Origin of the sequence: Chryseobacterium pennipullorum (assembly GCF_003384725.1) — a bacterium.
Classification (GTDB): domain Bacteria; phylum Bacteroidota; class Bacteroidia; order Flavobacteriales; family Weeksellaceae; genus Chryseobacterium; species Chryseobacterium pennipullorum.
In genome coordinates this window covers 57,672-173,014 of record NZ_QNVV01000004.1, presented here as the reverse complement: position 1 = coordinate 173,014, position 115,343 = coordinate 57,672, and the positions used below count along the sequence as shown (strand labels likewise).

General features: G+C 37.3%; 102 protein-coding genes and 9 tRNA genes (1 of these 111 only partly in view). 63 read left to right on the top strand and 48 right to left on the bottom strand.

Features of this window, described 5'->3' with window-relative positions; translation table 11 throughout:
* Positions 1-235: 235 nt before the first annotated feature.
* A complete protein-coding gene (locus DRF67_RS07145) occupies positions 236-3,952 on the bottom strand; it encodes a metallophosphoesterase (protein WP_115927610.1) in 3,717 nt (1,238 codons plus the stop codon).
* A 26-nt stretch (positions 3,953-3,978) separates the two neighbouring features.
* Here DRF67_RS07145 and DRF67_RS07140 point away from each other — a divergent pair, with 26 nt between their 5' ends.
* Positions 3,979-5,142 carry a Pycsar system effector family protein gene (locus tag DRF67_RS07140; RefSeq protein ID WP_115927609.1) on the top strand — a complete coding sequence of 388 codons (1,164 nt, stop codon included), beginning with the start codon at positions 3,979-3,981 and terminating at the stop codon, positions 5,140-5,142.
* Between the two features lie 53 nt (positions 5,143-5,195).
* On the opposite strand, the gene DRF67_RS07135 is transcribed toward DRF67_RS07140, so the two are convergent.
* The 22 genes from DRF67_RS07135 to DRF67_RS07030 all read right to left on the bottom strand — a co-directional run bounded on the left by DRF67_RS07135 (position 5,196) and on the right by DRF67_RS07030 (position 30,795).
* The gene (locus DRF67_RS07135) at positions 5,196-7,451 is read right to left on the bottom strand and encodes a GAF domain-containing protein (protein ID WP_228435755.1); all 2,256 of its coding nucleotides are present in this window, start codon (positions 7,449-7,451) and stop codon (positions 5,196-5,198) included.
* Positions 7,452-7,742: 291 nt separating this feature from the next.
* Positions 7,743-8,258, bottom strand: coding sequence for a hypothetical protein (locus DRF67_RS07130; protein WP_115927607.1), 516 nt, complete (start codon positions 8,256-8,258; stop codon positions 7,743-7,745).
* Positions 8,259-8,508: 250 nt separating this feature from the next.
* Entirely contained in the window at positions 8,509-9,645 is a 1,137-nt protein-coding gene (locus DRF67_RS07125) for a hypothetical protein (protein WP_123912714.1), read from the bottom strand.
* Positions 9,593-12,958, bottom strand: coding sequence for a M23 family metallopeptidase (locus tag DRF67_RS07120; protein ID WP_115927605.1), 3,366 nt, complete (start codon positions 12,956-12,958; stop codon positions 9,593-9,595). The genes DRF67_RS07125 and DRF67_RS07120 overlap by 53 nt, the downstream gene beginning before the upstream one ends.
* 17 nt (positions 12,959-12,975) lie before the next feature.
* Positions 12,976-13,479: a DUF4280 domain-containing protein gene (locus tag DRF67_RS07115; RefSeq protein WP_115927604.1), complete on the bottom strand. Its 504-nt coding sequence runs from the start codon at positions 13,477-13,479 to the stop codon at positions 12,976-12,978.
* A gap of 44 nt (positions 13,480-13,523) precedes the next feature.
* Entirely contained in the window at positions 13,524-14,594 is a 1,071-nt protein-coding gene (locus tag DRF67_RS07110) for a hypothetical protein (RefSeq protein WP_115927603.1), read from the bottom strand.
* Between the two features lie 152 nt (positions 14,595-14,746).
* Positions 14,747-16,126, bottom strand: a complete 1,380-nt coding sequence (locus DRF67_RS07105) for an NADH-quinone oxidoreductase subunit N (protein WP_115927602.1) — start codon at positions 16,124-16,126, stop codon at positions 14,747-14,749.
* A gap of 160 nt (positions 16,127-16,286) precedes the next feature.
* Entirely contained in the window at positions 16,287-17,780 is a 1,494-nt protein-coding gene (locus tag DRF67_RS07100; protein ID WP_115927601.1) for a complex I subunit 4 family protein, read from the bottom strand.
* Positions 17,781-17,782: 2 nt separating this feature from the next.
* Positions 17,783-19,696, bottom strand: coding sequence for an NADH-quinone oxidoreductase subunit L (gene nuoL / locus DRF67_RS07095; protein WP_115927600.1), 1,914 nt, complete (start codon positions 19,694-19,696; stop codon positions 17,783-17,785).
* Between the two features lie 2 nt (positions 19,697-19,698).
* Entirely contained in the window at positions 19,699-20,028 is a 330-nt protein-coding gene (gene nuoK / locus DRF67_RS07090) for an NADH-quinone oxidoreductase subunit NuoK (protein WP_065396642.1), read from the bottom strand.
* Between the two features lie 4 nt (positions 20,029-20,032).
* A complete protein-coding gene (locus DRF67_RS07085) occupies positions 20,033-20,530 on the bottom strand; it encodes an NADH-quinone oxidoreductase subunit J family protein (RefSeq protein ID WP_115927599.1) in 498 nt (165 codons plus the stop codon).
* Complete coding sequence (locus tag DRF67_RS07080; protein WP_034693420.1) at positions 20,530-21,087, bottom strand: NuoI/complex I 23 kDa subunit family protein; 558 nt, start codon at positions 21,085-21,087, stop codon at positions 20,530-20,532. The genes DRF67_RS07085 and DRF67_RS07080 overlap by 1 nt, the downstream gene beginning before the upstream one ends.
* Positions 21,088-21,238: 151 nt before the next feature.
* Entirely contained in the window at positions 21,239-22,303 is a 1,065-nt protein-coding gene (nuoH, locus tag DRF67_RS07075) for an NADH-quinone oxidoreductase subunit NuoH (RefSeq protein ID WP_115927667.1), read from the bottom strand.
* Positions 22,304-22,426: 123 nt separating this feature from the next.
* The gene (locus DRF67_RS07070) at positions 22,427-23,425 is read right to left on the bottom strand and encodes a 2Fe-2S iron-sulfur cluster-binding protein (RefSeq protein WP_115927598.1); all 999 of its coding nucleotides are present in this window, start codon (positions 23,423-23,425) and stop codon (positions 22,427-22,429) included.
* Positions 23,426-23,461: 36 nt separating this feature from the next.
* Positions 23,462-24,337, bottom strand: coding sequence for a hypothetical protein (locus tag DRF67_RS07065; RefSeq protein ID WP_115927597.1), 876 nt, complete (start codon positions 24,335-24,337; stop codon positions 23,462-23,464).
* Between the two features lie 5 nt (positions 24,338-24,342).
* Complete coding sequence (gene nuoF, locus DRF67_RS07060; protein WP_115927596.1) at positions 24,343-25,701, bottom strand: NADH-quinone oxidoreductase subunit NuoF; 1,359 nt, start codon at positions 25,699-25,701, stop codon at positions 24,343-24,345.
* Between the two features lie 102 nt (positions 25,702-25,803).
* Entirely contained in the window at positions 25,804-26,313 is a 510-nt protein-coding gene (locus tag DRF67_RS07055) for an NADH-quinone oxidoreductase subunit NuoE family protein (protein ID WP_076597192.1), read from the bottom strand.
* Between the two features lie 126 nt (positions 26,314-26,439).
* Positions 26,440-27,663, bottom strand: coding sequence for an NADH dehydrogenase (quinone) subunit D (gene nuoD / locus DRF67_RS07050; protein ID WP_047423999.1), 1,224 nt, complete (start codon positions 27,661-27,663; stop codon positions 26,440-26,442).
* Between the two features lie 74 nt (positions 27,664-27,737).
* A complete protein-coding gene (locus DRF67_RS07045) occupies positions 27,738-28,232 on the bottom strand; it encodes an NADH-quinone oxidoreductase subunit C (protein ID WP_115927595.1) in 495 nt (164 codons plus the stop codon).
* A gap of 8 nt (positions 28,233-28,240) precedes the next feature.
* Positions 28,241-28,801 carry an NADH-quinone oxidoreductase subunit B gene (locus DRF67_RS07040; protein ID WP_002983540.1) on the bottom strand — a complete coding sequence of 187 codons (561 nt, stop codon included), beginning with the start codon at positions 28,799-28,801 and terminating at the stop codon, positions 28,241-28,243.
* Positions 28,802-28,906: 105 nt separating this feature from the next.
* Entirely contained in the window at positions 28,907-29,278 is a 372-nt protein-coding gene (locus DRF67_RS07035) for an NADH-quinone oxidoreductase subunit A (RefSeq protein WP_115927594.1), read from the bottom strand.
* A 380-nt stretch (positions 29,279-29,658) separates the two neighbouring features.
* Positions 29,659-30,795 carry a GNAT family protein gene (locus tag DRF67_RS07030; protein WP_115927593.1) on the bottom strand — a complete coding sequence of 379 codons (1,137 nt, stop codon included), beginning with the start codon at positions 30,793-30,795 and terminating at the stop codon, positions 29,659-29,661.
* A 105-nt stretch (positions 30,796-30,900) separates the two neighbouring features.
* Here DRF67_RS07030 and DRF67_RS07025 point away from each other — a divergent pair, with 105 nt between their 5' ends.
* On the top strand, positions 30,901-31,611 hold the full coding sequence (locus DRF67_RS07025) for a zinc metallopeptidase (protein ID WP_115927592.1): 711 nt from the start codon (positions 30,901-30,903) through the stop codon (positions 31,609-31,611).
* Here the strand turns inward: DRF67_RS07025 and DRF67_RS07020 are convergent.
* The 8 genes from DRF67_RS07020 to rbfA all read right to left on the bottom strand — a co-directional run bounded on the left by DRF67_RS07020 (position 31,608) and on the right by rbfA (position 39,800).
* A complete protein-coding gene (locus DRF67_RS07020; RefSeq protein WP_115927591.1) occupies positions 31,608-32,213 on the bottom strand; it encodes an IMPACT family protein in 606 nt (201 codons plus the stop codon). The two genes, DRF67_RS07025 and DRF67_RS07020, sit on opposite strands and share 4 nt — an antisense overlap.
* Before the next feature lie 141 nt (positions 32,214-32,354).
* Positions 32,355-32,528, bottom strand: coding sequence for a bacteriocin-like protein (locus DRF67_RS21480; protein ID WP_165851753.1), 174 nt, complete (start codon positions 32,526-32,528; stop codon positions 32,355-32,357).
* 66 nt (positions 32,529-32,594) lie between these two features.
* Positions 32,595-33,620 carry a bifunctional diaminohydroxyphosphoribosylaminopyrimidine deaminase/5-amino-6-(5-phosphoribosylamino)uracil reductase RibD gene (gene ribD, locus DRF67_RS07015; RefSeq protein ID WP_115927590.1) on the bottom strand — a complete coding sequence of 342 codons (1,026 nt, stop codon included), beginning with the start codon at positions 33,618-33,620 and terminating at the stop codon, positions 32,595-32,597.
* Positions 33,621-33,684: 64 nt separating this feature from the next.
* Positions 33,685-35,484 carry a DUF349 domain-containing protein gene (locus tag DRF67_RS07010; protein WP_115927589.1) on the bottom strand — a complete coding sequence of 600 codons (1,800 nt, stop codon included), beginning with the start codon at positions 35,482-35,484 and terminating at the stop codon, positions 33,685-33,687.
* 75 nt (positions 35,485-35,559) lie between these two features.
* The gene (locus tag DRF67_RS07005; protein ID WP_115927588.1) at positions 35,560-36,297 is read right to left on the bottom strand and encodes a shikimate dehydrogenase family protein; all 738 of its coding nucleotides are present in this window, start codon (positions 36,295-36,297) and stop codon (positions 35,560-35,562) included.
* A 63-nt stretch (positions 36,298-36,360) separates the two neighbouring features.
* Entirely contained in the window at positions 36,361-38,151 is a 1,791-nt protein-coding gene (locus tag DRF67_RS07000) for an endonuclease (RefSeq protein WP_115927587.1), read from the bottom strand.
* An 80-nt stretch (positions 38,152-38,231) separates the two neighbouring features.
* A complete protein-coding gene (locus tag DRF67_RS06995) occupies positions 38,232-39,437 on the bottom strand; it encodes an ABC transporter permease (protein WP_115927586.1) in 1,206 nt (401 codons plus the stop codon).
* Between the two features lie 3 nt (positions 39,438-39,440).
* Positions 39,441-39,800: a 30S ribosome-binding factor RbfA gene (gene rbfA / locus DRF67_RS06990; protein ID WP_115927585.1), complete on the bottom strand. Its 360-nt coding sequence runs from the start codon at positions 39,798-39,800 to the stop codon at positions 39,441-39,443.
* 92 nt (positions 39,801-39,892) lie between these two features.
* Here rbfA and mce point away from each other — a divergent pair, with 92 nt between their 5' ends.
* From mce to DRF67_RS06955, 7 genes are all read left to right on the top strand, one after another.
* Positions 39,893-40,291, top strand: a complete 399-nt coding sequence (mce, locus tag DRF67_RS06985) for a methylmalonyl-CoA epimerase (protein ID WP_115927584.1) — start codon at positions 39,893-39,895, stop codon at positions 40,289-40,291.
* 62 nt (positions 40,292-40,353) lie between these two features.
* Positions 40,354-40,427: transfer RNA gene (locus DRF67_RS06980), tRNA-Ile, on the top strand.
* A gap of 188 nt (positions 40,428-40,615) precedes the next feature.
* Entirely contained in the window at positions 40,616-41,815 is a 1,200-nt protein-coding gene (locus DRF67_RS06975) for a site-specific integrase (RefSeq protein WP_115927583.1), read from the top strand.
* Positions 41,816-41,870: 55 nt separating this feature from the next.
* Positions 41,871-42,830: a DEAD/DEAH box helicase family protein gene (locus DRF67_RS06970; RefSeq protein WP_115927582.1), complete on the top strand. Its 960-nt coding sequence runs from the start codon at positions 41,871-41,873 to the stop codon at positions 42,828-42,830.
* A gap of 155 nt (positions 42,831-42,985) precedes the next feature.
* Entirely contained in the window at positions 42,986-44,452 is a 1,467-nt protein-coding gene (locus tag DRF67_RS06965; protein WP_115927581.1) for a hypothetical protein, read from the top strand.
* A 402-nt stretch (positions 44,453-44,854) separates the two neighbouring features.
* The gene (locus tag DRF67_RS06960; protein ID WP_115927580.1) at positions 44,855-45,826 is read left to right on the top strand and encodes an AAA family ATPase; all 972 of its coding nucleotides are present in this window, start codon (positions 44,855-44,857) and stop codon (positions 45,824-45,826) included.
* Positions 45,804-47,042 (top strand): DUF3871 family protein, encoded by a 1,239-nt coding sequence (locus tag DRF67_RS06955; protein ID WP_115927579.1) that lies wholly within the window; start codon positions 45,804-45,806, stop codon positions 47,040-47,042. Before DRF67_RS06960 ends, DRF67_RS06955 begins: the two co-directional genes overlap by 23 nt.
* Before the next feature lie 13 nt (positions 47,043-47,055).
* On the opposite strand, the gene DRF67_RS06950 is transcribed toward DRF67_RS06955, so the two are convergent.
* Genes DRF67_RS06950 through DRF67_RS06935 form a run of 4 tightly spaced genes read right to left on the bottom strand, consistent with a single transcriptional unit; the run spans position 47,056 to position 55,311 of the window.
* Positions 47,056-47,658: a M48 family metalloprotease gene (locus DRF67_RS06950; protein ID WP_115927578.1), complete on the bottom strand. Its 603-nt coding sequence runs from the start codon at positions 47,656-47,658 to the stop codon at positions 47,056-47,058.
* A 6-nt stretch (positions 47,659-47,664) separates the two neighbouring features.
* Positions 47,665-52,038: an ATP-binding protein gene (locus DRF67_RS06945; protein WP_115927577.1), complete on the bottom strand. Its 4,374-nt coding sequence runs from the start codon at positions 52,036-52,038 to the stop codon at positions 47,665-47,667.
* 19 nt (positions 52,039-52,057) lie between these two features.
* Entirely contained in the window at positions 52,058-54,526 is a 2,469-nt protein-coding gene (locus DRF67_RS06940) for a DEAD/DEAH box helicase (RefSeq protein ID WP_115927576.1), read from the bottom strand.
* Positions 54,523-55,311 (bottom strand): Hachiman antiphage defense system protein HamA, encoded by a 789-nt coding sequence (locus DRF67_RS06935; protein ID WP_115927575.1) that lies wholly within the window; start codon positions 55,309-55,311, stop codon positions 54,523-54,525. Before DRF67_RS06935 ends, DRF67_RS06940 begins: the two co-directional genes overlap by 4 nt.
* 343 nt (positions 55,312-55,654) lie before the next feature.
* Here DRF67_RS06935 and DRF67_RS06930 point away from each other — a divergent pair, with 343 nt between their 5' ends.
* The gene (locus DRF67_RS06930; RefSeq protein ID WP_115927574.1) at positions 55,655-56,005 is read left to right on the top strand and encodes a hypothetical protein; all 351 of its coding nucleotides are present in this window, start codon (positions 55,655-55,657) and stop codon (positions 56,003-56,005) included.
* Between the two features lie 190 nt (positions 56,006-56,195).
* Positions 56,196-56,642 carry a JAB domain-containing protein gene (locus DRF67_RS06925; protein ID WP_115927573.1) on the top strand — a complete coding sequence of 149 codons (447 nt, stop codon included), beginning with the start codon at positions 56,196-56,198 and terminating at the stop codon, positions 56,640-56,642.
* Positions 56,643-56,927: 285 nt separating this feature from the next.
* Here DRF67_RS06925 and DRF67_RS06920 read toward each other — a convergent pair whose 3' ends face one another.
* The gene (locus DRF67_RS06920; protein WP_115927572.1) at positions 56,928-57,164 is read right to left on the bottom strand and encodes a helix-turn-helix domain-containing protein; all 237 of its coding nucleotides are present in this window, start codon (positions 57,162-57,164) and stop codon (positions 56,928-56,930) included.
* Between the two features lie 148 nt (positions 57,165-57,312).
* Here DRF67_RS06920 and DRF67_RS06915 point away from each other — a divergent pair, with 148 nt between their 5' ends.
* The 3 genes from DRF67_RS06915 (at position 57,313) to DRF67_RS06900 (ending at position 59,661) form a co-directional block, all read left to right on the top strand.
* Positions 57,313-57,777 (top strand): hypothetical protein, encoded by a 465-nt coding sequence (locus tag DRF67_RS06915; RefSeq protein ID WP_115927571.1) that lies wholly within the window; start codon positions 57,313-57,315, stop codon positions 57,775-57,777.
* 17 nt (positions 57,778-57,794) lie between these two features.
* The gene (locus DRF67_RS06910; RefSeq protein ID WP_115927570.1) at positions 57,795-58,199 is read left to right on the top strand and encodes a surface-adhesin E family protein; all 405 of its coding nucleotides are present in this window, start codon (positions 57,795-57,797) and stop codon (positions 58,197-58,199) included.
* Positions 58,200-58,938: 739 nt separating this feature from the next.
* The gene (locus DRF67_RS06900) at positions 58,939-59,661 is read left to right on the top strand and encodes a metallophosphoesterase (RefSeq protein ID WP_115927568.1); all 723 of its coding nucleotides are present in this window, start codon (positions 58,939-58,941) and stop codon (positions 59,659-59,661) included.
* Between the two features lie 168 nt (positions 59,662-59,829).
* Here DRF67_RS06900 and DRF67_RS06895 read toward each other — a convergent pair whose 3' ends face one another.
* Positions 59,830-60,312 carry a hypothetical protein gene (locus DRF67_RS06895; RefSeq protein WP_123912713.1) on the bottom strand — a complete coding sequence of 161 codons (483 nt, stop codon included), beginning with the start codon at positions 60,310-60,312 and terminating at the stop codon, positions 59,830-59,832.
* Positions 60,313-60,585: 273 nt separating this feature from the next.
* On the opposite strand from DRF67_RS06895, the gene DRF67_RS21915 reads away from it, so the two are divergent.
* The 4 genes from DRF67_RS21915 (at position 60,586) to DRF67_RS06880 (ending at position 65,543) form a co-directional block, all read left to right on the top strand.
* A complete protein-coding gene (locus DRF67_RS21915; RefSeq protein ID WP_262511399.1) occupies positions 60,586-60,720 on the top strand; it encodes a bacteriocin-like protein in 135 nt (44 codons plus the stop codon).
* 177 nt (positions 60,721-60,897) lie between these two features.
* Positions 60,898-62,649, top strand: coding sequence for an alkaline phosphatase D family protein (locus DRF67_RS06890; RefSeq protein WP_115927566.1), 1,752 nt, complete (start codon positions 60,898-60,900; stop codon positions 62,647-62,649).
* 250 nt (positions 62,650-62,899) lie between these two features.
* Positions 62,900-64,483, top strand: a complete 1,584-nt coding sequence (locus DRF67_RS06885) for a Na+/H+ antiporter (RefSeq protein WP_115927565.1) — start codon at positions 62,900-62,902, stop codon at positions 64,481-64,483.
* A gap of 13 nt (positions 64,484-64,496) precedes the next feature.
* A complete protein-coding gene (locus tag DRF67_RS06880; RefSeq protein ID WP_115927564.1) occupies positions 64,497-65,543 on the top strand; it encodes an MBL fold metallo-hydrolase in 1,047 nt (348 codons plus the stop codon).
* A gap of 92 nt (positions 65,544-65,635) precedes the next feature.
* Here DRF67_RS06880 and DRF67_RS21770 read toward each other — a convergent pair whose 3' ends face one another.
* A complete protein-coding gene (locus tag DRF67_RS21770; protein WP_228435754.1) occupies positions 65,636-66,475 on the bottom strand; it encodes a DUF4822 domain-containing protein in 840 nt (279 codons plus the stop codon).
* Positions 66,476-66,735: 260 nt separating this feature from the next.
* Here DRF67_RS21770 and DRF67_RS06870 point away from each other — a divergent pair, with 260 nt between their 5' ends.
* From DRF67_RS06870 to DRF67_RS06860, 3 genes are all read left to right on the top strand, one after another.
* Positions 66,736-67,455 carry a DUF434 domain-containing protein gene (locus tag DRF67_RS06870; protein ID WP_115927563.1) on the top strand — a complete coding sequence of 240 codons (720 nt, stop codon included), beginning with the start codon at positions 66,736-66,738 and terminating at the stop codon, positions 67,453-67,455.
* Positions 67,452-68,102 (top strand): hypothetical protein, encoded by a 651-nt coding sequence (locus tag DRF67_RS06865; protein WP_115927562.1) that lies wholly within the window; start codon positions 67,452-67,454, stop codon positions 68,100-68,102. Before DRF67_RS06870 ends, DRF67_RS06865 begins: the two co-directional genes overlap by 4 nt.
* 88 nt (positions 68,103-68,190) lie before the next feature.
* Complete coding sequence (locus tag DRF67_RS06860; RefSeq protein WP_115927561.1) at positions 68,191-68,976, top strand: TatD family hydrolase; 786 nt, start codon at positions 68,191-68,193, stop codon at positions 68,974-68,976.
* A gap of 79 nt (positions 68,977-69,055) precedes the next feature.
* On the opposite strand, the gene deoD is transcribed toward DRF67_RS06860, so the two are convergent.
* Positions 69,056-69,766: a purine-nucleoside phosphorylase gene (gene deoD, locus DRF67_RS06855; RefSeq protein ID WP_115927560.1), complete on the bottom strand. Its 711-nt coding sequence runs from the start codon at positions 69,764-69,766 to the stop codon at positions 69,056-69,058.
* Positions 69,767-70,043: 277 nt separating this feature from the next.
* Here deoD and DRF67_RS06850 point away from each other — a divergent pair, with 277 nt between their 5' ends.
* The 23 genes from DRF67_RS06850 (at position 70,044) to DRF67_RS06735 (ending at position 88,951) form a co-directional block, all read left to right on the top strand.
* On the top strand, positions 70,044-70,433 hold the full coding sequence (locus tag DRF67_RS06850) for a VOC family protein (RefSeq protein WP_115927559.1): 390 nt from the start codon (positions 70,044-70,046) through the stop codon (positions 70,431-70,433).
* Between the two features lie 170 nt (positions 70,434-70,603).
* Positions 70,604-71,233, top strand: a complete 630-nt coding sequence (locus tag DRF67_RS06845; RefSeq protein ID WP_228435753.1) for a hypothetical protein — start codon at positions 70,604-70,606, stop codon at positions 71,231-71,233.
* A 14-nt stretch (positions 71,234-71,247) separates the two neighbouring features.
* Complete coding sequence (locus tag DRF67_RS06840) at positions 71,248-72,381, top strand: AAA family ATPase (RefSeq protein WP_115927558.1); 1,134 nt, start codon at positions 71,248-71,250, stop codon at positions 72,379-72,381.
* Positions 72,354-73,097: a hypothetical protein gene (locus DRF67_RS06835; protein ID WP_115927557.1), complete on the top strand. Its 744-nt coding sequence runs from the start codon at positions 72,354-72,356 to the stop codon at positions 73,095-73,097. The genes DRF67_RS06840 and DRF67_RS06835 overlap by 28 nt, the downstream gene beginning before the upstream one ends.
* Positions 73,088-75,463 carry a hypothetical protein gene (locus tag DRF67_RS06830; protein ID WP_115927556.1) on the top strand — a complete coding sequence of 792 codons (2,376 nt, stop codon included), beginning with the start codon at positions 73,088-73,090 and terminating at the stop codon, positions 75,461-75,463. Before DRF67_RS06835 ends, DRF67_RS06830 begins: the two co-directional genes overlap by 10 nt.
* Positions 75,453-77,150, top strand: a complete 1,698-nt coding sequence (locus DRF67_RS06825) for an APC family permease (protein ID WP_115927555.1) — start codon at positions 75,453-75,455, stop codon at positions 77,148-77,150. Before DRF67_RS06830 ends, DRF67_RS06825 begins: the two co-directional genes overlap by 11 nt.
* A complete protein-coding gene (locus DRF67_RS06820) occupies positions 77,143-78,162 on the top strand; it encodes a tetratricopeptide repeat protein (protein WP_115927554.1) in 1,020 nt (339 codons plus the stop codon). The genes DRF67_RS06825 and DRF67_RS06820 overlap by 8 nt, the downstream gene beginning before the upstream one ends.
* A 237-nt stretch (positions 78,163-78,399) precedes the next feature.
* Entirely contained in the window at positions 78,400-78,528 is a 129-nt protein-coding gene (locus DRF67_RS06815) for a penicillin-binding protein (protein ID WP_115927553.1), read from the top strand.
* Between the two features lie 696 nt (positions 78,529-79,224).
* Positions 79,225-79,301 (top strand) — tRNA-Lys (locus tag DRF67_RS06805).
* 84 nt (positions 79,302-79,385) lie between these two features.
* Positions 79,386-79,457 (top strand) — tRNA-Asp (locus DRF67_RS21475).
* Positions 79,458-79,656: 199 nt separating this feature from the next.
* Positions 79,657-79,730 (top strand) — tRNA-Met (locus DRF67_RS06795).
* A 5-nt stretch (positions 79,731-79,735) separates the two neighbouring features.
* Positions 79,736-79,807 (top strand) — tRNA-Asn (locus DRF67_RS06790).
* Between the two features lie 680 nt (positions 79,808-80,487).
* Positions 80,488-80,559 (top strand) — tRNA-Glu (locus tag DRF67_RS06785).
* Between the two features lie 332 nt (positions 80,560-80,891).
* Positions 80,892-80,967, top strand: a tRNA-Leu gene (locus DRF67_RS06780).
* A gap of 93 nt (positions 80,968-81,060) precedes the next feature.
* Positions 81,061-81,133 (top strand) — tRNA-Phe (locus tag DRF67_RS06775).
* Between the two features lie 53 nt (positions 81,134-81,186).
* Positions 81,187-81,259, top strand: a tRNA-Gln gene (locus DRF67_RS06770).
* 93 nt (positions 81,260-81,352) lie between these two features.
* Complete coding sequence (locus tag DRF67_RS06765) at positions 81,353-81,838, top strand: ribonuclease H-like YkuK family protein (RefSeq protein ID WP_115927551.1); 486 nt, start codon at positions 81,353-81,355, stop codon at positions 81,836-81,838.
* Between the two features lie 57 nt (positions 81,839-81,895).
* A complete protein-coding gene (locus DRF67_RS06760; RefSeq protein ID WP_115927550.1) occupies positions 81,896-82,273 on the top strand; it encodes a cyclic-phosphate processing receiver domain-containing protein in 378 nt (125 codons plus the stop codon).
* 4 nt (positions 82,274-82,277) lie between these two features.
* The gene (locus DRF67_RS06755; RefSeq protein WP_115927549.1) at positions 82,278-83,291 is read left to right on the top strand and encodes an RNA ligase, Rnl2 family; all 1,014 of its coding nucleotides are present in this window, start codon (positions 82,278-82,280) and stop codon (positions 83,289-83,291) included.
* Between the two features lie 177 nt (positions 83,292-83,468).
* Entirely contained in the window at positions 83,469-84,020 is a 552-nt protein-coding gene (locus DRF67_RS06750; RefSeq protein WP_115927548.1) for a 3'-5' exonuclease, read from the top strand.
* A 276-nt stretch (positions 84,021-84,296) separates the two neighbouring features.
* Positions 84,297-84,845: a DUF6493 family protein gene (locus DRF67_RS06745; protein WP_115927547.1), complete on the top strand. Its 549-nt coding sequence runs from the start codon at positions 84,297-84,299 to the stop codon at positions 84,843-84,845.
* 62 nt (positions 84,846-84,907) lie between these two features.
* Positions 84,908-87,604 (top strand): DUF6493 family protein, encoded by a 2,697-nt coding sequence (locus tag DRF67_RS06740; RefSeq protein ID WP_115927546.1) that lies wholly within the window; start codon positions 84,908-84,910, stop codon positions 87,602-87,604.
* Between the two features lie 3 nt (positions 87,605-87,607).
* A complete protein-coding gene (locus DRF67_RS06735) occupies positions 87,608-88,951 on the top strand; it encodes an SWIM zinc finger family protein (protein ID WP_115927545.1) in 1,344 nt (447 codons plus the stop codon).
* Positions 88,952-88,998: 47 nt separating this feature from the next.
* On the opposite strand, the gene DRF67_RS06730 is transcribed toward DRF67_RS06735, so the two are convergent.
* Complete coding sequence (locus DRF67_RS06730) at positions 88,999-89,445, bottom strand: VOC family protein (RefSeq protein ID WP_115927544.1); 447 nt, start codon at positions 89,443-89,445, stop codon at positions 88,999-89,001.
* 293 nt (positions 89,446-89,738) lie between these two features.
* Here DRF67_RS06730 and DRF67_RS06725 point away from each other — a divergent pair, with 293 nt between their 5' ends.
* Entirely contained in the window at positions 89,739-90,266 is a 528-nt protein-coding gene (locus DRF67_RS06725) for a DUF6584 family protein (protein ID WP_115927543.1), read from the top strand.
* 32 nt (positions 90,267-90,298) lie between these two features.
* Here DRF67_RS06725 and DRF67_RS06720 read toward each other — a convergent pair whose 3' ends face one another.
* Both DRF67_RS06720 and DRF67_RS06715 read right to left on the bottom strand, forming a co-directional pair.
* Positions 90,299-90,637, bottom strand: coding sequence for a helix-turn-helix domain-containing protein (locus tag DRF67_RS06720; protein WP_115927542.1), 339 nt, complete (start codon positions 90,635-90,637; stop codon positions 90,299-90,301).
* A gap of 12 nt (positions 90,638-90,649) precedes the next feature.
* Positions 90,650-91,078, bottom strand: coding sequence for a transposase (locus DRF67_RS06715; protein ID WP_115927541.1), 429 nt, complete (start codon positions 91,076-91,078; stop codon positions 90,650-90,652).
* Between the two features lie 627 nt (positions 91,079-91,705).
* Between DRF67_RS06715 and DRF67_RS06710 the strand changes: the two genes are divergently transcribed.
* The 8 genes from DRF67_RS06710 to DRF67_RS06675 all read left to right on the top strand — a co-directional run bounded on the left by DRF67_RS06710 (position 91,706) and on the right by DRF67_RS06675 (position 99,520).
* Positions 91,706-93,244, top strand: a complete 1,539-nt coding sequence (locus DRF67_RS06710; RefSeq protein ID WP_115927540.1) for a SulP family inorganic anion transporter — start codon at positions 91,706-91,708, stop codon at positions 93,242-93,244.
* Positions 93,245-93,480: 236 nt separating this feature from the next.
* The gene (locus DRF67_RS06705; RefSeq protein WP_115927539.1) at positions 93,481-94,149 is read left to right on the top strand and encodes an HAD family hydrolase; all 669 of its coding nucleotides are present in this window, start codon (positions 93,481-93,483) and stop codon (positions 94,147-94,149) included.
* A 6-nt stretch (positions 94,150-94,155) separates the two neighbouring features.
* The gene (locus tag DRF67_RS06700; protein ID WP_115927538.1) at positions 94,156-94,980 is read left to right on the top strand and encodes a phosphoribosyltransferase family protein; all 825 of its coding nucleotides are present in this window, start codon (positions 94,156-94,158) and stop codon (positions 94,978-94,980) included.
* Positions 94,970-95,527: a TerD family protein gene (locus tag DRF67_RS06695; protein WP_115927537.1), complete on the top strand. Its 558-nt coding sequence runs from the start codon at positions 94,970-94,972 to the stop codon at positions 95,525-95,527. The genes DRF67_RS06700 and DRF67_RS06695 overlap by 11 nt, the downstream gene beginning before the upstream one ends.
* Before the next feature lie 2 nt (positions 95,528-95,529).
* On the top strand, positions 95,530-96,699 hold the full coding sequence (locus DRF67_RS06690) for a toxic anion resistance protein (RefSeq protein WP_185142071.1): 1,170 nt from the start codon (positions 95,530-95,532) through the stop codon (positions 96,697-96,699).
* 16 nt (positions 96,700-96,715) lie between these two features.
* Positions 96,716-97,663 (top strand): hypothetical protein, encoded by a 948-nt coding sequence (locus tag DRF67_RS06685; protein ID WP_115927536.1) that lies wholly within the window; start codon positions 96,716-96,718, stop codon positions 97,661-97,663.
* Positions 97,664-97,786: 123 nt separating this feature from the next.
* A complete protein-coding gene (locus DRF67_RS06680; RefSeq protein ID WP_115927535.1) occupies positions 97,787-98,395 on the top strand; it encodes a TerD family protein in 609 nt (202 codons plus the stop codon).
* Between the two features lie 84 nt (positions 98,396-98,479).
* Positions 98,480-99,520: a TerC/Alx family metal homeostasis membrane protein gene (locus DRF67_RS06675; RefSeq protein ID WP_115927534.1), complete on the top strand. Its 1,041-nt coding sequence runs from the start codon at positions 98,480-98,482 to the stop codon at positions 99,518-99,520.
* A gap of 105 nt (positions 99,521-99,625) precedes the next feature.
* On the opposite strand, the gene DRF67_RS06670 is transcribed toward DRF67_RS06675, so the two are convergent.
* Positions 99,626-100,639 carry a catalase family protein gene (locus DRF67_RS06670; protein WP_115927533.1) on the bottom strand — a complete coding sequence of 338 codons (1,014 nt, stop codon included), beginning with the start codon at positions 100,637-100,639 and terminating at the stop codon, positions 99,626-99,628.
* Between the two features lie 309 nt (positions 100,640-100,948).
* Here DRF67_RS06670 and DRF67_RS06665 point away from each other — a divergent pair, with 309 nt between their 5' ends.
* The 5 genes from DRF67_RS06665 to DRF67_RS06645 all read left to right on the top strand — a co-directional run bounded on the left by DRF67_RS06665 (position 100,949) and on the right by DRF67_RS06645 (position 104,865).
* Positions 100,949-101,383, top strand: a complete 435-nt coding sequence (locus tag DRF67_RS06665) for an FKBP-type peptidyl-prolyl cis-trans isomerase (RefSeq protein WP_115927532.1) — start codon at positions 100,949-100,951, stop codon at positions 101,381-101,383.
* A 150-nt stretch (positions 101,384-101,533) separates the two neighbouring features.
* Positions 101,534-102,484, top strand: a complete 951-nt coding sequence (locus DRF67_RS06660) for a hypothetical protein (RefSeq protein ID WP_115927531.1) — start codon at positions 101,534-101,536, stop codon at positions 102,482-102,484.
* Positions 102,485-102,550: 66 nt separating this feature from the next.
* Positions 102,551-102,961, top strand: a complete 411-nt coding sequence (locus DRF67_RS06655) for an Rrf2 family transcriptional regulator (protein WP_115927530.1) — start codon at positions 102,551-102,553, stop codon at positions 102,959-102,961.
* Positions 102,962-103,019: 58 nt separating this feature from the next.
* On the top strand, positions 103,020-103,673 hold the full coding sequence (locus tag DRF67_RS06650; RefSeq protein ID WP_115927529.1) for an NAD(P)-dependent oxidoreductase: 654 nt from the start codon (positions 103,020-103,022) through the stop codon (positions 103,671-103,673).
* Positions 103,674-103,689: 16 nt separating this feature from the next.
* The gene (locus tag DRF67_RS06645) at positions 103,690-104,865 is read left to right on the top strand and encodes an MBL fold metallo-hydrolase (RefSeq protein ID WP_115927528.1); all 1,176 of its coding nucleotides are present in this window, start codon (positions 103,690-103,692) and stop codon (positions 104,863-104,865) included.
* 300 nt (positions 104,866-105,165) lie between these two features.
* Here the strand turns inward: DRF67_RS06645 and DRF67_RS06640 are convergent, their stop codons facing one another.
* Entirely contained in the window at positions 105,166-106,194 is a 1,029-nt protein-coding gene (locus tag DRF67_RS06640; protein WP_115927527.1) for a M23 family metallopeptidase, read from the bottom strand.
* A 222-nt stretch (positions 106,195-106,416) separates the two neighbouring features.
* Here DRF67_RS06640 and DRF67_RS06635 point away from each other — a divergent pair, with 222 nt between their 5' ends.
* Positions 106,417-107,457, top strand: a complete 1,041-nt coding sequence (locus DRF67_RS06635; RefSeq protein ID WP_115927526.1) for an NAD(P)H-dependent glycerol-3-phosphate dehydrogenase — start codon at positions 106,417-106,419, stop codon at positions 107,455-107,457.
* A gap of 68 nt (positions 107,458-107,525) precedes the next feature.
* On the opposite strand, the gene DRF67_RS06630 is transcribed toward DRF67_RS06635, so the two are convergent.
* The 3 genes from DRF67_RS06630 to DRF67_RS06620 are packed head-to-tail and all read right to left on the bottom strand — an operon-like array spanning position 107,526 to position 110,244.
* A complete protein-coding gene (locus tag DRF67_RS06630) occupies positions 107,526-108,302 on the bottom strand; it encodes a hypothetical protein (RefSeq protein ID WP_123912712.1) in 777 nt (258 codons plus the stop codon).
* A gap of 10 nt (positions 108,303-108,312) precedes the next feature.
* On the bottom strand, positions 108,313-109,134 hold the full coding sequence (locus DRF67_RS06625) for a hypothetical protein (RefSeq protein WP_115927524.1): 822 nt from the start codon (positions 109,132-109,134) through the stop codon (positions 108,313-108,315).
* A 9-nt stretch (positions 109,135-109,143) separates the two neighbouring features.
* Positions 109,144-110,244, bottom strand: a complete 1,101-nt coding sequence (locus DRF67_RS06620; protein WP_115927523.1) for a hypothetical protein — start codon at positions 110,242-110,244, stop codon at positions 109,144-109,146.
* A 501-nt stretch (positions 110,245-110,745) separates the two neighbouring features.
* Between DRF67_RS06620 and mqo the strand changes: the two genes are divergently transcribed.
* The 3 genes from mqo to DRF67_RS06600 all read left to right on the top strand — a co-directional run bounded on the left by mqo (position 110,746) and on the right by DRF67_RS06600 (position 113,591).
* Positions 110,746-112,251, top strand: coding sequence for a malate dehydrogenase (quinone) (mqo, locus tag DRF67_RS06610; protein ID WP_115927521.1), 1,506 nt, complete (start codon positions 110,746-110,748; stop codon positions 112,249-112,251).
* Between the two features lie 71 nt (positions 112,252-112,322).
* Complete coding sequence (locus tag DRF67_RS06605; protein WP_115927520.1) at positions 112,323-112,721, top strand: hypothetical protein; 399 nt, start codon at positions 112,323-112,325, stop codon at positions 112,719-112,721.
* Between the two features lie 3 nt (positions 112,722-112,724).
* Positions 112,725-113,591, top strand: a complete 867-nt coding sequence (locus DRF67_RS06600) for an AadS family aminoglycoside 6-adenylyltransferase (protein ID WP_115927519.1) — start codon at positions 112,725-112,727, stop codon at positions 113,589-113,591.
* A gap of 1 nt (position 113,592) precedes the next feature.
* On the opposite strand, the gene DRF67_RS06595 is transcribed toward DRF67_RS06600, so the two are convergent.
* Entirely contained in the window at positions 113,593-115,176 is a 1,584-nt protein-coding gene (locus DRF67_RS06595) for a GMC family oxidoreductase N-terminal domain-containing protein (protein WP_115927518.1), read from the bottom strand.
* Between the two features lie 131 nt (positions 115,177-115,307).
* Here DRF67_RS06595 and DRF67_RS06590 point away from each other — a divergent pair, with 131 nt between their 5' ends.
* Positions 115,308-115,343: the 5' portion of a DUF1684 domain-containing protein gene (locus DRF67_RS06590; protein WP_115927517.1), read on the top strand. 582 nt of this gene lie beyond the right edge of the window; only the first 36 of its 618 coding nucleotides appear in the window; it begins with the start codon at positions 115,308-115,310; its stop codon lies beyond the right edge, outside the window.

Below are 115,343 nucleotides of genomic sequence, written 5' to 3'. Positions count from 1 at the left end.
GCTTAACTTATGTAGCTGAAAATATGGCCGTTATATGAAAGCCATATTTATTTTATTGATGAAAAATACGTGCTGAAAATTAGAATTATTAAAATTAATTTAATTTATATTTTTTTAATAAATTCGTTTTTTAATCAATTTAATTTCTTTATAATCAGTTATTTACATGTGTATTTGGGTTGCAAAATACTTTGTTGAAATAGTAGAGTTATTTTGTATTTAAAAGAAATGGTTTTTAAAATTTCATTCCGATACCGGCAGAGATTCTTCCACCGTCTGAACCATAGAAATAGTTAAGCCTTGCAGACATCATCTCTACGATGCTCAACCAAACTCCTGCGCCCACTGATTGGTGCCATTTTCTGGAATTTTCATTATCATTCCATACCCGTCCGATATCATATCCAACCAGAATTCCCAAATTGGCAGGAACAATATTGTTTCTTAATCTTCCAAAATCCCATCGCACCTCAGAATTGTTGGTGAAGTAGGATCTTCCTGAGAAACGTTCATTTCTGAAGGCTCTCATTCCGTTGTTGCCACCGATAGCTGCTGCCTGGAAGAATTCAAAATGGTTGTTGTTGATCCACATTACATTGCTGGAGTTGGCAAATACAAAAATCCCTTTTTTATCGATTCTGTGATCAATTGCCAGCCTTCCCCTAAGAGTCAGGAAATTGTTGTTAACATCCGAAAGTGTTGCCTTCCAGTCTGCATTCAGCATCAGTTCCATCCCAAGGGTTGGAAAAGCTGTATTATCGGCATTTTTATAACCAAATGTATAATTGGCTCCAACATACTGCTTGCTGTCAAATACCTCTGGTCTAACGTCCGGAGACTGATTGATGAAACGTCCTTCTTTCCGTTGCACTTTGTTATCTTCAAAAGTAAGCTGCATCTGATGGCTGAAATTCATCCAGCTTTTCGTGGAAAGGGAAGGAGCAAAATTGAATTTGGAAATTCTTGCCCTGTTATATTCCCGTTCCGTATTTTTTTTATCATACTCGCTTTCGTTTGATAGTCCGAAGAAGTTTTGGGAAAACCGGGGTGTTGTATACGAGGCATCCAAATTAAAATCCCAACCGTAAATTGCCTTTTTGAAAATCCCTTTATAGGTAAGGCTGAAGCCACCTGTGGCGGTATAAAAATTGGCTTTCAAACTGTGTTTTTGAGTGAAAGGATCACGAATAAAATTATTCACGGTATAATTTGCAAGAACTCCTAAGATCACACCGTCATCCGGGTTATAATCCAGATTAGGATACCCTGCGAAAAAGTTGTATTTCGGATGCTTATAATTATAGCTGTTAATATCATAATCATTGGTAATATTCCGGGTGGTATTTCGGGTGTTATAAGTGTTTTTTTGTGATTTAAAATCGTAAATTTTTACTTTTCTTCCATCTGCAATATTGTAGACATCATGGTTATATCCACCAATCAACCTGATATTCATTTTCGGTCTTCCACTTCCGGTCACTTCATAAATGTCATCATCTTCCAGCCCATAGATCCAGAGCTCCTTTGTTTTGGAGTCATGGTAGGTTTTATCAAACACCAGTTCGTTCTGGTCTTTATTTTTGCCTAGCTTATATTGCTGTACCTGTACAGAATGTCCGTTTTTTGTAATGATAAATTTATCAGGATGTACCGTTCCGGCCAGGGGAACTTTTTTCTGTAACACATCATAGTATTGGGAAGCATAATCCTGAAGTCTGGTCTTTCTCAATTTGAGATTTCTCTGGATCTCAGTTATCGTTTCGTCCTTTACTTCTTTCGGAAGATTATAGAATGCATTATCAATATCTGCATCTGTCAGATGCTCCTGGATGTACTGTGCCTGTGTTATCCATTCTTCCTGAGTGGCTCCTTTTAAAAAGACCAGGTCCATCGGATAAGGTTCCATATTTACCCATTTTACACTGCTTATTTCTTCTTTAAAGGTTTTCATATGGCGGATTGCCGGAACATTCATAATGAGCCTGAATGCAGCCCCATCATATTTGCTGAATGCCTGATCTCGGTCTTTTGGGATCGGTTTATAGATCACATGGTCTCCTTCTGCATATACAGCCCATTTCCATTGGTCAGAATGTCTGTCCCAGTCACCAATCAGCATGTCAAAAATTCTTGCCCTGATGTATGATTCTCTATCTACAGAATAGGTGTTGCTTTTGGAAAGATTTTTCAAAACATCATCCGTAGATACAATATCTTTGGCATTATTGAGGCTGGCAAGCGTTTTCGGGTCAGACGAAAAACGTTCTTCTATCATGTACATTTCATCCCCATACTCTTCATTATACCTTCCCAGAGCATACTGCTTAGGAATAAAGTAGAGTTTCGGATTACTGTGAAAAATATTCAGCTTATCCGCCATATTTCCAATGGTGAAGGGAGTGAAAGGGTGGTTGGTAGTATAGAAGTCTAATAAAAATTTTTCCGGAAAGGTATCCGTAAGCTCTTCTCCCAGTGTACTTTTTGTAAAAGCCATATTGTTAAGGAACCGTACAGCGCTTTTTTTCACGCCACGCATTACAAATTCCTGGCCATCTGTAGCCTTGAGTCGTAAGCTGTTGGATTGATTTCCTCCACCTTCCCTGAAAGGGATATAACCGCCGTTCAGTTCGGAAAGATTGGCTGTAGGAGCCTCAATGGAGATTCCGTAATATTTTCTGTAATGGTCGCCCCAGAGCCAGCGGTAAAACTTCCTTTTTTGGGTAAGAGCTACCGGATAGATGGTAGAGGAGAAGGTTTGGGGAAAACTATTGGGAAAGTTATTCACAAATACGTCAGGTTTAGATATCACAGAGATTTGAGTCAGTTTTTGGAGTGCCCCATTTTTTGTTGAAAAATACTCTACATCTGTACTCTGGTCTTTTCGGATATTCAAAATGGCAAACCCGCTGCTCCCGTAGGAAAAGTCTGTTTTCTCTATAATGGTCGAAGGATCTGCCTTGGAACCAGCTCCACTGATGATCTGTCTCAGATTTCCGTCTTCATGATATTGCAGATTATGATCATGCCCGGAAACAAAAATAATATTTTCCTTATCCTGAACGATACTTTTCAGCCTGTTAGCCAGATCTGCATAATGCTGATTGTTGAGATCTGCAGGGCTTATCCCTGAAGAGCTTCTTAAGATATTGGCAATACTTGCAATAACCGGGACAGGAACTTTGCTGTTGAAAGGGAAAAGATGAGATTTTGCCGAGTTGAAGCCTGCATGGGTTCCGCTGCTGATAACAGGATGGTGCAAAGCCACAATAATTCTTTTGTCCTGGTTTTTAATAATAAGGTCTTTAAATTCTGTGAAGAAGTCTTCGCGGGTTTTGATGTTGCAGTTTTTATTAATTCCCGGATGGTTGTCCCAGTTTGTGATCACCCATTCCGAATCAATAGCAATGAGTTTAATGTCTTTGGATATATTGATGTCATCAATAGGGCATCCGTTTTTGGGAAGAAAAGCTTTTTTATCATTAAAATATTGCTTTACCAGCCCTTCCTGTGTATTTAATCCTTCCAGTCCGCTATACCAATCATGATTTCCCGGGATCACTACTGTTTTTCCCTTAAAGTTTTTGGTAATGGCAAGCTGGTTTTCCAGTTTCTGCTTTGCGGAAGCGTAGTCTTTATCCGTTTCTTCAGGTATTCCTTTCGGATAGATGTTATCGCCCAAAAAAATCAGCATCGCATTGCTGTCTGCAGAATCCAGTTTGTTTTTAAGTAAATGTAGTGTCTTTTGCGCCTGAGGTTCATCTGCATTTCCCGCATCTCCAATCAGAAAGAGTTTAAAATCATTTTCAGATTTTATCTCGGAATCTTTTACTTCAAATAAGTTTTTGCCCTTTTGTACGTTATATGTTGCACAGGAATAAAGCACTCCCGCCGACATTACGGTTCGAAGAACAATAGAAGTATTTTTTAGATGAGTTTTAAAGGATAAATTCATAAATTTACAATAACAAAAATTCAGGAATGAGCATTCTAGACAAAGCTAAAAATTATGTTGAAATCTTATTCAAAGATAAGTTATCTTCGGTATATTTTTACCATAATTTTATCCATACTGCCTATACCGTGAATAAGGCGGAGGAAATCATGAGCAATACCCCTGTTTCTGAAGAAGACCAGGAAAAAGTGCTGATGGCGTTATGGTTTCATGATACAGGATATATAGAATGTGCCAAGACTCATGAGGAAAGCAGTGTGGAAATCATGAAAGGCTTTTTGCATCAGGAAAACTATCCTGAAAGCTATATTGCAGATATTGCTCAACTTATTCTGGCAACAAAAATTAACCATGAGCCACAGAATATGCTGGAGAAAATTGTGAAAGATGCAGATTTCAGTCATTTTGCCGGACATGATTATAATGATATTTCAGAGGCTCTTCGAAAAGAATGGGAACTGACGAATGTAAGATGTTTTTCCAATGACGAATGGAACACGGTAAACCTGGACATGCTAAAAAATAAGCATTCCTATTATACGGAGTATGCAAGGGAGAACTGGGAGCCTTTAAAGAAGAAAAATATCAAAAAAATTGAAAAAAAGCTGAATAAGGAAGAAGAGAAAAAAGAGTCCGCTGAAGGGAAAAAAGAAAAGGAAAAATCGGATAGGAGCGTAGATACTCTGTTCAGGGTAACGCTCAACAACCACACCAGGCTTAGTGATATCGCGGACAGCAAAGCCAATATTCTGCTTTCTGTCAATGCGATTATTATTTCAGTCTGTCTTTCCGTACTGGTACCCAAGTTGGATGCACCTAAAAATTCCCACCTGATCCTGCCAAGTTTTATATTGCTGCTTTCAAGTGTGCTGACGATTATATTTGCTATTCTTTCTACAAAACCTAACGTGACCAAAACAACATTCACCGCACAGGATATTGTCAACAGAAAAGTAAACCTCCTGTTTTTCGGAAACTTTCACCAGATGTTATTTGATGATTATCAACATGCCATGAAAGATCTGATCAAAGACAGAGATTATATTTACGATTCGATGGTAAAGGATTTATATTATCTTGGCAAAGTTCTGGACAGAAAATACAAGCTTTTATCAATTACCTATAAAATATTTATGGCAGGAATTATTATTTCTGTGCTTTCTTTTGGAGTTGCTTTCCTCAGTCTGTAGTGAGATAGCCGGCTGGCTGAAGGCAGATAGAATAATGAAGAATCATCTTTTCGTTATGATGATACGATTACATTCTGGCTGATTGATACCCTGAGCGCCAGCAATCCTGTAATGCCTTGAAGGTCTTCAACTTTCAGAAACTCCACATCATGCTGAAGAATTCCTTTTTTCTGCAGCTTAGAGATATACTCCAGGTATTCTTTCTGATTTTCCATTCCAAAATAGACGATGGTAATTTTCCCGGGTGCAGTTATTCTTTCCGCTGAATCCTTGATATGGGCTTTATCAAGACGCTTTTTGATGATCTCGTAATAAGAGTTGTAAGCACCATCTACATCAAAGCGCTTTTCATCCATTCTGAACCGGATGTCTATTTTTTCATTGTACACGAAGATCAGTGACGCAATATCCATCTGCACTGGAAGGTTTTTCTTGAAAGACTGGAATTCAATCTCCATTTTGCAGATGGTCTTCAGCTGCCAGTACCTCAGCTTGTGAACTACCTTGAAAGTATAGTGCAAATCCGGTGCAATAGAATGTCCGATATACAGATTATGTTCTACACCGTCGGATTTAAAGCGTTCATAATAATGTGGAAATATTTCCTGCGCTTTGGTTTGGCTTTCATCTAGCATATCGGCCAGTTTTCTGTTGACCAGGGTGATAGAATCGTCCAGGTTTCTTCTGTGGCTATAAAACAGGTCGGTTTGGGCGAGGACGTGGGAAAAGTAATCTTTGATTTTTGTCTTTACTTCCCTTGATGTTTTCACCTCGAGTTTTCCCTGTAAATAGGGATGTATTTCCTCTCTCAAAAGTCTTTGAAAACGTTGTTCCGTATCAGCTTTGATCTCATTATTCAATTCGTTTTCGAAAACATCCAAGGCCAGCAGGAATTTTTCCGAATCTGAATTGGTAAGTGTAAAAATTTCAACCAGTGATTCAATCTGCAGGTTGAGGTCCTGGAGCATCAGGTTAAAGCGTTTTTCCGAAGAAGCGCGGATATCGGAGACTCCAAAGAGGGGAGTAAGGGTTTTAAAGGAAATCTGCTTTAAGGTATATATTTTCTTTCCCAGTGATGCTGTAAAATATTTTTCTGCTTCATTTCTGAATTTCCAGACGACACTATCGTGAATGGTGGTATATTCACGCTGAATAATAGCTTCTATCTGATAGTTTTTCTCGAAATAAAATCTGCTCAGCGAGAAAAGAATCATATCAGTGAAAAACTCCAGCTTTTTGAGCTTTAACCCATTGAAGCTGCCCGCTATGGGAGAGGTAAACTCCATGATGGCAAGGAGCTCGTTGTCTTTCATGATGGGAATCACCATGAAACTGTTGATATTGTTATCCTTTAAAATACTGAACGATGGAAGCTGTCTTACATTTTCATCCAGATGATCCACATTGGAAATCACAATAGGTTTTGAATTGTGATTTAAATTGTCAAAAGTATTTTTGCGGGTCTGTTCATCAAAAGTATTGATCCAGAAATCCAGGATGTGGTTGGTCAGAAGGCTTTCATAGATCGGGAGCTTATCCAGTTTCTGCTCTTTTTTGTTAAAAGTCATCAGCCCGAAACTGAGTTCCGGGACATCAAAATATGATTTGAAAATTTCGGTCAGGTTTTCATTCGGGTTAAGATTTTCAGGATCAATTTCGATCATGCTTGATTTCAGATCAGATAAGGCTACCTCAGATGTGCAGTCTACAAGCGAAATGATGGTAAAACCTTTCAATATCCACGACTGTGAAGGGAAATATTTTTTCCAAAGGTCAAAGTCATCCAGATTTTCCAAAAGCATATCTAGAATATCATCAGGTGGAATTTTAGCGTTTTCTGTAGGGGAAATTTCCGTAAAATCCGAGTTGACCGTAATCTTGTAGTGTTTCATGATTCCCTGTTTATTGGGAATGTCATAATAGAAAGGGATGGTACTTTTAATATCTTTTTTGAAGTAGCTCTGAAGGATCAGACAGCAGCAGAATACGTAGAATTCGTTATCTGTAATATTTCTGAGCTCAATTTCAAAGTCTTTTCCAGCATCCTTTAGAATATTTTTAAATCTTTCGGTATAATTGAAGGTAATGTTGGAAAGAGGAATACTCGCTGCTTTTATCTCATTGTGGGTAAGACCAGTGGGGAAAAGATCTGCGAGAAGCATTCGGATGAGGTCTTCATATTTTTCCAGCAGTGCGATATCCTGAAACCCTTCCCGTATTTCTTTGAAGTTTCGGGTGCTCTCAATCAGTGATTGCGCATAGTTAACCCTATACTCCAGCCGGTCGTTATACCGAATATGCTCCAGCACATCCAAATATTTTTTGAATGATATATAAACCTGAAAGGGTGAGTCTTTTTTATAAAGATTGGCCAAAAGCTGAAATTTAGAGTAAAGTTATGAAAAAAACACTAGTTTCAATGGCCCTCTTCATAATAAGAAATCAGCAGAGACCGGGATTTCTATTTAATTTATGTGAATAAAATTTCAGTTTTGATAGAGGATAATATCCGGTTTTCCAATTTTTTTTAGAATCAGAAAATCATCAGTAAATTCAAGATGCCAGAATTTATTTTTATGATGGAAGATCCTCTTGTTCTCTTAGAATTCAGTGTCTGCACTGTCCTTTTCCGTATTCGGATTTTGAACAAATCCGCATAATGTATGGAAATTTTTTTGCTTCAGCAGTGATACGTCATATCGGACCAGTTTGGGATGTTCAGGATCATTGGTAATATCCTGAAGTTTCTTTTCAGCGGGAAAAAACTCTAACCAGCCCACGGTACGGTCGGTGATCTTCCGTACAGATGCATCACTGGAAATATCATTGGATACGTACATCTCAATAGTTAGTTTACCTGCTTCTGTATGGTGAATCCTTATCTGAAGATCTTTAAATTTTTTAACAGCTGAGGCATTACTGGACTTTACCAGATCTGTAATAAGCTCTCCGCATGAGATGTACTTTCTTTCTGGCTGTTTTTGAGATTTTTGTTGTGTTTCCGTTTCAGAAACGGCCTGGGTTAATAAGGTGTCGTTTGCTTTCTTTGTACATGACACGAATAATGACATTCCGATAATGATCAGTATTCTACCTGACAGTTTTTTCAATTTCATATTTTTCCCTGATCCCGACTATAGATTCCATTAGGTCTCCTTCCATGATGATTGTATCAGATCTTTTTGTCACAGCAAGAAATTTGCCATTAGCCGTATCTTTCAGTATTAATTTTTCTTCAGACTCACTGAAAACGGTTAGTTTTCCGGCAATCGATTTTTTCTCAGCGCCATTTTTATGCTTGTAGGATTACCGAATGTATAGGTAAGTTTCCTCTTCTTTTTTTTAATGAAGAATAATTATTGAGTTTCAATCTTTATCTTCTTCTAGAGAGAATTTATAAAATTGATAAGGAGAATTACTTTTTATTCTTGCAGAATTATCATATTGTTCGGAGTCTTCTATAACATTAGATGTTCCATGAAATACTTTATCTTTTTTATATAATGTAATCAATAAGTCTTTTTTGTTACCCCTTATACTAACAGGACCACTATTTGGATCATCATATTTTTTACTATAAATTTCTATTGTATTCTCATTCGGTAATATATAGTAATCACACTTTTTTTTTATATATACTCCCCCTGGGTCAGATTGGGGATAATCATCCCTCATTCTTGTATCTGCTGAAAATAGTATTTCATGGGTTGTGATTTTTAGCTTAAACCAACCTACTTTATTGATTATTGACTGATAAGTTTTTAAATTCTTATCATCTGAATTAAGATATACACCTTCCCAATCTTGTAAAGTGTTATTGAATTTGTCATTGAATTTCTTTTCAGAAATACTTTGATACCAAAATCTTTCTAATTTTTTCCCATTCAACACTCCAAATTTATAAGAATTTGGCTCCTCATTTCTTATGTAATTTGTTGGAGCAGGACAATCATATATTTTTATATCTAAATTTTCTTTTTTTAATTTTCCATTATCAACAGAATATACCTGATGTATTTCAAAAAATTCATCATTGTTATTTATTATATATTTTCCAATGGCAATACCATGTTTATGGTTTTGCTTGTCTAGTTGACAAATTGAATAGTAATAATCTTTTTTAATTTTTAAGGTATCTCTCAGTATACTATCTTTTATAATGAAAAGATATTTATTATCATATTCTACAAAGGCATTTTTGCTTTTATCAATTGGAGAAAATTCAATTATTGATGTATTGTCTTCAATATTTTGCCACCCTTTTTCTATAAAGAAATGGTTTTTTTCATTGAATAGTTTTTTAAGAATTTCTGAATCAAGAATTTTAGTTCCATTATTATATGTAACCTTGCCATAGTCTTCAATTCTAAATTTTTCACCAATAATATGATGTTCCTGTCCCCTACAATTAAACAAGAAAAGAAAAACTAATATATATGTTCCTAGGAATTTATAGATTTCTTTGATCTTGTTTGGGTGGATTCCATCTTGTTTTTGTTCCATCTTGTTTATATTTATAGTTTGCTGCATCATCTTGATCTGAAGTGTCATATGAATTCAATTTAATAAATCTAGCGGGGTTTGTTCTTTTCGTCTTACCTGTTCCATATGCATTCATCACTGTTGCGATTTCTAGGTGTAAATGTGGACTTGGTATATTACTAGCAATACTACCAGAAACACCAGAATATCCTATTAATGTACCAGCAGTTACTTTTCCACTATGAACAAGACGTTTACTAAGGTGCATATATATGAAATATACTTCATCAGTTTCTTTAATATTTATTCCCATTTCTTCTCCACGTGAAAATTCTAGTTTATAATTAACTATTTTTTCTTGCTCTAATAAATCTTTAACATTATCAATTTTTATTCTTATTGTTTGTCCAGCATTATTTCCTGGAGTTGATTCAACAACCTCACCATCTAAACAAGCATATACAGGAGTTCCTTCAAATTCATCTTTTATATATGGTAATGCAAATAAGTCCAAGCCAGAATGATATTTTGTATAACTATCTCTTACATCTCCATATGCACCGTTAACAGGTTTAATATTTCCAGCCGAATTATATTTTGTTCTTCTGGGATTGTCAACGGGATCGTGCCATTGTGAAGTATTTTCTTGTGATGTCTTATTGTGTAATTCACATTCGCTTACTCTAAAAATTGATGCCATAGAATCTTTAAAATCAATATTATATGATCTTTTTGTTTCATCATCATTTTCATACCAAGTTCCTCCAATAAGATGAGCTATTCTTTTAGTTTTTGATTTTGTTGCACTATTGATGATTTTAATAACTCCTAGACAAGCTTCTTTAGTAGCTCCTGCTTCAGCTGGTACATACATCTTATGCATATGCCAATCTCCTAATCCCGTTAACAAGGCTTCTGTTAATGTAAAAACTTCAGAGCCTCTGCGACCATCTTTTATATTGAGTACATTACTTTTTAAAACTTCATTTACGTGTTTTTCAATTTTCGTATAATTATCCTTGCCTGTTATTTGTAACATCCCTCTTCCTCTATATCGCCATCCTTCGTTATCATTTTCACTTAAGCTTTGATTATTAGCTGGGGCTTTATTTCCTAAAGTCGCTGCTTTGGGATCTAGACCATATACAAAATTAGCAACCTTTATTTGTTGTTCTAAAGTTAAAGCTGGAGAATTAGATGTAGGTCTTCCTAATTCTTCTGCCATTTGTACTCCTGTCTTTCTTCCAAAAAGATGTCTAGAAGAAACATTCATAAATCCTGTGTTTTTAAGACCAGCAACTGTATAATTCATTGTTTCTCCTCTAAATGCAGGAGTTAAGTTATCTCCACTTTCTTGTTTAGCTTGTGCAAAAAAATGTGCTTTTAATGTACATGTATTAACTTTAAAGGCTTCACAATATTTATTAAATGAATTTATCATTTCTTCTATAATATTATCATCTGATAAACTTGGAAAAACTCCTTTAATTTCTTCACGTGTTAAAACACTACATCTCGGGCACTTATTCCCAATCTGGAAATATGCCCCTTCTTTTTTCAAGAATTCCTTATCATGCTGTTTTTCTCCCTGCGCTTTTGCATGAAGATACAAAAATTCGGGTACTTTTTTCAACAGCTTGAAAGTAATGGTATTCCCTTCACTGTAATCTTTGATTTCCAATACTTTTTCTATTTCTTCAACACTGGTAGTTTTGCCATCTTCTATTTTTAGATTTCCACGTTTTCCTTCTCGCGCATTTTTTAGGATGGTTCCGGCAATCGATTTTTTATCAGCATCATTTTTTATACTTGTAGGACCTCCGAATTTGTAGGTATAGGTTCCGTCCTCTTTTCCTTTACTGATCTTGTCCTTCCATTGTTTAAGGTCTTCTTCAGATTTTGGCCGAAGATGGATAGGAATTTTGACTATATTATCTTTAACGGTTCCAGTGAAAACTGTTTTTTCAGTTCCTGGAACTTCTCCTTCGGTAGGAGGTTTCTGCTCCATCTGTTCTTCGGTTATTTCAAGTACAGAAAGTAGGGCGTCTGCTGATCCTTTGATCAGGCCGTCTTTTTCTTTAATGGATATAGTGACCTGTTTTCCGTCCAGAAGCATAGTACGGGCTACCAGGTACAGCTTATCATCCAGCGGAGCACTGTCTATTTTCTTAAAGTCTGCACCTAGCTTGAACGTCTTGAAGGTAACAGTCTTTTCATTGGTAGTATCTTTTCCATAAGCCTGAGCCGTTAATGATGCGGCGATCACTTCAAGAGTAGTATATTTTTTCTGAGATTTCAGGCTGTCTTTAATTTTACCAAGAATGGTCTGTGCCACCTTATTTTTCTCTTCAGCTGTACCCGTTTTATTACCATTTTTAGTTCCTCCGAAAGTATAGGTATGTGTACCATCTTCCTCGCCGGTCTGTTTCGTATATTCCTTTTTTGCAAAATAGGCATCCAGAAGATCTTCAATATTTGTTGGATTAACCGTTGTAGGAGAGGCTCCTCCAGGGGCTGCGGGGGTTGGAGGCTGCGTATTATGAGCACTCCCATGAGCTGATTGTGGATCCGGTTCAGGTTGTGCTGGAGGTAGAGCAGGTTGAGGTTGCTGTGGTGTTGGTTGTTGAGGTTGCGGTTGTCCTGATGGTGTGCGCAATTCGTCAGGGGTATTGACATTTATATTATTGGTAGCATGCTTTTTATGAGAATAATATTCCACAGTTACATAAAACTCCAGTTGCTGAGGATTGGTTTCACCTTGCATTGCTTTCCTCATCAAAGCTTTTGTCAGCATGAATTCTGCTCTCGCAATTCCGTTTTTTACCTTTTCTTTTTTGCTTTCTATGAGCAGGTTATTATTGCTATGACCTGAATTGCTGGCGTCATCTTCCCAAAGACTGAACTGCAGATATTGGGCTTCCAAATTTGTACATTTTGCTTCTGCAACAAGTTTTTCCATAAAACTGAACACTGTTCCCGGAGTATCGTCTATATATTTTAATTCAACTTTATTGATTCTTGGAATATCACTGGGCTGGGGCTGTATTTCCAAAGCCATGGGAGCTTTTCCTTCAGGATTATGAAGATACGCTTCAATTCTAAACGCATCTTTGTAAGCATTTGTATTAAAAGTAAAGCTGCTTACTCCCAATTTCTTGATATTGGTAGGGACAAATTTCCCGTTTATCTTTTTAAACAAGTGCCAGGTAACGAGTGCCGGATTTCTTTTTTCCAATGGAGTAGAAGGATACCATTCATCAATTCTGTAAGTAACCAGTTCACCAACCTTGGGCTTTGTATTTCCCGATATTTTATAAATTCCTTGTTTTGACATGGTAGAAAAGTTTATGGTTAGTAGGCGTCCGCTTCATCGTCTTCAGCTTCCTTCTGGAATGCTTTAAAATCTACAAAAGGATTGATATGATGCTGCTCCTGGGGATCGGCATTCTTTACATTCTGTTTGCTCATTGCTGCAGACTGCCCGTGTTCCATAATGGTGATTTTTCCGCCGCTAGTACACATGAGCTCTGAAATTTCTGTAACACAGCTATTGCCCATTACTTTTATCTTATCGTAGGTTTTCTGCCATTTGCCTGCAGGTGCATAGGCGCAGGGAAGATATCCGCCCGGGGTTGGTTTTAGCTTACATTTTCCGAAGCTTGGACCTTGGGGATTAAATTGCAGATCTGTTTCAGTGACAGCCAGAAAATCAGGCTGTCCCTCTTTATTATTCCAATAATGTTTTTCGTGGGAACTTACTTTAAATTGCGGAAACAGGTCTCCCTGATTACATTGAGCCTTTCCTTTCTGTATGACGAGATGTTTTCCGTCGTGTGCTGATTCGGATCCGGACATATTTTGCGTTTTTGTTGGTGTTACTTTAAATATACTGTTTTAATTCATTGTTTTTCCATCATAAAGATGTCCTTTTCTCTTGTGTCTCCTATCTGTAATTCAAAGTTTCCGGTGATCTTTTGAATCATCATATCCGCCCGGTCAAAAATATATTGTGCTTCATGGCTGCACCTAAGTGAATGAGTGCTGGTAGGAGTTGTTTCCTGATATTCATACTCTTTATTATAAATCTGATTAAGGTTACGGTTATCACAGCTATTGCCACTTTGTACAATTTTCAGAGCTTCATCAAAAGCCTGTTCCTTCGGTAAGATCCGGTTATAAAGTTCGAAGCGGATTGGTGAGGCATTGGACAGCCACGGAATAGATTCGTGGTAAACTTCAGAGTCAGTCCATTCTTTATACTTTGCCCTGTAAAAGGAGCCGAAAAGAAAATGTACCGGTAATGTACGTCGTAGACTTTTCAATACATGATTTTCATCTTCTGTATTTTTTTTAAGCTGGTCAATATAGGATGACGATAGCGGATCTGTGAAATACTTTTTTAAAGAATCCAACTGGTTTTGGATAAAAGTTTCCGAATGATACAATGAGGCATCCGTCAATTTTCCTGTTTTATCTATTTTTATTTCTACAGGAAACAGGATGGCTGCGCAGGCCTTAGCGAGGTTGGCTGCTTTAGTATCGGATTCCATTCCGTCTTTAGCGGAGCCGAATATCTTAAATGAGAAAAAATGATCATCCTGTTCAGCCCTCAGATATTTAAGTTCGGTCTTATAACTGTAGCTGGACTGTAATTGACTATCCTGATATTTTCTGTGCTTTATGGCATATGTTCCACTAAACAAAGGTGTTTTGCAATTGATCTTCCCATGTGGCGGATGGTAGTATAAGCTGTCATCTTTTTCATTGATCGCCCTGTTTAGTATACCGATTTCATCTCCAAATGGAATAAAAAGTACACTTCCGGTTCTCAATTTTACCGGTTCTGTAAGACGGTCATAAACAGCACAATGCTTATTGTGGAATTCTTTAATATAAACAGGGTTTTCTACTTTCAGATCTGAAGCAATTTTTTCCAAAGTATCGCCCGGAAGTGTCATGTAGGTAATCATGTGATGAGTGTTTATGGTAAAGCTAAACAAAAACTCTTAAAAAACTTGTAGTAATTCTACGACAAGTGACAAAAAAGATCAATAGACTATAAAGCAGAAAAAAGCCTTTCAGGATTGCTGAAAGGCTTTGTTATATTGAGTTTACTTTACGTTTATAATCCGAATATTCTTGCAAACAGATCCGGGAAGATTCCCAGGATGATAATCGCTGCAATTACCACTACGGCAATAAGATTATAGGTAAGTGTTACTTTTTCTGATGATTTGAAGGTTGATTCTTTAAAAAAGAACATGGCGATGATCAATCTTAAATAGTAAGCGATAGACAGGGCAGAACCTAATACCGCTACAAGAACTAAGAATGCTGCACCGTTCATAGCCTGGGAGAATAAGGCAAATTTCCCCATAAATCCTGCAGTTAGTGGAACCCCTGCCATGGAAAGCATGGAGATGGCTGCTGCTGTGGCCAGTAAAGGCTCAGTCTTTGCCAATCCTTTGAAAGCTCCGAAAGAAGTTTCCCTCTTTAATTTTTCTACCCAGATCAGGCACATGAAAACCCCCACTGTAGATAATGCATAAGCAAATAAATAAAATGCCAGGTTATAAGTTGAAAGGCTGGTCATTCCGAAGAATACCAATCCGATATATCCGGCATGAGAAACTGAAGAGTATGCTAGCATTCTTTTAGCATTCGTCTGAGCAAGACCCATAACATTTGCCAATAGTAAAGTGATGATTAAGAATACTCCTAAAACATTGATCCATTCGTGAGTAACACCAGCGAATCCGATCGTCATCAGTCTGAACAGAGCAAAGAATCCGGAGATCTTTACTACACTCGCCATAAAAGCCGTGATCAGTGACGGGGAACCGGCATATACATCCGGACTCCACATATGGAAGGGAGCTAAAGCTACTTTAAACGCTAACGCGCAAAGGATCAGTAATACCCCTAAGATGAACATTACATTCCCAGCGTTTGCTACTCCAAAGTCATGAATTTTATAGAGATCAAAACTCCCTGCACTTCCGTAGATGAAAGCAATCCCAAACAGTAGGAAACCTGTTGCGAATGCACCCATTAAGAAATATTTGATAGAAGCTTCGTTTGATCTTAAATCAGTTTTATTGGCACCGGCCATTACATATAACGGAATAGAAAGAATTTCAACACCTAAGAACATGGTTACTAAGTTCTGGTATCCGAAAAGAACAATTCCACCCACCAATGCAAACAGCATCAATGCATATAATTCCGACTGGTGGCTTCTGTGGTTGCTGAAAGCAAAACCTCCCAGGAAGAATAACAATAGGGTTGTTACAATAGATATCTTAGTGAATAATGCAGTATTGGCACTGTATTCATACATATGCTTGTAGTGATCGAAGAACGAACATTCCGGCATGAAACTTACGTACAATGCAATGATTAACCCTAAAATCCCAATGTATCTTGCGAATTTTCCTTGTTCAAAAACTCCTGAAAATAACGCAACAACTGCCGTTAGGAAAACAATAATTAAAACACTCATAATATAGATTTGAGATGTGAGATTTTAATTGAAAGTATAAAGTTGAAAATTGAAAGTTTGAATAATTTCCGAAAACCGGTTCTTAAAGTCTTTGTTCTTTTCTCTTTATTCTTTGGCTCTTTTAATCTCTTATTTTTTTAATTTTTAAATCTTTTAATTTTTAATTAGCCATCGCTGTGTAGATAAACTTCACCGAGCTGCTTACCATATCGATTACCGGTTGTGGGAAAACCCCAAGTAAAATAACAAAAACCGCTAAGCTTGCCAATACAGAGAATTCTACCCCTGATAAATCTTTTGCTGTACTCAAAACTGCTGCATCTCCTTCTCCAAACATTGCTTTTCCGTAAAATCTCAACAAGTATACAGCTGCCAGAATTATCGTAAGACCTGCAATAACTGCTGCCGTACCATTAAAATCGTATACAGACTTCAACAGGATAAATTCTCCGATGAAACCATTGGTTAACGGAACTCCCATTGAGCCTAATATAATGATCAGGAACAACACCGCAAATTTAGGAGCTACTTTAGCTAAACCACCCATTTGTCTGATGTCTCTTGATTTAAATCTCTTGTATAAAATATCGCAACAGTAGAATAGTCCTACTACATTGATACCGTGAGCGAAAGTCTGTACCAAAGCTCCTTCAGCACCTTCCACATTGAAAGTTCCTCTTAATGTAACCACTGCAGAAGCGAAGATACCTGCTACCATCAATCCTACGTGAGAGAAAGATGAATAGGCAATAATTCTCTTCATATCCGTCTGGATAATCGCGATCAGTGCACCGTGGACAATTCCTACGATTGCAAGGATGATTACAATCTGTCCGGAAATTCCGGCAATCGGAAGCGGAGTGATTGGAAGTAAATAACGCATTACACCGTATACTGCCATCTTAAGCATGATCCCGGATAACAACATCGATCCCTGAGTAGGAGAGTAGGTATAGGTATCAGGCTGCCAGGTATGGAAGGGGAATACCGGTAATTTCACTGCAAAAGCAAAGAAGATAAACCAGAATACCACAGTCTGCTGCGTTTCGTTCAGTTGTGCATTGTAAAGATCCGTTAAAGCGAATGACGCGGAGTGGTTGTACACATAGATCAATCCGGCTAACATAAATAAAGATCCTACGAATGTATATACGAAGAATTTCGTAGTAAATTCAAACCTTTTATTTTCCTGCCCCCAAAGTCCGGCGATAAACCAAATTGGAATCAAAGTTACTTCCCAGAAAATGTAGAATAATAATCCGTCTAAAGAAGTAAATACTCCCACAAGACCGAATTGCATCAACAGAATCAAACCGTAGAATGTATTTCTGTAATTTACATTTTCATTAAATGAAGATAAAATGATGATCGGCGCCAGGATATTGGTCAGCAATAAAAGAAGCATACTCATCCCATCGATTCCGAAGTGAAGGGAGCTCTTCATAAACTGTGACCACGGATAATTGATCTCGTGCTGCAATACACTATCCACCGTCGGATTAAAATCGAAATCCGAAAGTATATAGAATGTAAGAAGCAGCTGAACCAATGCGATTCCCAGTGCCAAATATTTGCTGGAACTATTTTTCCAGGCAAAAACTAATCCCGAACCTACTAGAGGTAAAAGTAATAATGTTAATAATAAACAAGACATTATTATTGTAATAAAAAGTTAACAATTAATATAATTCCCACTGCTAAAGACATGATAAGAATATACGTCTCTACATTTCCGTTTTGAACACGCTTCATAGCTTTACCGCTGTCTTCAGCACCATCACCTACAAAGTTCACAAAACGGTCTAAGATACCCTTATCAAACATCTTTCCTCCGCGTCCTAATCCTTCAACAGTTTTTACAATCAATGCGTTGTAAAGTTCGTCAACATATAATTTCTTGGCAGAAAGCTTTTCCCATCCGGTATAGTTTTCTTCTGCAACAGCCATCTTCTTCTTGGTTACATATGTATTTCTAACGATGAACCATACAGAGAAGAACATTATTACTGTAGCTGCCAGTAAGATCATTTCAGTATTGAAAGGTACTCCTGAAAGAGTAGCTTCCATCTGGTTGTAGCTTTGTTCTGTAAGAACAGGCTTTAACCATTCCATCAGTTTGGCATAGTGGCCATGACCAATGAAGTGTGGCAGGTTGATAAAACCTCCGATTACAGAAAGTACAGCCAATACAATCAATGGTAATGTCATATTAGACGGGCTTTCATGTAAGTGGTGTTTTTGCTCTTCTGTACCTCTGAACTCTCCGTGGAATGTCAGGTAGTACAGTCTGAACATATAGGTTGCAGTCATTGCCGCTAAAACAAATAAGATTACCCAATACATTGGATTTTTAGCGAAAGCTGCTACTAAAATTTCGTCTTTGGAGATCATCCCCGATAATAAAGGGAAACCTGAGATGGCTAATGTACCGATCAAGAATGTAGCGTGGGTAAGAGGAATATATTTTTTAAGACCTCCCATGAAGCGCATATCCTGCTCGTTGCTCATCGCGTGGATTACAGAACCTGCTCCCAGGAATAATAAAGCTTTGAAGAAAGCGTGCGTCATTACGTGGAACATCGCTGTAGTATAGGCTCCAAGACCCAAAGCGATGAACATAAATCCAAGCTGGGAAACGGTAGAGTAGGCCAATACTTTTTTGATGTCGTTCTGACGGAGTGCATAGAATCCAGCTAAAGCAGCCGTTAAGAATCCGATGAATAATATTCCTCCCTGCACCGTAGGGGCTAAAGTAAATAAGAAGTTTGATCTTACTACCAAATAGATCCCTGCCGTTACCATTGTCGCTGCGTGGATCAATGCTGATACAGGAGTCGGTCCGGCCATCGCATCCGGTAACCATGTATATAGTGGAACCTGAGCCGATTTACCGGTAGCACCGATGAATAAACTCGCTGTGATAAAGATAATCACTGTTCCGTCCAATTCAAATTTTGAAGCGTTTTCTGCTACTGAAAGATAATCTACAGCATTGGTCTGAGAAGCGATCATGAAGATGCCGATCAATAACGCAAGGTCACCAATTCTGTTCATAATAAAAGCTTTTCTTGCCGCTTTACCGTATTCTTCGTTGGTGTACCAGAATCCGATCAGCAGGTAAGAACAAAGACCTACCCCTTCCCATCCGATGAATAAGATTAGGTAGTTGCTTCCCATCACCAAAAGTAACATGGAGAAGATGAAAAGATTCAGGTAAGTAAAAAACTTATAGAATCCTTTATCATGACTCATATATCCTATAGAATATAAGTGGATCAGTGAACCGATACCTGTGATGATCATCACCATCATTAAAGACAGCTGATCAATCTGAAATCCAAAATTGATCTGAATCCCATTGACTCTAAACCATTCAAAAGCTTTTACGATGACAGGCTGGCTCTCAGAATTGAAATTCATGAAAAGACTTACAGCGATACAGAAGGATCCGAAAACCATTGCCGTAGCTAAAGAACCCACCACTATTTTTGGAAGATTTTTTCCGAACAAACCGTTTATAAGAAACCCTAAAAGTGGTAAAAGTACTATTGCATATACTAAATTCTCCATTCTTATCCTCTTAATTTATTAAATATACTCACATCTACAGAACGGGTATTTCTATACAGCATCGCAATAATTGCCAGACCTACTGCTACTTCAGCAGCAGCCACCACCATAATGAAGAACACTAAAAGCTGTCCGTCTCCGTTGCCTTTGTATGCTGAAAAAGCAGCCAATAAAAGGTTTACAGAATTAAGCATAAGCTCTACACAGCCAAGAATCACAATAGCATTTTTTCTAAGCAATACGCCCATCACTCCCAGGCAGAATAATACTGAACAAAGGATGATGAAGTAGTCCAAAGGGATGCTTTGTATAAATGTATTTACTTCTCCCATAATTTTATAAATCTTTTTTACCGATTAATACCGCGCCTACAATACCTGCTAAAATCAGGATAGAAGCAAGCTCAAACGGTAAAACATATTCATTAAACAAAAGTCTACCAAGATTTTTGGTAAGACCTACTCCGCGGTCTACATTCTCAACAACAATGTGGTTGTCTCTTACCCCTCTGAATACTCCCAGTATTCCTACCAGGAGAAGACCTGCCGTAAAAACTCCAACAAACTTTAAAGTATTGTTCTTTTTACTTTCGTCTCCTTTATTAAGGTTAAGCATCATCAGGATGTAAAGGAAGAGTACCATAATGGCACCGGCGTAAACGATAATCTGGATAATGGCGAGGAACTGCGCATTCAGAAGAATGTACATCCCGGCAATTGAAAACATCGTAACGATTAATGACAAAATAGCATATAAAGGATTTCTCGCAAATACAAAGTAAACAGCACTTGCCACCGCTAAAAAAGCCACCAAGAAAAATAAAAACTGATCCATTATTTTACCGCATTTTTTTGTTTCTCGGATTGTCTTGTTGTGATATCAATCCTTTCATTTATTTTTTCAACCAATTTATCTTTTCCGTAAATAAAAGAACCTCTGTTGGTTTCTACATCCACCAATCTGTCGGTAAGATAGATGGCAGATTTAGGACAGGCTTCTTCACACATTCCACAGAAAATACATCTCAGCATATTGATTTCATAGACTGAAGCATACTTTTCCTCGCGGTAAAGACCTCTTTCCTCTTTGGTTCTTTCCGCAGCCGTCATGGTAATGGCTTCTGCCGGACAAGCTACCGCACAAAGTCCACAAGCTGTACATCTTTCTCTGCCTTCCTCGTCTCTTTTCAAAACGTGCTGACCTCTCCAGATAGTCGTTCTTGGTTTCTGTACTTCCGGATATGAATATACTGCGGGAGCACCTTTTATCACGGTTCTTACAGCATGCTTAAATGTAATCCCCATCCCTGTAAAAATAGCAGGAAGGTAGATTTTTTCAGCAAGGGTCATTTCTTTATTGGAAACAACTTTTGATCTGTTTGTAAGTTTCATTTAATTATAGATATTAGATGTTAGACACTAGATTTTAGACTAATCCTGTCTGTTATCTTAATTATTTAATATTGATGATTGAATATGACACGCTAAAGATAAAGCTTTGATTTCATTATCAAATTTTCAAATCAGCTCATTTTCAAATTTCTTAGTTTCCAAACGCTAAAATTACAGCTCCTGTAATCAATAGGTTGACCAATGCCATGGGGATTAAAGTTTTCCATCCTAAGTGCATCAGCTGATCATATCTGAATCTCGGAAGCGTCCATCTGATCCACATGAAGATCAGAATTCCGATGACTGTTTTTGCCAGGAATGCTACAATACTCAGGATTCCTGCTGTATTTTCACCCCAGTTCTGAGTAACCCATTCAATACCGGGATAGTTATACCCTCCGAAGAATAGAACCACCATGAAAGCATTAGAGATAAACATGTTCACGTATTCCCCGAACATATATAAACCTAACTTCATAGAAGAGTATTCTGTAGAATATCCTGTCACCAATTCTGATTCACATTCAGGTAAATCAAACGGGTGTCTGTTGGTTTCTGCTAAGGCTGCTACAAAAAATACCAGGAAGGCGATCGGTTGATAAAAAATATTCCAGTTCATCCCTGAAACCCAAGGAATAATTCCCCAAAGTTTACCGTGAGTCTGGCTTTCTGTAATTTCCTTTAAATCTAAACTTCCTGCCATCATAATGATAGAAAGCAAAGCTAATCCCATTGCCAATTCATAAGAAATCATCTGCGAAGATGCGCGGATTGCTCCTAATAATGAATATTTGTTGTTGGAAGCCCAACCACCGATCATAATTCCGTACACTCCGATAGAAGCCATTCCGATAATGAAAAGTACTCCAACATCAATGTTAGCTACCTGAAGGTCATAAGAAATACCTGCAATATTCAAACTTTTACCCCAAGGAATAACTGCCCCGGTGATCAATGATATAAACATTACTAAGGCCGGTCCCAATACGAAAAGGAATTTTTCAGCATTGGCAGGCGTAAAGTCTTCCTTGAAGAAGAATTTACCACCGTCAGCCAGAGGCTGCAGCAATCCGAAAGGTCCAGCTCTGTTGGGACCAATTCTATCCTGCATGATAGAGGCTACTTTTCTTTCTGCCCAGGTAGAGTAGGCTGCAATCGTCAGCGACAGCAGGAAAAGCGCTAGTACAAGTATAAGTTTAAATGTAAGTAAATCCATTTTATTGTTATAGATGTTAGAAGTTATGAAGATGGAAGCTGGAAGATGGAAGATGGAAGTTATAATAGTCACATCACCAAAGTCTCTCATTTTCAAATTAACTCATTATCAAATTTTCAAATTTTATTTTTCGTCTTTTTCACTGATTTCCTTAGCACCAGGATTATCAATCATGATCAATTCGTCTTGTGGCTTCTGGTAATGATTAAGTGAAATTACAGAATGTCTGTCGATATGTCTAGGGCCTTCGATATTCCAGTCTGTCAGTGCTTTTCTTTCAAAACGACAGGTATCGCAGATAAATTCTTCAACTTCACCCCATTGGTCTTTTCTTGCCGTTACTCTTACGATTTCATCACCTTTCATCCAAACGACTGCTTTTCCAGAGCACTTATCACACTTACAAGAAGCATTCATTGGTTTCGTGAACCATACTCTGCTGGCAAAACGGGCTGTTCTGTCCGTTAATGCTCCTACAGGACAAACGTCGATTACGTTTCCGATGAAGTCGTTATCCAGGGCTTTATTCAGGTAGGTTGAAATTTCTGCATGATCACCTCTGAAAAGAATACCATGTTCTCTGGTGTCGGTAAGCTGGTTGGCTGTCAGTACACATCTTGCACAAAGAATACAACGGTTCATATTCAGTTTGATGTTCGGTCCAAGATCATCAGCTTCGTAGGTATTTCTCTCGAATTCTGTTCTTGTACTTTCAACTCCATGTTCGTAACCAAGATCCTGAAGGTGGCATTCTCCTGCCTGGTCACAGATAGGGCAGTCCAGCGGGTGGTTGACCAATAAGAACTCGGTTACCGCTTTTCTTCCTTCCTGAGCTTTCTCAGACGTAAGGTTTTTCACTTCCATACCGTCCATTACATTGGTTCTGCAGCTTGCTACCAATTTAGGCATAGGGCGTGGATCTGCTTCTGATCCTTTAGAAACTTCCACAAGGCAAGTTCTGCATCTTCCTCCACTGGTTTCCAATTTGCTGTAGTAGCACATTGCAGGAGGTACAGATTTTCCACCGATTTGTCTGGCTGCTTCCAAAATAGAAGTACCAGGCAGAACTTCAGTCGTCTGTCCGTCTATAGTTATTTTGAATTTTTTAACCTCTTCGCTCATATTCTATGCTTTTTCGCTTATGCTGTAAGCGATATTTTAATTATACTTTTTTGTATTGAATGTATATCCAATTCCTGCTAATACTTGTCCAAAAACAAAGTCCTGGCTTGCTTTATCAGGTTTGTTATTTAATGTGGTTTTAATATCCCACATATTGATATAACCGGCTTTTCCTTCCACTCTCAGCATCCAGTTTTTCCAGAAAACGAGGTTCAGGCTGGATCTTACATCGGTTCCCATTCCTGCAACATGAAAACGGTCACTTCTTTCATTTCCAAAAAGCTTTACATTACTTTTTGGGAACATAAACCCGATTCCGGCTCCATAAGACCATACCAGATCTATATTTTTCTTGTGAATCAGGTTTTTATATTTCTCAAGACCTAAATTCTCATAATTTAAACCATCTGTATGCTCGAAAGTAAGGAATTGCTCATCTGCCAGATTCACCTGTCCGTTTTCTACTCTGTTCGCAAACTGAGGGTCTGAAATATGACCTTTAAAATTAACAGTCTGGTTCTGATCCATCACATATTTCATATGGTCTATCCCGAGTACCAGCGCTAAATTATCCTTAATAAAATAACCCAGTCTGAAGTTATATTGCGTTACCGTAAACCAGCTTGGATCAAAATATACAATTCCAAATTTTGTAGGCCTGTCCTGTGCTGATACATTATTCAGCTGAAAATTATAACCGTCTCCACTGAAATGGATGTCAGAATTACTGTAAGCAGCTCTGTTCCAACCGTAAAATACGAAGATCTGACCCTTTTTGCTTAATGGTGCAGGCTTCTGCTTTCGAACAGGAGCGGTAGAACCATCAAAATCTTTTACTACTAATGTATCTTTAGCCTTTTGGGCAAACACAAAATTCGACATCATTAAGCCGACAACCAATAATCTTTTCATTTCACCTACGCATTCTTTTCTACAGCCGGAATAGGATCCGCATAATGTGCCAATCCATAATTTTGTGTCTGAGACAACTCAGGGTTTTTCACATGCCACTCAAATTCGTCTCTGAAGTGACGGATAGCTGCTGCAACCGGCCATGCTGCGGCATCTCCCAATGGGCAAATGGTGTTTCCTTCAATTTTTCTCTGGATGTCCCAAAGAAGATCGATATCTTCCATTTTTCCTTCTCCTTTCTCAATTTTCTTTAAAATCTTATACATCCATCCTGTACCTTCACGGCATGGTGTACATTGTCCACAACTTTCGTGATTGTAGAATCTAGCTAAAGTCATGGTGTGATCTACGATACACTGGTCTTCATCCAAAACGATGAAACCTCCGGATCCCATCATGGTTCCGGTAGCAAAACCACCGTCTGCCAATGATTCGTAGTTCATATATCTTGGCTCCCCGTTCACGGTTCTCAGCAATAAGTTAGCCGGAACAATCGGAACAGAGCTTCCTCCCGGAATACAAGCCTTTAGTCTTTTTCCGTCTTTAATACCCCCGCAATATTCATCAGAATAGATGAATTCTTCTACCGTGATGGTCATGTCGATTTCGTATACCCCCGGTTTGTTGATGTTTCCACAAGCAGAAATCAATTTCGTTCCTGTGGATCTTCCAACTCCAATTTTGGCATACTCAGCGCCAGTAATATCAATAATAGGAACAATGGCTGCAATAGACTCCACGTTGTTTACTACCGTTGGTCTTTCCCAAAGTCCTTTTACAGCCGGGAATGGTGGTTTTAGCCTTGGGTTACCTCTTTTTCCTTCAAGAGATTCAAGCAATGCCGTTTCTTCACCACAGATGTATGCTCCACCTCCTCTTTGAACATAAATTTCACAATCGAAACCTGTTCCTAAAATATTTTTACCTAAAAATCCTGCTGCTTTAGCTTCTTCAATAGCTTCTTCTAAAATATCAGGGATCCATGAATACTCTCCACGGATGTAGATATACGAAACATTGGAACCTAAACAGTACGATGAAATCAACATCCCTTCGATCAACAGGTGAGGAAGGAATTCCATCAAATACCTGTCTTTAAATGTTCCAGGCTCAGATTCATCCGCATTAACCACCAGGTGTCTTGGAACACCTTCAGGTTTTGCCAGAAAGCTCCATTTCATTCCTGTAGGGAATCCAGCTCCACCACGTCCTCTTAGTCCTGAAACTTTTACTTCTTCAAGAATTTCGTCAGGAGTCATCTTCAAGGCTTTCTCTGCTGCGGTGTAACCTCCCTGCTTACGGTAGGTTTCAAAGTAGCGGATACCTTCTATATGTGCGTCTTTAAGTAAAAGTTTTTTACTCATTGTTATTTGCTTATTGCAATTGGCTTTTGGCTTCTTGCATTCATTATGATTAAACGTTAAGTGAATAATTTAAAATCTACCCTGTAGAATTTAAAATTTCTATTAGTCTAAAGCAACTTGTCCCTGTCTGCAAAGATCAAGGATTTCATCTACTTTTTCTATCGTTAAATTTTCGTGAAAAAACTTTCCAAGCTGCATCATCGGTGCATATCCGCACGCTCCAAGACATTCAGCCGGCTTCAGGGTAAACATCCCGTCTTCAGTAGTTTCCCCATCTTTAATGTTCAGCTTGGTTCTGATATGGTTAAGGATCTTTTCACTTCCGCAAACCATGCAAGGCCCGGTTCTGCAAACTTCCAAAACATATTTACCCACCGGTTTCATATTGAACATGGTATAAAAAGTAGCCACTTCATATACTTCAATGGGTTGGATACTTAATAGTCCGGCAACATAATCCATCACCGGAACATCTAACCATCCTCCGAATTCTTTCTGTGCCAGGTGAAGTACAGGAAGAAGAGCAGATTTCTGTCTTCCTTCAGGATATCTTGCGATAATTTTATGTACCTGTGCTAAACTTTCCGGTTTAAAAGCTATTGTTTCGCTCATTTTTTTATATAGATTAAAGAACAAAGAACCTAGAGAAAGGACTTTTTGATTCGTGATCTAAATTCAATTGTATTTAATTTGAAGAAAGTCTTTATTCTTTCTTCTTTTATCTTTTTGTCTGTTATATTATGCGTCTAATTCTCCCGCAATAATATTCATACTACACATCGTGACAATAGCATCTGAAATTACAGAACCTGTAATCATTTCAGGATATGCCTGATAGTAGATGAAACATGGTCTTCTGAAGTGAAGCCTGTAAGGGCTTCTTCCCCCATCACTCACAAGATAGAAACCTAATTCCCCATTTCCACCTTCTACTGCATGGTATACTTCTCCTTTCGGCACATCGGTTTCTCCCATTACAATTTTGAAATGGTAGATCAATGCTTCCATTTTCTGATATACATCTGCCTTTTCGGGAAGATAGAAATCAGGAACATCCGCATGGAACGGTCCTTCCGGAAGATTTTCGTATGCTTGTTTGATAATTTTTATAGATTCCCAGATTTCCTGTTGACGAACCATGAAACGGTCGTAAGTATCTCCTGATGTTCCTACCGGAATAATGAAATCGAAATCTTCGTAGGAAGAATAAGGCTGTGCAACCCTTACATCGTAATCTACACCTGCTGCACGTAAGTTTGGACCTGTGAAACCGTAGCTCAATGCTCTTTCGGCAGAAATGGCTCCTGTACCGATGGTTCTGTCCATGAAAATTCTGTTTCTTTCTAACAGCGTACAGAATTCTTTGAATCTTGGTGGGAACGTTTTTAAGAAGTCTTGTAATAACTCATGGAACTTAGGAGTGAAATCTCTTTCGAATCCTCCGATTCTTCCCATGTTGGTGGTCATCCTTGCTCCACAAATCTGCTCGTACATATCATAAATACGTTCTCTCTCGATGAACATATATGTAAGACCCGTGATCGCTCCCGAGTCCATTCCCGTTACCCCGTTACAGATCAGGTGGTCACCAATTCTGGCAAGTTCCATAAGAATCACACGCATATAGTCTACACGCTTTGGAACTTTTACACCAATCAGTTTTTCTACTGTCATGTGCCAACCTAAGTTGTTGATGGGTGCAGAACAGTAATTCATACGGTCAGTAAGGGTAGTGATCTGAGAATAGTTTCTTCTTTCAGAAATTTTTTCAAATGCCCTGTGGATATAGCCTACCGTTTGCTCTGCGTGAAGGATTCTTTCTCCGTCCATCGTTAAGATATTCTGGAAGATCCCGTGAGTAGCAGGGTGGGTAGGTCCCAAATTGAGGGTATACAATTGTCCGTCAATCTGCTCCTTACTTTCGTACTGGTTTAATATATTAGATAATGAGTTATCTTTCATAATTTAAATGCTTTAGGCTATAGGCTCTAGGCTTTAAGCTTATTGCTTGCTGCTTACTGCTTATTGCATTATTTTTATCTTCCGAACATATTATCGTCCTTATCGGTTCTGGTACCATCTTCAAGGCGATATTCTTTCAACATTGGGTGATATCCCAGATCTTCCATATTCAGGATAGGGCGGAGATCAGGATGTCCTTTAAATTTGATTCCGTAGAAATCATACGTTTCCCTTTCCATCCAGTTGGCACCGGCATAAAGATCGGTTAGGGAATCTACTTCAATGTTTTCTCTGGACATGAAAATTTTCAGACGCAATCTGAAATTGGTCATCATATTTTGCAGGTGATACACCACGCCTATTTCTTTGTCCGGAAATTCAGGATAATGAATTCCACAGATATCAGTTAGGAATTTGATTTCCAGTGATGAGTCTTTAAGATAGTGGACGATCTTTTTGATATCCTCTTTCTTTACTTCAATGGTCAGCATCCCATAAGGCTCCGAACTTGAAATAACGGATTCCGGAAATTCTCTCGTGATTGCTTCTAATACAAATTCGTTTGTCATTTCCGTTGTTAGTTGCTTATGTTGTAAGAATCTAATAATTTCTGATATTCAGGCATGTCTCTTCTTCTTATGCTTTCGCTTTCAGCCAGAGCCTGTACCTGCATCACCCCTTCAATGATCTGTTCTGGTCTTGGAGGGCATCCAGGAACGTAAACGTCTACCGGAATAATTTTATCAATTCCCTGAAGCACAGAATACGTATCAAAAATACCACCGCTGGAAGCACAAGCTCCAACTGCCACCACCCATTTCGGCTCAGCCATCTGAGTGTACACTTCTTTTAGGACAGGTCCTAATTTCTTTGATATAGTTCCGCAAACCATCAGCATATCTGCCTGTCTTGGAGAGAAAGAGTTTCTTTCCATACCAAATCTTGAAGCATCATAGGTTGGGTTCAGGGTAGCCATAAACTCGATACCGCAACAAGAGGTAGCAAAAGGCAGCGGCCAAAGTGAAAACTTTCTGGCCATACCGATTACACTGCTCAGTTTTGTTGCGAAAAACCCTTCTCCTTCATAGCCTTCGGGAGCAGGTGCATCTGTTCTTATTACTGGTTTTTTATCTGACATCTTGTAGATGATTTTAGATTTTAAATTTTAGATTCTAAATTAATTCCTCCGGATTTAATTCAAAATCACCATCTAAAATTTTTAATTTAAAATTTATAATTCTCTCTATTTATCCCAATCCAACGCGCCACGTTTCCATACATAGAAAAATGCCATGAAGAAAATCGCTACAAACGTAAGCACTGCCAGGAATCCTTCCATTCCGAATTCTCTGAAGTTTACTGCATAAGGATAAAAGAATACGATTTCAATATCGAATAGTACAAACAATACCGCAGTCAGGAAGTACTTGATGGAAAACGGCGTTCTCGCGTTTCCTTCACTAGGAACTCCACATTCCCAGCTTTGGTTTTTAACAGAATTTCCTTTTTTCTGTTTTGGCCCTAAGAAATGTGCGCCAAGCAAAGAAACAGCCACAAACGCCACTGCCACACCTGCCTGGATAAGGATTGGAATATAACTTTCAGGTAAATTCATTTTTGCATTATTATCTCAATTTGCAAATTTAGCGAATAAACAAGAAAGCATGAAATTTATCAGCTTAAAAGTAGGATCAAAATAGGGAAAACTGATAATTTAGAATCAATAAAAATAACAGTTATTTCTTCATTTTTTTGAGCAGAGAGTATGCCATGAAGGAGATATAGCCAAAAAGAACACTGGCAAAAGTGATATTAATTACCGTATTGGTTTTGTCATCAGCGACCTGAAAAAAGAAATTATAAATGATAAACCCAGCGATTAAAATAGCAAAAATAATAAGTTGTGGTTTCATAGCGCAAATATAGAGAATTTAAGGCGGTAATGATAACGGGTGGTGAGAAATGGACACAAGCCATTACCCACCCCGTTCCGGTTTATTGTACATCGTTGAGCGTCAATGAGAACGTTTTTCTTCTTTTGTGGTTAACAGGATTGTAATCTTGCCAAAGAAGTTGCACGCTTTTATTCTCTTCCAGTTCAGGATTGGTTTCTGCAAAATTAATTCCCATACTTGTAAACCGTACAAAAATTTCTTTGAAGATAATGGCTGTGACACCACGTCTCTGATATTCCGGGTGAATTCCGATCAGGTAAAAATTAGCGCGGTCATTCTTCTTGCTGGCCTGTAAAAAATGCCACCATCCGAAAGGAAATAATTTTCCCCCTGACTTCTGCAGGGCTTTTGAATAAGAAGGCATCGTGATGGCAAAAGAAACCAATTGTTTATTTTCATCTACTACGCAGATTACATAATTTTTATCGATCAGAGGAAAGTATTTTTCTTTATAGGTTTTGATCTGTTCCTCTGAAATCGGAGTATAGGTGGAAAGGTGTTTATAGGTTTCATCCAGCAGCTTGAACATCGGTTCTACATACGGTAAAATCTCCTCTTTGGATTTGAATTTAAGAATACTGAGTTTATACTTCTGTGCAATTAATCCACTGAATTTTTCTACTTTTTCAGGAAGTACTTTTGGGAAATTCATTTCATATTCTACCCACTCTTTTTCTTTTACCAGTCCCAGATTTTCAAGATGTTTTGGATAGTAGGCATGATTGTAAATTCCGATCATCGTTGCCAGTTTGTCAAATCCCATGGTCAGCATACCTGCTTTGTCAAGATTGGTAAATCCCATTGGACCTTCAATCTTGTTGATTTTATGTTCTCTGGCATAATCAATGGCAGTTTGAAGCAAAGCTTTAGACACTTCAGTGTCGTCGATAAAATCTATCCACCCAAAACGTACCTTTTTTATACCTAATTCTTTCTCTTCCTTATGGTTGATAATAACTGCTATTCTTCCAATTACCTTTTGATCTCGCAGGGCCAGAAATTGTTTGGATTCCGAATAATCTAAGGCCGGATTTTCTTTTGCATCCCAGATTTTCATTTCATCTTTAATAAAGGATGGAACATAGTATGGATTATTTTTGTATAAATCCATAGGAAATCTTACGAATTGCTTGAGCTGATCCGCTGTTTTTACTTCAATAATTGAAACTGTAGACATGTTTTTGAGGCGTAATTTGATGACAAATATAAATAATAAAATCTTATACTTTGGCACAGTTTTTATATGATTATGGGTAAAAATTAAACACAAAATCTATATAAAATGACGGGTTATTATATCATTATTGGTATTTCTATGCTGGTGAGCTGGTGGGTATCATCCAGATTGAAATCGAAATTTGAATATTATTCCAATGTACATCTCCGGAACGGACTTTCGGGGAAAGAGGTAGCAGAAAAAATGTTGAGAGATAATGGGATCAATGATGTTCAGGTAATATCAGTTCCCGGACAGTTGACGGACCACTATAATCCGGCAGATAAAACAGTAAACCTTTCAGAAGGAGTATATATGCAGAGAAATGCAGCCGCAGCAGCGGTCGCAGCACACGAATGCGGACACGCTGTACAGCATGCCGTAGGATATTCAATGTTGAATTTACGTTCAAAACTGGTTCCTATCGTTAATATAAGTTCCACCCTGATGCAATTTGTGCTTATTGCAGGTATTGCAATCATGGCAGCATCAAGAACGATTGAGAATCCTAACGGAAATACAACGGTTCTGGCAATTGGAGTAGCATTATTCGCGGTCACCACTCTCTTTGCTTTTGTAACACTTCCAGTGGAATATGATGCAAGTAACAGAGCGATGAAATGGCTTAAAGATACGGGGACGGTAACGGCCGAAGAGTTTGTAGGCGTACAGGACAGTCTGAAGTGGGCAGCAAGAACGTATGTAGTAGCAGCGTTAGGCTCATTAGCACAGCTTCTTTACTGGGGATCTTTGCTTCTCGGTGGAAGAAGGGATTAATCATTAAATTCAAATGAAACATATTGCATCTCAGATAATTTTTCTGAGATGTTTTCTTTTTGTGCCAGTTTGAGGGATGCGGTAAGAATGCAGTTTTCATTGGCATCAAAATTCTGAACCTTCGCATCAAATCTTGAAAGCAGTGTGAAGATCGTATTCTGTTGATTGAAATTGAAGCGGATTTCAATTTCTGTTTCCAATTCTCTTGTTATGATATTAGCTTCTTCTAATGTCAGTTTTGCAGATTCTTTGTATGCTTTTACCAGACCGGATACGCCAAGCTTTGTTCCGCCGTAATATCGTACTGAAATCACCAGAACGTTGGTGATCTCATGGGCTAATAGCTGATTGTAGATGGGTAATCCTGCACTTCCGGAGGGTTCGCCATCGTCATTGGCCCTGTAGTTTTCACCGTTCAGACCCATTCTGAAAGCATAACAGTGGTGCGTCGCTTTGGGATGTTCTTCCCGGACTTTTTCCAGCGCATTTTTCAGCTCCCTTTCATTGGTGACAGGATAGGCAAATCCTATAAATTTGCTTCCTTTTTCTTTCAATAAGGTATTTTCTATGGGTTTTTCTATGGTTTTGTATTCAAACGTCATCTGTTTCCGGCTTTGTCACTGCAAAAATATCAAATGCTATATTAATATGCACCATTTTCATAAAATAAGCCGTCAAATTCTGACGGCTTATTCTTTTTATTTCACAAAAGCTTCGCAAGCTTATTTCATTGTTGATCAGTCTTATTCACAAAAATCAAGCGGAAGAAGACACATATAACTGGTTGGTCCGCAGAAATCTACAGGGCATGCATTTCTGCAGCGTGTAGGCTGTCCGTTGGGAAGTGTACAGTCTACGAAAGCTCCTCCCTGGATTGCTTTCATACCGATTCTGGATACTTTTTTCAAATTTTTCATGGTAATATTTTTTTTGTTTGACTAATATATAAAATATTATTTCATTTGAAGGAGATAAACAGTGTTTTATTTTAACTTAAAAAAGGAAATGGTATTATCCCTGTAGATTTTGGTTTCATAAGCCATATGGTCAAATTCCGGGGCTTTTGTGCCTGCTTCCAGATGTAGCCCTTCGTTCTTAATGACGATGGCCTCATCCCAAAGGCCGGCATCGATGAACTGCTGTAGCGTAAAACGTCCCCCCTCAATAATGACCGATTGTATCTGTTCTTTATACAATACACTCATTAAATCTGAAAGAAAATTCTCTTTTTCTATTTTGATGAACTGAATATGTTCGTGTGTTTCGTCTTTAACAGAATTAAAAACTACTGTTCTGGCTTCATGGTCATAAATTCTAAAGTTTTCAGGAACTTTTAAATCGAAATCAATTAAGATCCTCACGGGATTTACACCGTCTACATTTCTTACGGTCAGACTGGGGTTGTCATTCAGCGCTGTTTGCGTTCCGACTAGAATGGCATGCTCCTCCGCCCTCAAGTGATGTACAAACTGATTGACCAGTGCATTTGAAACAGCTGTAGGTTTAAAATCCTTATCCAGGAAACCGTCACCGGATTCGGCCCATTTTAAGATAATATAAGGTCTTTTCTTTTCATGGTAGGTGAAGAATCTTTTATTCAGTTCAATACATTCTGTTTCAAGAACCCCTGAAACGACTTCAATTCCTGCATCCTGAATTATTTTTTTTCCTTTTCCGTTTACCTTGTCATGAGAATCCATCGCCCCGATAACTACCTTTTTAAAGCCCAGTTCTTTAATTTTTAAAGCACATGGAGGGGTTTTCCCATAGTGAGCACAGGGCTCCAGGGAAACATAGATCGTAGATTCCGGTATAAGTTTTTTATTCTCAACGGAATTTATGGCATTGATCTCTGCATGACTTTCTCCTGCCTTATGGTGGTATCCTTCACCAATAATTTTCCCGTTGTGAACGATCACACTTCCAACCATGGGATTGGGGTAGGTTCTACCGAGTGCTTTCTGAGCCAGTTCGATACATCTTTTTATATAGAATTCGTCGTTATTCATTGTCTAAAAAAAGAAAAAGCGAAGACAAATTGCTTTGCTCCGCCTTTATTTATTTTGTTATCATTTAATCTCCGGTGATGATATTGTGGAGATTCTGCTTTAATGTTTCCAGATGAGCTTTCTTTTCATCAATGGTATTATAGGTATCCTTTAACAGAGGATTCTCCCGTGATGGTTTGTTGAAGAAAGACAGGTTGTTTTCCAATTTTACAATTTCAGCTTCAAGGTCAGAAATTTGATTTTTAATCTTTCTTGCTTTGTCAGTAAGCTGGTTTTCAGACAAGCCTTCTTCTTTCAGTTCAAGCTCATTGATCTTGTTGATTTTCAATTTCTCTCTTAAAGTCTTGTTGAATTCAGAATTGATTGAAATCTTGTCTCTCGGAACTTTTCCGATATTGTTCCATGAGGTTTTAATCTGCTCTATTTTTTCAATGCTGCCTTCTTCATCGGTCACTGTTTTAAGCTCATCAAGAAGTATTTTTTTGTTCTTGTAGTTCTCTTTCCAGTTATCGGTAGACGTATTGCTTTTTTCTCTGTAATTGTTGAAGAAAGCGTTACAGGCGTCGCGGAACTCGTCCCAGATTTTATTGGTCATGCTTTTGGGAACATGTCCTATTTTCTTCCAGTCTTCCTGCAGTTTTTTGAATAGCGGAACAGCGATATCCCATTCTTCATTGTTCATATTGTCCTTTGCCGTCTCGATCAGCTTTAGCTTTTCTTCCAGGTTAGTCTGTTGGGAACCTTTTAACGATTTATAATAATTATTCTTGGTCGTGTTGAAACCTCTGAGGGTGGTTTTGAAATCATTCCAGTTTTGGTTGGATAGTTTTCTCGGAACACTTCCAGTCTTTAGAAACTCGGTACGAAGATCTTCTACCTTTCGGATGGCATTTTGCCAATAGGTATGATTCGGCGTTTCAGAAGGTTCGGAAAGTTTTTTGATGTCAGCAATAATCTGATTTTTCTTCTCAAAATTCACATTCTGCTCTTTCTCAATAGATGCTGAAAGTTCAGATTTTCTCTCGTGAATTTTATTGGAAATCTCTTTAAACTCTTCCCATGTTTTTTCACGGAACTCTTCAGCTACCGGTTCAGCTTCCTCCTTCCAAAGCTTATGAAGATACTGCAGCTCGTTTAAGGCTTTCTGAATCACCGGCTCATTTTCAAGTTCTTTGGCACGAGCGATAATATGTTCTCTTTTTTCGAGATTATGGCTGTATTCCTGCTCCAGAAATTCCTTATTCAGATCCAGCATCTGATAAAACTGATTCAGGTGATGAAAATAATTGTTGTTAAGAATTTTAAATTCCGATTTGGCAACCTGTCCTGCTTTTGACCAGTCTTCTTTGATCTCACGGATGGATTTGAAAAGATTGATTCCCGGCTCGGAACTCGTGTATAGGTTTTTAAGTCTCTCGATGATGCTTTGACGGTGATCAAGATTTTTCTTTTGCTCTTCTTCCTGTCCTTTTTGAAAATCATCGTGCTTTTCTCTGAAAATATTCACTAAGGCAGAAAATCTGGCCTGGGAAGGATGCTCGTAACTGAATGTTTCAGGAGCATTTCCTGCATCAGTGTATTCATGCTTCTTATCTTCCACTTCATCATGAATGTAATGACTTGCTTTATCTTTCAGTTGGCTGAACTTTTTAAAATTCTCGCCGGCATTGGGAGTGTTGATGATTTTTTCCATTTCTTTCAGGGCATCCGCAAGGGAAATTTCGACTTCATCATGTTCTTCCACATGGTCAGCTTCCTCTTCATGCTGAGTCATATCAGGGGAAGTGGGATTTTCTGAGGTCTCCTGAGATACTTCGTTAGGATTCTTTTCTTCGTTTTCAGAAAGATTGTTTTCTGTAGTCATAGCAAATCTTTTATGTGAGTGGCGTTAATATCCTTTTAAATATAGCTGTAAGGCCAATTAAAGCACTAATTTATGTTATTTTTTTTGAAAATTCCAAATTTCCCATGCTTTTTCTGCTTGCTGTTCAAGCATATAATAGCCGTTCACTGTTTTTGCTCCTTTTTCAGAGGCATTGATGATAAACTGGGTGTAATTTGGATTGTAGATAAGGTCTATGACCAAATGTTCTGAAGAAAGTCCCTCAAATGGGAATTCCAGACAATCTTTAACATTCGGGAACGTTCCTACCGGGGTACACTGAATGATGATTTTATGATCCTGAACGGTTTCCTTATCCAGGTTCTCAAAATTGATTTCGGTACTTCTTGAAATCGTTTTCGAGGGGATATTGTGTTTGTCCAATACATATTTAACCGCTTTTGCTGCCCCTCCATTTCCCAGAATCAGCGCTTTATCCTGCATCGGCTTCCGGTGGAGAAGAAGGGTTTTTTCAAATCCGAATGCATCCGTATTGTATCCGGTTTTTTTCCCGTTTTTAATCAGTACACAGTTGACGGCACCTATTTTTTCAGCTTCATCGCTCAATTCATCAAGATACTCCATGATTCTTTCCTTGTAAGGGATCGTAACATTGAAGCCTAAAAGTTCCGGAGAAGAAAAAAGGTTTTCCACTTCATTGATTTCATTCAGATCAAAAATTTCATAGGAAAAGTTCTGAAGCATAAGCTTTTGAAACTTATTTTCGAAGAATTTTTTAGAAAAAGAATAGGAAATATTCCTTCCTATCAGTCCTAATTTTTTGTTGGAATCCATATGATCAAAAGTAAAAAAAAGACCGGAAAAATCCGGCCTTTGATTTGAATTATTTTTTAATAATTATTCTATGATAAATTTTGTAGAGAAATGTTCTGTTTTAAGCAGGTACGTTCCTTTTGTCAACCCTTTAAGGCTGATCCTGTTAGAATGTCTGAAAGGTTGAACAATACTTTCAATCAGTTTTCCTGAAAGGTCATAGATCTCAGCTTTTGAGATTTTGCCAAGATTTTCTCCTTTTACGAAAAGTTCATTGTTTCTCACCGGGTTAGGGTAGATGGTGAAACCAGACTGTTCTTTTGCGGTGTCAACAGTTCCCAGTGTGCCGTCATAACAAGTCCAGCTAAGATCATCCAGTGCAACTCTGTTGGTCGTTGATGAATTGGTAAGTTTAATGACAATATTTCCACTTACATTAATGTTACTGATGGTTGTTGTCTGTGCTGTTGAGCTGTATGGGATGGTTCCAACATTCACATTATTGATCAGTACATTGAAGCTGCCATTACTGCCACTGAACTTCAACTGAGTGGTTAATGTCAGGTTCTGAATTCCTCCTGAAATGGTTGAACTGGTTAGAGTTCCATTTTTGATGGTAATCGCCTTATTATTAATAGTCTGGTCTACTCTCGAATCTGTGGCAGTCCATGTGATGGAGTTATTGGTCCATTCAGCAGTAAGATAGGTATTGACTGGTCCGGAGATCAGTTCGAAGTTTTCAGTTCCACAGCTTCCTCCCACTGGCCCGTCAAGGGTAGTTTCGCTTGCGGTGCTGCTTTGTGGAGAAGAGTTTCCTGCCGCATCTTTGGCTACAACATAGAAAGTGTATGCTGTAAGAGGCGATAGTCCCGTTACCACAGTAGAAGTGGTGGTTCCGCTTACTGTAGCTTTTAATGTATTGTTAGCGTAGATCTGATAAGAGGTTACCCCAATGTTATCTGTTGATGCGGTCCAGCTTACTGCAATTGAATTAGAGGTAGGGTTGTTGGCTATCAGGTTGGTAGGCATTGTAGGGACTTCCGTATCCGGAGTCTGTGCCGTCCATACCTGATTTACATATTCCGGATGGTCGATGTATGGATTTCTGTTTCCCTGAAATGCATAGGTTGCATTATTTCTTCTGATTTCCGCTGCTGATACAGGGTCTTGCGTATGCCAAAGCAGAAGCTGGTTCAACTCCCAGTCCTGCAGACCCGGATACGTGTTTTTTGCAATCATATTACCGGTGGAGAATCCCGGAAGCTGACTTTCATATCTTGTGACAAAATAAAAAATCATTCTGGCTACATCTCCTTTGAACTCGTCAATAGGTTCAAATACAGTCCCGGAAAATCCAGGAGATGCGGAAATCCCTCGTTTGGATCCGTTTTGAGAGGTAAAGTTCGGGATGTCGACTTCACCAAAAGGCAGATCGCCTCTTTCCCCATTTACTTTTGCATCAGTTGCCCTTACAAAATGAGCATCTGATCTCATTGGAAGTCCCTGACTGAATAAGCTTTGAGGTACAATATGTTCTCTGTTGTAGCAATAGCCCTCCGGACCATTGGTCCCTGTGCATTGTGCCGATCCGTACGTGAAATTATAGAAATCTGGCCCTACAGGGGTTTCAGAATAAATATCCAGAATGGTACCATCGTTATCGTAATCATAATCACGGTCGGTGGTTTGGTAAGCTGTCCACAGGTCACTATAAGTAATGTTGGTCGCATGACCAGTGGTAATAATATCTTTAAGAGCGGTTTTAAGCGGGGCTCCGTTCAGACCCGTTGCGGCATTATAATATCCAGCCGGAATTTGTGCCCATGCACTGAGGAAGGCAAAGGTGAATAAAAAAAAGGATAGAGTTCGTTTCATTTCTTTAAAATTGGGGCGTAAAGGTACAAAAAAATGAAAACGGGCTATATTAATTTAATATAACATGCTCCCTCAAAAGCTTAGTTTTTTGTAAGGTATTCCTTACTGATTTTTGAGAAAAACCAGGATATGGTGATTCCGAACACGGACGCGGTAAGGGCAACGATCAGGTAGTTTTTACCCACGATCTTTACCGGGAAAGGAAGCACTTCGTTGGCTCTGAAAAATTCTGTATAGAGCTGGAAATAGCAGAGCGCTGTTCCAAAGATCAGTCCTGTGATGACTCCCGAAATGACAATAAGCATTCCCGTATAGAAATACGTGCGTCTAAGGTGGCTTAGCGGAAAGCCTAATGAAATAAGGGATTTTGCCTGTTCTTTTTTGTCAAGCTGCAGGATGATAATCGCTCCCGCAAGATTAAATGTGGTAATAAAGATAACCAGGGCAAAAATAAGGTAGATAAAAAGTTTTTCTGTATTGATCATTTTCCAGAAAGCGGCATTTTCCTCTTCCTTGGTTTTGATCTCAATATTTTTTCCGATAGAAGATAGCAGGTTTTGCTTGACAGCATCTGCATTTTCCGGATTTTTAAGTTTTATAACGATCTGATAAGCTGACTTTTTCGGCAGACTCAGCAGTTCTTCGGTAAGCTCAATAGGAGAGATGATATAACTGTCGAGCTGGTCTTTCCCCGGGAATACTCCTGTCACCAGGATATCCCGTTTGTTGTAGATGTCTTCTTCTTTATTGATGATTCCCGTACCCGGCTTAGGCATAAAGATCGTTGCATAATGATTGGAGGAATCCACAGGAATGGAAAGCCTGTTATCCAGACTGTTTTCCATCAGTACTTCATTGGAATATCTGAAACTTGGATAGGTTCCGTAGAATACATCTTTATTGATCGGGTTTACCTTGGTATAAGCGGAATCTACACCCCTTAAATAGGCAATATCACCTTTTCCGTTGAAACTGATGTATACTTTTTCCTCAATCATGCGGGAAAAGCTGGAAACTTCTTTGTTGGCTGCCAAAATTTTGTTGACATTGCCCAGATTTTTAATGGTTTTTCCGGAAGTGCTTTTGATGGTAAGATCAGCATGAAGGTTGGAGATAAGATCCTTATTCAGATCTTCAAGTCCTGAAAAAACAGATATAATAACGAACATTGCAGCCACAGCAACCGTCATGGCTCCTACAGCCAGCCACGTAATAAACGTAACGGCAGTACTGCCTTTCTTAGCCAAAAGGTATCTGGATGCTATGTAAAATGCAATATTCTTCAAGATCTATAAAACAGGATTGTCGCCTTCGCCTCTTAATTCTCTTTCCAGTCTTTCAACATCATCAAGAGCTGTATCCAGATAAAAGTTGAGCTGTGGAATGATTCGTACCTGTTTTGCCATTTTCTGACCGATGAAGTTTCTGTACTGAGTTTTGTTTTCTTCAATCTCCTTCATCACTGCGGAACGGAATTCCTGAGGAAAAATACTTAAATAAATTTTAGCAATTCCTAAGTCTGCCGTTACCTTTACATCCGAAACGGATACCAATATGCTCTGTTTGCTCTCTGCAGCTTGTTTGCGGAAAAGTTCTGCGAAGTCTTCCTGAATGATCTGTGCTACTTTTCTTTGTCTGTTACTTTCCATAATTTCTGCAAATTTACTACTTTTGTTTGAATTGATACTTTGAAAATAAGCTGCAGTATCAAATTTAAGATTTAATTATAGTATTCGTATCTATGAAATTAGAACATATCGGTATTGCCGTAAAGTCTTTGGGAGTCTCTGATGAGCTTTTTGCAAAATTATTAGGAAAAGAATCCTACAAACAGGAAACTGTGGAAAGGGAAGGAGTCGTCACTTCTTTCTATGAAACAGGTGAAAGTAAAATTGAGCTGCTGGAAGCCAGTAACCAAGAAAGTCCTATCTCAAAATTTATCGATAAAAAGGGAGAAGGCATCCATCACCTGGCATTTGGCGTTGAAAATATCCTTGAAGAGGTAAAAAGATTAAAAAAAGAAGGGTTTCAATTTATCTCCGAAGAACCCAAAGAAGGTGCTGATAACAAATTAGTTGTATTCCTTCATCCGAAATCCACCAACGGCGTGCTGGTAGAACTTTGCCAAGAAAAGCCATAAAAAATTTTGTAGTGAAAGAAATTTTACTATTTTTGCAAACACAAAATTTAACCAAGTTTTGAGGTCCTATAGCTCAGTTGGTTAGAGCACCTGACTCATAATCAGGTGGTCCCTGGTTCGAGCCCAGGTGGGACCACTAATTAAGAGCCCAAACAAAACGTCAAGTTTGTTGGGCTTTTTTTATGCCTTAAAATCAAGGTTTTATATTCTTCTTTTTTCTAGAACACTCTCATTATCTTTTAGATCTACACTAAAAAAGATCCCCAAAAGGAACCCCATTCTGAGAAATTGGAACCCCATTATAACCCTCATTAATACTAGAAAATGACAATTAAAATATTATTTGTATTAGATAAATCAAAATCTAATAGTAAAGGTCTAGCTCCCTTAAAGTGTAGGATTACTTACATGGGAGAAAGAAAACCTTTTGCTACAGGGATATTTATTAATCCTCAAAGGTGGGATAATAAACAACAGAAAGCTAAACCACCAAATTCTGAGAATGAAACTATCAATACCCAATTGAGCCTGATTAAGAATAAAATTAATCAGGCTTTTTTGTTTTTACAGGTAAACGAAGAAGAGTTTGATGTGGAAGATATTTTCTTGCAGTATAAAGGAAATCCTCCTAAAAAGAACAAAACTATATTACAGCTTTTTCAAGAACATAATGATAGAATTGAAAAGCTGATAGATAAGGAGTATTCTATAGCAACTTTATGGAAGTTTAAACAGGCAAAAGAACTATTAAAGGACTTTATTAAGTATTCTTTTAATAAGGGAGATTATCATTTCAAAGATTTGGACTTAAAGTTTATTCAAGATTATGAATTCTTCCTGAAGGCAGAGAAATCCTTAGCCCTTGCAACTACTAATAAGATGATACAAAGGTTCAGGAAGATAGTTAAGCTTGCTATATCCCAAGATATTATACAAAAAGAACCATTTACAAGCTACAAAGTAAAGCATATCAAAAAAGAAATTACTTATTTGACTAGGGAAGAGCTAGCTAAAATAGAAGAGTATCAATTTAAAGCAGAGAGATTACAAATAGTAGCAGATATGTTTGTTTTCTGCTGTTATACAGGTTTAGCATATAATGAAATGGTAAACCTTGAGAAATCTCATATTATAATTGGCTTTGATGGTAATGAATGGATTAATATGATTAGAGGAAAAACTCAGCATTTATTATCAATACCACTCCTTGCTAAGGCTAAGAAGATAATTGAAAAATATGATTATGTTGATGAAAAGAGAGTTTTACCTAAGTTTAGTAATCAAAAGTTTAATGCTTATTTAAAAGAAATAGCTGATATAGTTGGATTAGATAAAAGACTTACTCATCATTTAGCTAGGAGAACCTTTGCAACAACTATATTATTGTACAATGATGTGCCTATGGAAGTTGTAAGTGAGCTTTTGGGGCATTCTAAAATCACTATTACTCAAGAGCACTATGCAAAAGTTGTTAAGAGTAAGGTTGGTGAGCAGATGAATAGGTTAAATTCTAAACTAAAATAATAATGGATTAACTGCTTTGTGGTATTTTTACAAGGCAGTTAATTTTTTATTAAGCATGAATTTACCTAATAACCATTTTAAGGATTTTCCTATTGAATTTAAGAAAGTCAAGAAAACAAGTGTAAGTAGAATTAATGAGGGAATATCTAATCCTAATGGATTTACAGTAGCTAAACAAATTAAAGAACCTTCTAATAGGTATATTAATGAAGATCTTCAACCAACAATCATTCTAGAAGAAAAGAATACTATTGTAATAAATGCTCCTGTTGGAAATGGAAAATCTTATGCCATTATTCAAACCATAAGAAGATTCTATGATTCAAAAGATCAGGATTATCTTATTATTGTTGCTACCCCATTTGTGAGTTTGGTTGAACAATATGTAAATGAAATTCATACTAAAGGAGGAGTCCCTGTAGATCAAATCTACAATTATAATAATATTGGCAGAACTGATAAGCCATATATTGGAAAGAAAGTCCAGGTTGTTACAGCAAATACCCTTTTAGGGAACCCTGGTGAAGATAGTTATAAAAACTCTGATAAAAAAAGAAAATACTTAAATGAACTCATTGAAGACTGTGAAAAGAACAACAAAAAAGTAGTCTTTATATATGATGAAGTACATGACACTATTCCTAACTTTAAGGAAGAATTTTTGTTTAATCTTTGGAAGTGGAAAAATGTAATTCATAAGAATTTTATCATTAGTGCTACTTTTACTGAAGCTTCATTTGTAGTTATTGAGTATCTAGCAGAACTTACAGATAAAAAAATTGATATTATTGAGTTTCCCAGAATCAGAAATAAAGAAAATCAGAGTGATTTATTCCTTTACTACAGTTCCTCATACAAGTTTAAAAACACAACTCCTGAAATTGTTAATGTAATTGAAGACTTGTTAAAGAGAAATAAAAACATAGATGTTCTTTGTTACTCCAGATCTCTAGCTAAATCTATAATATCAGATAAAAACATTGGAAAAAAGCTAAAACAAAGTTTGGCAAGATAAATGACTGTACCTCTGAAAATATAGATAATCAAAGATCTGAGAATGAAGCTACACAAAATAGATTTGATAATACCTTATGTAATGTAGGAACCAATTTTAAGTCAGGAGTCAGTATAGAAAAAGAAAATCATGCTTTTGTAATTATCCTTCCTCCTTTGGGTTCTCAGAGTAAATTTAAAAACTATTATGGTATATTTTCAAGTGGTATTACCTCAGTTATTCAAGCTGTTGCAAGACAAAGAACAAAAGGAGAAATCCATATTATTCTATCTAGACCAAATGAGTTTGAATATGATTCTCTTAAACCATTTATGACAGAAGAGCAGATAGATATTTTTGCTAGAAACTATGATCTAGTAAAACATTGTAAGTCTCTAGATCAACAGGAGAAGATCTGCTATATTCCTTTAGTTCTGCAAGACAAGCTAATTCACAGTTTTTATAAAAATAATTTAAAAGCTAATGTTCAATCTGGAATAAATGCAGTATTAGAAAAAAATAGGAAACAGTTAGCCAGATTAGACTTTCTTCCTTACAAGAATTTTAAGCTCAACGAAAGTGAGAATTATTTAGCATCAAGTTTTGGGTTCTTTGGAGGAGATTTATCAGCATATATAACCTATTGTGCCTTTACTAATCAATTTGTAAATTGTTATTTAAAAGGATTTGAGTATAAGGAAATTCTTTGGTTTACAGAAGAGAATATACAAAAACAGCTCAATAAGTATTTTAGTGAATATTTTGGAGAAGCTTATATTGAAAGAGTTTTTGAACTCTCAAATTTTCATAAAAGTTATAAAGATTTCAGAAATAAACTTTTTAATGAGTTTGAACTTAAATTCAAAAAGATTAAAACTGAAGATGCTAAAGAAGAACCTGTATGGAGCAATATCCAAGAATACAAAAACTCAATATTTGAACAAGAACTATTAAGATTTGTGGCTTTTAAATATTATGGCAGATCATACTTCTATCATGCTGATTATGCCTGTAAATCTAGAGATAGTGGATATACTAGAAGTCAATATTTCATAGATGGAATTGCTTCTGCTCTTCATGTTAATCTAGAAGAAGGTAATTATTCTAATGAATATATGAATAAAGTACAGGCATTTCTAAATCTTAACTATTTCAGAGAGAAAATGATAAATAATATAACTTCTTATAATAAAAGAAATGAAAGGTATGATTATCTTCCAGTAAATCCTTTTTCAGAATTCATATCAATAGAAGATATTTCAAAATTCCATGAAACTATTGAATACTTTAGTAAAGTGGACAACTATATTTCTAATGAAGTATATAATTTTAAAAAAAGAGTTAATGATAGCTTTGAAAAAAATAAAGCTTCATTCTATGCCATTCTCATTGAAGACTTTTTTAAATTTGAAATAAGAAAACAGAATCCTAGATTAAAAATTGGTACAGAAAAGATTTCAGTATACCCTAATATTGAAAAGGTCCCACTTCCAAGCTTAGGTGAAATTATTAATTTAGTAGAAGAACCTAAGCATGATATGATTGAAATTCCTAGTGATTTTAGAGAAATGATAGAAAAAGAGTATGGTAGTTATGAGGCATATAATAATATGATTCTTGAATTGCTAAATGACTCTGAGTAAAAAAAGTGCAAGTCTTTGAAAGATTATATATATAACAAACCAAAACATGCACTTTTCTAAAAACATAATCCCTGTACTCTAGAAGCACAGGGATTTATTATTTCTAGTTAAACAATGAAAATAATTATACTCCATCTGCTCTAGCCTTAACATGGTTAGTTTCAGCAAATGACACAAGGGGTTCTTTCTAAATCTCCCCAACCTTAAAAATCTATGATTTAACAACGCACGAATTCAGAGGAGGACAACTCTGTTGTAGTTTTGTTCCAAAACTTTTGGTATACAAAATTACAATTTTTTCAGGACAATATCAATAGTTTTAGTCCTACCCATGCACATTTGAAGCTAATAGCCAAATTGTAATCCACTCATAAAATAATTTCATTTTTAAATTTCAAAACTATGCAATTAAGACAATCAGAAAGAAAACAAGCCAAGATTAAAATGGCTTTACAAGGGAGTGCAGGAGCAGGGAAAACATTCTCTGCTCTTTTGTTGGCACAAGGTTTAACTAATGGAGATTTATCTAAAGTAGCCATTATAGACACAGAAAATGGGAGTGCTGACCTGTATGCACATTTAGGTAACTACAATGTAGTATCATTGAAACCTCCATTTACACCACAGCAATATGTTGATGCTATTGATCTCTGTGAGAAGTCTGGAATGAATGTTATTATTCTGGATAGCATCAGTCATTGTTGGGATTATCTCCTAGATTATCACAGTTCACTAGCAGGAAACAGCTTTACAAACTGGGCTAAGATAAAGCCTTTAGAGAAGCTCTTTGTGGATAAGATATTACACTGTAATGCTCATGTAATAGCTACTATGAGGACTAAACAGGACTATGTGCTGAATCAGAAAGATGGTAAGTTCATTCCTGAAAAAGTAGGCTTAAAAGCTGTTCAGAGAGATGGACTGGACTATGAGTTTACTCTAGTGTTTGACATAGATATAAAACACTTTGCTGTGTCAAGTAAGGATAGAACTGAAATCTTTATGGGAAAGGCTGAGTTCAAAATCTCTGAAGCTACAGGAAAACAGATTTTAGAGTGGTGTAATTCAGGCTCAAAAACTAATTCTCTTGAAAGTTTTGTTCCTAGTTCTACAGGAAAAAACTCTATGCCTAAAATAGACCCAAAGGATGCTTTTGAATGTTCTCCTAGTCAGAATCTAATGGATGCTATAGAACAGGAAGTATATGAGGCTATTCAGAACTGCAAGTCTGTTACTGAACTATTAGCTTTATACAGACAGTTTCCACAACATCAGGAAAGCTTAAAACCTGATTTTGAAGCTAAGAAATCTTTACTTATCAATTTAATTAACCCTAATAACTTTAGTAAAAATGGACACTCAAAGTTTCAGTAAAACCTCCAACATTATTTTAAGACCACAAGAAACCCCCATTAATCTACAGCTAAGAAGTGTAAGCAATACTACTTCTGTAGAAAAGAAATCAATTAGAGATATTTTCCTAGATGATAATGAGAGCTTTGAAGAAACAAAAGTATTTTATCCAAGCAAGATGAATGATGTTAGTATCCCTATACAAGCTGATATTCTAAATAAAAAGCCTGAAACTTCAAATGTAGTTCAGGCTTTTTTAATGTCTAAAGGTCAGAATATATCTAATACTCCTGTTTTACTAGCTGAAAATGGAGATAATCAGCCTAGTCCTTTCATTATGGCTAATACAATAGAAGTACCATTACATCATTTGAAACAAGATTGTATTATTCCTGTATTCAGCAAGGATAATGAAAAGACAATAGCTCATCAGGAATTTATTGATGTGGTGCTTAATGCTATAGGTAAAGTATTTCCAACGCAGAGTATTACAAATCCTGAAATCAGAGTTTCACACCAAATTAAAGGCAGAACTCCAGATGCCATATATCTGAATGCAAAAGATTTATTGGATCATCAGAAAACCATTTATTATGAGAGAATGGCTTTTATTGTTAAAGTTCCAGGCATTACTGATATTGTCAATGGGAATGAACTTTCTCTTACTATTGGAGGAGTGAGGTCATATAATCTGGAAAATCTTTATAATAAGAAATCTTTGGAAAAGTTTAAATTTTTCATTGGCTTTCAAAATCAAGTTTGTATGAATCTTTGTGTGAGTAGTGATGGCTTTGTTGAAGATTTAAGAGTTGGGAGCTCCCAAGATTTGTATTCAAAGGTTTTAGAAACAATACAAAATTATAATGCTGAGATACATCTTATGGAAATGAAAATGTTTACACAAGATTTTCTTTCTGAACATCAGTTTGCTCAACTTATTGGGAGAAGTAGATTATATCAGCATTTACCTAAGTCTGAGAAACAGAATATTCCTTTACTGAATTTTAATGACAGTCATATCAATACTATGGCAAAGGATTATTATGAGGACAAGAATTTCTGTAGGCAAGAGGATGGTAGAGTTAATCTCTGGGATGTTTACAATCTCTTTACACAAGCTAATAAGAGTAGTTATATAGACACATTCTTAGATAGAAATTTGAATGCTTTTGAGTTTTCAAAAGGTATTCAAAAAACACTTAATGGTAGTCCTAATTATCATTGGTTTTTGAGTTGATTATTACCCCACTTTATACGGTGGGGTTTCTTTTTTTTATTTTTTTGTAAAAGTTAAGATACATAGGAGTGACAATTTTAATAATTTTTTTAATATTACTATTATTTAATACATCTCTAGATAAAATTAGATATTGATTATTCGGTTTTGGTTCAAAAAAGTCATTTAAGCTAATTTGAGAAATCATCTCGGGTATTTCAGATTGATTTAAAATGTGAAAATGAGAAAAGAAAAGGTCTTTATACTGTTCTATATCTTCTCCAAATTCTATAAATGCTAATTTTATTTGACTAAAATCATATGAACCATCAATACTATTATAGCAATTACAAACATCAATACGAGTAAATATACTTTGAAATATACACCCATATAGTGTACTAGCTACATCTTCAAATTCCTGCATATTTGATTGCCCAGGATAAGCAATTCTTTTTGGGTGATTATTTCTACGTCTGGCATTAACTTGACCTAAATATTTTTCGTTTTCATAACAAATTCCAATATTAATAGGCTCTGAATATTCAAAATTTTCAAATAAAATTTGGTGTGCAACAAAATGACCAAGTTCATGAATCAAAACTTTTTTTAATTCATCTTCTTTGTAGTAATTCATAACTAATTATTTTAATGTTTCTATTGCTTGATTAGCATTATTTCTAAGATGTCTATGTTTCAACATACCATCAAAAATATCTAAAGATTGATTAATTAAAGTTTTATTTTTAATTATCTCTGAAACCAATTTACTATAAATTGCAAGGATTAATTGGATTGGTTCTTTGTCATAATATCCACTATCTTGAATATCAGGCTTGTCTCTAAAATCTATGTTTTGAAGTAATTCTAAGCATTTTTCAGGATAATTTTTTGAACATGTTGAAAGGTATTGTAAAAAGTATCTTGGGTCTTTTCTACATAATACTGTTTTTGAGTATTCATTAAGGAATGGAAAAAAATGTTGAAAATTTTCTGGTTTAAACTTTCTTAAAATCACACAAGAATATTCTCCTGCAAATTCTTTATCAGTTTCTGATAAAAACTCTGAAAGTATTTCTAGTGCTTTTAAATTTATTAATCCTGTATCCTCATCTATCAGAAATTCTTCAGCAACATCTATAGCGCATAATTTTGCATCTTTACCTTTTTCAATGAATTTGTAATATAATTTTTTTTCATTGTCTAAACCCAGCAGCCAACTAGAAATCAATACATAATTTTGTTTATAAATTTCAGGACATTCTAATACTCTTTTAAAATAACCATCCATTTTATTATGAAATCTATTGTTAAAATACTGTGAAGGATTAATGGAATGTTTCAAGATTTTATGATCTGTAGTATTAGTTAACTCCTCAAAAATTCTAAAAGCTCTATTAACATCTAAACGGTTAAGATGTGCCAAATCATTTAATAACATGATTTTTACAGAATCATTGCAAGTTGGTTTTTCAATCAGTTTTTCAATTGTAGAAAATATTATCTCCTCAAACTCTTTATTATAAAAACAATGAATTAATTCACTTACAGCAGAGCCTACAACTGAGTTTACTGCATCATGTAATGGATAATTAGGATTATGCTCTTTCTCTTTATTAGGGTAATTAAGAGCTAAATCACTTAAATAAAGTACAATATCCTTGTCAATATTTTTATTTTCAATAAAGTATTCAATATAACGGTTTACAACACTTCCATAATAACTATTATTAATATCAAGAGTAATTAATTGCTTGAAAAGTTTTTTTACTTTATTTGGATTGTAATTTCCATCAATTAATCCTCCAATCCCTCTTAAAATATATCTTTCAGAAATTTGTTTATCATTAAACAAACTTTCTACGAAATCATAAAATTTACTCGGATTTTCTTTAACAATTTTTTGAAACACTTTAGAATGCTCCTCAATATTACCAAATGTCCATCTATCTGACTCGTAATTTTCATTGTACTTAATCATACTTTTCTTCCAATGTTTCAAAGACATTTTTCTACAAGCAGATTCTGATAAAGGGGGACTTACTGAAGACCATATAGTTCCAGAAGTATCAGCAGCTATTCTAGGATTTAGATCTCCAAATTTTCTATCAAGCTCTTTGTAAGTTTTGAAGAGTAATCTGTTTTTAATTAATTCATCAAAAGGAAGTGCTTTTATAAAGAGATATTTCTTTTTTCCAAACTCATTTAAACTGATTCTTCTTTTTCCATTTTCATCTTTCCAAATCCAATAATCATATGTAGTTCTAAGATCCAATAAGATATTATCAATGAGTTCTCTTTCTTCCTTTTCTAATAATTTATAAACATTACTAATTAAAATTCTGAGTTGAAGTTGCAAATCATCATCACTGCCTCCAAATATATTTTTATAAGTAAGTATTTCAATCAATTCAAGAATTTCATTCTTATAAAAGGAATAGTTAGAATCTAATTTTTTTATAACTATTTTTAGTAATAGAGTATCATCGGAATTTTTATAACTCTGATAAAATTCTAAGAAAAAGGTTGTATTACTATTTAGAATAAATTCTTCCAAATAATCCTCTAATCCATTTTCTCCAGAATAAATTTGATGAATATCTTTATCATTTATTTTTGAACTTCTATAAAGTGGAGATTCAATTTTTCCATAATAAAAATATGGTATTTTTGTTTCATCAACTATTTCTTTATAAATAGAAAACAAACATTTAAAAGATTCTGATGGAGCAATTCTACAAAAATCTTTAACAATTTCATTTAAAGAATGCTCAAATTTGTAATTATATTCAAATTTCCCATAAAAATCAATAATGGAAATCTCTAACATTTTATATGCATAGTCTCTATCATGTGGGAATATTTTTTTAAGAGCTTCATAAAAATAATGATTGTCTCTTTTTCCTTCAGATTCTTTTTGAAAAGGAATGTATTTTTCAAAATAAGGTATAAGGCTAGGGTCTCTCCAATTATTAACAAAATGCAATAAATTTGCAATAAAAACCTCTTTATTTTCAAAGTTAAATGACTCTAGGTAGTTTATAATTGAAATAGGGTTTTCATCTATATTATTTACAAATATGCTCCAATTATAATCTGAGTATTTTCTCTTTCTAAATTTATATTCTTCATCTCTCTCAGCATTCCTCTTTGTTATGTTAAAATAGATTGATGGGATGTTTTCAGAAATTAAAAATTGAACCCATCCAAATGAATGAATTGAGCTTATAAAAACATTCTCATAATCATCATTTTTAAATAGAATCTCAAGAGCAAGTTTTTTTTCTAATTCACAAGGATTCTTAATTCCACCTAGTAAACTAATTATTAATGATTTTATATGAAATCTATATTTATCTGATATTAAAATGTTTTTGATTGTATTCGTGTATTTTTGAATATCAAACTCTCTTAAATATTCAACAATCATTTTAGTAGTAGATCTGACATACAAGCTTTGTTCATTATCAATGATGTAAGCTTCAAGATTTCCATTATTATCTACAAAATTTTTCGCGAATGAATATTCATAAAATGTTTGGTGAAAAAATTGGATTTCTTTATCATATTCAATTAGTATATTATTTGAGTTTAAATACCCTAATTCGGAATAATAGTCATCCTCATAGATATTTCCTACAGAAATTCTCTGTTCTTTATACATTCTTTGAACCACTTTATATATAAGTTCTTTAAGCTTAAGTCCTTTCTGTGGGGATATATATTTTTTCCACAAGTGGTCATATAAATCTTTTAATGTGAAGATTAAGTCAATTTCATGTCTTGAATTTCTGTCATATATTCTACAATAAATATCTAAATGATTCGGAGTTTTTAATAATTGTAAGACCTTGTCTGGAGGGAATTTAATATTAAAAGCATTAAGAATGCTTTTAACTTCTTCATCAGAGAAAAGATTAACTGATATTTTTTTATAAATATCAGAATTGTATATACTTAATTCTGCATCATATTTTAGATCATATGACCTGGAAGAAATAACAATTCTAACATTGTGATACTCTTGTAATTTAGAAATAAGTTTATTATAAGTTTCAATATACTCTCTACTTGAGGAAAGTGTAAGAGACATAGCATCAATTTGGTCAATTAAAACAATTAGTTTTTCTCCTTTTCCTGCAGTTTCTTTAATTAACTTATCAAATGAAAGTAACTTATCAAATAATTTAATCTCAAGTTCAATAATTGATTTACAATAGAATTTATCTGCTTTTAGTCCTAAAACATTATATTTTTCTAAGCAAAGTTTTTCATATACATCTTTTAATATTGCAGACTTACCTAACCCTTTTTCTCCTTTTAAAACCAGAACATTTTTCTGATTTATTGGTACATCTTGGATTATCCAATTGTATACTGATATAACCTCATTTCTGGTGATATGGGTATTAGTTTTATCTTCAATGTAATTTTTAACTTGCAGTAATGCATAAGAGGTATTTTTTAAAGTGCTTTCAATATCAATTTGTAAATCACCTTTAACTAAAACATCATGGATTTCTTTAATTTTTAGACTATCCTCTAATTCAAAAGATGTATTGTATAAGCTATGTTCTTTTAGTAAATCAATTAACTCATTACCATCTTTTAAAGAAATAAAATTACTGGGTAATTGATAGATTTCTTCATTCTTTTTTTTCCAAGAACTCCACCATTTATTTTGTTGCAAATCTAAAATATTAATAATGCATAGAGTCCAGCTTTTAGTTTCAAATTCGTTAGATTCAATTACTTTGTTAAATGATTCTCTAATTTGTTTTTTTTGAGAATCATCAACACCATTAATAAAAAATTTGCATTGAATTACATCAATAGGTTCTTCTCCTACTTCTCCAATAAAAACATCTATCCCACCATCACCTTGATTCACTCTTACAGTTCTTACAGTTCGTTGTGGATTTAGTTTTCTAAATAATCCTTCACAAATATTTTCAAATTTTGTCCTAGCACTTGCCTCATCAAATTTTTGAACTAGAACTAACCAATCCTTATTCATTATCTTTTTCTAACAATTATTATAGAGTATTAATATGATATTTTATTTCAAATATCAAAATTTTATTTTCAAAATTATCTTCCATTCTGTTGATTATATTTGCATTAATTACAACCTCATCATTATTTATATTAATTTGAATAAAGGGAGAATATTCTTCTCTTGATATACATTTAGCAAGCTCTATAGAAAATCCATTTTTTAAAAGCACAATTATTTTTTTGTCTGAACTACCATATTTTACCTTGTCAAAGAAAGATTGTTCAATAAGTTGAAGCTCATAAAGAATCTCAATATATTTTAGAATATTAAATTCAATAAAATCTTGTTCTTCTTTAATTCTCAATATTGCAATATTTACCCTATCAGAATTACTTTTGTTTCTTAGATCTATATAAAGAGGAATTCTGTCTTCAAAATGTCTTTTTACTTGTCCCCACCTAGTCCCAACATAAATCATTAGATCTTCACCTCTCAATTTACTCCAATAGTATAAAAAGCTAGCTATCATTTCTTTATACGAAGCACTTTTACTTCTCCAGTCTATTAACATAGAATAAAACCTTCTGGCAGAGTTATTTTGTAAACGACTTACATTACTGTTTTCTATTTCAATCTCCTTAAAGAAGATTAAATAAATTGCCTCGATTAGCTCATCACTTGTTTTTATTGTAGGAAATAGTTGTTCTTTATATGAATTAAGATTTTCATTAAGTTGGTATTCACTATTTTTTATATTAAAATCATATATGTTGTTTTTGTAACAAAGCTTTGCAATTTCAGAAGAAACATAATGGATATCTTCTAGGTTGGTAGTATTAGGTTCAATATTTTCAAGTGATTCAAGTGAACTTTTTAAAATCTCCTTTTCCTCAATGTTAAGACTAGTTTCATTTTTCAGTAGAACATTATTAATATTATCTTTAATTATTGATTCTACTTTAGCTCTGTCTGAAATAAATTTTTTGATATTTGCATTGCTACTGCAATATTTATTTTTTACAACATAAATATTTGGTTCAAGAAGTCTTAGGTCTCCTTTTTCTTTATTAAAAATCTCACTAAATCTATTAACTCTACCAATTAAATTCTTAAATTGTGAAACTGTTAAGTTTGAATTTTTACCTTTTTTTGTTGAAAACAAAAATATTTTTTCTGCCGGAATATTTATTCCTTCTAGAAGAGTTGAGCTAGTTATTACGAAATTAATATAATTTTGTTTAGAGAAAATATCTTCTACATATAATCTTATTATTTCAGGCATTCCACCATGATGATATACTATCCCTTTCCTAATGCAATTTATAAGTTTGTAATTAGGATGAATGAAATCAGATATTGTTTCCTGTATTTCTCCAATATCATAGTCATCATCTACTCTTGCCATCAAGTCATCAGAAAGTTCTTCTATATGCATTGGGCGATTTAGATAAATGATATTTTTAGCTGATTTTTCTTGTAACAATAAATGAAACATATCATTATATTCAATATTGGTATTAATAAATTGATCTGAAAACTGATTATACAATTCTAAATGATTAGTACCATCATATAGATCGCAAATAAAATATTTTTCACTTTTTATAAATTCATTAATGCTTTCTGATTCTAGGTCTAGTTCAATTTGATTTATTGTGAGGTTTTTATAGTCTGCAATAAAAGGTGAATAGAAATTAAAAACTATATTAGGGTTTCTTTTCTTTAATATAATTATTACTTGTGTTAGTAAAATTGCTCTTTCATCTTCTTTATTGTCCCCAAAAATATTATGTGCCTCATCTATCAAAACTAAATCTAAATTTAAGTCTTCATTTTTTTGAAGCAATCTTAATAATCTTTCTTGTGTTAATACTGAAATAAAATTTACTTCATTTCCTTTATACATCTCAGGGTGGGTAATAACTCTTTGAATTTGAAAATCTGAAATTGTCTGATTAAGCAACCTCTTTTTGGTTTGAGCCAATAGTGCTTTACTAGGAACTATTACACATATTTTCTTATCAAGGTTATCAAGAATTTTTTTTATAATTATTTCTGATTTTCCATAAGAAGTAGGAGCAATAATTACTAAATTTTTGTCAGAATTTTTAGAAAATTCAGTAAGTTTTTTTTGACCATTTGACAAATAATAGTTTTGCTCTCTGAAGTTTTCTTGGAATGCTGAAAAAAACATCTGAAAAAAACTATCTTTTTCAATATTTCTCTTTGATTCAATAAATTGTGATACTGGTATAAAGCCTTTATTTATAGTAAAGTCATATAAGGCACTGTAATTATCATATCTATTAGAGTACACAATTAATATTTTATAGCCTAATTTTTGAAGGTGTTGATCTCCAAAATTCAAAAAAATTATGGCACTTTTTAATAAATATTGAATATCACTTTCTTTTATTTCCCTATTAAGAATAAATGTTTCATATAGTTCCTTAAAATCACTGTTTTGGAAATTTTTTCTAAAATCTTTTAACTTTAATTCACTCATGCCACTTCAGTTGTTAAAAAAGTTGCAATTGTTTCAAACATCCTTTTTTGGATACTTATAACAATAATATCTTCAAAATTATCTTCCGTAATTGCTTTATCTGTAAAATCTGATATACTTATTTCTTCAATTAATTCAGAAAGTTCACTATATAAAACACTAATAAGAATTACCCTTTTCTTTTGGTCAGATTTAAAATTGGGAGAATCATTTGCTAAGACCTTTCTTATATCTAGAAGACCTTCTTCTTGTTTAATCATTAATCTAACATCTATTAAAGCTGAATCCCATAATGATTGTCTTTTTTCATCAATCATCTCTGAGATTGATTTTTTTGATCTATTTAATAATATTGTATTTGCTTCTGAGCAATTTGATGAAGAACTTCTTTTGTTGCCAGACTTGACCTCAGTATACCAAAGTTTTATATTATCAGTATTATAATAAATAATATCAAATCCTTTCTTTACTTGTCTCTCTTCTTTATTTTTTAGTATTGATAATGATTTGAAGTTAACTAGTTCATGATTTAAAATTATATGGGCAAGTAATTCACCAATTATACCTTTTTTTGACTTATTATCCTTGCTATTATACCTGTCAAGAAAAGATTTTAAAGTATTTTGATAAGAATAATATTCATCTAAAGAGTCATATTCAGAAAAACCATGAAAGATACCTTGTAATTGACTCCTAATTAATTCTTGAAGCTCATCAGAAAAACTTTCAATAAAGAAAATAATATATTTCCCGTTTTGTATTGTTCTAATTCCATTAATTGCCATTCTGTGATTATTAGTTTAGAGCTAATTTAATAAATATAAATGTAACTCATTAGTATAGATTATTTTAAAATCAGCAAATATTCACTTAAACAGTGGTTAAACTAATTTCATTTTAATTATCTCAAAAAATTAATTATAAAATAAAATTTTAGAGGACTTATCTTTATGTGAATGCCCCCTAAGAGAACACCCCCCACCTATGTTGGAATGGGGAAACTCCCCCGTACCTTTTTCTGAGAACACAAATTTTTCAGGCAGATTGAATTTTAGTTGAAAATAAAGTTTGGTTTGTGATGAGTTTGTTTCTCAGAAAGGTCATTTTTTAACTCAAAATCAAAAAATAATGGTAAGAATTATCAGCTACAAAAGAAGACAAAAAGAGGATGGAACAAATTTTTATCTTTTAGAGGTGCAGGGTGGTATTGAAATGGTATTAAGCAAGATTACGGGTCAATACTATGCTACAGCCAAGAGAGCTACTGTTTCAACTACATTTGATGAACAGACTTGTATAGGCTTAATAGGTTCTGAGATGTCAGGAAAAATTTCAAAGATTACTACAGAACCTTATCAGTACACTATCAAAGAATCTGGAGAGGAAGTTACTCTCAATCACAAATACATCTATCTTCCAGAAGGTGTAGAAAATTCTGAGGAGAAACTAGCAAAACAACTTGAAGAAGCCTTTGCATAGTAATTCTAGAGCATAAAGACTTAATACGTCCATTTTTCCAGAATCCATAATATAAGGGTTAAGAATTTTGGACGTATTTTTTCTTTTTCTATAATAAAAAGTCCATTCTGTGTGGTAATACTATACTCATACACAAAATGGACATTTCTATTTTTCAACTTATTCATTCACTGACAACCCTAATCTTTATATGAAAACAAATACAAAAGTTGCAGAATTACTTGTTTCTTATTCTAACAATATAAGTCCAGAACAAAAAATCAGCAACAGTGATGACAGTTATGATATTGTTATGAATCTATGGAATCTTAATACTATTCAAATACAGGAGGAAGTAAAAGTAATATTTCTCAATGATGCCCTTATGGTACTAGGCTTTTATTCTTTATCTAAAGGTGGTATATCATCTAGCATAGTTGATATTAGATTAATATTGTCAGTAGCTTTAAAAGCTATAGCAACAGGTATTATCTTAGTTCACAATCATCCTACAGGAAATCTTAAACCTAGTAAAGCAGATCTAGATATTACAAAGAAATTAAAGTCTGCCTGTGATGTTATGGGAATAAACCTTTTAGACCATTTAATTATCTCAAAGAAAAGCTATTTTAGTTTTGCTGATGAGGGATTATTGTAGTTATATGGATTTCTCTTTATATGTAATCTAGGACTAATAATTTATTTTAATATTATTCACATTCGCACATAGGAGCTGAATACTTATCCTAAGCTACCTTAATTAATGCTAGTGGCTAAATCTTATTACATATATAATATAGCCAAATTATAATATTCTAGTTTACGATGGATTAACAAAAAAAGCTCTTAAGGAATGAAATAGATACTCAGAGGTGCTAGATTAAAGGGAGATTGGTTGGGAAAAGAAAAGCTCTAAAAGCCTCGAAATCATAGTAGTCAAATCTTAGTTTTCAGAAGATTCAATATTTAATAGTTCTATAAGCTTTATATCTAATGCTTCTGCTATTCTGTATAAAGTAATTACTGTAGGATTAGTCCTACCTGCTTCAATTCTTGATATATTGGTAGGATCAATATTACCTTCCATTCTGCCCACTAAATCTGCTTGAGAAATACCTTTTTGCAGTCTCAATTCTTTAATCCTTTTACCAATTAATTTTAATATTTCTGATTTTTCCAACTTGTCATATTTGTCAAGTCAAAGTTGTTGATTATATTTACAGCTTGTAATGCCATATATGGCAATGTTGATATTGTTATCTTATGGGTTTCCGTAAGGTATAGAACAGAATTACAAGTAATTTGCTAATTAAAAATAAACTAAAACAATGAAAAAGACTTTACTATTATTCATCTTAGTATGTTCAACTTATTTATACTCTCAGACTTCTCAATATGTAGGATTTCCAGATATAAAGTCTGATGTATCTCCAAATAAAGCTAGAATCTATGTTATTAGACCAACAGGAAAATTAAGTCATTATTATATCACCTTATCATCTAATGGAAGCATGATTGGGAGACTTGACTATAAGAATTATATGTGCTGGGATGTAGATGCTGGTATATATAATTTAGAAGGAGCTTTTGAAGGTAATAGAATTAGAAAAGACTTGACTGAGAATAAAGATTTCTTCACTATAAATGCAAAAGCAGGTAAGACTTACTATATAAGACTTAGCCCAGCCTATGGTCCAACAACAGGAAAGGCTTCATTTGACATTATTGAGCCAGAAAAAGCAAAGGAATATATAAAAAAGTTCCCACAACCTAAAGTAAAATATGCTAACTAAAATAACAATAAAGAGCAATGAGAAAAGTCTTAATATTAATTACTATAATTCTATCAGCATATCTCTACTCACAACAAGATGGATTTCAATATGCTACTACAGATAATAAAGGAGTTGATTATTACTTAAAGTTAGAAGGAAATAATCTTTATGGTCTTTCACAAAAAGTCTGGGTAAAGCACATTGCTGAATCTAAACAAATCAAAAGTAAAAAAGGTAAGCTAATTTCCAATGGTGGTGGTAAAGTACTAACCCTCTTTGATATATCCTGTCAATACAGTACTTATCAAATTCTAAATACAATTAAGTATAATAAAAATGGAGATGTAATATGGTCAAACAATATACCTTCATCAACTGAAAATGTAGTTCCAGGTTCAGTTATGGAAGGTATTTATGAAGCTATATGTGCTAAGAAATAAACTTTGTATTAATAAACAACAGTTATAGCCACCTCAAAGTAGGTGGTTTTTTAATCTCAAAACTAATATGAAGCCCCAAATACCATTTCGTATAGGTTATCAATATGACAACTGGGAACTGAGCCTAATGAGTATAGTAGACAGTATCTCTGATAATTCTTACAGTAGCTACTTGTGGGTGGGAAGTGAGGTTAAAAAGTTTCTAAACTTCACACCTCACAGAACAGAACTTATATTCTATTGGGATTTGCTAGAAGTTGTAATCCTTGACTTTGATCAGAAATCAGAAATCTACTATAATAGGCTTAATAAAGCCATAATAGAGAGGTTTTTAGACTCAGAATTCACTCTTGAAATTCATACTGATGGTATCATACACAAGTTTATGACTAGAAAAGTGAACTATTGGAATATCTATTTTCCTGCTAGTAAAGAAATTAGACTGATTTACTTTTCCAATTCATTTACTTACATCAATACTATGCTAGAATAAGAACTATTCAAAACAATATCAAACAAACTAATCTTAAAACAAACTTATGAAAAAGAAAAGTTCAACTTGGAAAACAGTATTCTGGATTGTAACAATCCTATGTATATTGCAATTTCTATTTATCAGACTTCCACAGATAAGAGAAACTCCTAATGTTACTGGAACTTATATTTTAGGTAGTTTAATACCTAATGGACTCATCATTTTAATATTCTGGTTCATTAAAAGAAAGTCTGAGAAATAGATATGGGAAGAATACTTATAACAACTGACAACCATGGGGCTTTAAAAGCTGTAAAGCAGGTTTTGGAAAGATGTAATTTCAATCCAAATAAAGACTTATTAATAAACTTAGGAGATGTAGTTGATAGAGGAACAGAAAGTGCTGAATTAGTACAATTCTACATAGAGCTTTCAGAAGAATGTCTTTATAAACCTTTATTCATTAAAGGCAACCATGATGATTACTGCCAGAAATGGTTAAAATCAGGAGAAATTAATATGGAATGGTTAATGAATGGAGGCACAGAAACTATTGATTCTTATATCAGAACAGGCTATTTGGATAGTGAAGTACATTTAGACTTCTTTAATGAAATGTTTGATTTCTATATTGACACTAAGAACAGGGGATGTGTTCATGCAGGGTTCACATCTCATAGTGGTCTAGGTCATGACAATCCTAATACATATTATTGGGATAGAACCTTATGGGAGCTAGCTCTTCTAAGTAATGAAAATAAAGAGCTTTCTAAAGAAATGAGGATATATGAATCTCATAAAGAAATATTTATAGGTCATACCCCAACACTTAATTGGGGTGAAACAGAGCCTATGAATAAATGTAATATTTGGAATCTAGATACTGGTGCAGGATTTGGAGGAAAGATCACAATTCTAGATGCTGCTAGTAAAGAATTTTGGCAGAGTGATACAGTTGAAGATTTGTATACTGATAACAGGCAGTAGTAAAGTTTAAGCTTAAAAGGTATCCATTTAGGTATCCATTCATTAAGGAAAATATGTAAAATGCTAAATATCAATATGAAATGTTATAAACCTCGAGCCCAGGTGGGACCACAATAAAAATCAACCGCTTACGTAACGTAAGCGGTTTTTTTGTGTTTTAAACTCTAATTATTCATGGGCAAAACCCCAGAAGACTTTTTCATCTGCCCCTGTATCGGTGCATGAAAAAGATTGGGTTAAAGTTGTATTGGTAATAATGATATTTTCTTTTTTAAAAAGGATACCCTGTAAATGAGTACCACAGGTTCTTTGATCATTTTGTTTTGTGGTATTTCCTAAAATAGCGAGAGCATGATCTACTCCGTAATCAGGATAAGAGAAATTCTCAATGGTATTTTTTTCCCATCTCAAAAAATAACAGGGTGGTGAAATTTTAATGCTACCCGATACCCTATACTCTTTTGAATTGATTCTTAATCCTGCCTGGCCATTATGGTCCGTCAGTTCTAATAAAATCCCATTAATTGTTGCCGTATCAGTAACCTTTGTAATTGTACTATTGGTAATACGCTCATGATTCTTCTTATCATCATTTTTACATGAAAGTGTAGCAAGAGATAATAGTAATACAAAAAATATGTGTTTCATCATATATTAAATTAATGTGCAAAATCAAATTTATTTTCCTTGGAAAGATAATCATAGCTTAGCTTGATGTTAACCATATAACAAATTAAGAAAATAATCGTTTTTGTACATTTTTAATTCGTGAAAGAACCTGATTATCATAATCAATCAGGAAAATGGGTGTTCTTCATTATTTTAAAAATCAATTATTTACAGTGATGTGGGTGGTTTTGTGTTTTTTAAATCTTTATGTTATTTTTTTTTATATTTGAGTACCTAACTTTCAAATGACTTGATATGAAAAATTTTAAAAAACTTACAAAAGAAACCTTAAAAACAATTAAGGGGGCGGCATCTGTCTGCTCAAAAGGATATTACTGGTGTGCAGCTGATGGCGGATGTATTCCGGAAACAAGAACTTGTTGTATATAACATTGTACAATGGTATCGTCTGAAGCAACCTCTCACGGGGTTGCTTTTCTTTTGATCATTTATCCCTGCACTAATTCCTATGCATAACATTAAACATCTGTTTAAAAATTCATAAAAAATAATTAAAACTCAGTTAACAGCCTTCCTCTGCAGATACCGTTGTTTTGTAAAAAAGTAATGATGGAAAATAACAACCCATTCAACAGAAGAAGGTTTTTAAAAAATGCACTATTAGCAGCCGGAGGAATTTTCATTGCTCCTTTAATTGAAAGCTGCAGCGATGATTTTACAGACAGTGGAAATGCTCCCGATGATCTTAAAAACGGAGGTTTTGAAACCGGAGTAGCCAGTTTTGATCCGGGTGCCACAGGAATCATTATCTGGACCAGATATTCTAAAGGGACAGATGCGGAAATTACCTGGGAGATCAGTAAGAACAGCAACTTTTCAGATGTGGTAAGAAGAGGGCAGGCGAACGCTACGATGGTCAATGACTTTACCATAGCGGTGGATATACAGAATATCTCTTCCAATACAAAATACTATTACCGATTCTATAACAGCAAAACCAAAGAAGTGAGTGTAACCGGGGAGACGCTTACACTGCCTTCAAAGGCGGATGCCGTAACTGAGGTGAAAATGGCCGTGGTGTCATGCTCCAACTTTCCTGCCGGGCTTTTTAATGTCTATGGGGCGATTGCACAGTCGGATGCAGATGTTGTGGTACACCTTGGTGACTACATCTACGAATATGCTCCGGGACAATATGGAACCAATCCGTACACCAACCAGCTTGGAAGAGCCCATCAGCCAGCTAAGGAAATTGTAAGCCTCAACGACTACAGGGAAAGGTACCGGCAGTATAGAGGCGACAAAAACCTTCAGCTTCTTCATCAGAAAAAACCGTTCATCTGTGTATGGGACGATCATGAATTTGCCAATGATGCCTATACATCGGGTGCTGAAAACCATCAGCCTGATGAAGGTGATTTCCAGGCAAGAAAAATGGCGGCTTTCCAGGCGTACAGCGAATACATTCCCCTGAAAACGGGGAAAGATCTGAGGATTTACAGAAGTTTCAGCTTCGGAAATATAGTGTCCCTTTACATGATGGATACGCGGGTAATTGCCAGAGACAAGCAAATGGAATATTCTGATTATCTGGATACTGCCGGAAATTTTGATCAGGTAAAATTTAAAACTGACTTTTTAAGCACAAACAGAAAACTGATCGGGAACGAACAGATGTCATGGCTGGGGTCTCAGATCAATGCTGATCCTGCAAAATGGAAAGTCCTGGGACAGCAGATTCTGATGACAAAAATGATGGTGCCCGCTGAGCTTCTGATGCTGCTGAACCAGATTCTGGCCGAAATAAAACAGCATGGAAGCGCACAGCCATCTACCATGATGGCCCTTCAGAATACCATTACCCAGCTGATTATCCTTAAGACAAGATACAATCAGCAGGATCCGACCCTTACCCCACAGGATATTGCGAGAATTAAAACCACCTTACCCTATAATTTAGATGCGTGGGATGGGTATTTCATGGAAAGAGAACAGTTGTATTCCATTCTAGCCGGGAAAAATGTAGTGGTACTGGCGGGCGATACCCACAATGCCTGGATGGGTAAGCTGCATGATGCCCAGGGAAAATTTATAGGAACTGAGCTGGCATGCAGCTCCGTATCTTCTCCGGGACTGGAAGGTTATCTGGGAATTACCTCCGATCCGGCCAAAGCCATAGAGCTGGCCAATGCATTTTCAATGCTGATCGATGATCTGGAGTATGCCAATCTGTATAAAAGAGGTTATCTGCATGTGAAGTTTACTTCCGGAAACTCTCAGGCAGAATGGAGATTTGTAGACAATATAACTTCCGAAACCTATACTACAATGACTGAAAAAACGTACACGATCTCATAGTTTCAACATCTATTTTATTTTCAATTGGTAGGAGCTGCAGTATAGTACTGTGGCTTCTTTTCTGTACTTATCTTCTTTTCTTATTTAAGATATTATCCGAAATACCAGATTTCTCCTGCTGTATAAACTTTACCCAAAAATTCACCAACCTTAACTTACTTTTATTTTCAGTTAGGCTAAAAAATGATACAAAATGTTGACTGATTCTCAAAATTTATATAATTTGGTTTAGAAATTAATTGAAAAACAAATGGTGGAAAATTTTATTTATTACTTAGGTTTAGTCCTGGTAATTATCGCTTCTATTATGCTGGCCAACCGCTTAAAGGTGGCATATCCTATTATACTGGTCATTGCAGGACTTCTGATCAGTTTTATTCCCGGCCTGCCGGCCATTAAGATCGATCCCGAGTTGATCTTTATTATTTTTCTGCCTCCGCTTTTATATGAAGCAGCTTTTGCCGTTTCGTGGAAAGAGATTTGGAAGCTTCGGCGCATCATTACGAGTTTTGCCTTTATAGTAGTATTTCTTACGGCTATAACAGTAGCGTTTGTTGCCAATTCGTTTATTCCCGGATTTTCATTGGCTTTGGGCTTTGTTCTGGGAGGAATTGTTTCCCCACCGGATGCGGTGAGTGCCGGCGCTATTTTAAAATTTGTAAAAGTACCCAGAAATGTATCTACCCTTTTGGAGGGAGAAAGCCTGTTTAATGATGCATCCTCGCTGATCATTTTCCGGTTTGCGATGGTAGCGGTAGCTACAGGACAGTTTATATGGCAGGATGCGGTGGTCAGTTTCGGATGGATGATTTTCGGTGGATTGGGAATCGGTGTTGCTTTGGCTTTTATCTTTCTGAAAATTGAGAAAATATTTCCAACAGATGTCAATATGGATGCGATCCTTAGCCTTGCAGCACCTTATGTCATGTATATTGCGGCTGAAGAAGTGCATGCTTCCGGAGTATTGGCGGTTGTAAGCGGTGGATTGTTTCTTTCTGTACGGCGGCATGAAATTTTCAGGACTTCAGAATCACGATTGAAAGGCTCCAACGTCTGGGAAAGCTTCGTATTCCTGATCAATGGGATTGTTTTTCTGTTGATCGGACTGGACCTTCCGGAGATTATGGTGGGTCTTGATAAGGAGGGGATAAGCCTGTCTGATGCAGTCACCTATGGGCTGATCATTACGGCAGTGCTTATTGCTATTCGTTTTCTGGCTTCCTTTGGGGCCCTGTTTACCACCCTGGTCATGCGGAACTTCATTAAAGTAGCCGACAGCAGCCCGGGAATGAAGGTTCCTGTTCTGATGGGATGGACGGGAATGCGCGGGGTAGTTTCTCTCGCCGCCGCACTTTCTATTCCGGTAGTGATGGAGAACGGACAGCCCTTTCCGCATCGTGACCTGATTCTCTTCATTACTTTTGTGGTCATTCTGGTCACTCTGATCCTTCAGGGACTGACATTGCCAGCCTTGATCAAAAAGCTGAGATTATCGGATTCCAACAGCGGAGGCTATATGTCTAAAGAAGAATCGGAACATTTTATTATTAAAGAAATACGCCGTGTAGCCCTAAATTACCTTAATAAAAATTATAAAGAAAGGAGAAGCGAGAATCTGTATTTCAATCAGATGCTCGACCGTTGGGAAAAAGAAGATAAAGAAGACTCTATCCATAAAATGTCTGATGAAGGGAAAGAAATTTACTTTGAGACCCTTGAGCAGCAACGCATATGGCTCCGGGAAGAGAACAGACGGAATATGAATATAGACGAAGAATATATAAGACATTATTTAACAAGGCTGGATCTCGAAGAAGAAAGGCTGAGAATGTAAAAAAAATAAGGGCATGAATTTAATGAAACAACTCGGACAGTTTCCCGATGAAAAAAGAAAGGAATACTTCGGGACACTTCCCAACTATCTTAACGGAAGATTTCAGAATATATTAAACACGCCGGCACTACTGGAAGGCGAAAGCATGACAAAAGCACTTCTTCACAGTTTGTGCAAGGTGGAAAACACCTCCCCGGGAGCTGCTCTTCCATTTGTGGTCACTGACCTTAAAAAACTTGACCCTGAAGAAAACGTACTGGTATGGTTCGGCCACAGCTCTTACTTTATACAGGTTGACGGCAAGAAGTTCCTGGTTGATCCTGTATTCAGTGGGAATGCTTCACCGATGCCCGGCTCTATAAAAGCTTTTCAGGGAGCCGATTATTACAAACCGGAACATATGCCGAATATCGATTTTCTGCTTATTTCCCACGACCACTGGGACCATCTGGATTACAAAACCGTACAGGCTTTAAAAGGCAAAGTTGGCAAAGTAATCTGTGGCCTCGGAACCGGACAGCATTTTGAATACTGGGGATGGGATATTGATACAATCATAGAAAAAAATTGGTGGGAAAGTATTGATATCGCAGAAGGATTCAGAATAACTCTTACACCGGCCAGACATTTTTCCGGCAGATTACTGAACCGTAATATTTCCCTCTGGACATCGTTTGTGCTGAAAACCCCTACGAAAAATCTGTTTCTGGGCGGCGACAGCGGCTATGGAAATCATTTCAGTGAAATAGGAAAGCAATATGGTCCGTTTGATCTGGCTGTTATGGAAAACGGGCAGTATAACGCAAAGTGGCCGTACATTCATACCCTTCCGGAACAGCTTATCGAAGAAATCACGGAACTCCGGGCTGAAAATTTTATTCCGGTCCACAATTCGAAATTCAAACTCGCTCAGCATGTCTGGTATGAACCGCTGGAACTGGCTTCCAAATATGCAGAAGAAAATAATATCGCTGTTACCCTCCCGATGATCGGTGAAAAAGTAGATCTGAACCAGCTTGGGCAGGTAACCTGGAAAAAATGGTGGACAGAACTGATGTAATCAACAGTTGGAAAACGATGTATTGATCTGTACTCAGATTGTGGATAAAAAACCTGCCCATCGGGCAGGTTTTAAACTATTATAAAATAGTACTACTGCGGTTCATGGTGAGCCGCTTTAGTATGGATGATATCATAAAACTCGGAAGGATTGGAGCTGTCAGGTGTGATTCTGTACGTGAATGTAGTTTCATTAAGCACCAAGATATCTACAACCCGCGTGAAGGTAGGAGTAACAAGAGTTCTTTTCTTACCATCCGGAGAAATCGACCACGTTCCCTCAGATCTTAACACGTCGTTCAGCCCAAAAATTCTGAAAGTTCCGTTGGCTTTGAAGTAGGAATAGCCTACGTATCCAGCTACACTCGCATCAGCAAGCGCTACCGTACTTCCGTTTTTATCCTTTGCCCCTGTAGTTTCCCATGGAGTGGAGGCCAGGATAATCTGTCCGTTGGCTGGCTCAGCGTGGGAGGTTCTGGTATGGATGATATCATAGTACACAGAAGGGTCATCTGTATTGGGATGTATTCTATAAGTAAATTCATCTTTATTTAAAACAAGAATTTCAACATCACGGGTGAAAATCGTGGTTCCATCAGGATTCAAAGCTGAAATGGTCCTTGTTTTTCCCTGTGCATCCACCGACCATTTTCCTCTTGATCTCAGGATATCATTCAGCCCGTAAATGGCAAAATTTCCATCAGCCCGGAAGTAGGCGAAGCCTACATATCCTGCTACACTTGCGTTGGTTAAGGATACATCATTTCCATTCTTATCCCTTGCCCCGGTAGTTTCCCATGGAGTGGATGACAAAACCTGTGAGGGAGTCTGCTGCCCGATGGTAATTTCGTCGTCATGATCAGAACATCCCACGAATGAGGCAGACAGAAGCAGGGCTGCTGAAAGATAACATAATGTTTTCAGTGTATTCATAAAGTTTGTTTTTAAGTCTTTGCAAACTTATTTCTAATAAATGCTAAAATTTTGTATGAAATATCTTTTTTGTTGTAGATAATATAACAGATGATACCTTCCTATGAACAGGATATATTTTTTACACTGGATAAGAGCTGGCGGCCGGCTTTTATTTTTCGGGCATAAAAAAAGATGTTCTCCGCCCATACATTTCTAGGAAAAAAAATAATGTTCATTGCAAGGGATAAGCTTTCGCCATAAAAATTTTATTTTTGGGTATGAATAACAGAAACCGCGGAAAAAATACAGGTGATGATACGCTTTTCGGTTCGGAAAAGCAGATCAGTAAACTGAAGCGTGCCGTTCAGGATATGCAGTATCTGCTAACAAGAGAATATCCGGAAAAAGCAGCATCCGAACTTGCAGGTAACCGGTATCGGCTGAAGACCCGCCAATTACATGCTGTCCGGGGAGCCTCGGCATCACGATTACAGGTTGATAACAGAAAATCAAAAGAACTTCAAATATCGGATTTAAAGGACAAGACCTTGTATCTTGACGGGTTTAACGTGGTAATCCTTCTCGAAAGTATGCTTTCAGGAGCCTATATTTTTGAAGGGGTAGATGGCTGTTTCCGTGACCTGTCAGAAGTGCATGGAAGTTACAAAAGAGTTAATCAGACAGCGAAAGCGGTAGACCTTGTGGCGTCCTTTTTTCAGAAGAGCCACCTTTATAAGCTGGTCTGGATTTTTGATCAGCCGGTCTCCAACAGTGGCCGGATCAAACAGACTGTTATGGATTTTGCAGAAGAACATCAATTCAACTGGGAAGCAGAATTGCAATACAACCCTGATAAGTTTCTGGCAGAAAGCTCAGAAATTGTTGTTTCTTCAGATGCCTGGATTCTGGATCACTGTAAAGAATGGTTTAATCTTGCAGGCTACCTGATGAAAGAAGAAAGCCTTTCCGTTAACCTGATCACCATAGTATCACGATGAGCCTGTTCAAAAAATATATTCCCCTGCTTTCGCTTTCCTGGAAAGAGCGATACCATACAATTCTCGCAGACGAACATTTGGTACATCTTGAGCAGAATATCCACAAATTCACAGCAAATACTTTGGACTGGACGCTTCCATACTTCAGTGAAGAAATAGAAATCAACAGGCAGGAAAGCTTTGAAAAATTTTTGACCATTGTTGAAAGCGGCCATTCTGATGAGGTCAATGCCCGGCTTCTGGAAGCTATTCCGTTCGAACACTGGCTGAATATTTTGGGACAAAGAATTACCTCTGCGAGCATCCGGGATGAAAAGGCAGTTCCACCGTTGAAAAACATTTTGCTTAAAGCCTGCAGTGAACCTTTTAATCATGAAATAACCATAGCACAGCGCGCATGGGAGAAGCATACCGGAAGAATAGATGATGGTTTTTGGGGTGAAATCAGAGGAAACAATCAACAGAAACAGGAAATTATCATGGCAAAAATAGCGGATATTCTAGACCGCAGGACCTGGTGGAACGTTTTCTTTCACTATAAACACGAATTGGTTTTTGAAGTCAGGGAAAAAGAAGGACATGGGATCCGCTGGAGCCACGGTGGAACACAACTGATCGGTTTCCTTGAAAAATTTATCAATGAATAATGTAATGGTACGTAGAAACATTGCGCAGCAACAGTATTATTTTGCAATTATTAATGTAATATAACCATAACAAACCAAACTAACAGAAATGAATACATACATTGATATTGGCATTAATCTGACCAATAAACAGTTCTACAATGAACACGAAGAAATTATTAACCGCGCTATGGACAATGGCGTAGACTGTATGATACTTACAGGAACGAGCGTTCGCGGAAGTCAAGAATCGGCAGAGATTGCAAAAGAATATCCTGAGATATTATTTTCTACAGCAGGAATTCATCCGCATGAGGCAAAATCATTCAACGGGGAAAGTATTCATCAGCTGAGAATGCTGTTGCAAGAGGATCATGTCATCTCAGTGGGAGAGTGCGGACTGGATTTTGACCGTGATTTTTCGCCAAGACCGATTCAGGAAAAATGTTATAAGGCTCAGCTAGAATTATCAATTGAGGTCAATAAACCCCTTTTCCTTCATGAAAGGTCAGCCTTTACGAGATTCAATGAACTCACCGACGACTACCTTCCAAGATTGCCAAAAGCTGTAGTACACTGTTTCACGGGAACACTGCATGAAGCCAGAATATACCTGGACAAAGGATTTTATCTTGGATTTACCGGAGCCATCAGTGATGGAAAAAGATTCAAACATCTGGAAGAGGTGATCCGGTATATTCCGCTGGACAGAATGATGATAGAAACTGATGCGCCATATATGCTTCCTAAGAATATGCCGGGAATGAAGCACAGACGGAATGAACCTGCCTTTCTGCCTTATGTGGCACAGACCATTGCCCATCTGAAGAAGATCAGCATTTCTGAAGTTGCAGAGGAAACCTCCACCACGGCAAGGCAGTTTTTCAGACTATAAAAAAGAGCTCTACTGATCCAGTAAAGCTCTTTTTAGTTATAGGGCTGAAAGGTTACAGGCAAGGTGCCTTTGCCTTTCGTTATAAACTCTTTATTGCTGATTCCAAAGCCAGTTCCATCATTGGTTTCAAGGCTGTTTCTCTTTCATCAGCAGAAATTTTTTCATGAGTCGGAATAATATCGGTTACCGTTAAAATCGTAGCCGCATTTTTACCTAAGTGCTGAGCATTGGCGAACAATCCAAAAGCTTCCATTTCTACTGCCGGACAGTTGTATTTCGTAGCAATCTCAGGGGTATTCGGATCTTTCCGGTAAAAAATATCACTGCTGTGGATGTTGATTGCTTTTGCATCCAACGATAATTCTTTAGACGTTTCATTGATCGTACTGAAAATATTGCCCTGGTGAGAAAGGATTTCATCCTCTATTCCCCATGCATACTTTGCGTATGTACTTTCACTGGCTGCCTTTTCAATATTTAAAATATCAAAAAGCTTAAGATCCGTATTGTAGGCACCACAAGTTCCTATTCTGATGATGGTATCTACTTCATATTCCGTAAATAACTCAAAAGAATAGATTCCTATGCTTGGAAAACCCATTCCGCTGGCTCCTACAGTAATTTCTTTACCTTTATACAGACCTGTGTAATAAAAAATACCTCTGGTTTTGCTTACCAGCCTGGCATTTTCCAAATAATTCTCAGCAATATACTGTGCACGAAGCGGATCCCCCGGCTGCAATACTACTTTAGCAATTTCTCCTTTTTTTGCACTGATGTGAATACTCATAATGTAATTTTGAATGGCAAAGATAACAACTTTTAGATTGTCGCTGCTATTGCAGAAAGGCAAATGGTGAATCCATCTTTACGAAAGACTGTCTTATAAAATGTTCTGAATAAATAGCTTAAATATATTATTTTACCAGGTATCCTGAAGATATGATATTTTAAACCGTAAACAAAATGTTGCAAATACAGAACAAGAATAGCATAACAGGGAGCAGACAAACCAATACTAAGCATCTTATTTTTACAGAATTAATTTTTTTTTAAAATAATAAAAAATGAAAATCGAACACATTGCCATTTGGGTAAAAGACCTTGAAAAAACGAGAGAATTTTATCAAAGGTACTTTGGAGCGGTGTCCAACGAAAAATACCATAATCCCAGTAAAAATTTCCAATCCTATTTCTTAAGCTTTGATAATGGATGCCGGCTTGAAATCATGACCAGACCCGATATCAAAGAAAGCAGGAACTCGTATGAATCCCAACAGTACGGAATTATTCACCTGGCATTTTCTGTGGAAAACAAAGAAAAAGTAGATGAGCTTACCGAAATTTTAAGAAGAAACGGATACACCATAGCCGGAGAACCCCGTACAACCGGTGATGGATATTATGAAAGCGTTATCCTGGATCCTGAAAATAATATCATTGAAATAGTTGCCTAGCCCATTATGCCCATGTCAGTTTTAAAGCTTAACAAGGATATAGACAAAATTCACGTCACTGTTATCATCTACTGATCAAATTTCATCGATACTGGCAAAGGAGCCCAGATTTAACATGAATCCTTTTCTCAAAAGTTTTGTTGTCAATGAAATAGTTTTAATTTTGTTAGATGACGGAAATCAGATCACCATTTTTAGATACGATTTTTCTGCTCAGGAAAAATGAATGCATCACCCTTTTTTCAGACTTACAGGAAATTTCCCCAGAAGAAGAATCCGAAGCCGCAGATTATTTTGAGGCAGAGTTTGAAAAAGAAAGGCTTGAATTTTTATCCGGGCAGCTACCCTGTGACCGGCCATCAGCAGTATGGGCGGCAAAAGTTCTGTACCACAGTGCACAGCTCCATATGATAAGAACAGATACCGAAAAGAAGATCAAAAACCTCATTCCGGCATTTACAGGAGTACGGAATGTTTCCTCATTACTGTCTGCTGATCTTTCACTACGGTTTCTGCCTCAGGTCCTTGTTGCGTTAAGTACAACCGATCCGGACGACCCTCTGGTTAAAATACTTGAAGATATACTCACAGAATTTCACTATTCAGCAGTGGGATATGATCTGGATCTGCAAAGGGTGAATTGGGAAGAAGAGCTGAAAGACCGAACGTACCGCAAACTGTATCTGGAAAGAATTGTACAGGAGAAAGATGGGAAGCTGGCTGAAATTCCGTTGATCAATAGCCTGCTTAAGGCAGAATTCGGGATGCATAAAGATGCATTCTGGAAAGAATTAAAATAATAACGAAGAAATCCATGACTCAGAATATCGATACACTCAATACGGTTCTCACCTATGTAAAAGACACTTTCGTAGGCAAAAATGATGTGGTAGATCTGCTCGGAATATGTCTCCTGGCCAGAGAAAATGCCTTTTTATATGGCCCTCCGGGTACTGCAAAGTCAGCCATTGTACGGACTTTGTCAAAGACCGTTAAAGACGGAAAGAATTTTGAATACCTGCTCACCCGTTTTACAGAGCCAAATGAAATTTTTGGTCCTTTTGATATCAGAAAATTAAAAGAAGGTGAGCTTCTTACCAATACAGAGGGAATGATGCCGGAAGCTTCTATGGTTTTTCTGGATGAGATCTTCAATGCAAATTCTGCCATTCTGAATTCGCTGCTGACGGCCCTCAACGAAAAAATATTCAAAAGAGGAAAAGAAACCAAACGTCTTCCGGCTCTTATGTTTGTGGGAGCCAGTAATGTTCTCCCTGAGGATGAGGCGCTGCATGCGTTGTTTGACCGTTTTCTGGTACGGATCAATGTAGATTACGTACAACCGGAATTACTTCAGCAGGTATTGCTTGCCGGAAGAAAACTAGAGACTGAAGACGAAACCGGAATTCCGGAAATTCATGCCGAGGAAATCAGGATGCTTCAGAATCTTTGCAGAACGGTGAATCTTAAACCGATCTATGAAGTCTATCTCAATACCATTATGAGCCTGAGAAACACAGGGATTGCCATTTCAGACCGCAGAGCAGTAAAGCTTCAGAATCTTATTGCGGCAAGTGCCCTGATATGTGGACGAACGGAAGCCGTTCTTTCAGATCTTTGGGTGCTGAAGCATATCTGGGATACTGAAGAGCAGATAGAAATTCTGGAAGGGATCGTCAACAGAACTATAGAAAAAGATGACCATCCCCAATCCCATCCACAGGCGATGCAAAATAAAACGCCTGATCCTGAAGAAGTGATGAAGGACGTGATGATCCTGGTTGAAAAATGGAACGGAGGTCTGCTGAGCTTTGAAGAGCAGAATGTGATTAAAGATAAATTACGCTATCTTCAGACCCGTTGTGACTGGATCAGAAATCCGGAACAGAAACAGTATATTCAGCAAGAAATTGAAAGCTTATGGCAGAAGATCCTTCAAAGCATATAAAGGAATTTTGGGCGGAAATTCCGCGGGCCAATGAAGACTTTCTGGGCTCAATACGGGACTGGAAGAATGTTCATTTGGCTATAGATGAAGAGACAATCTGGCTGAAAGGCTTTACCATAGAGCAGGCCGGATCCCCGGAGACCCATCAGCTGCCGGATTTTATCATGTATGAGCTTCGTGAAGAGCTTTTATTTAAAAAAGATGCATTGGTTCCGACAAAAAAAATGAGAACCGCATTGCTTTGGAGGGCTATCGATACTGCTTTGCGCCTTAGTTTTCCGGCTTCCAACCAAAATTATTTCGGGATCAGCGAACAGGTACAGATCAGACTGAAGGAAAGCAATGAAGAACAGCCGGTCATCGCTCTGCTGAGCAGACTGGACAATATTAAAGAAAGTATGGCTGCCATAGCCACATTCAAGCTTGAAAGAATCAAATGGACGGTTATTGATGACAATGCGCTTTTTCTCGGAATTCCTCTTTTGAGTTTTCCGGGAAAAACATACTGGACCAAAAACGGTCATCTGTTGCCAGCCGGTTTTGATTTTGAATTTAAAAATCTGAGCACATTTCTGCAGCAGAAATATAATAATGAAGAGGACGGATGGTTATTATGGGATGAAAACGGGAATTATCTTGCCCTGAAAGAAAATGATTTCCGGCCCCTGTCGTTAAGTTCATTCCGTCTTACAGAAAAATCAAAAGAATGGAGCTAAAGGCCTATTTCCAGTCCTACGAGAATTACTTCTGGGAATGGAAAACTGATGAAGATGTTCCCGGGGATTCCGGATATCACGACCATAATCTCATCTCGGTGCCAGGAGTGGGGCCTATTGCTTATCGCCATTATGTGATGGAAATTCTGAAAGAACTTCAACCGCAGGGCTGGCCTCCGTTTGGGGCTTTGCTTATGATTTTGTATGCTATGCAGGACGGATATGTTGATTTTGCAGGACCTTTGAGACGTACTGCAGATTTTTACAGCATGGGGAATTTTGAGTTCAATGCAGAAAAAGAAATCGAATTTCTTGAGAAAATAAAAGCATTGCCTGCAGTGTACAAGCAAAAGCAGAATAGAATTGTACTTCTGCAGACCCTTTTTAAGCACGCGCATTACAGGATATCTCCCGGTTCTGCCGCGCTGAATTTAAAAATATATTCTAAAAGGCCTCAGGAGCTGTCTGCCAGTGCTGAAAAACAACATGCCGGGCCATCCATATTGAACAGAGATCTGAATGCTTTGGATCTGAATGAAGCCTTTCCCACCGTTCAGTCTATTGCTGAGGCAATGAAAGGCTTTATTGAGCCTGAGCTGGATGATGAGGTTGGGCAGCAGGAAACAACCACGGAAACAGATAAAAACTTTATCAAAGAGCTTACAGAAGACCCGAAAACATTCCAGGTAGGGAGTCTTGTCAAGAGAATCTGGAGCGGTCTGAAAATCCCGATGCGCCACCTTTCTCCGGGACAACAACCTATCGGCGGAATTTCGGATATGACCAACAAAGGGGATTTTAACAGGATGCTCCTTTCAGAATTTGCCCATGAAGATGAGGTGTTTATGAATCGTGTAGCCAATAATGAAGCCTTATATATCCAGAGAGAAATACCACCTGAAGAAAATATTTTCGAAAGAGTAATTCTTATTGATACTTCGCTCAGAAACTGGGGAACGCCAAAAGTGCTGGCTTTTGCGTCAGCCATTGCGGTCATCAAGCATCCGAAAGCCCATTCTGAGTGTAAGGTTTTTGCGCTCGGTCAGACAGTAATTCCTATTTCGTTGGATCACTTGGAGGGTGTGATTGAAAATCTTAATCAGGTAAGCCCCGTCCTGGAAGTCTCAGAAGCGCTCGACCGCTTTTTTGAGAAGCAGCATACTGAAAAGGATATTGAAGTCTTCTTCATTACCCATCAGGAAAATATGATGGATGAAAAAGTGCAGCGCATCGTTCATCAGAACAGAGACCGCCTTAAATTTTTGGTGACGACCAGTTCAGATGGTGAAATTAATTTTTACAAGCATCACAAAGGAGCCCGAAAACATATTCAAAAGATAAAGCTTCCATTGCAGGAACTTTGGGCGCACCCGCCACGGCAAAAGCATTCTGCAGGCGACAGCAACGCAAGGAGAACAGATCTTCCCCAGAACTATCCGATCTTATTTCCGGCACCCATCAATAAAATGGCTCAGTTTCTTTATGAAGGAGAATTTTTCATTCTAAGCTCAAAAAAACAGCTGCTGAAAACCTATCTGTCTGACAATTACTATGACAGACATTCTTACGATTATTACAAAACATATCACGGCTGTGAAGTTCTATTTGAGAATATCTCAGTTAAACCCAGGGGGCAGTTTGCACTGGCTAAGAACAGGCAGCAACATTTTATACTGTGTCAGTATCAGCCGGATAAAAAACTTATTTCAAAACTGAACCTTAATACCAAAGAATATTCTGAACAGAACCTTACGGGAATGAATATCCCTTCTTCCTATGAACTGATTTATTTTGGTAAGAGCTTCTATCTGCATCATCCGGAAAATCCTGCTTACTATAAAATAAATATCGATGGAAACATTTCCCTTGAGGCGATCACAGGTAAAGACAAGACTATTGAAAAAAACAATACCAAGGCAGAAGCCGAGGTAGCCAAGCTGAACGGGAGCGGATTGAGGATCATCAACAACTTTCATACAATCGGAATCAACGGGTATGAGAATCTTGTTATTTCCGGAAATGAATTGTACAGTGCCTCGGAAAATACACTTACCTTCTCGAAAAACAAATTTGATCTTAAAATTTTTGCGGAGCAGCATAAGAATAAATTTACCTTTCCCGATGGCAGTGAGATCATTACAGATCACCGGGGAATGCTCATCTTCAGAAGCAGCAATAAAGGCATAGAAGAGTTTTTTATTCCTTCCACTGCCAGCGGCTTTCTGTCACTGTCTACCCATACTGAATTTGGCGGATCAGAATATTACCTTCCCGAACATGCGCTATTGAAAGTGAAAACGATGGATGAGATGTGCGAACGGTTTTTAAAAGCTTTTATTGAACAGATCTTGAATTATGGAGCTTAGAATCAAACCTTTTCCGAAAAATAACTATCCTAAAAAAGGACTTTTGATCAAAGGTTCTTCACCAGTGGTATGGCTTCAGGAAATAGAACTCCTGGACATCAGTCTCCGCCAGGTGAAAGCTTATGCGATCCCATCAGATCTGCCGAATGTATTGTACGGATGTTTTCTGATCTTTGACAATAGACTGCCGCAGGAAATTGGTAGAAATGCCTTCTTTCAGGAAGTGGACGATAAACTTTTTATTCCCGAAAACACTACTTTTTATCCCAGGATAAATCCTGAAGACTGGCAACGGCTGGAAGCTGATTTCCTGATTATGCATCCCGAATTCGGCATGGTAAAACTTTCTGAGCAGATCGACTGGAGTGCCCTGATTATGGAACCAGGTACAATAAAAGCAACCGTCAGAAAACCTTTGAATGGTGTTCAGATACCCAGGAAAATAGAGCGTTATACCGTAGAGATGGATGACGATAAGGTCCTGGAAGCATTACAGCCTCCGAAAAGTGAAGAAGAATGGATGAACAGCCTACCGTTTGATCTTAAAAAAGTGATGGCCGGTAACAAAAAAGAAATCGAAAAATACCTTAATTATATTGAAAAATATCCTGAAAGAGCCATAGACCTAGGTGTTCCCCTAGACATTTTAGGGACATCAAGGGGAGACGGGTTTGCAAAGTTTACCTGGCTTGAAGGTCTCTTTGGCAACAATTCCAAAGACCAACCGGAAAGTGCCGGTACAAAAAATTTCCGAAGGGTTTTCTGGAGTGTTATTGTCATAGCGATTGTTCTTAAGATCGTGCTTCCATCAGATAAAAGCAATACAGAACAGGGACAGACCGGACCTTCTTCGGGAACTATTGTAACGGATGCCGTAAAAGCTCCGGCAGACATGATTGCTTTTCAGTCCGGAACTTCTGAAATAGACCGGAAGATTGATTCTTTATACCATCAGCAGAGAAAGGGGCTGGGCAATGAATTGCTTAACGCAGGGCTGATGGAATCCCGAAGTGAAAAGGATAAGGAAGATTATAAAAAATCGGGCGGAAGAAATGTAAATGAAATAGGGAAGGATCTGGTAAAGCTGGGGAACAGAGAAAAAAACAGCAGAGATTCTCTTAAAATAATTTATACTCAAAAAATTACAAAGTACCTTGTCCAGGGAACAGAAAAGCTGAAACGTAAAATTTCGGACTCGCTGAAGCAGTATACCCAGGGAAAAGCCGTCAACGGGGAGGTTATCAGATATATTCTGAAGAAAAAACAGGCGCTGGTGGCTGATTCATTGGGGCGACTGTACGGAACGATAGATTTAGCAGACCCTGCTTCTGCATCTGCTCAGAAATCGAAAGTAAAAGCTGTTGAAAATAATGGAAGTCAGCTGCAAAAGGAAACTCCGGTTTCAGATATTTTGTATCTTGTTATATTGATGATTGCTGCGGTAGGATTGTATTCCTTCATTTTTAAAAGGAAATCATTGAGTATCGGAGGTGACAGCGTTCCCGGTTGGATCAAGCTTGTTCTGATCGTGATCCTAGTGGCCATGCTTGTATACCTGTTTTATCCATTGGTAAAAATGTTCGGATACAACTGGTTTGTGTGGGCCCTGGTCGTCGTGGTCGTATTGCTCCTCTACCGTCTCTTCAGAGAGGATAAAACCATTTTAAACTCAGAAGACGATGAATAAGCAGAAATTTATAGACAAATTTATAGCCGCTTTTGTATTGCTGGCTATGTTTAAGATCATAGGAATCGTTGCTCAGTTGTTCCATGAAAGCTTCTGGAGTGTGGTGGGAACATTGGTTATTTTTTTAATCGTTGCCTTTATCATTCTGATGGTAATCACTTCTCTGAAGGACAAAGAACGCAACAGCAACCGCTCCGGAAGGAAAGGTTCCGGTGGTGGGAATTTTTATCTCGAATCTTCATTATTTGACAGGATACGCAGCAAATATGAAGCACTAGCCGAAAAATACATTGATGAAAAAGAGTATAAAAAAGCAGCGAGGGTCTATATGAATCTGCTTCAGGATAACTATAGGGGAGCAAAAACATTGGAAAACGGAGGGTTCTATAATGAAGCCGCAGCAGTATATCTTAAAAAGCTCAAAAATAAATCTGATGCGGCCGTATGTTATGAAAAAGCGAAGCAGTATAAAAAGGCAATCGACCTTTACAAAGAAATGGAGCAGAAAGAAAAAGTAGGGGATCTGTATAAAGAGATCCACGATATAGGAAATGCACATCATTATTACCAGATCGTTGCCGATGACTATGTAGCCAACAACCAGATGGTAAAAGCTTCTTTGGTGTACCGGAAAAAAATGGAAAAAACAGAAGCTGCTCAAAAAATATTGCTGAAAGGATGGGAAGATGATAAAGATTCATTCAATTGCCTTAATAATTATTTTGCCAATATTGTTGAGGTTAAAGAGCTCGAAACACAAATCAGAAGCCTCTATGAAAAAACACCGGAGTATAAAAAAATGATCTATCTGGAAGCGATGAAACATGAGTTCAGAAAAGATCCTGAACTGCAGGCTGCGACCAGAAGTATTGCCTATGAAATTATTGCGGAGAAGGTAGGTTCTCGCTCCGAGATTGTGAATGAACTGAAACACTTTAATCCTGACGATGGGGTGATTCTTAAAGATATTTCCAGATTTAAAACGTCCCGAAATAAGATGTTCAGAAATTAATATAATCAGATTGAAGAAAAAATTGAAGAGGAAGTTCCTGAGCAAAGAAATAATCTGAGTTTCATCAAATCAATGGTAATTGGTCCCCATAAAAGAATCAGTTTGGAATACAACTTGGCAATAAAAAAAAGCGGGATCCACCCTGTTCAAGGCCATCATGACCCGTTATTTTTATTACCCTGTTCAGTGAGAATTATAGAATAATAATAAAAAAGATTTATCTTTGCGCCAGAAATTATGACAATACAAAGAGCACATATCAATGCAGAACTATGCGAAAACCCTTTTGTAAAGGGGATATTTGGATATGATGAGATGATATGGAATGAGGCGAAATGTGCTGACTTTGGAAATTATTTACAGTAAAACCCGTAAAAATTTAATCAAAATACTGCAGGAACGCCTCGATTTTTCGAGGCGTTTTTTGTTTTTTAGGTCAGAAATTATTTAGAATGAAAAAAAATAACCATAAACATGAAAAATTTTTAATACACAATGAAACTTTAATACGATAAAATAGAGTGATAGACAACCCGGTGAGAGACAGTCATTTAGGTAATTAAGATATCCGTAAAATAGTACGGACAAAAACCTTATGTGCTAAAATTTATCGTAATATACTGGTTTTCAATAAGTTGATTTAAAAATTTATTTGTGAGTTTCAAAAATTCATATTTACTTTGCAACCGAAAATTGAAAGCAACAGGTTTTCAGGATTCACAAAAAATAATTTAAAGACAAACAAAAATAAAATGAAACAATTACATAACATATTCAATCCATATTCAATCCTATTCGGACAGCAGCCGGCAGGAAGTCTATGTATGATAGATGGTGAAATTGTGGATAAAAGGTGCTTATATACGTGGGTCAGCGAATGATCGTTTACGTAAAATTTATATAAAGCGCCTCCCGAAAAGAGGCGCTTTTTTTATGGTTTCTTTCGCTGAGTTGGTAAAGTGTCAGTCAATGAAAGAACAGGAGTCGGGATGCGAAGCATTTGTGAATACCGCTGATCACAATAATGAATAGTGAACGGCCCTGAAGATACCATAAGTATACAATCTCATAGCTCAAATGGTTAGAGCACCGGTCTTTTAAACCGGGGGTTGAAAGTTCAAATCTTTCTGGGATTACCATTGGTTCTGTGGCTCAACTGGATAGCGCATGGGTTTCTAAACCAAGGGTTAGAGGTTCGGGCCAGATCGAATCACAAAAATAAAGGTCTATTGAGGTAATGGCTAACCTGCCCGACTGTCTCTTGGGCACTGCGAGTTCGATTCTCGCATAGACCGCAAAGATTCATGGAGAAATTGAGTTCCGGCTGTCTCCCGGAAAAGAATTTTGAAGTGAATCTGTCAACTGGAAAGATAACGGTGGTTGTCTAAAGTGAACAATCTTGCTTTCCAGACGATTAGTTCCATTAACATAATGGTGAGTGCATTCGGCTTTCTACCGAACGACAAGGGTTCGACTCCCTTATGGAATACAAAAGGTTTCGTAGCTCAAGTGGCTAGAGTGTCGGTTTCATAAGCCGAAGGTTGAAGGTTCGAGTCCTTCCGAAACTACAAAAGATTTTGTAGCTCAATGGCAGAGCGCCGGTCTGTTAAACCGGAAGTTGAAAGTTCGAATCTTTCCGGAATCGCAGATAACTAATTGTTAATTGTTTCAGGAGAAAAAGTAAAAGTTTGTCAAGAGCAGAAGATCTTTACGCCAAACACGAAAATACAGACAGGCTTTTCTTCTCTCCCGATTAATTAAAAATTAAAGAATATCATTTATAAATTTTTAGGTAAAAATAAGTTTGTTGAGCGCAGAAGTTCTTATATCAAACGATTTTAGACAGACTTTATTTTTTAATCTGATGGTTCGCCGAAGTGGAAGAGTCGGGGCGGTCTGCAAAACCGCTGTGTAAACTGAGTGGGTTTGAATCCCATAACCATCTCAAATAACTAAAATGAGATTAGTTCAGGAGGAAAAATATAAGCTTGTCGGGCACAGAAGTTCTTATATCAAACAAAAAAATTAAGACAAGCTTTTATTAACTCCGATGAGAAAGAATAGTGGAGAAATTAGTTATTAATCATTGCAGATTACTCATAAAAAAAGGAAGTACGCCAACGTTGGAGTGTTGGGGCAGACTGACATGAGGAACGAAGTGAACGATTCCTTAAAAAAAATGAAAAACACAGCGTAAAATCTGTTGCTTCATTGCTGAGCAGGTTCGAATCCTGCTACTTCCACTAACCGCTGATAATGTAACGGCAGCATGCAGGAACTGTACTCTTGTTGTCCGGGTTCGATTCCCGGTCAGTTGGTTTTATTGCTCTATTCGTCTAATGGTAAGGACGCCTGCCTTTCGAGCAGAGAATAAGGGTTCGATCCCCTTATAGAGTACTTGATGTGAATAACCGGTCAATACTGAAATGATTTTAATACCATGAAAGTTCAGATTTTAAAAAAAATTGGCCGGTTACCATTCACACAAATGATGAAAAGAGAGAAAAGGACTGTCAGAAGCAGATGATCTTTTAGCCGATACGTCGACAGTCTTTTATTTTTTTAAGCAAAACATAACAGGAAATGAGAAAGGTTTGTCAAGCGCAGATGATCTTTACAAAAACTTACAGGCATAGTTTATAACAGACAGAACTTTCTCAAACCTGGATGACTGGTCAATTCCGGAAACCTATATTCAGGTCGATCACAATAATTGGCTCATAAAAACTGCGGGAATGGTGGAATGGTAGACACTCTTGATTTAGGATCAAGCTGCTGGGGGTTCGAGTCCCTCTTCCCGTACCAAAAAAGAATGAAATATAATGAACAATGAGTAATGACTACAGGGAAATCATAGGCATATTATGTATTACCGGTTACTCATTACCCATCAAACAGGGAAGAGTGGTGTAGCAGGTCTGCACGTTAGTCTGAAAAACTAAAGGGACAGGTTCGATTCCTGTCTGTTCCGCAAAACGTGAATACGTCATAAGAAATTATGGGTACCCACTTATTCAGTTATGCTGATTCGTAGTGTAATTGGTCAGCACACAAGATTTTGATTCTTGTAGTTCAGGTTCGAGTCCTGATGAATCAACAATAGTAATTAAATGTTAAAGGCCTATAGAAACGGCCAATACAGCATTATGAACAATCATGTATCAATTATAAATTAAAGTATGTAGAAAAAATGGAAACGCAACAACAAACATGGCAGAATATGAATGGAAAAATTTTCCAGCACTCTATCACACAGCTGGTAGAAGAAGCCATCATTCGCGAACAGGCCAGTGGACACCGCCTGAAAGTGTGTGTGGGATCAGACTCTCATGTATATGGCGATGCAATCAGCTATGCTACGGCAGTAGTATTTATTCGTGAAGGCAAAGGAGCGTTTACCTTTATCAGAAAAGAAAGAGAAATACAGAGCATTAGCATCAAAGAACGTATGCTGAATGAGGTCAACAAATCTGTTGAAATCGCATACATGATCTGTTCTGTGTTGGATACGTATGGTGTTGAAATGGAGGTACACGCAGACATTAATACCGATCCGGATTTTAAATCCAATGTAGCATTAAAAGATGCTATGGGGTATATCCTGGGAATGGGGTATGTATTTAAAGCAAAACCTTTCGCATTTGCAAGTTCCAATTGTGCAGATATGATGGTGTAGCCCAGCTGGAAGACGAAGGCTGGAAGCAGAACGCCCTGCCAACAAAAAAATAAGGAAATGAAAAAGACAAAAAGACTGTTATTTCTGGATGATGTAAGATTTCCTGTTGAAGCATATCATTATACCCGGCAGGATTTTTTCCTCAGAGGTGACTGGCACATCGTTCAGAACTACGACCAGTTTGTCAGCTGGATTCGCAAAAAAGGACTTCCGGAAATGATCTCTTTTGATCATGACCTTGCAGATGAACACGATCCGAAAGCTGATACTCAGGAATGGGTTGAAAAAACCGGATATGAATGCGCCAAGTGGCTGGTGGCGTATTGCCTGGATCAGCATATGGACATTCCGGAGTTTTACTGTCATTCTATGAATCCTGTAGGAAAGAAAAATATCACCAGTCTTTTAAACAATTTTAAAGCTATTAAAAACTAAAAAAATGATTTTCAAAACATATAACACGATAGAAAATGCGTACCAGGACCGGGTGATCGAGCAGATCAGACGGCAGGGGTTTGGAGAAGAAATTTTCATTGTACAGGAAAAAGTACATGGAGCGAATTTTTCTTTTTTTACCGATGGAAAGGAAATCAGAATAGCAAAGAGAACAGCTTTCATCGGAAGTGATGAAAAATTTTTCAATGCCCACGAGATTCTTGAACGGTACAGAAAGAATGTCATTGATGTATTCAATAAAGTGAAAAAGATCTATCGTGATGTTCAAACAGTGGTAATCTACGGAGAACTGTTTGGCGGTGGTTACCATCATCCAGAAGTAGAAGCTGTAAAAGGCGCGGTAAGGGTGCAGAAGGGCATTGAGTATGCGCCTTACAATGAATTTTATGCTTTCGATATCAAGTTAAACGGAATTACTTATCTGGATACGGATGTCATCAATGCAATTTTCGAGAAAACCGGATTTTTCTATGCTAAAACTTTATTTCAGGGAACTTTGGAGGAAGCATTAAGGTTTCCGAATGTTTTCAACTCTAAAATTCCTGGCTGGCTGGGATTGCCCGAATTGAATACTATGTGTGAAGGTACTATTATAAGGACCTTGAAGACAAGATACTTTGGCAATGGAGCCAGAGTTATCCTGAAAAATAAGAATGAAAAATGGATCGAGAAATCGAAAATGGTGAAAAAACAGCATACCTCTGTTCACCAGCATATTCATTTTAGTGATAAAGCTCAGTCTATTCTGGAAGAAATACAAAAGTATGTGACGGAAAACAGGTTGCATAATGTTATGGGTAAGATTGGTGAATTTGAACCCGGAATCATTGGTCGCGTAACTAGCTTTTTCGCACAGGATATTTTAGAGGATTTTGGAAAAGACTTTCCAGAAGCTTTTACCACTATTGAAAAAGAGGAGCAGAAAAGGATTAACAAAAAATTGAATGAGATGGTCATTAAGTGTATTGAAAAAGAATTGAAGACCGTTAACGTGTAGTTTCGGTATTTTTTTACCGGAACTTTTTTAATGCTCCAGCAAAATTCTGTTTGTGATGTACAACCGGAAACAGTAAAAAATAACAAGCTGAAATACTAAGCCGGCAACCGGAGATCTGATCATATTGATTATTCTCTGCTTTCCACAGGTCTTTTGGCTAATAAACAATTTAAATAAATGAAAACAACAGATAATATATTAATTATAGATCTTGAATCAACATGCTGGGAAAACCGGCCGCCGAGAGGTCAGGAGAGTGAGATCATCGAGATCGGAGTATGCATCATGAATGCAGCATCCGGCCGGATCTCCAAAAACGAGGGAATCCTTATAAAACCCAGGCATTCAAAGGTGAGTCCCTTTTGCACAGAGCTTACAACTCTTACCCAAAATATGCTCGATCATGAAGGAATAATGCTTGACGATGCATTTGACATCCTGAGGGCAGAATATGACTCTGAAGAACTGACCTGGGCTAGTTATGGAAATTATGACCTCAATATGCTCCAGAACCAGGCCAGAAGGTTTTATCTGGATTATCCCCTTACTGATAACCATATCAATGTAAAGACCCTGTTTGGGCAGACGCATCCTTCTATAAGAAAAAGTGTAGGAATGCAGAGGGCTTTGGGAGAGCTCGGCCTGCCATTGGAAGGCACCCACCACCGGGGAGTAGATGATGCAAAAAATATAGCCAAAATATTACATTGGTGTCTAAAGAATAACTAAAAGTAAACAAAGATGAAGCTTCCTTTTTTAAGGAAGTTTTTTCGTATATAAAGAGGTGCCTTCAGGATCATACAGGGCGGCTCAAACGTAGTGATTTTTCATGATTATTTTCTTAGTATCATATATATCACTGATTAATGATTTAAACTTGTTTAAGTGAGGTATGTTATACAGCCCCCTGTATTAACTTAATTTTTTGTTAAAAAACTCACTTTTTAGGGATAATTGAGTGTCTGTGAATCAATTTTTGTTATTTTAGCTGGCAAGAATGAATATATGCTTATTGAGGAGGAGTTTAAGGCAATATACTTAGATGATAAAATAAGGGAAATTGTTCCTTTTCTTAAGAAGCTTACACCTAGAGATAAAAAAGAAGTTGCTGCTGTTTTAAAGAAAACAATCAATAAAGAATGGGGGCATAATACTATCTCTGTGTTAGCTGCTTTTGCCTGTTGTAAAACCAGAAATGAATACGAAAAACGGAGTCCCGGGTATTACGCTATGCCGGAGGGGTTTATTGATGAATGGTATGTCCCTTCATGGCTGGAGGAATGTATCTTATCTCTGAGAGAATTTGATGATGTGAAGGTATGGGAATGGGTGCTTTTTGCTTATCTGGAGCCTGCTGATCATGAAATTTTGGCACAACAGGAAGAGCTGCTTTTGAGTTTCAGTTCTACTCAGCATTTTTTGAAGATTTTAAATCCTGTCGTTACCCATAACAATTTTGAAACCGAAAACTTTTCGTCTGTGGCTTCCTCTATAGTGAGGTTACGAAAAACTGTTGAACCGGCATCAGCCGCCACCCGAGAGGACTGTTGCTGAAAAAATTGAAAACTGGCAAAACGAAAATAACCTGAAAAAATTATACATCAAATTAATACCAAATGAAAGAAAGACTTTATGAGATCCTTAATGAGGAACAAATACATGAGATCATCCCCTTTCTGAAAAAGCTTACTGCCGAAGAGAGAAAGACCTTAGTGCCGACGATAAAGAAAATGGACCGGGAGATCAGCAAGATCGTCATGACGAAGAACTCCTACCATACGGCTGGATCCGTAGACCAGCATTCTATCATTGATATTGCATCATTTGTTTGTATGGACCAGAAGAACTTTGGTAAAAATTACTGGAGCATTTTCCGCAATATAGAGCAGACCGAACAGATTCTGGAATGGGGCTGCCCGGATTGGTTTTCAGACTTTATCAATGATTCCATCGATGCCGAGTTTACCGCTTTTAATTACCAGGATATTCTGGGATGGACTGCGAAAGGCTATGTACAGCCAAAGCCCGAGCTTCTTGGATACCATCTCAGCAATTATCCTTCTGACCTAGATCATCATCCCGAAACCCTTGCTACCCATTTTTGGTATCTGTGCCAATATCCATCCAAATCGCTTCCGTTCCGCAAAGAATGGTTCCCTCTGGTGCAAAAGCTTATAGCCGAGGAAAAAGTGGAAAGAAAGAGGTTTCTGACTGAATGTCTTTTGGCTTCGAATAGGAATTTTAACAAAAATGTGACCGGTTGGTTTATGGATGCCTTTACCGCATTAAAGCCCACTGAAGAAGAATTGGTAAGCCTGCAGGATGAGTTGCTTGCCGGGCTGGCTTCTGTACAGTCGAAAGCGGTGAATACCATCCTGGCGCATTTGAAAAAAATATTAACAGACCCTGCCTTTAAAAGTGATGAGTTTGCCCATTATCTTCCAAATCTGCTGAGTTCAGAAGTAAAGACAGTGGTCAACTCCAGCCTGACGGTCACAGAAAAAATCTTACAAAAGAAAAAAACTGATCCGGAAATGCTGGGGATGGCTCTGGGAACTGCATTTGTCAGCAAAGATGATGGGATACAGTCTAAGGCAGCAAAAATGATCCTGAAATATATTCCCGTTTCGGAAAATATGACAGAAGCACTTTCTCATTACTCCGATAATATACTCACTACTGTGCGCCCTCTTCTGATAAAATATGTGGAAGACAAAAAGCATGAACTGGAGGCGATCACTTCTGAAAAAATAGCGCTTACGGGCAAAGAAAATGAACTTAAAGAACTCCAAAGCTTTGAAGATCTTATGTTCTTTCTTCCTCTGGCTATAGAGGACCCATACAGCTACCATTGTGATGTTGCACTGAATGGATTTATCCGTTTCGCGGATCAGGCTGATGAGGAATCTGTAAAATTAATAGAGCCTGTATTTCTCAAGGCCTGTAAGACCATCGCTAAATGGGAAGTCCCGTACCTGAATGTCCTGCTGTGCAATCTGATTATCAATTATGGATTGAATCTACTGGAGAAATACCCGGTTCAACTTAAAAATCTTGAAAAAATATACCAAAGGACCTGTGAAGATGAAGCGACCCGAGAAGCTTACTCCAATTATAGCAAAAAGCTGGGGCCCATAGAAAAAGTAGGAGCTGAAGATCCTGTAGCCAAAGCCTTCAGGGAAATCGCAATATATGCGTCCCAAAAAATCAAATCAGGAGATACTACCCCGTTAATGTTTACCATGACCCATGCGCCTTGCTGGATCGCTCCGGTTACTTTGGTGGAAAGATTTGAGATCTATCAAAACAGCAATATAGAACCCCATCATCTGGATGTGCAGCTGGCACTTCAGCGATGTGCATTAGACCATACGGCTGAAGCCCTGAAACTTGTTGAGAAACGATTAAAAGGAGAATATAAAGACTTATTGCTTTTCTTTTTTGGTAAAAATGATAGACCTGAAGGACGTTTTGATCACCCTTCCTGGTGGTTGACTGCAGGGATTACCCGCTCTCCCGAAACTGTTTTTGAAGAGTTTAAAGAGTTAGGGTACAGCAATATTCCCCGGGAATTCTTTTCAGGAGTTTATGGGTGGAAAACCATAGACAGTAAGAAAAACTCATATTATCCTGCAGAGCTGAATATTGTAATTCCAAAATACCACCTTGAAAAAAGAAAAGAACCTTTATTCATGGAGTATATCATTGCCGAGCAGAAAGACCTTTCTGAAATTCCTGCCATGATGTGGTGCTTTCCCAATACGCCTGCCAATACACTGGCAAAAGTAATCAAAGAATGCCTCTTCTATTCGGGAATGGCCGAAGTCTATGAAAGGAATATGGTTCTTAATACGGCACAGGCACTGTATCAGATTAAAAAGCCCCTGGACGAAATGGGATATCTTTTTTTAGGAACAATCTTTCTGGATGGTGATAAAACAATCCGGGGAACCGCTGCCGAGATATGGCTGGAACATACTTCTCATCAGATGATGGATAATGTAAGATTGGGAAGAGTCATAGGTCTGCATGAAAAGCTGGAGTGGGCTCCTATAAAACGATTAACGGATCTTATGCAGCACCACATGCTGAATGTAAGTAAAAATCATAATATCGCCATAGAAGAACTGATCCTGAATATCTTACTTCAGATGGAAAATCCCGTTACCAATTTAAAAAAACTGCTCGAAGTTTATCACGAAGTACTGGCATTAAACCAATCGGAAGCTCATCAGAAAGTGATCGAAAAACTTAACAGCTGGAAAGAAAACTCGAGCCTGAAAAAAATCTGCAATCTTCTCCTAAAAAAATAATTTATGGAAGATACGCTTATATACAACTATTCCAGGGCCTCTTCTTTGGTAAAGAAGGATGCGATGGAAGAACTGTTTCTCGCTAAATACAGTGAGATACAGAAAAACACTGATGTTCCGTGTTTTTTCTGGGGAAATGTCGGACAGCCCTTTATTTTAGCGCGTTGTCTCATTACGCTTTCCAATATTGTGAAGTCAAGCTTTAATCTGTCTCCGTTTCAGATGGCATTGCTAAAGGACCCGGTAGTGACTGCTGGAAATGAAAGACTTCGCTTCGAAGGATTTTCCCATTGTGCGGGAGTATATGCACGGGTGGATGTTTTGCCGGATGGTCTGGATGGAGAATTTCTGGAAAACGGAACCACAAACGTAGATTTTAACCAGCCTATGATCACGGCTTTAGGAAGTATCCGACCTAATGAAAAAATTATGCTTTCCGTTGGTGAGAAAGAAGTAGGATTGCACAAGGAAAGTGAAAGAGTAGTGGAACGGAAAGTTCCTTTGCCCCTGAAATGGATCAAAGGGCTGGGAACCGTCCAGGTGTATCTTTCAGAATCAGAAAAGCAGCATACCTTTAATAAAATTCAAACACAACAGCTTTTCAGGGGAATGCCGAAAGGAGTGGTAAAATCAGACTACTATCTGATCGTACGGGGTAACAAACCGATGTTTTCGCCGGTAAAATCAGGGGATGCCGTTTGTATTGGTGGGTTGCACAGGTTGCGTCTGTTGGAGCCATTATTACCGTATATAGACTATATGCAGGTTTTTCCGCATCCTGCAATGCAGTCTACCACCTGGCAGCTGTATATGGGCAATATAAGGTTCTGTTTTTCTTTATCCAGAGAAAGCTGGCGGGGCTTCTCAGGAGAAGGCGCTGTACTGGAAAACCTTATAGAGGATGTTTCTGATGAGTGGATTGATGCACTGGATAAATACGCTTATGCCAATCAGTCATTTAATGCTGCTATGCTGGCGCTGGATGAGAATATCAGCCTCAAAAAAACAGAGAATCTTACCGGAAGGCTTGCGGCTGTGGGTCTGCTGGGATATGACCTGGATGATCATGGTTTTTTCTACCGGAGATTACCTTTCAAGCTAGACCGTATCCTTGAGCTCAATCCCCGGATGAAAAATGCTGAAAAGCTGATTGAGACTGGGAAAGTTGAAATTATAAGCAGCAATAGTGACAGAACGGAAGCCCGGGTAGAAGGGACAGGCGTACATCACACAATCATTATCGAAACCGGAAAAGAACGCTGTACCTGCGAGTGGTTCAGTAAATATCAGGGATTGCGGGGACCATGCAAACATGTTTTGGCGGTAAAAAAGATGATTGCCGTTTAACTCACAGAAGGACAGATATTGAGATATACTGTCCTTTTTTTGTTGTGCTATTGCTGCTGCATCCAATCTTCATAGGAAAGTACACCAAGCTCCGGTTTTCCTTCTCCTTCCAGTACTGAAATAAACTCCAGCTGATTGCCGTCCGGGTCGTTAAAGTAAATGGCTAACGCCGGCATCCAGGCAAATACCATCGGCTGAATGGAGCCGTCTTTCAGAAAATTATAGGGAATAAGGTCTTTATTCTTCAGGAATTCCACAGAACGATTTAAAATGTCTTCCTTCGTACTCGTAAATGCAAAATGCCTCGTTTGCAGATTTTCTTTTTGCTCCCATAGCCCCAGCATAAATTCTTTCCCTTTACCGATCCATAAAAAAGCAATCGGTCTCGTTTCGTCCCTGTGGGCAAGTTGTAACCCTAATATTTCTGTATAAAACTGTATCGCATTTTCCAGGTCACTTACTTGTACGTGAGTTTCATATAATCCTTTAATCATAGTTCTTGGTTTAATAGGTACAAAGCTAAAAAATGAATCTGTCAAATGCCATGAATGCTGATCTCTTTGGTAAAAACAAATAATAGAAGATTTTAATGATCAGGCTACAAGAGAACCTTTTATTTTTTTATACGGTCAGTCTACGCAAAAAGATTGCGCTATTATGTCATTACTTTGCTCAATATATTGGAAAAAAGAGGGCTTGACCTTCAGTCCCATTCAAAACAGAACATGTATCAAGCTGTTTTATGGGAATGGATATCCGTATCATATAACCTACATAGAATACAAAGATGAGAGCAGCATTATATAAAATTGAATACGACCTTAAAGAAGGCAGGAAAAAAAAAGCATGTGACCGGCTAAGAAATTTGATCAATACATTCCCGGATGATATTTCTCTCAGAAAAAAACTCGGTCATATCTACTACGATGCAGGGTTTCTGGATGAAGCGGGAAAATTCTGGATATTATGTGAGCCGGAAAATGATGACATGAAAAAATCAGTGGATATTTACAGGCAGTCGCTTAGCAATTCAGGAAATGCTATTTTGAAAGATATTGTTTTCAGAGGCAACAAATATTGGCTTGACAGCCATGCGAAAAACGTAATGAAGGAACTGGAAGACAACAGCCTTAAAATGACCAATCATATTCCCGATTTTAAGCCTAGGAACAGAGAGAAAGAGAGTTATCAGCCCACAAAAGATGATTTTTGGATAGGATTGGGGTTCTATTCCGTCATTGGGCTGGTGATTGTAAGCCTTATTTTAGGAATTTTCAGACTCTTTGAGCTGTTCGTTTCATTATTTTTCGGATAATACTGCATTAAAGTTTGAAAAGTACCGGTGGGCTACTTACCGGTACTTTTCATCGTATTTTCAAGCTCTTCCTCAAACATAGATTTCCATTTGGCGAGCGTAGTTCTGCTTATTTTATATTTTTTAGACATATAACTTGTAGAGTGCTCATGCTTCTTTTGATACTGAAGAAGTTTGAGCATTGTTTTTTTGTCATAAGTCTTAAGTTTTTGATTTTCACGGGACTGTTTAAACAGCTTTTCATTGAACTTAAGAACATCTTCCGTCGTATGAAGTTTCTCCAGAAGCTCTTTGATCTTTGGATCTTCTAACTTTTCCGGATGTTCCAGCCGAAGCATGTCCTGGTAAATTTTTTTGTAATTGGGACGCATATCTATAGAAGGTTAGCCGTTAGTATTATCAGTCTTCTGAAGCCATCTGTGCAGCGTGCTTTTAGGAATAGAGTATTCTTTGATGACGTCGTTCTGGGTCATTTCACCGGAAAGGATTCTTTTCATAATAAAATCTTTGATTTCCTGGGTGTAAATGTTTTTTCTGAAATAAGGAATCTTGTCAGATTTTTGCTGGTTTTTACCCACTGCTGATGGTGGTGCGTACAAAATAAGGTGCGAGCTGTACAGTCTGAAAAAATCATATTCCAGCAATTTGCTCCATCGCAAGAGAAGGTCCGTATCCATTGATGTATTTGTATACATATCTTCCACAGCATCTTCATCGCGATTCAGAAATTTGCATATTCTTTCGATGGTTATTTTGCTTTCGTCAACTCTTTCTTTAATAAATTTTCCTATATGGATTTCTTTATATAACATTTTTGCGGGTATCTTTTGTTTAAAACTCCTGCATAAAAACGGATATCAGGTGTCTATATCATTGTATATTAATTGCCATTGTTTGATGTTGGATGAAAAAAAAATCAAGCAACAGATTACAATGCCGAAGCTTGTAAAGTAGAAATTTTATGAAATTCTAAAAACAGATTGGAGTGTTGAATGCCTTACAGGAACGCTTTCATATTGCTTTAATCGGTTTAGTATATTGCTTATTTTCAATACAGTTCATCATACTCCTTCCCTTATCAAACTTCTCTTTCTGCCATTTTGTGTAAATAATATATCCCCTGTTAAAGTTTCTTTATGCTTTTCTGGGTATGCTAAGCTTTTATTTATAGGATAGCTGACGATGTACCAGTCGCCAATTTTACCTATTCGTTTAATCAGTGCTAAATAATCTGCTTAATTGTTTTCAAATTTAAACAAAAATAAAAAGCAAAAGCACTGGGAAATTTAAAAATACCTCATTATGGGATAATTTTATGTAAAATTAACATATTATATCTTTGAATAAGTGTAATATTTACATTTTGCCAGACAGAAATATTAAAACGGGTTAACAGAAAAATTGTATAACGTTCAGCAAGTTGATACCTTTGTCGTGCAATGAAAAATACTATCAGTTTATTCGATTTTTCGAAAAAAATAAATTATAAAAACGAGCTGTTGGCCGGCTTTACCGTTGCCATGACCATGATTCCGGAATCTCTTTCATTTGCGATTCTGGCAGGGCTTTCTCCGCTTACCGGGCTGTATGCTGCCTTTCTGATGGGGCTGGTAACAGCTGTTTTAGGAGGACGTCCGGGAATGGTTTCTGGAGGTGCCGGTGCCACAGTAGTGGTGTTAATTGCCTTGATACAGTCTCATGGAGTAGAATATCTATTTGCTACAGTGGCTCTTGCCGGAATTCTTCAGATGCTGGTAGGAGTTTTTAAACTGGGAAAATTTGTAAGGCTTATTCCACAGCCGGTTATGTATGGGTTTTTGAATGGGTTGGCCATTATTATCTTTATGGCGCAGGTTGAGCAGTTTAAAATTACAGATCCCAATGGAGCTGTGAATTGGCTGCAGGGAGCGCCTCTATATATTATGGGAGGGCTCACAGCGCTGACCATTGCAGTAGTTTACTTCTTTCCAAAAATCACAAAAGCAGTTCCAGCTTCCCTGGTTGCAATTATTATTGTTTTCGCTGTAGTTCTTGTATTCAGTATTCCTACAAAAACGGTAGCAGATATTGCTCATATCAGCGGAGATCTTCCCCGGTTTCATATTCCGCAGATCCCTTTTTCTCTGGAAACCCTGCAAATCATTTTTCCATATGCTTTGATCATGGCAGGAGTAGGGCTTATTGAATCTCTGCTTACATTATCAATGGTTGATGAAATTACCAATACCAAGGGAAGCGCCAACAAAGAATCTGTTGCCCAGGGGGTCGCGAATATGACCAACGGTTTCTTCGGCGGAATGGGCGGCTGTGCAATGGTGGCTCAGACCTTGGTAAATCTTAATGCCGGTTCCAGAGCCAGGCTATCAGGAATTATCGCATCACTGCTGATTTTAATAATAATTCTTTTTGGAGCACCTGTCATTGAAAAAATTCCTATGGCCGCCTTGGTAGGCGTGATGATGATGGTAGCCATCAGTACGTTCCAGTGGGTGTCTATCAGAATTGCTAATAAAATGCCGAAATCTGACATTTTTGTAGGGGTTACTGTAGCCGTGATTACGGTGGTTTTACACAATCTTGCGCTAGCTGTTCTGGTTGGAGTGATCATTTCAGCTTTGGTTTTTGCATGGGACAATGCGAAGAGAATCCGGGCAAGAAAACATGTAGACGAACACGGGGTGAAACATTATGAAATTTACGGACCCTTATTTTTTGGTTCAGTAACTGCATTTACAGATAAATTTGACCCTGCAAATGATCCTGATCAGGTGGTGGTTGATTTTAAAGAAAGCAGAATTGTGGATATGAGTGCGATAGATGCGTTAGATAAATTATCAAAACGGTATAAGCAACACAATAAAACACTGCATCTGCGCCATCTCAGCGAAGATTGCATAAGAATACTTAAAAATGCCGAAGCGGTAGTTGAAGTGAATATCCAGGAAGACCCTACGTATAAGGTGATGCCCGAAAAATAGCGGAGTAGTCAATAAGTGAATTTTGCTTCGCAAGTGAATAGTGAATTCTTGTACAGTCATCTGCTACATCCGTCGGATGTACAGAATTTCATAAAAATATCTTAAAACAGAGAACTAGGTGATGCATTTATGATAAAAATTTTATCTTTGGGAAGAATAGTAAAGTAAGCTTGCTGATGATTTCAATATTTAAATCTTTTTCAGGAAGCTCAATAAAACTTTTAACTTAAAACCTATTGAAAACAGATATTGACATTCATAACCACTGTCATTTTTCCTTTGACTTGTGGCTCACCTTAATCAAATCTCATCCTGAATTTAAAACAAAAAGAGTTGAGCTGTTCTCTTCATTTTTCAACGTTGACAAGCCGCTCTATGAAGTTGCGAAAACGGTAAAGTATTATGATGATCTTTGTAATACCATCAATGAAGTGACAGGTGGGAATATTGATACTTTTGAGATCTATCTGATGATATTAGGTGCTCTGGATGTAGATGTCAGGTCACTAAACAGAGAGGAGCTTAATAAGTTTTATATTCAAAGTGAAAACCTGTTTTTGGAATACAAGCCTGTTGTGATTTTTGAAGATGTCCACAATTTTTTTGATGAAATTAAAAATCAGGGAAAGACCATTAATATTCTCAGCAATACAGGATTTATCAAAGGAACGACCATGAGAAAATTTCTGGTTCATGAAAATCTTGACCAGTATATCGATTTTCATATTTATTCCGATGAAATCAACTGTTCCAAACCGAATCCCCTTGTTTTTCAGGAAGTAAAAAACAATCTTATAGATCAGGATCTTCCTTTGCACCGGATTCTGCATATTGGAGATAATCCGGTAGCAGATTATCACGGAGCTAAAGCCTTCGGTTTCAATGCTCATTTACTTAAACACTAAATACACATGAATAAAAGATACAGCTTACACCACATTCATTCAGCAGATGAGTTTACATTCTCCCCTGCAGAATACAGCTATTTCAAATATGGCGATAAGTCGTATGCTGAAAAATTTGCCAAAGAATTATTCGAAGGATTTATTGCCGAAAATCAAATACTTTTAGAGACGGATAAAGACATTGTCGTGTTACCCAGTCCTTATATGGCGATTCCTACGGCATCCAATTTTTTATGCTTTTATTTTAAAAAATACCTGGATTTTTACTTGTTTCAGAAAGCAAAAAAATCAAGCATTCTGTCCAAGATCAACCGTAATCATACCTACATTACAGATTATGGGAATCTCAACTTTGAGGATCGTAAGAATCTGATTGCCAACGACACCTATTATATTGATAAAGATTTTTTAAAAGGAAAACTTTGTATTTTTATCGATGATATAAAAATCACGGGAAGCCATGAATATACGGTCAATAAAATCCTTAATGAATACAGTGTGGAGGCAGATTTTATGTTCCTCTATTATGCAGAACTGGTAAATTTTGATCTCGATCCTACCATAGAAAACTTCTTCAATTACTACGCAGTGAAAAATGTGCAGCATATTGCAGAAGTGATGAATAAACCGACTTTTGAGTTCAATACAAGAATTGTAAAATATATTTTAGGCTTAGATTCAAGTAATTTTGACTATCTTACGTCTAATGTAAAAAGAGAGCAGATGGACCTGCTTTTGGAGCTGGCCATCAGCAACAATTATCATTTAATAAAAGAATACGAAAATAACATCAATACTTTAACACAAACGGAATTATATTATGGCTATTAACTTACAAAAAGGACAAAGAGAAAATATTAACGCCCCTAAATTTACTGTAGGTTTAGGATGGGATATCAATAATACTTCTACAGGAACAGCCTTCGACCTTGATGCATCATTATTTTTACTGGGTGAAGATAAAAAACTGGTTTCAGACAATCACTTTATTTTTTATAATAACCTTGAGTCCCCGGATAAATCTGTTATTCACACAGGTGACAATCTTACGGGAGAAGGTGCCGGTGATGATGAACAGATCAAAATTGACCTTACAAAAATTGACAGCGCTATCCAGGAAATCACGGTAGTGGTTACCATTCACGAAGCAGAATCAAGAAAGCAGAACTTTGGGCAGGTAAGAAATTCTTTCATCAGAATTTTCAATACAGACACGAATGAAGAGATCTTAAAGTATGAACTGGATGAAGATTTCTCAATCGAAACCGCTGTAGAATTCGGAAGAATCTATAACAGAAACGGGGAATGGAAATTTGAGGCAGTAGGTGCCGGACAGCGCGACGGTCTTGAAAAATTTGTATCAATTTATCAAAAGTAATCATGGACAATCAGGAAAATCAACCTATAGATCCGCTAGGATCCATAGAACCACTTAAAACTTTTGAACCTGCACCGATGACTCCACCGGGTCAGCCTGTTCAAAATGCTGCACCAGCGGTGCTTGTAGACAGAGAAGGAAATGTTAATCTGACTCAGCTGCAGTCAGAAGAACGTCAGAAATACGAAGTTCTTGCCAACTCTATAGATGAAACCAATCCGGGGTCAATTGTAAATTTCGGAGCAGAGCTTCAGAAAACGTTAACGAACCAGAGTGACAGCTTCTTAGGAAATGTAAGAAGGTCGAATTCCGGAGAAGTGGGAGGGCTTATCAATGATCTTTTGGTAGAGCTTAACTATGTGGACGTAGAAGAACTTAACGGAAATAAAGTTAAAAGTTTTCTAAGCAAATTACCTTTTATGAAAAAGGTGATCACCCAGGTAGAAAACTTATTTGCAAAATATGATAAGATCATCAATAATATTGAGCAGATCTCATATAAAGTGAATGCCGGGATCATTACTTCAACAAAAGATAATGCTGTTCTTCAGACTATTTTTGAAAGCAATGTGAATTCCATTAAGCAGATTGAAGATCTGGTGATTGCCGGAAATATAAGAATGGAAAAGGCAGCCGGAGAGCTTGCTGTGATGGAATCCAATCCACAGACTTATCAGGATTATCAGATTGCCGATAAAAGGGATTTCATTGCCAGACTAGACAGAAGGATGGCTGATCTTAAGGTGGTACGCGTCATCATGATGCAGTCCCTTCCACAGATCAGACTGGTACAGAATAATAACGTTTCTATTGCTGAAAAAGCTCAGACAATTCTCACCACCACGCTTCCGGTTTGGAAAAATCAGCTTTCACTGGCTGTTGCGATGTACAGACAGCAGCAGAATATTGAGATCCAGCAAAAGGTATCTTCTACTACTGAAGCGATTCTTAAAAAGAATGCAGAACGTCTCGGTCAGAATTCTGTGAATGTAGCCCGTGCCAATGAGCAGACCATTGTTTCTGTGGAAACATTGAGAGAAACAACTTCAATGCTTATCAATACCCTGAATGAAGTGAAACAGATTCAGAAGCAGGGAGCAGACAACAGAAGGAAACTGGATCAGGATCTTCAGACACTGGAACACGAGTTGAAAGCTAATGTCAGAGGTTAATTAACAGGGTACCAAGGTGGGGGATGATGCAGCAACCATATTATCACAAAGCCGCAGAAGATTAACAAAGCTTAAGCTTCTGGCTAATTTTTTTGAACATATTGACATAATATCCATTTATATAAAAACTGATATTATCCACAATTTGTTCCAGGAAAATACGGCTCTGGATTATAATAAGCTGGAACTTTTTCACCTTCAGTATACCGACAGCCTCATTGAGCTTCTGACCAAGATTAAAAGACAGAAGGAAAATGATATGCTGGCTGTAATTAATGAGATCGGCATCAACAATAAATATATTTCAGGTTTTGAGGAACGTCGGATAGACAGTTTTCAGACCGACCGCAAAATGTACAGCGGTATATTTTCCCAGCATCTGAAAACATTGTATAAAGATCTTACAGAAGATATTTTTACTGTTAACTGGGAGAATGTACTGTACTTTCATAAAAAATACGCACAGGAGTTTTACAGGACCGATGCAGATGAATCGCTGCTGAAATCCGGTTCTTTTCCAGCCTATCAGTACAGGGATTATTCCATAGAAAGGAAATTGTTGGGAAGACTTAATATCCAGGGTTTTAAAGTGCGTTTTGTCTGTGGTTACCTTATTGGGACCAATGATTATGAGCTGTTTAAAATATTTCAGTCTGATGACTATTTTATTTTCAGTGTGGATGAAAAAAAGCTATATCTTTTCGACAAAGAAACGGATAAGCTGGACATCTCAGAAAATCAGTCGAATCAAACGATCATTATCGATCAGCTGAGAGCCAAAAATGAGCAGCTGGAAAATAGTATGAACGAAAGAAAGCGTGCGCTACCGGCAGAAGTGGAAGGCGTTTTAAAAGACTACATCAGAAACCTGGAGAATATGGATATGATGAGCAAGATATTTGATTTTGACGAAGAGACAAATATTCTGCGGGCAATGCTTAATTTGAATTTGAACAATAACTAAAAGAAATTTGAGGAGCAAAAAAGACCATTAAAATATGGGGAGCAAAATAATACGGATCGTATGCGCTTTATCCACCTTATGGGCTTCTTTTGCTAATCGTAAATAACAACTAAACTTAAAAAGATGGCTATCAACTTACAGAAAGGTCAGAGAATCAACCTTAAAAAAGAAAACGGGGCTGAGCTTTCCCAGGCATGTGTGGGAATCAATTGGGGAGCAATTGAAAAGAAAGGTTTTTTTGGAACTAAAAAAGAAGCAGTGGACTTAGATGGAAGCTGTATTTTATATGACTCCAACAAAAATGTTACTGAAGTGATCTATTTTGGAAATCTTAAATCAAGAAACGGATCCGTAAGACACAGTGGGGATGACCTTACAGGCGATGTAGATGGAGATGATGGTTTGGATAACGAGGTAATCACTGTCGATTTCAGCCAATTGGAACCGAACGTGGAGCATGTTGCCATGGTATTGAATAGCTACAGAGGACAGGATTTCGGAACTATTCCTTTTGCTTCTATCCGTATCTATGAAGGAACTCCTACGAATGTACGGGAAGTTTTCGCCAAATATGATATAGCCAACGATGCTTCTTTCAAAGGGCATGTTGCTATGGTGATGGGGGTTTTCTATAAGAGAAACGGAGAATGGAAGTTCAATGCAGTCGGGGATCCTACATCAGATAAAAAGCTGGAGCAGACCGTGCAGACCGTTCAGATGAATTATTTATAGAATATATACATCAGAAAATACATAAAATAGCAATATTTGTACCCTGTACATTTATTGCTTTTATCATATAATAACATAACTCAAGTGGAACATCAAAGTATTTTAGATCTGCACCCGGGCTTGGTGTGGGGATTTGCGGTAACAGTCGTTATCATGCTACTCCTGGACTTAGGAGTATTCAATAAAAAAAGTCATGAAGTATCTTCCAAGGAAGCTACCATCTGGTCTATCGTATGGATCTCGCTGTCCATGGTATTCTCCGGAGTCGTGTATTGGGTATTCAATACCGATGGTACTCCCGAGAGCCATGCACTGGCTGTAGAAAAATTTACGCAGTACCAGGCTGCCTATTGGATAGAGAAAGCGCTGTCTGTGGACAACTTATTTGTTTTCATTCTTGTTTTCGGATTTTTCAAGGTTCCGAAATACCTGCATCATAAGGTTCTTTTCTGGGGAATTATCGGTGCCTTAATCTTCAGGGCGATCTTTATCTTCGCAGGAGTAGGACTAATCAACCTGACCTATCTTCCTGAAATGCACATCTTCGGAGAAGCAGTTCAGATCAATGTAGTGATGACCCTTTTCGGATTATTCCTTGTGTATGCAGGAATCAAATCGTGGGGTGACGGTGGTGACGATGATGATGAGGACTACAGCAATACCGCAGGAGCAAGACTGATCAAGAGTTTCTGGAAAGTTTCCGACAACTATGACGGGGATAAGTTCTTTACCATACAGAACGGGATCAAAATGGCAACACCGCTTTTAGTGGTAGTTGGAGTTATTGAATTTACAGACGTTCTTTTTGCAGTAGATTCTATTCCGGCAATCTTTGCGATTTCAAACGATCCGTTTATCCTTTATACCTCCAACATTTTTGCCATTTTAGGATTGAGATCTCTGTATTTCCTGTTGGCCAATTTCATTCACATGTTCAGCAAACTTCCATACGGATTGGCTATTATTCTTTCATTTATTGGAGTTAAAATGCTTATTGCACCGTGGATTCATATTCCCTCCCCAATTTCATTAGGAATTGTCGGTGGAGTATTGGTGATTTCCGTTCTTTTATCCGTTATCTTCCCCGAAAAAGAGGAGGATGAGAAAGAGAAGCTGGAAGACTAGAACGTTGTATTATACTATATAAAAAGCCCCTGAGTATTGATCTCAGGGGCTTTTTTGTCATTGAAAAGGATTATATATTGTTTTGTGCTTTCTGGCATTTAACAATTAAAGTTCAGGGCTTTTACCATGCAGAAGCTTATTGATTTTTCTTCTGGTCTGCAGTGATACTTTATACGCTTCATCTCTAAGTTTCTGTATTTTTCCAACAGGCTGAAAAATAGATTTGCTTTCAAAGGGATTGAAGGAAAGAAGTTCATTATTACAGTCGCGCGGGTCTAATAAAGAGCCTTTGTCTATTTTTATTTCACCCACCTTAATAAACGGAGAATTTTTCCATTCTTTATTCAATGTATTGATGGGCTGATCTTTGAGATCATAGCAGATCTGAATCAGAACATTAGCGGTAAAATCATGTGCGAGAAAATAAGTATGTAAAGCTTCCTGTACCTTTTGTTTCTTCCCTGTATTTTTATCTGTCCCCTGTGGAGTGAGCTTTATTTTGATCATGTAATCTCCAAGCCGATATGCTCCTACTGAATGATAATCAAAAGACAGAATAAAATCATTTCTTTTGCTGATCAGCTTCAGGACGTTTTTCATGAAAGAACCATTTAAAATAGAAGGGACGGTTTTGAGGAGTTGTGTACATAAGGATGGCAAGCTGCTCCATTTCTTTATATAGAACTTATTGACGGCAGTGAAAAGTTGTAAAAAAGTGGAAACGGAATTCAGGGGGAATAATGGAAAATTGACCAATGGATAATTGGCGAGAAGTCCTCCGTTATCATCTCTCACCTGAACTGCGAAGCCATAGGCAGGGATATCTTTCTTCGTATTTCTGATCTTTAGTTCCGCATTGGAAAACCTGATGGTAAGATCAAATTTTTCCTTATCAAAAAATGGACGAAGCGATTCAGGAATGTTTGGATCGATCCAAAATGTTCCTTTTGCTACCGCGTATGTTTTTGCATGTGCATTTCTGGTAGCATAGTTAACGTCACTTATTGAAGAGGATTGTTCAACGAAATCCGCAATGGTTTTCTTATTGATTTCCAGAAGCTTTTTTTCCTCTTCATTAAGCTCGTCGAATTTCTTATTATATCGTAGTGGATTTGGCATTTAGTTTTTAAATCCAATTATAACGCCAAGTTTCGAAAACTGTGTTAAGAAAATATTACAAATATCTGAATTTTGAGTAAGGAGGAAGCCAAAAGCAAGATGAATAACCCTGTTGTGAACCTGACTCACTTGTGATAAGGGTTCTATGTTGTTGATTATCAATGGGTGTTAAGTTGGGAATAACAATACAGTGTAAGAGAAGATTGTAGAAAGCTGACTGCGCTGGTGATCTGGCTTTATTTTAGATTTCCATTTTCAAGCTTCTACCTTTCCACTCTAAAAAGCACTATCTTTGTAAAAAATTATAATATGGGAGTAGCAGATATGTTATTTAAACGTAAAAAAGAGCTGGCAGAAAAGAACCTGAAAGACGGTAAAGAATATATGGTGGAATATGGTAAAAGAGAAAGTGTTGTAGAATTGCCAAGCGGTTTGCAGTACGAAATCATTACCAAAGGTGACGGACCAAAACCGGGACCCAAATCTACCGTGAAGTGCCATTATCATGGAACAACGATTTCCGGTAAAATTTTCGACAGTTCAGTAAAAAGAGGTACCCCAGCTTCTTTCCCTCTCAACAGAGTGATTGCAGGATGGACAGAAGCTCTTCAGCTAATGCCGGTGGGAAGCAAATGGAGATTGATCATCCCTCCTCATCTGGCTTATGGTGATCAGGAGATCAGTAAAGAAATCGGACCTAATTCTACCTTAGTTTTCGAAGTAGAGTTGCTGGATATAAAATAATCCGACTTAAAAATAAATTAAAAATTTACCTGATTTCAGGTAAATTTTTTTATTTGTTTTATATTCGTGTAGGTAAATTGTAAATCGTAGTGAAAGAAATGAGCGAAATATATGTTCTGCAATTGATCCCATGCACAAACCCATAACTGAATGAAAAAACTCTTTTATCTTTTCACTGCTGTCGCCCTCCTGACGTCTTGCGTTTCCAAAAAGAATCAGGCGATCCAGCAGAATATTCTTACCCTTAAAGACAGCTACTGTAAAGCTCCTTTTAAATATAATTATGAAAATAAGCTTCCGTCTTACAATTCGGATTCTATTATAGCAGCCAATAAAGAACTGAAAGAATTGTTTTCGGATCAGAGTATTCTTATCCTGAATGCCCTGGATAATCTGGATGAGGTACATGAGATTATGGATCTGAAAAAAGACTCTTCCTTAGCTTCCCAGGTTAAGGTTTTACAGCTGAAGACCAAAATAAACAGTAAGATTACCATTGCCCTTACCGAATTGGATGCCGTAGCTGCAGAATTTGACTGTGAAGGAGAAAGAGTGGCACAGATTGGCAATTATGTAGATAACCTGAACTCCTCAAGAAATAATAAGCTGATTTTATACTCCATCATTGCAGGGGCTGCAGCTTCTATCGCCGGAGGTATTGTAAAGGACGAAGGCTGGAGTAATGCTATCGATATCAGTGGTGGGGTACTTGGAGCAGGATTTGGTCTGGCAACCCTTAACCCTAAGGGCAAAAAAGTTGAATTTATTCATCAGAGAAACCTGTTGCGGGATATCTGGAGAGAAAAACTGGAATCACCGAATTTTCCACCTTTCATCTGGTATATGTATACAGAGAAAAAATTTTCGAACCGGGAAGAGCGTTCCATTATCGGTAATATGAAAGAAAGATGGCTTCATTATCAGTTTGATGATAATAAAACTGCGGCTGATCAGTCTGTAATATTCAGTGACGGAGGCTACTACCGGGCAGATGACCTTCACAACAGGGCAGCGATGCTCAACCAGATGCAGTCGGCAACAAGAACCATTAACCAGAATATCAATTATTTACTGTTGGATCTGGATAAATTAATTCTTTAAGAAAAAATTAACTGTAATAAAATTTGTTACATTAAAATAATTGTCTATCTTTGCCATGTAATTACAATGAATAATACAAGATTTGCTACGGCAGTACATATAATGACATTATTGGCTAAAAGCCCTCAGGAGTGGCTTACTTCTGAATGGATGGCCGGTAGTATCAATGTAAATCCAGTGATTGTGAGGAAAGAGCTGAGCGTATTAAGATCAGCAGGCCTCATCACGAGCAGACAGGGAAAAGAAGGGGGAAGCCAGCTTGCAAAAAATGCAGAGGAAATTACCATTTCCCAGATCTATAAAGCTGTTAAGAATACAGAAGTATTAGGAAAGAAGAACCAGAATCCTAATCCGGCATGCAGTGTAGGGAAGGAGATCAACAATCATTTAAATACATTATTTGAAGAAACAGACCAATTGGTCGTTAAGTTTTTAGGAAACAAATCATTGAAGAAATTCACTGACCAGTTTGAATAATTTTTTTTGACTATAAATGTAACAAAATTTATTACAATTTAATTTAAAATATAACATTATGAAAAAAGTAGCAGTAATCGGTGCAACCGGATTTGTAGGAACACACGTAGTATCAGAATTGGCCAACAGAGGATATGCCGTAGAAGCATTGGTAAGAGATGCTTCCAAAGTTAAAACACAGGAACATGTAACCGCAAAAAGCATTGATGTAAACAATGTAGAGGCTTTGGCAGAAGCTTTAAAAGGAAGCGATGCTGTAATCAGTACGTTCAATGCCGGATGGACGAATCCCAATCTTTACAACGATTTTCTAAACGGTTCGCAAAATATTGAAAAAGCAGTAGAACAATCAGGCGTCAAAAGACTGATCGTCGTAGGTGGAGCGGGAAGTTTGTACACACCGGATGATGTTCAGATTGTAGATACACCTGACTTTCCTGATGCTTATAAACCGGGAGCAACCGCAGCAAGAGATTATTTAAACAAGATCAAAGAAAATAATACACTGGATTGGACCTTCTTTAGCCCGGCGGTTGAGATGAATCAGGCCAACGTAGGGGAAAGAACAGGAAAGTACAGAACCTCTTTGGAAACGCCTGTATTTGATGAAAACGGAAGAAGCCGTCTTTCAGTAGAAGATGTAGCGGTAGCTTTAGTAGACGAGTTGGAACAGAACAACCATATCCGTGAACGTTTTACCGCAGCTTACTAACTAAAAAAAATCAAAGATGTTTAAAAAGAAATTATTATCACTGATCGTGCTGTTGGGTTCTGTAAGTATTGTATGGGCCGGAAATCTGAAAATAAAAGTGTACAATCCGGGGCCAAAGGCGATCTTTCCTATTACATCTACCATTATTTATGGAGATAAGGATGCCATACTTATTGATGCACAGTTTCAGAAACAATATGCGGAACAGCTGGTAAAAGAAATAAAAGCTACCGGAAAAAACCTGAAGACCGTTTTTATCTCCCACAGTGATCCGGATTTCTATTTCGGACTGGATGTGATCAGGAAGGCTTTTCCTGATGTAAAAATCATTTCGACAGCGCAGACTGCGTTTCTGATCTCCGCTTCAAAAGATGATAAGCTTTCAGTATGGAAGCCGCAGCTTAAAGATGATGCACCTTCAGAGATCATTATTCCGGAAGCGGTAACCCGGATTCCTGATCTTGAAGGAAACACCATAGACCTTAAACAGAATCCCGAAGATCCTGCCCACAGCTTCATTTGGATTCCCTCATTAAAAACAGTCGCAGGAGGAATCTCTGTTTCAACAGGATCTCATATCTGGCTGGCAGATACTCAGAATCTAAAAGCCATTGACCAATGGATTGGGCAGATAGAGGTGATGAAATCTCTGAAACCTGAGCAGGTAATTCCTTCTCATTTTGCAAAACAATCCTGGTCACCTCAATCTCTTGACTTTGTAAAGAATTATCTGGAAAATTATAAAACCGCAGTAACAGAGTATAAGACCGCTTCCGCTATTGTTGACTTTATGGTTAAGAAATATCCTGATCTTCCGGGGAAAGAGGAACTGGAAATGGGAGCCAAAGTGTTTCTGGGAGAAATAGACTGGGATCTGAAGTCACCGTACCCTGCCATCGGCAGGAAGGTTGAAGTCGATTTTGGAACGGTAAAATTTCTGTTGGATTTTAAAGATAACAAAACAATGACGTTCACAGGAACAGCGGGAAGTTCAAAAAGCAGTACAGATACTGTAAACTATACTGCGGTGGAAGTGGCTAAAAATGTTTTTATGGTTTATTGGCATGAGCCTCATCTGGGCTTTAATGTTACCCACATTCAGGATTACAATAAGAATATTGTGTATTCTAATATTGCCAGCCCTGATGGTACATTTACACATCCTAAAGGAGCCTTTAAGATTTTAAAATAATATTTTTTTAAACTCTCGCAGATTTTAAGGATTACGCAGATTTTTTAATCTGATAATATAGCAAAAACGGCTGCCAAAAGGCAGCCGTTTTTATCATAAGAAATTACCATCAAGTATTTTCAAAGTTTCATCGAATCAGCTTGCTGATTTTTATTAGCCGCTTTATCTGAAATAATAATCTTAAAACTTTGCTTTCGAAAAATCTGTATACTCAGCTTTATCAGTGTGAGAATAAAATTATATCACATCTATATTTGAGAGTTAAAAAAAAGCTGTATCCATTGGAGACAGCTTTCTATTTTATAGATTCATAAACAGTTTCGGATTTACCGGTGTATTGTTTTTATGTACTTCATAATGAAGATGAGGCCCTGTGGAACGGCCGGAATTTCCGGATTTGGCAATCACCTGGCCGACCTTTACTTTATCATTCACTTTAGAAATAAGTTGTGATAAATGCCCATAGAGCGTGGCTAAACCATTTCCATGAGAAACGATGACACAGTTTCCATATCCTCCCTTCTGTCCGGAGAAAATGACGGTTCCTGCAGCGGCAGCCCTTACATCCGAGCCAAAAGCAACAGCAATATCCAATCCTTTATGGAACTGCATCTGATCTGCTTCTGCAGGCGGATTGTTTCTCTCCGCAGGCACATTTGAGGAAGTTGCCTTGCCAGCTGTTTTTGCAGTTGCAGAAGCAGGAGCCGAAGCTACAGGAGCTGATTTCGGAGTCACCATGACTTTTACTTCTCTTTTGTTTCCATAGCTGTCGGTAAGCTCAACGATTTTTTCAACAGGCTCAGCTTTAACTTCAGGTTTAGGAGCAGCTGGTGCAGCAGCAGCCGTAGATGCTGAATAGGCATTGGACTTTACTGAAGCATACACTGTTTTGAATGGAATAGGGTTTTTCCTTACCCCGAAATTAGACGAAATATAGCCATCTGTAGGCATGCCTAATGGGACCTCCATCAGTTTTTTCTGAAGATCCACTAAATATTGACTATAACGATTGGCTTGTTTGGAAAGGTAAATAGAATTCGAAATGCTGTCCTGGTCCAGCATCATCAGCTTTTCATTGGTAATATCCTTGGACTTCAGGAAGGAATTCAGCTGACCTACGGTCTGATCTACTAATGTCAGATCTGTTTTCATTTTTAAGTAATCCACACTGTCTTTTTCAGTGTTTATTTTTACAAGATTCACTGCATACATTTTATCATCCCTTTCGGAGAATAGCTTGGCAATGAAGACGCCTTGTGCAAAAACTACTGATAAAAGTCCTCCCAGGAGAATGTTTACGTTCTTCTTGCTGCTTAGAAATTTTTTCATATTTCTTCTCTTAGTATTTTAAAACGGTTTCATGACTGCAAATTTAATTAAAAATAAACTTTGTGAGTTATTCTTAATGAAAAATCAGTTTTTTCTGTATCTAACGTCGAATTAGCTATTTAATTGTGCAGGTAAACTGTTTTTTTCAGAAAACAGTTTTTGTCACGCTTTCCGTGTCCTGTTACATCTATGTTTAATATATTTGCAGTTCACATTCCAATCATGGCTAAAAAAAAAATTATTTCAGAAACATCAAATCCGAAAAAAAATAAAAAGGATTTATCTGTAGGCGTAGTGGGAAGCGGAAGTTTTGCAACCGCTATTGTTAAAATGCTTGTTGAAAACTGCAAAGTAGTTCACTGGTGTGTACGAAGCGAATTTGTAAAAGGAGCTATTGAGCTTCGCGGGCATAACCCTACCTATCTCACCGCCGCCCATTTTAATCTGAAGAGTTTAAAGCTGACAACAGATATCAATGAATTGGTTTCTGCCTGTGATGTTGTTGTTCTGGCCACTCCATCCATATATTTATCTGATACACTGGATAAAATGACCTGTGAATATTCAGATAAGATCTTTATCTCCGCCATTAAAGGGATCATCCCTAAAGTGAACGATGTGGTTGCCCACTATCTCCGCGATGAATTTAAAATCGGTTTCAGAAATCAGGCGGTTATTGCAGGGCCCTGTCATGCCGAAGAAGTTGCTATGGAAAGGCTTTCTTATCTTACCATTGCTACTGTAGAAGATGAAACAGCTGAAAAGCTGGAGGGTATCTTCAGTTCAGATTTTATTAAAGTGCAAACCAGTAAAGATATTCTGGGAAATGAATACAGTGCGATCCTAAAGAATATTTTTGCGATCGGAGCAGGAATAGCCAGTGGATTGGGATATGGAGACAATTTTACAGCAGTATTTGTGTCCAATGCGATTCGTGAAATGGAAACCTTCCTGGAGGCCATTTATGAAGCACCGCGAGATGTGAATGAGAGTGCTTACCTCGGCGACCTTCTGGTAACAGCCTATTCTCTTTTCTCAAGAAACAGAAACCTTGGAAACCTTATCGGAAAAGGATATACCGTAAAATCTGCTATCCAGTCGATGAATATGGTTGCCGAAGGGTATTATGCTGCTGACTCTATCTACAAAACAGCACAACAGAAAAACCTGAAACTACCGATTATTGACACGGTGTATGCCATCCTTTATGAAGGTAAAAACGCTGAAAAACAATTTAAAAAGCTGACCGCCAAATTGAATTAAAGAAAAAACGGAGGCTGTATAAACCTCCGCTTTCAAATACCTAAGCTCAAGCTCACGCTTGGTTTTTTTTATTGGCTCATTTTCGTAATCACCAGTGCAAACGATGATCGTATCATAAGATTACTGGCGGTGAATCCATTGCCATTATCAAATTCAAACCGTTGACGAATTGCTGTCGGGGCCGCCAGAGTTAGAAAGAAAGTACCCTGAAAGAAGGTGAAAGAGCTCGAAAGCTCACACATTCTGATCATTTCCGTAATATTTGTACTGGTAGAAGCATTCACCAAAGCAGAGCGGGTACAGGTGAAATTCTGTCCCAAATATTGGGTATTGGCCGGCCCAGAATTGTTATTGGCGTTGTTGCTGTCTACAGAATATCTTATAATATATTTTCCTGCAGGTAGATTAATGGTCGCATTATTAGCCGCCAGGGAAGCACCCGTAATCTTATTGGAAGCTACACTAAGATTTCCGGTCAGGTTGTTGGTAGACCCTTGAGGAATCAATATCCCCGGATTAATGATCAGCGTCATCGACTGAGGTTCTGATCCCGCAAGAATCGTTCGCTGCCACTGATTTCTGATCCAGGTGTAATATCCTGTCGGATACGTGGAAGTTCCCCCTTTATTGTAAATCATCAGACCATCTGCCGGGTTGGCTACAGGGGTCGAAGTACTGTTCAGAACAGTGAGATCATACTGGGGAAACAAAACCCCTTTGTTGGATGAATTAATATCAAGTACACTGCTGGCATGGGGTGTGTTGGTATTGATTCCAACTTGTGCGTAAGCAGATGTGCTAAAAAACATAACAGCTGTACAAAGACTATAAATGTATTTTTTCATTTTTTTTCTATTATTGGTTAAGGGCAGATCTCTGAATATCCAATTTAGCGTTGGTGATAATAATTTCACCATTATTAGGCGTGGTACCTCCTGCACCCGACTGGTAAGTACCTCCTGCATCGTGCGCGATGGATGGTAACAGTGTAATCGGAGTTGCAGAAGTGGTAACAAATGAAAAACTCATATTAAGAGTGTGTGTTTTATTACTGGCAATGGATTGTGCATTGATGCTTATCGTTTTACCATATTGTGTACCGCTTACGGGATCTATCAATCTTACAAGATATTGGTGCAGATGAACAGGCGTTCCCCCGATTCCTGCGGTCGTGCTCTCCAGTGCTGTTCTTATGCTCAGGCACATATTAACCAGATAACCGCTGTTTCCGGGAAGGGTGATAAGACCGTTGGCAGTATTGTAGGATGCACCAATGTCGTTGGAGATCAACGTAAATGCTGCATCGTTAAAATTCTTATACGTACCGTTGGCAGAGCCCCCCAGAATAGTATAGTCAGTTGGCCGCTGAAGGATCATGTAACTGACAAGGTTATAAGTGTCCGAAAGCTGATTCCATTTGTTATTTTTCCACAGATAAAGCCCTGGACTTATCGTATTTCCCTTATTGTATACCACCAGTCCTTCAGCTGGATTGCTTACTGGGAGGGTGGTGTTCGTAAGGCTTACAAGATCCACTCTGGGCAACAGTACCCCTTTATTGGTGGACTCTGAGACATCTAATACCGCAGAGCTGCTTACGGTAGTTTTCCCGATAGCAACTTGTGCACATATCATCTGAGCGATGCTTAAAAATAGCAGCATATAATTTCTTTTCATAATGTTTTTTTAAAGTTTGGATATTTTAATATATGATCCAGTAGGAATGACATTGACAGCGTCATAAAATGTACTGTTCTGCATTCTGCCAAGATTAAGCCTTAATGCTCCATCAATATTAGCATTGGCAGGCACTGTATAATAGTAAGACCATGTGGCTAAATGATTGGTATTGATTTTTGATACGATAGGAATTTCCTTTCTTGAACTGGCTCCTGAAGTAAACAGCCCGCTCGTATTATTATAGGTGTCATTATAGAAATCTATAAAATATCCCATCAGATAATAGCTGCTGCCTGAGAGGGGAGCTGTTCCTCCCTGCCCGGCAGGACTTTCAGGCGGAGAATTTAGATTGAGGTTTACTTCTACAAGATAACTGCCGGCAGGGAGGATCAGCGAATAGCTGGAGGCCTGATTGGATCTTACATTGAATCCGATAATATTGGAAACTCCTGAAATAGAAGGCCGGTTTTTGAGTAAAGGGGCACTTCCTCCCGCTATCGTATTATCAAGAAGCGATAATACGGGCATTTCAAAATCAAGGTAGGCAACTTTCGGAGTGTTTTCTGCATCAGTAACACTCTGCCATTGGCTGGCAGCAGCATTAAAAAAATGCAGCGCTTTGGTATTGCTGTTGGTCCCTCCGTTAAATCCTATAAGACCGTTGGCAGGGGATGATACCGGACTCGTTGTACTGTTGATATTCACAATATTGAGGTTAGGGAACAGAATCCCTTTATTTCCTCCGGAAATAATGACTGAGGGAGCATTGGTATATCCCGCTCCTCCGTTGGTCACGGTAATTCCTGTTACAACCCCATTAGTGATCACAGCTGTAGCCTGAGCTTTTGTTCCACCGCTAATGACAGAACCTCCACCATAAAAATTGACTGTTGGTACCGTAGTATAGCCACTTCCCCCATTGGTAATGCTCACACCGGTGATAGCTCCCCCTGATACCGTGGCTGTTGCAGAAGCAGGGGTTCCTTTGAAATTTTCAATGTGTAGAATCGCACTGGGATCCGGTGTTGTCGTGTTGATCCCTACGTTTCCACTCTGGGCAAAAATAAGAGTGGGCAGGACCATGCTTAGAAAGTTAATAATTCTCATCTTTAGTATATTTATAAAAAAAAATCAATCAATATTGTTTCAATACTTTATTAATTTAAATTGAAAGTTACATAAAAAAACAGCTGTTTTTTTATGTTTAATTGTAGATTTTATTCTATAAATACGTATGTTTTTCAATTTATAGTGACTTTATTTGAATTATCTATAATGTTTTGTCACGTTTTGTTGAAAAAAAATTCTGTTAAGAATGATTGCTGTTACGACATGTGGTGTAGTGATCATATACAGACAGAGATTTGATCTTGTGAAGCGAAAAGAGATTAGTTACTTTGAGGTGAATTATCTCAGCTTAAACTGTGGTACTTTTTTTTACAAAATAGTATTGATTAATCATTTCAATGGAACTTTATTGGTAATTTCCATGGCTTTTCGTTGTTTCATAAAGATGTATTTTTTCATCAAAAATTTACATGTTAAAATCGTTGAACGGCTCTTTCTTTTTAAAACTTTTCCCGAAATTTGAAGTAAAATTTTAAAATTATGTCACAATCGCTTACAAGCAGAACGCCGAAACCCAAATACGACGTTGTACTGATAGGAGGCGGAATCATGAGCGCCACTTTAGCAACGCTGCTGCATGAATTTGATCCGGATCTTGAAATCGCTATCTTCGAAAGACTTGGAAGATTTGCCAAAGAAAGTACAGCAGCATGGAACAACGCCGGAACAGGGCACTCCGCTTTTTGTGAGCTAAACTATACCCCTGAAAAACCGGACGGTTCAATTGATATTACCAAAGCTGAAAGCATCGCTGAACAGTTTGAAATTTCAAAGCAGTTCTGGGCTTACCTGATCACTAAAGGATATATTCAGGAACCAAAAGAATTCATCAATTCTTGCCCGCACATGAGTCTGGTTTTTGGTGAAAGGGATGCAGAATATCTTAAAAAACGCCATGATACCATGGAAAAGTCTGTGCTTTTTTCAGGGATGGAATTCTCTACAGACCATGATAAACTGAGAGAATGGATTCCGCTGGTGATGAGCAAAAGAAATCAGTCCGAAGTAATGGCAGCCACCAAAATGGATATGGGAACAGATGTGAATTTCGGAAGTCTGACCAGAAAAATGGGAAGGCATCTTCTGGAAGATTCTAATGTAGAAGTTTTCCTGTATCACGAAGTAAAAGATGTTGATCCCAGAGCAGACGGAAAGTGGGAAATGAAAGTGAAGGACAGAATTCATAATCACAAACAGGAAGTAGTAGCGGATTTTGTATTTATCGGAGCCGGAGGATATGCTCTTCCTTTGCTGGACAGCTCAGATATCAAAGAAAGTGAAGGCTATGGAGGTTTTCCTGTTTCCGGACAGTGGCTGGTGACCCATAACCAGGAGCTTGTAGAAAAACATCAGGCTAAGGTATACACCCAGGCCACCGTAGATGCCCCGCCAATGTCTGTTCCTCACCTTGACCTTAGAATCATCGATGGTAAAAAAGCTCTTTTATTTGGACCTTTTGCTGGTTTTTCCACAAAATTCCTGAAAGAAGGAAGCTATCTTGATTTGCCTGAAAGCGTCAATACCAAAAACTTAAGATCTTTATTTGGAGCTTGGTGGCATAATATTCCACTGACCAAATATCTTATTCAGCAGGTTGCCATGACCAAATCTCAGAGAATACAGCATTTAAGAGAATTTGTTAAAGATGCCAAAGAAGAAGACTGGGAACTGAAAGTGGCAGGACAAAGAGTCCAGATCATCAAAAAAGACGAAAAAGAAGGTGGTAAGCTGGAATTCGGAACTGAAGTGGTGGTCAATAAAAACGGAACCATTGCTTCTTTGCTGGGTGCCTCACCAGGAGCTTCTACAGCAGTATATGCGATGCTGAATGTTCTGGAGAAGTGCTTCCCGGAAAAACTACATGGAGAATGGAAAGAGAAGCTGCTTGAAATGGTCCCTTCTTATGGGCAGAAACTGGCCGACCACCCAGAGCTTACCCGGGAGATGAGAAGCTATACCAAAGAAAAGCTGGAACTGGAATATTAATATCAAATAATGAGCAGGGGATACTTATCAACAGTATTCACTGCTTATCATATAATTTTTATAAAAATAAGGTGGAAGAAGTAGTTGTAAAGCCGGTCATTGCAAAAGAACTCTTAGAATCTCTTCAGTATAAAGTGCAGGAGGAGAAACAGGTCATTGTGCATTGCTGTTTTCCGGCATCCCCGTTTTTAGGAAATCTGATCAGGATCTGGCATTCCACCTATCTTTTTGACAATCAGTCTGAACATAGAAGCAAATTGATCCACGCAGAAAATATTTCCATTTCTCCGTATTGGACACCTGTCCCTTTTATGCAGGACTTTTGGTTTACCCTGATCTTCTCCGGACTGCCGAAAGACTGTAAAAGCTTTGACCTTAAAGAGGTAATTCCTGAAGAAGGCGGCTTTTTTGTAGAATCCATCAAAAGAAATTCTTCAGATGTGTACCGTGTGAAAATCTCAGAATTCTAAAATATGAAAGTCAGAGAAGAAAAACTGGAACAGATTACCCGGTGGGCAGAAGATAATCCGGACATCCGTGCGGTGCTTCTGACCAGCTCACTGGTAAACCCTTACGCTCCTGTAGATGATTTCAGCGATCTGGATGTGGAGCTCATTTTTGTAAACAGAACCCCCTATGAAGCAGATCACGAATGGCTGAGTCTTTTTGGAGAGCCAATTGCGGTGATTGAGGAGGGTGATGAGGTCTTTGAAGGAAAGCATGCCATGAAGATGGTGCTGTACAGAGATCATGTGAAAGTTGACTTCAAGCTTTACCATGTAACAGAATTTACAGAAGAAGTTAATCAAGAAACTCTTCCGGAAGATTGGGATGTTGGGTACCGGGTGGTAATCGACAAAGATGATCTTACCAGAAATTTAAAAACTCCTACATACCAGGCGGTGATGATACAGCAACCTTCAGAAAAAGAATTCCGACAGGTGCTCAATGATTTCTGGTGGGATACCACCTATGTGGCAAAGTGCCTTAAACGCGGCGATATTTTTTATGCCAAATTTATGTCTGAGAATATTCTCAGAACAGACTATCTTGTTCCTTTGATAGAATGGTATATTGCTGCTGATCATCAATGGGAGAATATAACAACCAACAAGCATGGAAGGCTTTTCAAAAAATACCTGCCTGAAGACCTATGGCGTAAAACTGAAGCCACTTTTTCAGGAAGTCCTATAGATGAGAACTGGAGGGCTCTGTTTGCATTTGCTGATCTTGTTCACGAAGTAGGAACTGTTTTGGCAGAAAAGCTTGATTTTACCTATCCTGATCAACTCGAAAATGATGTACGTACCTATCTTAATGAGGTAAAATCTATTCCGTAATCTATAAAGCAAATTCGTTTTGCCGGATTAAGTTTTCAATACAATATTCTGCAATGGCTGTAATGGTAACAAAAGGATTCACTCCAATGGTTCCGGGGATTAATGATCCATCAAGAACATACAGGTTGTCATGATTTTTTACTTTGCCATAACGATCAGTAGCTTCACCCAATACACAACCGCCCAGCGGATGATAACAGATATCTGCTCCAAAACCATTATTAAAAAGAAAATGGCTTCTTGTACCTCCATTGGCAGTATTCATCTTTCTGACAAAATATTTTGCATTTTCTCTCATTTTCACCGTATTGCTTTCATCCCATTTCAGGGTAAGGATATCACGCGTCTTATCAAAAGCTACCTCTCCTTTTTTCTCCACCCTGTTGATCAATAAATATAAAGCTGTAGCCACATCCATTCCCATGGGTAAAGGAGCGATTTCGGTAAAAAAAGGATGTTCCTTATCTTCCCAGTTGTCCACTCCTCCTACAGGAATCGTCGACTGCTTAGACCCCGTACCTCCGGATAAGGGTTTTACCCAGTTTCTTCCCGTCATAAAATTACCGTTATTCCCCCAGTTTTTACCAACCTTTTCATGAAGAGGAAAACCGTTGACAGCATTGGATCTGAGCAAAAGCTGTAAGGTTCCCATGGTTCCGGCTGCCAGGATAAGTTTTTTGCAAGTAAATGTTTTATCAGCTATGATGTTCCCTGAAGTATCAATATGATGAGCGCTTACGGTATAGGTTTTATCATCATTCAGCTTCATATTTTGTACGTGGTGAAGGTCGAGGATCTCAAGATTTCCGGTTTCCAGGGCTTTTCGGAGGTAAGTTTTGTCCAGACTGTTTTTGCCGTGGTTATTTCCATAAATCACTTCCGTATTCAGCGCTGACCGGGGGACCTCGTTTCTGAATTCCTTTTCCATATACTTGAAATCGTAAACATTCGGTACTCTTATGGTTTTGAATCCAGCCTTATGTGCTTCTTCTTCGCCCACTCTTGTGAATTTGTAATACGGGCATTCCTGTAAAAACTGCTCATCTATGACATTTACTTTTAGCTCCTTTTGTACCAGTGGAAAGTAAAAGCTGTAAAATTGCTCAGCATCAAGATCCGGAAAAACCTCTCTGAAATAACTTTCTTTCGGGGTTACAGCCATACCGCCGTTTACCAGTGAGCCTCCGCCTACACCTCTTCCTACCCAGATATTGATATGGTCAAAATCAAGTCTGTCTAACGTGCCGGTAAATGGGGTTAGAGAAAAAATATTCATAAAAGGAGCAATACTTTTTTTCTTCAGCCACGCAGCACTTTTCCCGGGTTTCAGCAGATTGGAAAAAGGAATTCCTGCTTTTTCCCAGTTAAGTCCCATTTCCAGCATAATTACCTTTTTTCCGGCTTCACATAAGCGCAGGGCAGATACCGCACCTCCATATCCGCTCCCGATGATAAGAACAGGGGCTTCTCTTTTCTCGGTTTGTCGGTTTGCTTTCAGGGCTGCAGCTCGTAGTACATCAGATTGAAGAAAGTAAAAGCCTGAAATTGCCAGTGCACCCGTTTTAATGAATTTTTTTCTATCCATGTTCTTTGATTTTCAAAAAGTATGCTAGATTATTATGAACATATTGTATTTAGAACAGATTATAGTTTTTGTTATATTTTTAACTTTTGATCCCATCAAAAATTCATAGTTTTACTTGTAAATTTAAATTCATGAAAAAATATATCGTTCTTTTTGTACTTCTGCCT

What these genes read in the sequence shown, in the direction of transcription:
- mce (WP_115927584.1), top strand. Translation starts at nt 39,893, where the DNA reads ATGAAATTAGAACATATCGGTATTGCCGTAAAGTCTTTGGGAGTCTCT.
- DRF67_RS07115 (WP_115927604.1), bottom strand. Translation starts at nt 13,479, where the DNA reads ATGTCCGGATCCGAATCAGCACACGACGGAAAACATCTCGTCATACAG.
- mqo (WP_115927521.1), top strand. Translation starts at nt 110,746, where the DNA reads ATGTCACAATCGCTTACAAGCAGAACGCCGAAACCCAAATACGACGTT.
- DRF67_RS06690 (WP_185142071.1), top strand. Translation starts at nt 95,530, where the DNA reads ATGGACAATCAGGAAAATCAACCTATAGATCCGCTAGGATCCATAGAA.
- DRF67_RS07130 (WP_115927607.1), bottom strand. Translation starts at nt 8,258, where the DNA reads ATGAAATTGAAAAAACTGTCAGGTAGAATACTGATCATTATCGGAATG.
- DRF67_RS06755 (WP_115927549.1), top strand. Translation starts at nt 82,278, where the DNA reads ATGATTTTCAAAACATATAACACGATAGAAAATGCGTACCAGGACCGG.
- DRF67_RS06710 (WP_115927540.1), top strand. Translation starts at nt 91,706, where the DNA reads ATGAAAAATACTATCAGTTTATTCGATTTTTCGAAAAAAATAAATTAT.
- DRF67_RS06900 (WP_115927568.1), top strand. Translation starts at nt 58,939, where the DNA reads ATGGGAAGAATACTTATAACAACTGACAACCATGGGGCTTTAAAAGCT.
- DRF67_RS06910 (WP_115927570.1), top strand. Translation starts at nt 57,795, where the DNA reads ATGAGAAAAGTCTTAATATTAATTACTATAATTCTATCAGCATATCTC.
- DRF67_RS06860 (WP_115927561.1), top strand. Translation starts at nt 68,191, where the DNA reads ATGAATACATACATTGATATTGGCATTAATCTGACCAATAAACAGTTC.
- DRF67_RS06640 (WP_115927527.1), bottom strand. Translation starts at nt 106,194, where the DNA reads ATGAAAAAATTTCTAAGCAGCAAGAAGAACGTAAACATTCTCCTGGGA.
- DRF67_RS06665 (WP_115927532.1), top strand. Translation starts at nt 100,949, where the DNA reads ATGGGAGTAGCAGATATGTTATTTAAACGTAAAAAAGAGCTGGCAGAA.
- DRF67_RS06970 (WP_115927582.1), top strand. Translation starts at nt 41,871, where the DNA reads ATGAATTTACCTAATAACCATTTTAAGGATTTTCCTATTGAATTTAAG.
- DRF67_RS06865 (WP_115927562.1), top strand. Translation starts at nt 67,452, where the DNA reads ATGAGCCTGTTCAAAAAATATATTCCCCTGCTTTCGCTTTCCTGGAAA.
- DRF67_RS07030 (WP_115927593.1), bottom strand. Translation starts at nt 30,795, where the DNA reads ATGTCTACAGTTTCAATTATTGAAGTAAAAACAGCGGATCAGCTCAAG.
- DRF67_RS06620 (WP_115927523.1), bottom strand. Translation starts at nt 110,244, where the DNA reads ATGAGAATTATTAACTTTCTAAGCATGGTCCTGCCCACTCTTATTTTT.
- DRF67_RS06895 (WP_123912713.1), bottom strand. Translation starts at nt 60,312, where the DNA reads ATGATGAAACACATATTTTTTGTATTACTATTATCTCTTGCTACACTT.
- DRF67_RS06660 (WP_115927531.1), top strand. Translation starts at nt 101,534, where the DNA reads ATGAAAAAACTCTTTTATCTTTTCACTGCTGTCGCCCTCCTGACGTCT.
- DRF67_RS06820 (WP_115927554.1), top strand. Translation starts at nt 77,143, where the DNA reads ATGAATAAGCAGAAATTTATAGACAAATTTATAGCCGCTTTTGTATTG.
- DRF67_RS07105 (WP_115927602.1), bottom strand. Translation starts at nt 16,126, where the DNA reads ATGAGTGTTTTAATTATTGTTTTCCTAACGGCAGTTGTTGCGTTATTT.
- DRF67_RS07120 (WP_115927605.1), bottom strand. Translation starts at nt 12,958, where the DNA reads ATGTCAAAACAAGGAATTTATAAAATATCGGGAAATACAAAGCCCAAG.
- DRF67_RS06975 (WP_115927583.1), top strand. Translation starts at nt 40,616, where the DNA reads ATGACAATTAAAATATTATTTGTATTAGATAAATCAAAATCTAATAGT.
- DRF67_RS06635 (WP_115927526.1), top strand. Translation starts at nt 106,417, where the DNA reads ATGGCTAAAAAAAAAATTATTTCAGAAACATCAAATCCGAAAAAAAAT.
- DRF67_RS06940 (WP_115927576.1), bottom strand. Translation starts at nt 54,526, where the DNA reads ATGAGTGAATTAAAGTTAAAAGATTTTAGAAAAAATTTCCAAAACAGT.
- DRF67_RS06850 (WP_115927559.1), top strand. Translation starts at nt 70,044, where the DNA reads ATGAAAATCGAACACATTGCCATTTGGGTAAAAGACCTTGAAAAAACG.
- nuoK (WP_065396642.1), bottom strand. Translation starts at nt 20,028, where the DNA reads ATGGGAGAAGTAAATACATTTATACAAAGCATCCCTTTGGACTACTTC.
- DRF67_RS06915 (WP_115927571.1), top strand. Translation starts at nt 57,313, where the DNA reads ATGAAAAAGACTTTACTATTATTCATCTTAGTATGTTCAACTTATTTA.
- DRF67_RS06740 (WP_115927546.1), top strand. Translation starts at nt 84,908, where the DNA reads ATGAAAGAAAGACTTTATGAGATCCTTAATGAGGAACAAATACATGAG.
- DRF67_RS21480 (WP_165851753.1), bottom strand. Translation starts at nt 32,528, where the DNA reads ATGAAAAATTTGAAAAAAGTATCCAGAATCGGTATGAAAGCAATCCAG.
- DRF67_RS06845 (WP_228435753.1), top strand. Translation starts at nt 70,604, where the DNA reads ATGACGGAAATCAGATCACCATTTTTAGATACGATTTTTCTGCTCAGG.
- DRF67_RS06720 (WP_115927542.1), bottom strand. Translation starts at nt 90,637, where the DNA reads ATGCGTCCCAATTACAAAAAAATTTACCAGGACATGCTTCGGCTGGAA.
- DRF67_RS07040 (WP_002983540.1), bottom strand. Translation starts at nt 28,801, where the DNA reads ATGTCAGATAAAAAACCAGTAATAAGAACAGATGCACCTGCTCCCGAA.
- deoD (WP_115927560.1), bottom strand. Translation starts at nt 69,766, where the DNA reads ATGAGTATTCACATCAGTGCAAAAAAAGGAGAAATTGCTAAAGTAGTA.
- DRF67_RS06835 (WP_115927557.1), top strand. Translation starts at nt 72,354, where the DNA reads ATGGCAGAAGATCCTTCAAAGCATATAAAGGAATTTTGGGCGGAAATT.
- DRF67_RS07020 (WP_115927591.1), bottom strand. Translation starts at nt 32,213, where the DNA reads ATGACGTTTGAATACAAAACCATAGAAAAACCCATAGAAAATACCTTA.
- ribD (WP_115927590.1), bottom strand. Translation starts at nt 33,620, where the DNA reads ATGAATAACGACGAATTCTATATAAAAAGATGTATCGAACTGGCTCAG.
- DRF67_RS06955 (WP_115927579.1), top strand. Translation starts at nt 45,804, where the DNA reads ATGGACACTCAAAGTTTCAGTAAAACCTCCAACATTATTTTAAGACCA.
- DRF67_RS07005 (WP_115927588.1), bottom strand. Translation starts at nt 36,297, where the DNA reads ATGGATTCCAACAAAAAATTAGGACTGATAGGAAGGAATATTTCCTAT.
- DRF67_RS06595 (WP_115927518.1), bottom strand. Translation starts at nt 115,176, where the DNA reads ATGGATAGAAAAAAATTCATTAAAACGGGTGCACTGGCAATTTCAGGC.
- DRF67_RS07145 (WP_115927610.1), bottom strand. Translation starts at nt 3,952, where the DNA reads ATGAATTTATCCTTTAAAACTCATCTAAAAAATACTTCTATTGTTCTT.
- DRF67_RS06870 (WP_115927563.1), top strand. Translation starts at nt 66,736, where the DNA reads ATGAATAACAGAAACCGCGGAAAAAATACAGGTGATGATACGCTTTTC.
- DRF67_RS06735 (WP_115927545.1), top strand. Translation starts at nt 87,608, where the DNA reads ATGGAAGATACGCTTATATACAACTATTCCAGGGCCTCTTCTTTGGTA.
- DRF67_RS07000 (WP_115927587.1), bottom strand. Translation starts at nt 38,151, where the DNA reads ATGAAACGAACTCTATCCTTTTTTTTATTCACCTTTGCCTTCCTCAGT.
- DRF67_RS06700 (WP_115927538.1), top strand. Translation starts at nt 94,156, where the DNA reads ATGAATAAAAGATACAGCTTACACCACATTCATTCAGCAGATGAGTTT.
- DRF67_RS07010 (WP_115927589.1), bottom strand. Translation starts at nt 35,484, where the DNA reads ATGACTACAGAAAACAATCTTTCTGAAAACGAAGAAAAGAATCCTAAC.
- nuoF (WP_115927596.1), bottom strand. Translation starts at nt 25,701, where the DNA reads ATGAGTAAAAAACTTTTACTTAAAGACGCACATATAGAAGGTATCCGC.
- DRF67_RS06925 (WP_115927573.1), top strand. Translation starts at nt 56,196, where the DNA reads ATGAAAACAAATACAAAAGTTGCAGAATTACTTGTTTCTTATTCTAAC.
- nuoH (WP_115927667.1), bottom strand. Translation starts at nt 22,303, where the DNA reads ATGGATTTACTTACATTTAAACTTATACTTGTACTAGCGCTTTTCCTG.
- DRF67_RS06695 (WP_115927537.1), top strand. Translation starts at nt 94,970, where the DNA reads ATGGCTATTAACTTACAAAAAGGACAAAGAGAAAATATTAACGCCCCT.
- nuoD (WP_047423999.1), bottom strand. Translation starts at nt 27,663, where the DNA reads ATGAAAGATAACTCATTATCTAATATATTAAACCAGTACGAAAGTAAG.
- DRF67_RS06945 (WP_115927577.1), bottom strand. Translation starts at nt 52,038, where the DNA reads ATGAATAAGGATTGGTTAGTTCTAGTTCAAAAATTTGATGAGGCAAGT.
- DRF67_RS21770 (WP_228435754.1), bottom strand. Translation starts at nt 66,475, where the DNA reads ATGAATACACTGAAAACATTATGTTATCTTTCAGCAGCCCTGCTTCTG.
- DRF67_RS06960 (WP_115927580.1), top strand. Translation starts at nt 44,855, where the DNA reads ATGCAATTAAGACAATCAGAAAGAAAACAAGCCAAGATTAAAATGGCT.
- DRF67_RS06745 (WP_115927547.1), top strand. Translation starts at nt 84,297, where the DNA reads ATGCTTATTGAGGAGGAGTTTAAGGCAATATACTTAGATGATAAAATA.
- DRF67_RS07085 (WP_115927599.1), bottom strand. Translation starts at nt 20,530, where the DNA reads ATGGATCAGTTTTTATTTTTCTTGGTGGCTTTTTTAGCGGTGGCAAGT.
- DRF67_RS06765 (WP_115927551.1), top strand. Translation starts at nt 81,353, where the DNA reads ATGGAAACGCAACAACAAACATGGCAGAATATGAATGGAAAAATTTTC.
- DRF67_RS06815 (WP_115927553.1), top strand. Translation starts at nt 78,400, where the DNA reads ATGACAATACAAAGAGCACATATCAATGCAGAACTATGCGAAAACCCT.
- DRF67_RS06725 (WP_115927543.1), top strand. Translation starts at nt 89,739, where the DNA reads ATGAGAGCAGCATTATATAAAATTGAATACGACCTTAAAGAAGGCAGG.
- DRF67_RS06950 (WP_115927578.1), bottom strand. Translation starts at nt 47,658, where the DNA reads ATGAATTACTACAAAGAAGATGAATTAAAAAAAGTTTTGATTCATGAA.
- DRF67_RS06715 (WP_115927541.1), bottom strand. Translation starts at nt 91,078, where the DNA reads ATGTTATATAAAGAAATCCATATAGGAAAATTTATTAAAGAAAGAGTT.
- DRF67_RS06650 (WP_115927529.1), top strand. Translation starts at nt 103,020, where the DNA reads ATGAAAAAAGTAGCAGTAATCGGTGCAACCGGATTTGTAGGAACACAC.
- DRF67_RS07080 (WP_034693420.1), bottom strand. Translation starts at nt 21,087, where the DNA reads ATGAAACTTACAAACAGATCAAAAGTTGTTTCCAATAAAGAAATGACC.
- DRF67_RS06600 (WP_115927519.1), top strand. Translation starts at nt 112,725, where the DNA reads ATGAAAGTCAGAGAAGAAAAACTGGAACAGATTACCCGGTGGGCAGAA.
- DRF67_RS06825 (WP_115927555.1), top strand. Translation starts at nt 75,453, where the DNA reads ATGGAGCTTAGAATCAAACCTTTTCCGAAAAATAACTATCCTAAAAAA.
- DRF67_RS07125 (WP_123912714.1), bottom strand. Translation starts at nt 9,645, where the DNA reads ATGGAACAAAAACAAGATGGAATCCACCCAAACAAGATCAAAGAAATC.
- nuoL (WP_115927600.1), bottom strand. Translation starts at nt 19,696, where the DNA reads ATGGAGAATTTAGTATATGCAATAGTACTTTTACCACTTTTAGGGTTT.
- DRF67_RS06625 (WP_115927524.1), bottom strand. Translation starts at nt 109,134, where the DNA reads ATGAAAAGAAATTATATGCTGCTATTTTTAAGCATCGCTCAGATGATA.
- DRF67_RS06750 (WP_115927548.1), top strand. Translation starts at nt 83,469, where the DNA reads ATGAAAACAACAGATAATATATTAATTATAGATCTTGAATCAACATGC.
- DRF67_RS07035 (WP_115927594.1), bottom strand. Translation starts at nt 29,278, where the DNA reads ATGAATTTACCTGAAAGTTATATTCCAATCCTTATCCAGGCAGGTGTG.
- DRF67_RS06645 (WP_115927528.1), top strand. Translation starts at nt 103,690, where the DNA reads ATGTTTAAAAAGAAATTATTATCACTGATCGTGCTGTTGGGTTCTGTA.
- DRF67_RS06655 (WP_115927530.1), top strand. Translation starts at nt 102,551, where the DNA reads ATGAATAATACAAGATTTGCTACGGCAGTACATATAATGACATTATTG.
- DRF67_RS06890 (WP_115927566.1), top strand. Translation starts at nt 60,898, where the DNA reads ATGATGGAAAATAACAACCCATTCAACAGAAGAAGGTTTTTAAAAAAT.
- DRF67_RS07065 (WP_115927597.1), bottom strand. Translation starts at nt 24,337, where the DNA reads ATGAAAAGATTATTGGTTGTCGGCTTAATGATGTCGAATTTTGTGTTT.
- DRF67_RS06830 (WP_115927556.1), top strand. Translation starts at nt 73,088, where the DNA reads ATGGAGCTAAAGGCCTATTTCCAGTCCTACGAGAATTACTTCTGGGAA.
- DRF67_RS07070 (WP_115927598.1), bottom strand. Translation starts at nt 23,425, where the DNA reads ATGAGCGAAGAGGTTAAAAAATTCAAAATAACTATAGACGGACAGACG.
- DRF67_RS06935 (WP_115927575.1), bottom strand. Translation starts at nt 55,311, where the DNA reads ATGGCAATTAATGGAATTAGAACAATACAAAACGGGAAATATATTATT.
- DRF67_RS07100 (WP_115927601.1), bottom strand. Translation starts at nt 17,780, where the DNA reads ATGTCTTGTTTATTATTAACATTATTACTTTTACCTCTAGTAGGTTCG.
- DRF67_RS06730 (WP_115927544.1), bottom strand. Translation starts at nt 89,445, where the DNA reads ATGATTAAAGGATTATATGAAACTCACGTACAAGTAAGTGACCTGGAA.
- DRF67_RS07110 (WP_115927603.1), bottom strand. Translation starts at nt 14,594, where the DNA reads ATGATTACCTACATGACACTTCCGGGCGATACTTTGGAAAAAATTGCT.
- DRF67_RS07055 (WP_076597192.1), bottom strand. Translation starts at nt 26,313, where the DNA reads ATGAGCGAAACAATAGCTTTTAAACCGGAAAGTTTAGCACAGGTACAT.
- DRF67_RS06760 (WP_115927550.1), top strand. Translation starts at nt 81,896, where the DNA reads ATGAAAAAGACAAAAAGACTGTTATTTCTGGATGATGTAAGATTTCCT.
- DRF67_RS07025 (WP_115927592.1), top strand. Translation starts at nt 30,901, where the DNA reads ATGACGGGTTATTATATCATTATTGGTATTTCTATGCTGGTGAGCTGG.
- DRF67_RS07140 (WP_115927609.1), top strand. Translation starts at nt 3,979, where the DNA reads ATGAGCATTCTAGACAAAGCTAAAAATTATGTTGAAATCTTATTCAAA.
- DRF67_RS06930 (WP_115927574.1), top strand. Translation starts at nt 55,655, where the DNA reads ATGGTAAGAATTATCAGCTACAAAAGAAGACAAAAAGAGGATGGAACA.
- DRF67_RS06840 (WP_115927558.1), top strand. Translation starts at nt 71,248, where the DNA reads ATGACTCAGAATATCGATACACTCAATACGGTTCTCACCTATGTAAAA.
- rbfA (WP_115927585.1), bottom strand. Translation starts at nt 39,800, where the DNA reads ATGGAAAGTAACAGACAAAGAAAAGTAGCACAGATCATTCAGGAAGAC.
- DRF67_RS06885 (WP_115927565.1), top strand. Translation starts at nt 62,900, where the DNA reads ATGGTGGAAAATTTTATTTATTACTTAGGTTTAGTCCTGGTAATTATC.
- DRF67_RS06880 (WP_115927564.1), top strand. Translation starts at nt 64,497, where the DNA reads ATGAATTTAATGAAACAACTCGGACAGTTTCCCGATGAAAAAAGAAAG.
- DRF67_RS06680 (WP_115927535.1), top strand. Translation starts at nt 97,787, where the DNA reads ATGGCTATCAACTTACAGAAAGGTCAGAGAATCAACCTTAAAAAAGAA.
- DRF67_RS06670 (WP_115927533.1), bottom strand. Translation starts at nt 100,639, where the DNA reads ATGCCAAATCCACTACGATATAATAAGAAATTCGACGAGCTTAATGAA.
- DRF67_RS21915 (WP_262511399.1), top strand. Translation starts at nt 60,586, where the DNA reads ATGAAAAATTTTAAAAAACTTACAAAAGAAACCTTAAAAACAATTAAG.
- DRF67_RS07045 (WP_115927595.1), bottom strand. Translation starts at nt 28,232, where the DNA reads ATGACAAACGAATTTGTATTAGAAGCAATCACGAGAGAATTTCCGGAA.
- DRF67_RS06630 (WP_123912712.1), bottom strand. Translation starts at nt 108,302, where the DNA reads ATGAAAAAATACATTTATAGTCTTTGTACAGCTGTTATGTTTTTTAGC.